Below are 115,343 nucleotides of genomic sequence, written 5' to 3' on the forward strand. Positions count from 1 at the left end.
GCGGCGAAGCCGCCCCACTCAACAATGAGCGCAAGCTCGAGTGCTCTTGATCTTGCTTTTGATCCACCGGCGACGTCGGAAGGCTGAGTGGAGGGATTGATCCGGGCGTGGGAGCGCAGCGACCGTTCGACGAAGTCGAACACAGCGGAAGGAGGTGCAGCGAAGCAAACCGTAGCCGCTGCGCCCGGATCAGTCCCGTAGCGAAGGTACCCGAGCCTGCGAGGGCCGAACGTAGGAGCAAACCTTTTCGGTTACCTTTTTGGCGTCTGAAAAAGGTGACTCGCCGTAAGGGCGAAACCGCCAGCCGCAACACCGCAAAAAACGGATATTCACCCAAACCAACCAAAGCCTGGTCGGCCCAAAGGCCGCCAAGCCCCAAAAACCCGCAAATGTCAAAACCGCTCCGCCACCCGCTTATACGGATAGTCCGGCTCGCGATACTTGCCCGGCTTCTGCCGTTTCGGCAACTCGACCTTGTCGCGCTTCACCTCTTCATAGGGGATGCGACTCAGCAGATCAGTAATAATGTTCAGCCGTGCACGACGCTTGTCATTGGAGTCGGCAACCCTCCACGGCGCCCAATCGGTGTCGGTATGCTTGAACATCTCGTCCCGCGCCCGTGAGTAGTCATACCAGCGACTGTAGGATTTCAGATCCATTGGTGTCAGTTTCCAGGTCTTGCGCCCGTCATTGATTCGCGCTTCGAGCCGGCGGGTCTGTTCCTCCGGACTGACCTCAAGCCAGTACTTGAGCAGGATCACCCCCGAATCGACGATGGCGTTCTCCACCCAAGGGATCGACTTGAGAAACTTGTCAGCCTGTTCTTCCGTGCAAAAGCCCATGACCCGTTCGACGCCGGCGCGGTTGTACCAACTGCGGTCGAAAATCACCACCTCGCCGCCCGCCGGCAGATGCGGCAGGTAGCGCTGCACATGCATCTGGCTCTTTTCGCGATCGGTTGGCGCCGGCAGTGCCATCACGCGGAACACCCGTGGGCTGACGCGTTCGGTGATCGCCTTGATCACCCCGCCCTTGCCTGCACCGTCGCGCCCTTCGAAAACAATACATACCTTGACACCTTTGGCGATAACCCACTCCTGCAGCTTGACCAGTTCAATGTGCAGCTTGCGCAGCTGTTCCAGATAGTCCTTGTTTTTCAAGCGTGGACGTTCGATTGCCCTTGCAGGTTTCTTCTTGTCTTTCGCCATGAACCTGTCCTCGCGCTTCAACAACCCGCTGAATTTGTTTATTGACCCGATGGCCCTGATCCGTGAGGTTAGTTCACGCCCGATTGTTTGCCATCGTCGGGCAAAAAAGCCCTGTCGCCATGTGTTTCCTGGGTTTGTTCCGACGTCGCACTGTTCATTGCCCGATCCCCTGTTTGCTGGAGTTTTTTCAATGCCGTCGTCCAAATCATTGCCCACTGCCCTGCTCGGCCTGGCCCTGGCCCTGGCCCTGGCCTGCCCGGTGATGGCCGAGACCCAAGGTCTGGAACTGGGGCAAGTGCTGATTTCGGGAGATCAGCGCAGTGGCAGCGATGCAGCGGTCGAAGAAGCGCGGGAACGCCTTGAGCAGGTTCCCGGCGGCGCCAACGTGGTCGACATGCGCCAGCCGTTGCAGGGCCGTGTTGCCAGCAATCAGGATGTGCTGGCCTATCAGCCGGGCGTGTATGCACAGTCGGCGGGCAATGAAGGCGTGAAGATTTCCATCCGTGGTTCAGGCATCAACCGCGCGCCCGGCGCCCACGCCTCGGGGCTGTACACGATGCTGGATGGCTTGCCCCTCACCGGCCCCGGCGGCACGCCGTATGAATTGCTCGAGCCGTTGTGGGTCGACCATGTCGAAGTGCTGCGCGGCGCCAACGGTTTCGATCGCGGCGCGCTGGCGCTGGGCGGCGCTATCGATTACGTCAGCCACACCGGTTACACCGCGCCGAAACTGCAAGTGCGTTACGCCACCGGCAGCCATGGCTATCAGCAGCGCCAGGTCAGCTCCGGGCAAGTGCTTGGCGATTTCGATTACTACGTGTCGCTGACCGATGCCAATGCCGACGGCTATCAGGACCACACCGCCAGCGAGAGCAAAGGCCTGATCGCCAACTTCGGCTACCGCTTCAACCCGAATCTGGAAACCCGCTTCTATTTCCGCTATCGCGAGACTGACAACGACCTCGCCGGTCGCGTGACCAAGCATTCCATCGAACACAGCCCACGGGCAGCCAACCCTGCGTATGTGGCCCGCGATGACAGCCGCAAGCAGCCCGGCAGTACCTTCATCGGCAACAAAACCACGTTCTACCTCGACGACGATTCGAGCATCCAGACCGGCCTCGTCTACCACGACTACCCGATGGATCTGCGCGAAGGCCCGAACCGGCTGAAGGTGGCTTACAGCGACGTCAGCGGCACCTTCGACTACAAGCGCCGCGACACCCTGTTCGGCATGGAAAGCCGCAGCAACGTCGGCCTGCGCGTGACCAAGCACCTGCCCAACGATGGCGCCAGCGAGTTCGTGCGCATCCCGAGTGGCAACACCGCCAGCTATGCCCCCGGCACGCGGATGCGTAATTTCACCTATCAGGGTTCGGATACCGTGCTGCATTTCGGTAACGACCTGGAAATTGCCGACGACCTCTGGCTGACCACCGGCCTCGCCGCGATCTACACCCGCCGCGAAAGCGCCGTGACCTATCCGCAGGGCGGCGGCATGACCAGTCTCAGCGACTGGGACTATGCACCGCGCATCGGCCTGCGCTATCAGATCACCTCCGACGTGCAAGTGTTCGGCAACCTCAGCCGCTCCGTCGAAGCACCGCACCCGTGGTCGCTGATCTACAGCTCCAACGTGCGCTTCCCTGCCGGCAACGGCGCCGCCACCGGCACCCAGCGCGACCCGGTCCAACTGCAAAACCAGACCGCTACCACTCTGGAACTCGGTGGCCGTGGCGACAGCAAACTGGGCGAATGGAGCCTGGCCTGGTACTACGCGCAAGTTCGTCACGAACTGCTCTCGGTACTGCCGGACGCCAACGCCGTCACGCCCTACGAACTCAACGCCAGCCCGACCGTGCACCAAGGCATCGAGGCCAGCCTCAACAGCAAACTCTGGACCGCCGCCGACGGCCGCCAGTTGAGCTTGCGCCAGGCCTACACCTTCAGCGACTTCCACTACCGCGACGACGAACGCTTCGGCGACAACCGCCTGCCGGGCCTGCCAATGCATTATTACCAGGGCGAACTGCGTTACGACTGGCCGCAGGGCTTCTTCGCCGCCGCGAACACACAATTGGTGTCCAAAGTTGCCGTGGACTACGCCAACAGCTACTACGCCGACCCTTACGCCCTGTTCGGCGCCACCCTGGGCTACAACGCGCCGAAGGGCGACTGGCAAGGCTGGGTCGACATGCGCAACCTGACCGGCAAACGCTACGCGGCAACGGTCACGCCGGGGTATGACGACAAAGGTCTGGATGCCGCACGGTCGACGCCGGGTGAAGGGATGGGGGTTTATGTTGGGGTTTCGTGGAGTTTGCTATAAGACCCAACGCGAGGTTCAAATGTGGGAGCGAGCCTGCTCGCGAAAACGGTGTACCAGTCGTGAATTATTCGACTGACACGACGCCTTCGCGAGCAGGCTCGCTCCCACAGTTGGCTTTGTGGTGCTGGTTAGAAGGGCGCAGGATTCAAGTCTCTGGACGAGAATCATCGTGACAGCAGGTCTCCTCGACTGATCAGACAACCATCACTCTCCATAGAAAATAACGGATTAATCTCATGGACACGTCCCAAGAAAACCCATTGGAAACATCACTCCGGCTGGCCGCGGACGAACCCGCGCATCGCCCTGAGTTCTATCGAACCCTCCTGGACTCGACCGTCTACATCCTCGGCACCGCCGGTGCGGCGCAAGGCCATGTCAATCTCCAGGCCGGCAGCAACATCAGCATCGCTCATTGGCAGAAGCCCGATGGCACGCCGGTCATTCCGTTCTTCTCCTCGCTGCCAACGCTGCAACAATCCATCGACAGCGAGCAGAGCTATTTGGAGATACCCGCCCGATCATTGTTCGAAATCACGCTGGGCGCGCTGCTTTTTCTGAATCCGAAGTCGCCGTACGGCAAGGAATTTCTTCCGGCGGAAGTGCAACACCTGCTCTCAGGCGAAATCGGCCGGCCCGCCACGCAGCGTACCGTGGAAAAAGAAACCAACGTCTTGCTTGGACAGCCTTCGGACTACCCATCGACGATGGTCCATTCGCTCTCGCAATTGCTGGCCAAACACGCCAATGTGAAACGCGCATTCCTGGCGCTGATGCACGACCCCTCGATTGATGAAAAACCGCACTTGATCGTCGGCATCGAAGCGGATGGCGATATCGAACAGGTCATGCGCGAAGCCGGCAATGTCGCTGCGGACACAGCCCCCGATGGCGGACCAGTTGATTTTTGCCGCGTGCTGACGGGACAAGCCGGGCTGAGTGATTACTTCCTCAGGGAGACCAAACCGTTCTACGAACGCAAGTCACCGAGCAGGCTGCGTTCGTTATTTGGCTTTGGTTGACACGCCTGCATGCCGCTTGATCAGCAGGCCAGTGGTCGATTCTGATGAGCGTGACCTTGGATTCTCTCAACCCGCCCTCATAACAGTGGGTATCCCCCATCGTCTCGAGAGGAAGTACAAACCATGACCACTCAAACCGAAACTGCCATTCTCGCCGGCGGCTGCTTCTGGGGCATGCAGGATCTGTTGCGCCGCTATCCGGGTGTGCTGAAAACCCGCGTCGGCTATACCGGCGGCGATGTGCCGAATGCGACCTATCGCAACCACGGCAACCACGCCGAAGCCATCGAGATTGAATTCGATCCGGCGGTAATCAGCTACCGGCAGATCCTCGAGTTCTTCTTCCAGATCCACAACCCGAGCACGCCCAACCGTCAAGGCAACGATCTTGGCCCGAGCTACCGGTCGGCGATCTACTACCTCAACGACGAGCAGCGTGCCGTCGCCGAAGACACCGCTGCCGATGTCGACGCCTCGAAGCTGTGGCCGGGCCGTGTGGTAACCGAAATCGAACCGGCCGGGCCGTTCTGGGAAGCGGAACCCGAGCATCAGGATTACCTGGAGCGGATTCCGAATGGCTACACTTGCCATTTCATCCGGCCTAACTGGAAACTGCCGAAGCGCGGTTGAAGAAACTGCTGGCGGGGTTCAATGCCCCGCCACCACCGAAGCTTCTACAGAGCGCGGGCCCGACTTGAAACCGTGGGCCCGGGCACCCCAGGCAATGGCGAAGGCGATAGCGACCAGTGCCAGCATGGCCCACGGAAATGAGGCAACGCCCCACTGATCGAGCAGCACGCCGCCGACGACACCGCTGCCAGCGATCGCGCTGTTCCACGCCACTACATTCAACGACAAGGCGACATCCGCTCCGTTGCCCGCCGCGTCAGCCAGCGCCGTTTGCAACAGCGTCGCCGCGCCGCCGAACGTCAAACCCCATACCGCCACGCCGAGATAAATCACCTCTGGGTTGCGTCCGCCAAAACCCAGCGCCACGCAGACCGCGGCAAAGGTCGCCAAACTCAGCAGAACAGTCGAGCGCAGCAGCGGCTCGACCAGCTTCGCCGTCAGCCATATCCCGACCAGCGCGGCGATGCCGAAGATCAACAACACCACATCCACCCGCTCGGCCATGCCCGCCGGCGCCACGAACGGAGCGATATAGGTGTAGAGAATGTTGTGCGCCAGCATCCAGCTGATCACCACTGCAAGCACAGGACGCACGCCCGGGGTAGTCAAGACTTTGCTCAGCGATAGGCGTTGATGGGCCGGCTGCGGCGGGTAGTCGGGCACTTTCACCAGCACCCAGACGATCAGTACCAAGGTCAGCGCCGACATCAGGCCGAATGTAGTGCGCCAACCGACCAGCCCACCGAGCCACGTACCCAGAGGCACGCCCAGCGACAGCGCAATCGGTGTGCCGACCATCGCCAGTGCCAACGCCTTGCCCTGCTGTTCGGGCTCAACCATGCGTCGCGCATAGCCGGCCAACAGACTCCATGCCAAACCCGCTGCAACCCCGGCGAAGAACCGCGCGACCAGCGTAACGCCGTAGTGCGACGACAGCGCGGTAATCGAATTGAACAGCAGGAAACCGACAATCGTCAGCAGCAGCACGTTGCGGCGCCGCCAGCCCCGGGTGGCGATGGTCATCGGGATCACCGCCAGTACGGAACCCAATGCGTACGCGGTAACCATTTGCCCGGCCATGGACGGCGAAATCGCCAGGCCTTCACTGATCAACGGCAACAGGCCCGCCGGCAGGGTTTCGGTGACGATGCAGATGAAGCCAGTCATGGCCAGCGCCAGCAAAGCGCCGATGGGCAGACCTTTTGGCGTAGCCGTTAACGTGATTGAAGGTGTCACTGGAAGCTCCTCGAAAAACCGACTCAGATTTAAATACCGATCGATCTAGATCCTGAGGGTGCATGCGCAGCGTTGTCAACAATTTCTGTATCGACTAGTCTTTATATTAAATCATTGAGGAGTCAGGTCATGGCGAGAACCGGTCGCCCCCGTCAGTTTGATCGCGACGACGCCGTCGATCAGGCTTTGCAACTGTTCTGGCAACACGGCTACGACGCGACATCGCTGGCCCAATTGAAGGCAGGCCTGGGTGGCGGTATCTCTGCACCTAGCTTCTACGCCGCGTTCGGTTCCAAGGAAGCGTTGTTCGATGAATGCGTGCAGCGTTATTTAACCACCTATGCGCAAGTCACCGAGTGCCTGTGGGACGACAGCCTGCCACCACGCCAGGCGATCGAGACCGCTTTGCGCCAGTCGGCACGCATGCAGTGCGACGACACACACCCCAAGGGCTGCATGGTTACCCTCGGCGTCATGAGCGCACCGAGCCCGGAAACCGCCCATGTGGCGCAAGCCCTGACCCACTCAAGGCAGCGCACCCGTGCCGGCATTCAAGCCTGCGTCGAACGCGCTGTGAATGCCGACGAGCTGGCCAGCGGCACAAGTGCGGCGGCGATGGCGACGGTATTCGACAGTTTCCTGCAGGGCATATCCATCCTCGCCAGAGACAACACCGCGCTGGATAACATTGATGCTGCTATCACTCAGGTCATGCAAACCTGGGACATTGCCGTCACGCGTAAGGCGGATTGATCAAATCACAAATGCACCGGTGCCACCGGCGCCGAACCCGGCTCCGGCACATCGACATTGACCTTCAGTGCAATCAGCAGCGCGGCCAGCAACATCAGAATTCCAGCCGCTACAAACACACCATGGATACCGCTGAAACTGAACACCGAACCGCCGGCGGCGGCGCCTGCGGCAATCGCCGACTGCACCGATGCGACGACCATGCCGCCTGCGCTTTCGGCCTGATCGGGTATCGAGCGCGCCACCCAGTTCGACCATGCGACCGGCACGCCACCGAAGGCCATCCCCCACAGCGCCAAGAGCAACGCCTGCCCGGTGACCGACGCCGGTAACCCGACCAACGCCAGAGCGGCAACACCCACCAACACCGGCATCAGCACCAGTGTTGCGCGTGGATTGCGCTGCAACAGCCAGCCGGCGAACAGCGTGCCGGCAAAGTTCGCCACGCCGAAACCAAGGAGCATCAGTGCCAGCGTCTGCGGGCCGACGCCGGTGGTGCTTTCCAGAAATGGCCTGATGTAGGTGAACAACGCAAAGTGACCGGTGTGCACCAATACACAGCCAAACATGCCAATAGCAATGCCCGGTCGCAGCAACACCTCAAGCACCGTGCGCAGGCGTGACGGACGATGCGGCGCCAGACTGGGTAGCGTGAACATTTGAAATACCAGCGTCACCACGCCAACCGCCGCAGCTGCGAAAAACGCACTGCGCCAGCCAAACTGACCGCCGAGATAACTGCCCAATGGCACCGCGACCACGGTCCCCACGGCGATCCCGCTGAAGATGATCGACAGCGCACGCGGCAGCAGCGCCGCCGGCACCAGGCGCATCGCCACGGCCGCCGCCATGCTCCAGAATCCGCCCAGAGCTATGCCCAAAAGGATGCGCATGATCAGCAATACTGCGAGGCTGGACGACAACGCGACCAGCAGATTCGATGCGATCATCAGTGCCGAGAAACCGAGCAAGACCAGGCGCCGATCAAGGCTGCGCGTCAACCCGGGCACCAGTAATCCGGCAAACAGCGCGACCACCGCAGTCACCGTCACCGCTTGCCCGGCCAGCGCTTCGCTGACGCCGAGATCGAGCGCCATCGGCGTCAGCAGGCTGGCCGGCAGATACTCCGCCGTGAGCAGACCAAACACGCCCATCGCCAGTGAAAACACCGCCATCCACGCAGGCACCAGCGGCTCCCCGTCAGTTCGCCCATCACCTACACGTTCATTCATTTCAAGACTCCCTCGGACATTTCGAGAGGGCAGTCTATTGGCGGCAAACCGGATGATCTATGATGCGCAGTCTTGAACTTTTGATCGAAACCCCGAATATGAGCAGCATTGATTCCTTCTCTGTGTCCTCAGACCTCATCACCGAGTTGCTGCGCAGCATGCGTCTGCGTGGCGTGCAATATCGTCGGATCCACGCCGGTCCGCCGTATGGTCTGGGTTTCAGCGACAAATCGGGCCATGCGTATTTCCACTTCGTTGCCGCTGGATCGACGGTATTGCGACTGGAGGACGGCAGCCTGTACGAGTTGTCAGCAGGCAATGCGGTATTCATTGCTCATGGTGCCGCGCACCAGTTGCTGTCACACGCCGGAGCTGAAGTGCAGGACATTGACAGCGCCGTCGCCGCGCCACTCGGCGATACGGTCTGCGCGATGCAGGTCGGGCACAGCGCCGATTCGCCCGATAGCGCCCTGCTCTTCAGTGGCTGTATGGAGTTCGAACTCGGCAGCCTGCAAGGCCTCGGTCGGCTGATGCCGGGTCTTATGCTGATCGACGCCGGCGGCCAGCGTTATCCGGGACTTATGCCAATCCTTGCGACCATGGAACGCGAAGTCAGCGCAGCGCGCATTGGCTTCGCCGGCATTCTCGCGCGCCTTGCCGACGTAGTGGCGGCAATGATTGTTCGCGGCTGGGTCGAATGCGCTTGCGGCAATGCCTCCGGTCTCGTCGCCGCCCTGCGCGACCCTCGCCTGGCGCAGGCCTTGCTGGCCCTGCACCAACAACCGGGGCGCGACTGGAGCGTCGCCGAACTGGCAACGCTGTGCAACACCTCACGCTCGGTCTTCGCCGAACGCTTCCAGAGCACCCTCGGCACCCCGCCGCTGCGCTACGCCACCGAACTGCGCATGCGCCTGGCCAGTCAGTGGCTGACCCTGGAAAGACTGCCGATCGAAGAAGTGGCGCAGCGCTTGGGCTACACCTCCCAAGCGGCGTTCAGTCGTGCGTTCAAGCGGATAACAGGAAGCTCACCGGGAGCGAGTCGGCGCCAGCGCGCACTATAAGAATTGCATTAACAGAGCGGCAATGAATCCGAGCCGCCCTCACCGCTGGATTTTGTCCAGCCCCGCGCCCACCCGCTCAGCAGCCTGCAAATCCCCACGCGCCTCCAACTCCTGCGCCATTCGCCGCAACTGCTCAATCGTCAATCCCACATTCAGACTGATCTTCAAATGCGACTCCAGCTGTGATTCCACCCCAGCCATCGCTGCCAGCGCACCAACAGTTGCCAGTTCCCGATCCGTCCATGCCAGGTTGTCGCGGGCGAAGATGTCGCCGAACAAGTGCACTTTCAGAAACTGATCGATCGCCGGGGCGAATTCGAACAGTGGGCCGGACACTGGCGCACCGACCAGACGGGTCTGATTGTCGGTGCCGAGTTCGGTGAGCGCATATCCCGACGGAACCGGACCCGGCTCGCGTCCCGGCACGTCTTCGATGCCCCGCGCGGCGCGTTCCTGCAAAACCTTCATCAGCAATGACAAGGCGTTAAGGCTGCGTGGGAACCCGGCGTAGGCGTACAGCTGCACCAGAATTTCCTTGGTTTCGCTGATGCTCAGCCCGGCATCGAGACCACGATTGAGTGCGTCGCGCAGACGCGGCATGTCGCCGATTGCAGCGTTGGCGGCAATCGGGGCGATCGCCAGTTGTTCAGGCGTCAGAGGCTGTTCTTTCATGATCGGTTTCTCCGGTGATCGGGAAGGATTGGCGCAGAGGGGATTGACGCAGGCTGCACTGGCGAGGACCGCGCAGCCGAGGGCGACGATGCGCAGAAGACGTCCTTGATTTAACGATTTCTGGTTCATCAATGACTCTCCTCACTCATGCAGAGTGAACGTCACCCGCACATCGCCGCGCCCCAAGACTTCGGCCAAGTCCTGCGGGCGTTCGATGCGGCCAAGACGCGAATAGCGGTAGGACGAATCGAAGGTTTTGTAGAAGACCACCAACGTATCGTCGCCATACAAAAGGAAATCGCCGTTGTGGATCGTGCTCGGCCGGAAGGGCTGGGTGGGCAATGGCGGCTGCACGGTGGCGTATTTTTCATTGCCGTGCAGGTCGGTCATTTCCAGGCTCAGCGGCAATCGCGTGAGCAATTGCCGCGTACTCGGGTTGTCATCCAGAGCAATGGCAAAACGCTGTTCTCCGACGGTCATCCACATCCTGCTGGCCTCCATAGCGGTCGGTGCAGACAGAGCAACGGGCAGCCATGCCATCAGTACGAATCCCTTCCAGCCGTTGGCAAAAAACCGCATCGCTTTGCTCCGTCGCGTTGAAAGTTACTTCAGGTTGCTCTTGAAGAACTGCGTCAGCTTGGCAAAAGGAATCAGCTCGACCCGGTCGTACAGATCGACATGGCCGGCATTCGGCACGATCACCAGTTCTTTCGGCTGCCCCGCCAACCGGAACGCCTCTTCGCTGAACTCACGGGAGTGCGCGTCGGCACCGGCAATAAACAACATCGGGCGCGGCGAGATGCTCTCGATATCGACGAACGGATAGAAGTTCATGAACTTGGTGTTGCTGCTCAGCGTCGGACGCGTGGTCTGTTGCGGCGTCGAGCTGGCCGGGGTGAATTCGCCGCGCGGGGTGCGGTAGAAATCGAAGAATTCACGCTGGATCGGGTGGGTGTCGGCTTTCAGTTCCAGCACCGTGCCGCCGGTGTATGCGACCTTGCCGCCAGTGAACTCGGCGTAACGCTGCTCTGCCGCTTGCGCAATGATCTGCTTGCGCTGCGCAAGGCTTTGCGAGTGCTTGAGGCCATCACGGTTGGCCGCGCCCATGTCGTACATGCTGACGGTGGCGATGGCTTTCATGCGTGGGTCGATTTTCGCCGCGCTGATCACGAAGCTGCCGCTACCGCAGATGCCCAACACGCCGATGCGCTCGCGGTCGATGAATGGCCGTGTGCCGAGGTAATCGACAGCCGCGCTGAAGTCTTCGGCATACATGTCCGGCAACACCGCGTTGCGCGGCGCGCCCTCGCTTTCGCCCCAGAACGACAGATCCAGCGACAGGGTGACAAAGCCCTGCTCCGCCAGTTTCTGTGCGTACAGATTGGAGCTCTGCTCCTTTACCGCGCCCATCGGATGACCAACGATAATCGCCGCGCTGCGCGCTGCCGGGTCGAGTCCTTTAGGGACAAACAGGTTGCCGACCACGGTGAGTTGATATTGATTTTTGAAGCTGACCTTTTGCACGGTCACCTTGTCGCTCTTGAAGAAATTGTCGGCACCGTGGGACATGTCAGCTCCGAATGCAGTAAATGAACTCAGGAGAAACCCGAGCAGTATGAACAGTCGTTTCATGGGGGCGTCCTTGATCGAGAAGCCAGGCGTGGCCGGGATGAAGGTATTGTTGCGCACGCTCGAGACTTTGATTAGCTAATGAGTGCTTAATGCGGTTATAAACACTGCTAATCAATAAATCTGAGCATTGCCCCATGGCCAAACCCAATTTCAACGACCTGCTCGCCTTCGTCACCGTGGCCCGCACAGGCAGTTTCACCCGCGCGGCGGTGCAACTGGGCGTGACGCAATCGGCGGTGAGCCAGGTAGTCTCGGCGCTGGAAGCGCGTCTGAAAATTCGCCTGCTGACCCGCACCACACGCAGCGTGTCACTGACGGCGGCCGGCGAACGTTTGCTGCACACCGTGGGTCATCGTTTCGATGAGATCGAAGCCGAACTGGACGCGCTGACCGAGTTGCGCGACAAGCCTGCCGGTACGGTGCGCATCACCTGCGGCGACAACATCATCAAGACCACTCTGCTGCCCAAGCTGACGCCACTATTGCTTCAATACCCGGACATCAAGCTCGAGTTCGATATCAACTACGGTTTCCGCGACATCGTTGCCGACCGCTTCGATGCCGGCGTGCGTTTCAGCGATACCGTCGCCCAGGACATGATCGCCGTACCGATCGGCCCGCCGCTGCGCATGGCCGTGGTCGCTTCGCCCGGCTACTTTGCCCGGCATCCCGCCCCGCAACATCCGCGCGATCTGGCGGCACACCGTTGCATCGACATCCGTTTTCCGACCTACGACGGTGTCGATGCCTGGGAATTCGAGCGGCAGGGCAAAAAGCTGAAAGTGCGGGTCGACGGCCAACTGGTGTTCAACTCCACCGTGCACATTGCCGACGCCGCTGTGAACGGGCTGGGGATTGCCTACCTGCCTGAAGACGAGTTCGGTGCGCATCTGGCTGAAGGGCGTTTGGTCAGAGTGCTGGAAGACTGGTGCGAACCGTTCGGTGGCTTCCACCTCTACTACCCCAGCCGCCGCCAACCATCGCCGGCGTTTTCACTGGTGGTGGATGCGTTGCGAGTGGAGAGAGATCCAGCCCCGTTGTAGGAGCGAGCCTGCTCGCGATAGCGTCGGCACATCCAATAGAGTAAGTGCCTGACCCAGCGCTTTCGCGAGCAGGCTCGCTCCCACATGGGATTTGTGAATCGATTGATTTCCGGGATGTGACGCAAATCCCTGTGGGAGCGAGCCTGCTCGCGAAGGCGCCAGACCAGGCACATCATCTCTGCATGCCAGCCCCGCGACACCCTCACAACTTCGGCACGTCCCCGGTCGCCTCGGCAATCGTCGCCAAGGTTTCCTCCATGCTGGCGATGTCTTCTTGCAGCTTTTGAAAAACCAGATCCAGCGACTCGGGAGCGTCCACGGTCTGATGGCCACGCAGCGACTCGACGCTGGCGCTCTCCACGTGCTGGAGAATGTCGACACTTTCTCGCAGTGCCAACAGCTGATCGAAGATCGCGACAATCTGCGCCTGGCTGCGGGTACTCATCATTTCCACCCAAGCCTGGCAATGATTTCACGGCGATACGGCGTGTCGATCTGCGCCGGCACCTGTTCGATATAGTCGCGCGCTTGTTCGTGCGCTGCGCCGCTCAACCCGGCCAGATAAGAAACTGCGTCGTCGACATTCGGCACCAGGCCTTCGATGTTCTTGAATCTGCCGGGCAGCGCCGTCCAGATCACCGCATCGAGTTGCCGAGGAATTGCCCATTCAGCAAGCACGCCCATCGCCGAGGGACCGACGGTGAAGCTGCCGATGCCATCCTCCCTGCCCTCCGGCACGCCTTCTCGAATACGCAGGAGTTCACGGGCCTGATCGAGATCGGTCACGTCGAGGACCGACCACAGCACTTTGCACGGCGGCGCGTTCGCGCTTATGGCTGTAGTCAACTCGCCAGTGTCACTGACGCGAACGAAGTCGATCGGTACCTGCGGCCCGTCGGCAAACCACTCGCTGGCCAGCGGCAAGCCGTCCGACTTCCAGATCAGCGAGCCCCATCCCAGACATGCAATGACCATAAATCAGACCCTTCTGAAGAAACGATGAACACAGAAAAGAACAGCCTGATCAGCCTTTGGTTTTTCGCGGGTCGGCTGCGCGCGGAAAGGTGCGTTCTTCCTGGATCGTCCCGTCTTCTTTATGGATTTTCAGCGAGGCGGTTTTGTCTTGGAGGTAGTCGCTGGCGATCTGGGTGATCTCGGCTTTGGTTGCAGCCGTTTTCGAAGCACGCTGCGCGCCCTCTTTGACCAGTTCCCAGCGCTGCTGGTTTTTGTTGATGTGGTAGTTATCCATTCCTTCACCTCTGACGTGAATATGTGACCGGTAATGGATTGACCTTGGCCGGTTCAGAGAGTTTGAAAGAATTGAGCCCGACTCAATACGCGAATTCGTGCCCCAATTCGCTCTCCATCCACGCCAGAAAGCGCCTGACCCGTGGAAAGCTCGAATGCGCTTTGGGGAATACCAGATGGTGCGCAGCCACCGCAGCACTCAGAGATTCAGGCGCTACTTCAACCAGCGTGCCCGCGGCCAGATACTTTTGCGCCAGCAATGTGCTTTCCAGTGCGAAACCCAAGCCATGACTCGCGGCTTCCAGCGACATGTATGAACGATCGAAGCTCAATGCGTAAGGCCGTTCCGGACGCGCCAGACCATGCTGGGCAAACCATTGCGGCCATTTGAGCAGAGTGGCTTCCGACAGAATCAGATCGCACTCCAGCAGATCCGACGCGCCGCGTACCGGGCGTTGCGCGAGCAGTTTCGGTGAGGTCAGCACCGCGAACGTCTCGTTCCTGACCGTGCGCACCTCATAGCTTGGCCAGTTCGGCAGACCATGGCGGATATCGACGTCGATCTTGTCGCGACTGAAGTGCAGCGATTCATAGGAGCACGACAGGTTGATCTGAATGTCCGGATGACTGGCGCGAAACGCTTCCAGGCGCGGCATCAGCCAGAGCAGGCCGAAGCTTGGCGATGAGTGCAAGCGCAGGCAATCGAGGCTGACATCGCTGGCCGCACGCTCGGTGGCAACGGCGAGGCTGTGCAGAATCCCGGAGACTTCCTTGAGGTACTGCTCGCCGACCGGCGTCAGCGAGACGCCCCGAGCAGCGCGAACGAATAATTGCCGGCCGATCATCCCTTCCAGTTTCGCCAGTTGATGGCTGACTGCCGAGGGTGTCAGGTCCAGCACTTCCGCCGCTCTGGCGACGTTGCCGAAGCGCGCGGTTTGTTCGAAGGCCTGAATTGCTTTCAGCGGTGGCAGGATGATCGATCCCTCAGTGTCTGAGCGCATGGTGACTCCGTGGTGATTTCTTGTGATGTACGGACCGGTTTCATTCAAGCATTTGCGAAACGGCCTGACGAGTGCTGAATTTTTTTCAGCATTGAGTGACTTCCGCGTTATTGCTCACGCCCGCCACGGAGGACAAGCTGAGTCATCGGTTACTTACACACCGACCCAATAAAAACAATTCGAGGGAATCCTCCATGCTTCTTCAAGGCAAAGTCGCAATCATTACCGGTGCCGCATCTGCCCGTGGCATTGGCCGCGCTACCGCCAGCACATTTGCGCAACACGGCGCTCGCGTGGTCATCCTCGATCTGGATGCCTCCGCAGCACGTGACGCCGCCGCAGCACTGGGCGAAGGTCATCTGGGCCTGGCGGCCAACGTGGCCGACGAAGCGCAGGTTCAGCAAGCCGTCGCCGCCATCATCGAGCACTTCGGGCGCATCGATATTCTCGTCAACAACGCCGGCATCACCCAGCCACTGAAGACTCTGGATATTCGCCCTTCGGACTACGACAAGGTGCTGGACGTCAGCCTGCGCGGTACTTTGCTCATGTCCCAGGCGGTGATTCCGCTGATGCGTCAACAGTCTTCCGGCAGCATCGTCTGCATGTCGTCTGTGTCTGCCCAGCGCGGCGGCGGCATCTTCGGCGGCCCGCATTACAGCGCGGCCAAGGCCGGTGTGCTGGGGCTGAGCAAGGCCATGGCGCGGGAATTGGGGCCGGACAATATCCGCGTCAACTCCATCGCTCCCGGCCTTATTCACACCGACATCACCGGCGGCCTGATGCAGGATGACCGCCGCCACGCCATCATCGAAGGCATTCCGCTGGGGCGCCTCGGTCAAGCGCAGGACGTCGCCAACGCCGCGCTGTTTCTGGCCAGCGACCTGTCCGCTTATCTGACCGGCATCACCCTCGATGTGAACGGCGGCATGCTGATTCACTGAGTAACTCTGGGCGGGCCTGCGTGGCCCGTGCGGTTCTGGATCGATGACGCAGCCGGGCCTGATGGCCTGGCGGTCAATAAAAACAAGAGATCAGACCATCATGACTACCCTGTCGCTCGAAGCGGTTTCGACCGTGCGCTCTTCTGCCTATCGCAAAACGGCCTGGCGGCTGATGCCGTTCCTGATGCTGTGCTACCTGTGCGCCTATCTGGACCGGGTCAACGTCGGTTTCGCCAAGCTGCAAATGATGAACGATCTGGCCCTCAGCGAAACGGTCTACGGACTGGGCGCGGGGGTGTTTTTCATCGGCTATTTCCTCTGCGAAGTGCCCAGCAACATCATCCTGCACAAGGTCGGCGCGCGAGTGTGGATTGCGCGGATCATGATCACCTGGGGCATCGTCTCGGCCCTGTTCGCCTTCGTTGAAACCGCCTGGCAGTTCTATGCCCTGCGCTTTCTGCTGGGGATCGCCGAAGCCGGTCTGGCGCCGGGCCTGCTGCTCTACCTCACCTACTGGTTTCCGTCCTATCGGCGAGCGCGCATGACCGTGTTGTGGTTTATCGCCATTCCGCTGTCAGGTATGGTCGGTGGCCCGCTGTCGGGCTGGATCATGAACCACTTTGCCGGTGTGCACGGCTGGGCCGGCTGGCAGTGGATGTTCGTTCTGGAAGCGGTGCCCACCGTGGTCGTCGGCCTGCTGGTGCTGAGTTATCTGAAGGACGGCGTGCATCAGGCGACCTGGCTCAATGACGACGAAAAAGCCTTGATCACTCGCGAGCTGGCCGAAGACGACCAGCAGAAGGTCACCCACGCCTCGGTCGGCGAGTTCATTCGCGACCGGCGCTTGTGGCTGCTGGCGGCGATCTACTTCTGTGTGGTCATGGGCCAATATGCGATCACCTTCTGGCTGCCGACACTGGTGCGCAATGCAGGGGTTTCCGACCCGCTGCACATCGGTTTCCTGACCAGCCTGCCCTATCTGTGCGCCATCGCCGCCATGCTCCTGGTCGGCCGCAGTGGCGACAAACATCGCGAGCGCCGCTGGCACCTGATCGTGCCGATGATCGCCGGTGCGATCGGCTTGAGCCTGGCAGCAATGATGGGCGGCAATCCGACCTTGTCGATCCTCAGCCTGTGCCTGGCCGCCTCCGGCATTCTCTCCGCCACCTCGTTGTTCTGGATGCTGCCCACCACGCTGCTTGGCGGGGTGTCTGCGGCGGCCGGCATCGCCGCGGTCAACAGCTTCGCCAACCTCGCCGGGTTCTGCTCGCCTTATCTGATCGGCTGGATCACCACCCTGACCGGTTCCAGTGCCATCGGCATGTACCTCATCACCGGCGTGCTGTTCCTCGGCGCCAGCCTGGTCCTGCGTATTCCCGCCGCTTTGGTCAATCGTTGAGTCAACGGAGTTTCATCATGACGACTAATCTTGCACACGCTGCATCGCTGAGCCTGACCCAGCGCGCGCACAACATTCGCCGCCATGCACTGCGCATGGGCCAGGTTCAGGGCCAGGGCTATGTGGGCCAGGCCCTCGGCGCGGCTGACCTGCTGGCGGTGTCTTACTTTCATGCGATGAATCATCGCCCCGCAGATCCCGAATGGGAGCAGCGCGATCGCTTCTATCTCTCCATCGGCCACTACGCCATCGCGCTGTACGCAGCGCTGATCGAAGCCGAGATCATTCCGCTCGACGAGCTGGAAACCTACGGTTCGGATGACAGCCGCCTGCCGATGTCGGGCATGGCCGCCTACACCCCGGGGATGGAAATCACCGGCGGCTCACTGGGTCAGGGCCTGGGCATCGCGGTCGGCGCCTGCCTGGGCCTCAAGCGCAAAGGCTCGGCCTCGTTCGTCTACAACCTGCTGTCCGATGGCGAACTCAATGAAGGCTCGACCTGGGAAGCGGTGATGTCGGCGTCGCACTGGCAGCTCGACAATCTGATCGCCATCGTCGACGTCAATAACCAGCAGGCCGACGGTTACTCCAGCGAGATTCTCTCGTTCGAACCCATTGTCGATCGCTGGCAAGCCTTCGGCTGGTTCACCCAGCGCGTCGACGGCAATGACCTCGACGCCCTGGTCGCTGCATTCGATGCCGCGCGCAATCACCCCGGCGGGCAACCGCGCGTGATCATCTGCGACACGAAAATGGGCAAAGGCGTGCCGTTTCTGGAGAACCGGGAAAAGACCCACTTCATTCGCGTCGAAGAGCACGAATGGGACCTGGCACTGAGCAACCTTGAAGAAGGAAAAGAACAATGAGCAACGCCGCCAACACTGCGCCTTCGACTGCTACTGGCGCGCCGGTGAAAAAGCGCCTGACCACCTCGGCGATGATTGCCTCGATTGCCTCCGAGGGTCAGGCGACCCGTTCGGCACCGTTCGGCCATGCGCTCGCGGCGCTGGCAGACCAGCGTGCGGACATCGTCGGTCTCTCGGCTGACCTGTCCAAGTACACCGACCTGCACATTTTCGCCAAGGCGCATCCCGACCGTTTCTATCAGATGGGCATGGCCGAACAGTTGATGATGAGTGCGGCCGCGGGCATGGCGCGTGAGGGTTTCGTGCCCTTCGCCACCACCTACGCGGTGTTCGCCTCGCGGCGTGCTTACGACTTCATCTGCATGGCCATCGCCGAGGAAAACCTCAACGTCAAAATCGTCTGCGGCCTGCCCGGCCTCACCACGGGTTACGGGCCGAGCCACCAGGCCACCGATGATCTGGCTATTTTCCGCGCCATGCCCAATCTGATGATTGTCGACCCGTGCGATGCGCTGGAAATCGAACAGGCCGTGCCGGCCATCGCCGCTCACCAAGGCCCGGTCTATATGCGTTTGCTGCGCGGCAATGTGCCGTTGGTGCTGGACGAGTACGGTTATAAATTCGAGATCGGCAAGGCCAAGACCCTGCGCACGGGCAACGACGTACTGATCATCTCCACCGGGCTGATGACCATGCGCTCACTGGAAGCGGCCAAGCAATTGCAGGCCGACGGCATTGATGTGGCCGTGCTGCACGTGCCGACCATCAAGCCGCTGGATGAGCAAACCATTCTCGCCGAAGCACGCAAATCCGGGCGTCTGGTGGTCACCGCCGAGAACAGCTCGATCATCGGCGGTTTGGGTGAGGCGGTGGCCGGGTTGTTGTTGCGCAATGGCGTGACGCCCACCTTCAGACAGATCGCGTTGCCCGACGCCTTCCTCGACGCCGGCGCCCTGCCGACGCTGCATGATCGCTACGGCATTTCGACGCCGGCCGTTTGCGCGCAGATCAAAGCCTGGCTGTAACTCCACCGTGAGCGGCGCCTCCATCCGAGGCGCTCGTTCATTCGCAACCAGGAGGCAGAACGTGAAAGCACCTGAACTGCTGGATCCCGACTTCAAAAGCTTTTTAACCCCCGGCGCAGAAGCCTGGACGTTGGAAACGCTGCCCGCGATCAGGGAGCGTGTTCACGCGACATTCAAATCCCGAGAACAAGCGCGCGGTGAAAGCCAATGGATAAAGTCCCAGGACGGTGAGGATTTGCGCCTGTGTCTTTACCGGCCCGCCGCCGCAGCACCGGACGGTAATTTTGCGGTGATCCTGTACATCCACGGTGGAGGTTTCGTCCTCGGTTGCCCCGAAATGGCCGATGACTATCTGGCTGACCTCGCCGAAGCACTTAAGGCGATCATCGTCGCCGTCGATTACCGTCTCGCGCCAGAGCACCCCTTCCCTGTTCCTCTGGAGGATTGCTACACGGCCCTAGGCTGGGTCTTCGCCCACCAGCAAACGCTCAATGTTGACGCCGACAAAGTAATCGTCATGGGCCACAGTGCCGGCGCCGGGCTGGCAGCAGCGCTGGCCATTGTGGCGCGGGATCGCGGCGAGTATTCCATCGCCAGTCAGGTGCTGGTTTATCCGATGCTCGATCACCGTTCGGGCAGCGCAGCCTCGCCTCAGCAGAACAGCACGACCGGCGTGATTGGCTGGCCAGCGCAAGCCAACCAGTTCTGCTGGGAGTGCCTGCGCGCTGACCAAGCGCTGGATGATCTGCCAATTGGCTGGTTTTCGCCGGCCCTGCAAGACGATCTGCGTGACTTGCCACCGACGTTTCTGGCCGTCGGCGCGCTGGATCTGTTTCTGGAAGAGGACGTTGCATTTGCCCTGCGCCTGTCGCGCGCCGGGGTTGCCGTCGAACTGCATGTCTACCCTGGGGCGCCACATATGTTTGATCAGTGCCCCGGCAGCGTTAGCGATCAGTCTGCGCTGGATATCGTCCGATCACTTCGGCGATCGATAGCTAGCGCATTAACTGCTGAGGGATAGAAAGAACAGCTGAAACGGTACAACGGGATTTCTTATACAAAGCCTTCCTCCCCTTCTACGCTTTTTGATTAATACCTTCGCAGACAGGCAACTGCGGAGGGTGGCCTGCGCTTTGAGAAATTCAATATCGCTTAGCCATCACCCTCGGCGATTCCGCCCGGATGTTTTCCAGCGTCTCTTTGGATAATGTCGAAACCGACACATTTTGTTGCACCCAAAAACCGCTTGGATCCAACGTCCCGACAAACGGTAACGACCTGAATAGAACAGATTTTCAAATAGATAAACGTGGGCAAATGGCCCATCCATACGCTCGTCAAAAATCAGGCAGCCCCATCCGACACTCCCTATCTATGGTTTTAAAACCATCCGTGGACGTCCGCCCCACCCATTTACAGGGAGTAGTAATGGACAACATCGTCATTGCCGACAAAGCCAATTCTCAGCTCACTGCCCAGAACTGGGGCAATGTTCAGCTCAGTCAGCCTTCAGTTGTACAAATGCCGGTTAGGCCCGATCAATTGGCGTCGACCAGTCGCAGCGGTCAGGATTTGATCGTCAATCTGAAGTCTGGCGAGCAAATCAAAATCTCCAATTTCTTTGTCACCAGCCCTGACGGCGTGCCCAATGACATTGTCTTTCAGGGTGACGACGCGACGCTGTGGCAGGCGCGCTACAGCGCCGAGCCGTTTAATGGCTTTACCTTTGACGAAATCAATTCGCTGGACGAGCTGATCGCTGGCGTCGGTGTGGTGGATGGGGCGACGCCGGCCTGGGCGATTGCCGGGCTTGGCCTGTTGGGCGCGGGTGGTGCGGCGGCCGCTGCCGGCGGAAGTGGCGGCGGCGGAGGGGGTGGCGGTGGTGACGCGACGCCTCCTGCGCCCGCGACCGGATTAACCTTGTCGGCCGATGGCCGGGTGCTGAGTGGTTTTGGCGAAGCTGGCAGTGTCGTTCAGGTACGCGATGCAGCCGGCAACCTTTTGGGTTCCGGAACCGTTGGCGTCGATGGCAGTTTCCAGGTCGACCTGGGTACGCCGCAGAACAATGGTCAGCCGCTCGACGTCACGCTCACCGACCCTGCGGGCAACGTTTCGACACCCGGTACGGTCACTGCGCCGGATACCACCGCGCCCACCGCGCCTGGCAACCTCGCTGTGAGCGCCGATGGCACGCAACTCGGCGGCACCGGTGAAGTCGGCTCGACCATCCAGGTGCGCGCCGCCGATGGCAGCCTGCTCGGCAGCGCCGTGGTTGCGGCCGATGGCACCTTCAGCGTCGTCCTCAGCCCCGCGCAAACCGGCGGTCAGCCGCTGACAGTGAATGCCACCGATGCCGCAGGCAACACCTCGACCGGCGCAACGGTCAGCGCGCCGGAGATCGTCGAACCGACGACGCCAGGCAATCTTGGTTTGAGCAGCGACGGCAGCCAACTGACCGGCACCGCCCGGGCCGGCACCACGATCGAAGTCCGTGCCGCCAACGGCGAATTGCTCGGGCGTGCGGCGGTGGCTGCTGACGGCACTTTCCTGCTGACGCTGACTCGTGCACAGGCCAACGGTGAAACCTTCAGTGTCGTGGCAGTCAACAGCGCCGGTGCGCAATCGCCGGCCATCACCTTCAATGCGCCGGACATCACCGGCCCCGCCGCTGCGACGGATCTGGCCGTGAGCAGCGATGGCCTCTCGGTCACCGGCCGTGGCGAACCCGGCAGCACAGTCGGCGTCACCAATGCCCAAGGCACACTGCTGGGGACAGCTCTGGTCGCCGCCGATGGCTCGTTCACTGTGCAACTCAACGCCGCGCAAATCGATGGTGAGGCGCTGAGCGTGCAGGTCACCGACGCCGCTGGCAACCCTTCGCCAGCAGCGACCGTTATCGCTATAGATCTCGATGGCCTGACTCAACCCAGCGACATCGCGGTGAGCATCGATGGCACGCAGTTGAGTGGGCGCGGCCAGGTCGGTTCGACCGTAACGGTGCGCGACGCCAACGGCAATGTGCTCGGCACGGCCGTGGTGGCGGCGGACGGCACGTTCAGCCTGCAACTGAGCAGTCCACAGAACAACGGCGAAACACTGCAGATCAGTGCCAGCGACGCCGCTGGCAACACCTCCGCGCCGCTGAGCTACGTCACACCTGACACCCAAGGGCCGACGGCCGTCTCCGATCTCGCGCTCGACGCTCAGGGGCAGACGCTCACCGGTAAGGGTGAGTTGGGTGCGTCAGTCACCGTGCGCGATCCGGCCGGCAATATCATCGGCACCGGCACGGTGGGTGCCGACGGTAATTTTACCGTTCCACTTTCCACACCACAGACCGATGCGCAACAACTGCAAGTGATCCAGACCGATGCGGACGGCAATCCTTCGGCGCCGGTCAACGTGATCGCACCCGATCTGACCACGCCGGTTGCCGTGACCGATGTAAGCATTTCCGCCAATGGCGCCGTGGTCTCCGGCGCGGGTCAGATCGGTGCGACCGTTACTGTCGCTGACACCAATGGGACCGTGCTGGGAACAGCTGTCGTCGGCAGCAACGGCCGGTTCGAAGTCACCCTGTCCTCGCCACAAACCAATGGCCAGAACCTCAGCGTCGTGCAGACCGATGGCTCGCCGTCGGGCTCGCTGGCAGTTCCAGTTGAAGCGCCGGATATCCAGGCCCCAACGGCTCCTTCGGATCTGACGCTGAATGCAGGTGGCACTGAACTGAGCGGCACCGGCGAACCCGGTGCCACCGTGTCGGTCAAGGATTCGGCCGGCAATGTGTTGGGCACCGCGATCGTCGACGGCAGCGGCGCCTTTACAGTGCCGCTGAACAGCCCGCAGATCGAAGGCCAGCAACTGCAAGTCAGCCAATCCGATGGCGTGAACGTTTCTCCCAGCACACCACTGACGGCGACGGACACCACCGCGCCGCTGGCGCCGGACAATGTCGTGCTCGCCAGTAACGGCGTGACCTTGACCGGCACCGGGCAAGCGGGCAGCACCGTAACCGTCAGCGCGCCCGACGGCACGGTGCTCGGCACTACGGTGGTCGCCAGCGACGGCAATTTCAGCGTCAACCTGAGCCCGGCTCAGCTCGACGGTCAGGTGCTGAACGTGATCCAGACCGACGCGAGCGCCCTGCCCTCGCCGGCCACGCCGGTCACCGCACCGGACATCACCGCCCCGCCTGCACCGACCGGGCTGGTCGTCGATCCTTCGGGTGCCACCGTCACCGGTACCACGCAACCCAATAACACGGTGCAGGTGCTGGATGCCGACGGCAACGTCATCGGCACCGCGACCGCTGACGGCACGGGCGCCTTCACGGTCAACCTCGACACGGCTCAGACCAATGGCGAAGCCTTGCAAGTCGTGGTGTCGGACGGCGCCAACAGTTCGCTGCCAGGCAGCGTTGCCGCGCCGGACAGCACCCCGCCGGCAGCGGTCAGCGATCTCGCGCTCAACCCGGCCGGCACGCAGGTCTCTGGCCTTGCCGAACCGGGCACCACGGTCACCGTCAGCATTGCCGGCGGTGGCGCTGTGCTGGGCACCGTGACGGCCGATGCGGATGGCCGCTTCGTCGTGACCCTCAGTCCACCGGCCGAGCCTGGCGGCAATCTGGAAGTCATCAGCACGGATGGCGGCGGCAATGATTCGCCCGTCGTGCCGCTGGCAGGACTGGACGGTAGCCAGGTCGCGACCCCGACCGATCTGGCCTTGAGTGCCGATGGTTTCACCCTGACTGGCGCCGGTACGCCCGGTTGCACCGTAACCGTGACCAGCAGCAGCGGCACGGTGCTCGGCTACGGGCTGATCAACAGCTTTGGCCGCTTCACCCTGTTGCTCAGTAGCAAACAGATCAATGCGCAAGTCCTCCAGGTGACGGCCACCAGTCCCGACGGTGACGTGTCGATTCCGGGCACGGTGACGGCGATCGATGGCACAGCGCCGGACGCGGTGAGCAATCTGGCGCTGAATACCAACGGCACGACACTCACTGGACGCGGTGAGGCCGGGGCGACGGTCACTGTCACCGACGCCACAGGTACCGTGCTCGGTACTGCGCTGGTCGCCAGCAACGGCACGTTCAGCCTGACGCTGACGCCGGCGCAGCTCAATGGCCAGACGCTTACCGCGATCCAGAGCGACGCCGCCGGCAACCTGTCGCAACCCGCCGGCATCATTGCCAGCGATCTGCAACCGCCAGCCGCAGCGACTGGCGTTACGATCAATGACGTCGGCACCGTGGTCAAAGGCCAGGGCGAAGCCGGCAGCACCGTGACCGTGCGCGATGCCGCCGGTAACGTGTTGGCCACCGGCGTGGTCGATCAGAGCGGCAATTTCCAGGTCACCTTGCCCAATGCGCAGAACACCGGCGAAACCCTGCAGGTCACTCTGACCGACGCCAACGGCAACACTTCGACGTCCACTGGTGTGATCACCGTCGACGGCACCCCGCCCGCCGCTGTGCAAAACCCACTGATCAGCGCCGATGGCAGCACCCTCAGCGGCACTGGTGAGGCTGGCGCAACAGTCAATGTCACCACCGCCAACGGCACCTTGCTCGGCAGTGCCGTGGTTGGCGCGGACGGCGCGTTCAGCGTGACCCTGGCGCCAGCGCCGACCAATGGTGAGGCGCTCGCGATCAGCCAGACCGACCCTGCCGGCAATGTCTCGCCGTCGACCAGCGTCAACGCACCCGACATCAGCCCACCAGCTGCACTGACCCAAGTCGCGGTGAATGCTGACGGCGTCACCGTCACTGGTCATGGCGAACCGGGCGCCACGGTGTCTGTGCGCAGCGCCGACGGCACCTTGCTCGGCACCGCGCAGGTCGGCAGTGGCGGCGCGTTCACTGTCACCCTCAACGCAGCACAACTGAATGCCGAAGTGCTGACCGTCACTCAGGAAGATCCGCCGGGCAATGTCTCGACGGCGGTTGAAGTGGTTGCGGTGGATCTGACTGCGCCGGCGATCCCGAGCGGCTTGACCTTGAATGCAGCAGGCGTGCAACTGGCCGGTAACGCCGAGGCCGGCAGCACGGTGACCGTACGCGACAGCCAGGGCAATCTTCTCGGTACCACCACGGCGGCCGCAAACGGCACTTTCCAGATTACTCTCAACAGCCCGCAAACCAACGGCCAGTCGCTGAACGTGACGGCCACCGACGCGGCGGGCAATCCGTCAGCCCCGGCAATCGTCAATGCGGCCGATAGCTCGGCGCCGTTGGTGGCGAGCGATCTGGCGGTGAGCGCCAATGGTGCCACCCTGACCGGCATCGGTGAGGTCGGCGCCAGCGTGGAAGTCCGCGATGCCGGCGGTGTTTTGCTGGGTACTGCGACCGTTGCCAGCAATGGCAATTTCAGCGTCACGTTGTCCCCGGCTGCGGTGGCTGGATCGAATCTTTCCGTGGTGCAGATCGATGCTGCCGGCAACACCGGACCGGCGGCGCCGGTGACTGCACCGGGCAATCTGGCGGAAAGTGCACCGACCAATCTGGCCCTCAGCGCTGACGGCCTGACCCTGACCGGCTCGGCCACCGCCGGCAGCACCGTGAGCATTCGCAATGCCTCGGGCGTGTTGCTCGGCAGCGCGCTGGTGGCGGCCAATGGCACTTTCAGCGTCACCCTCAACGCCGCGCAACTCAACGGTGAAGAGCTGTCTGCCGTGGCAACCTCGAGCACCGGCATTAATTCGTCGCCGACCGACTACACCGCTGCCGATATCGCCGCGCCAACGCCGCTCAGCGAGCTGAGCCTAGCACCGAACGGCACGGCCCTGACCGGGCGCGGTGAAGCCGGCGCCACGGTGACCGTGCTCGGCACCGGCGGAGTGGTTCTCGGCAGCGCCGTGGTGGCGGCCAATGGCACGTTCAGCGTCACCCTCAGCCCGGCACAGACCTCTGGCCAGACTTTGAGCCTGAGCCAGGCCGACACCGCCGGCAACGAATCCAACAGCGTCAACCTGATCGCCCCGGACCTGCTCGCGCCCAATGCGCCGGCGGCGCTGGTGGCAAGCACTGACGGCACCTTGCTGTCGGGTACCGGTGAGGCCGGCACCACGGTCAACGTGTACAACGCCGCCGGGGCGCTGGTCGGCACCGGCACCGTGAGTATCGACGGCACCTTTGCGATCACCCTGACCACGCCGCAAGCCAACGGTCAGGCGCTGACCGTGTCGCTGACGGATGCGGCGGGCAACACCTCGGCAGCCACGCCGTTCACTTCGGTCGACAGCACACCGCCAGCGGCCGTTTCGCAACTGAGCATCGGCGGCGACGGCGCAAGCCTGACCGGGCGCGGCGAACCGGGCGCGCAGGTGCGCGTCATCGACAGCGACGGCAACGTGCTTGGCACCGCCGTGGTCAGCGTGACCGGTACCTTCACCCTGCCACTGAACCCGGCGTTGACCAATGCCGAAGTGATCACCGTGGTCCAGGCCGACGCAGCGGGCAACGACTCGCCGGCAGTGAACCTGACCACGCCGGACTTCACCCCGCCTGATCCACTGGACAACGTCGATATCAACTCGTCCGGCGCGCTGGTCATTGGTACTGGCGAACCCGGCGCGACCGTGACCGTGCGCGATGCCAACGGCACTTTGCTCGGCACCAGCGTGGTACTCGGCGACGGCACCTTCAGCGTCACCCTCAATCCGCCGCAGATCAACGAACAGATCCTCAGCGTGCAGCAGGCCGATCCACCCGGCAACGTCAGCGCCCCGGTGACGGTCACCGCCCCGGATCTGACCCCGCCAGCGACGCCGGCCGATCTGCAACTGAATGCCGATGGCGGCCTGCTCACCGGTACCGGCGAAGTCGGCGCCACTGTGCGGGTAACATCGGCGGACGGCACTGAACTGGGCACCGGCACCGTGGGTAGCGATGGTCGTTTCCAGATCACCGTGACTCCGGTGCAAACCAATGGCCAAGCGCTGTTCGTGGTGTTGGCGGATGCAGCCGGCAATGCCTCGCCTGCCGGCACGCTGAGCGCACCGGACAGCACGCCTCCTGCCGCACTGACCGATGTCGAGATCGACGCCAGCGGCAGCCTCATCACCGGCTCCGGTGCGGCTGGCTCGCAAGTGGTCGTCACCAACGCGGTGGGCACCATCGTCGGCACCGGCACCGTCGCGGCCGATGGCAGTTTCAGCGTCATCCTCGATCAGCCTCTGCTCAACGGTGAAGCCTTGTCGGTGATCCAGCGCGATGCGGCGGGCAACCCTTCGCCGATCGTGCCCGTCACTGCGCCGGACATCACCCTGCCCGCTGCGCCCACCGACCTCGTTCTCACCCCTGATGGCCTGACACTGACCGGTACCGGTGAAGCCGGCGCTACGGTGCGCGTGCTCAGCGCGACTGGCACGGTACTGGGCTCGGCAACCGTGACCGCCAATGGCTCGTTCAGCGTGACCCTCAACCCGCCGCAAGTGAACGGTGAGCTGTTGAGCGTCAATCAGACCGATCTGGCATCCAACACATCGCCGGCAGCGCCCGTGCAAGCGGGCGATATCACCGATCCACTGGAGGTGGCCGACCTCAATGTCAGCCAGGACGGCTTGACCGTCACCGGTACCGGCGAGCCCGGCGCAACCGTCACCGTGCTTGACGGCGCGGTGGTGCTCGGCACAGCGACGGTGGCGGCAGATGGCAGTTTCAGCGTCACGTTGTCGGCTGCGCAACTCGATGGCCGCGCGCTCTCGGTCGTGCAGGCCGACGCGCAAAACAACCAGTCCGAGCCCGTACTGGTGGACGCGCCGGACAGCACTGCACCTATCGCACCAACGGTGACATCGCTGACCGGCGCCGGCACCTTGCTCGCCGGGACCGCCGAAGCCGGTAGCACCGTGACTGTGCTGTCCGCCACCGGCACCGTGCTCGGCACAGCGGTGGCATTGAGCGACGGCACCTACACAGTCACGCTGAATCCGGCTCAGGCCAATGGTCAGTTGTTGTCGGTGATCGCGACGGACGAGGCGCAAAACGCATCGCCAGAGCTGCTCTACCCGGCGGCAGATACCACGGCTCCGGATGCCGTCACCGGTCTGACCATCAGCGGCGATCTGAGCCAACTCGCCGGTCGTGGCGAAGCCGGCGCGAGTGTCGAGGTGACCGATGCGCTGGGCAATGTTGTCGGCACCGGCACGGTCGCGGCCAACGGCACATTCCTGATCGATCTGGATCCGGGCATCACTGCCGGCCAGGTGCTGACAGTAAATCAAACAGACGTCGCGACTAATGTGTCCGCAGACGCCGACCTGACTGTTCCGGCAGTGCCAGCCCCGGCTGCGCCGGACAATCTTGTGCTGACAGCCGACGGCGTGACGCTGACCGGCACGGCGGCGATCGGCACCACCATCAATGTCTACGCGCCGGACAACAGCCTGATCGGCACCGGCGTCACCGGCGCGGATGGCACGTTCAGCGTGGTGCTGACGCCTGCGCAAACCAACGGCGAAAGCCTCGAAGTCACCGCCAACACTGCGCTGGGGGGTGCCTCGCTGCCGACTGAAATCACCGCAGGTGACACCTCGGCGCCGGCGCCGCTCAGCGATCTGGCGGTCAATGCCAACGGCACAGTCGTTACCGGTCGCGGCGAAGTCGGCGCGTCGGTGACCATCACCGGCGCGGGCGGCGTGGTGCTGGGCAATGCGACGGTTGGCGCCAATGGCACCTTCAGCGCGCAGCTCAATACCCCGCAGGTCAACGGTCAGGTGCTCAATGCGACACAGACCGATGCGTCCAACAACAGCTCATCCGGCCTTAACGTAACCGCGCCCGACATCACCCCTCCGGCGGCGCCCACGGCGCTGGTACTCAGCGGTGCCGGTCTGGTGCTCGGCGGGCTCGGTGAAGCCGGCGCCACCGTCACCGTGCGCGGTGCTGGCGGCACGGTATTGGGCACGGCGACGGTGGCGGGCAATGGCTCGTTCTCGGTGACCTTGTCATCGGCACAACTCAACGGCCAACAGTTGAGCGTCACGCAGAGTGATGCGGCGGGCAACGTTTCGCCGGTTACCAACCTCAGCGTCGCCGATACCACCGCGCCGGCGCCGCTGAGCAATGTCAGCCTGAACGGCACCGGTCTGGCGGTCAGCGGCACGGGTGAAGCCGGCGCGACCGTCAGCGTGACCAACGCAGCCGGCACCGTCCTCGGCACCGCCGTGGTCAATGCTGGGGGCACCTTCACCGTGCAACTGTCCAGCGCGCAACTGAACGGCCAACAGCTCAACGTCCAACAGGCCGACCCGACGGGCAATCTGTCGCAGGTCTTCAATCTGACGGCCCCTGACGTGCAGGCGCCGATTGCAGCCAGCGGTCTGACGCTCGCTGCCAACGGTCTGACTTTGAGCGGTACGGGCGAAGCCGGTGCGACGGTCAACGTCTACGGCCCGGGCGGCGCGCTGATTGGCACCGCCACCGTAGGCAGTGGCGGCACGTTCAGCTTCAACCTGAACACCGCGCAACTCGACGGGCAGCTGTTGACCGTGCGTCTGGTCGACTCGGCCGGCAACCTGTCGCCCAACGCCAGCCTGACAGCGCCGGATATTACCGCACCCGGCGCGCCGACCGGCGTCAGCGTCAATGGCAGCGGCACCGTGCTCACTGGCGTCGGCGTGCCCGGTTCGACCATCAGCGTACTCGGCGCCGGCGGGGTGGTTCTCGGCACCGCAACCGTCGCCGCCAACGGCAGCTTCTCGGTAACACTGGCCTCGGCGCAGATCAACAGCCAGGTACTCAGCGTCACCCAGGCCGATCCGAGCGGCAACGTATCGGCAGCGGCGACCGCGACGGCGCCAGACCTGACGCCTCCAGCGGCGGCCACCGCGCTGCTGGTCGGTGCCGACGGCCTGACCGTCACCGGTACCGGCGAAGCCGGCGCAACCGTGACCATCAAGTCGGCCAGCGGCACCGTTCTGGGCACCGGCACGGTCAACAACCTCGGCGTGTTTAACGTCACCCTGAGCAGTGCGCAGATCAACGGTGAAAACCTCACCATCAACCTCAGCGACGCACGCGGCAACGTTTCGGTAGCCGCCAACGTCATTGCGCCGGACGTCGACGTTAACGCGCCCGTGGTCGCCAGCGATAACCTCGCCGTCGGCACCGTCACCCTGGTTCCGGTCACCGCGTCGCAGACCTTCAACGACTCGTTTACCACGCTACTGGCCGGATTCTCGAAAACCTTCACCTTCACCGTGGCCGGCGGCACGCGTCTTGATCCGACCCTGACGCTGACCACCAGCAGTCTGATTTCGCTGATCGATGGCGTGGTCTATACCCTGCAAGTCAAGGATGCCAGCGGCAACTGGGTGACTCTGGATGTCAATGGCAGCGGCGGCCTGCTCGACCTGATCGCGCTCGCTGGCCAAGGCGTGCGGGTCGACATCGGTAACCTGCTGTCAGGCGATTATCGACTGACGGTTTCGAGCACCGGCATCGGCGTGCTGACCACGGTCAATACCCAGCTGCAACTGGATGTCAGCAGCCTGACCCAGTTCAACGGCATTGCCGGGCCAGCGGTGACCGGCAACGTCATCACTAACGTCGGTGTCGATGGCACGGCCGATCAGACCGGCCCGGACAACGGCGCGCAGTTGCAGATCTTCAAGAACGGCGCCTGGGTCAGCGCCGGGGCCGGCACCACGGTGCAAGGGTTGTACGGCACGCTGACCATCGACGCCAACGGCAACTACAGCTACAAACCGAACGGCAGTGTCGGCAGCGTCGGCAAGGTCGACGTGTTCAATTATCAACTGGTGCACCCGAACGGTTTGAGCGACACCGCCAATCTGTATGTGCGCATCGACAGCCCGCAAGCCAGCGAAGTGTGGAATGACGCCAACCTTGGCAGCCCGGCACTGGTGGTGGATGCCACAGCGGACATCGCCTCGACTGACGTCACCCTGATCAACCGTGAAGTCACCACCAACTCAGCCCTCGGCACCTTCAATGTGCTGCTGGGCGGCGGCAGCGGTAACTACAACACGGTGGTCGCGGCCGATACCGTCAGTGACCTGACCGTGGTGGTCAATTCGAGCAACCTGTTGGCGCTGCTCGGTTCGATGACGGTGGGCCTGTACAAACTCAACACGGCGACCAACCAGTACGTGCTGGTCAAGAGTTACGGCGGTAACGCCTTGGTCAATCTCGGCGGCGGCAACTACGGGATCAAGTTCGACGACCAGACCGCCGGCAGTTATCAGGTGCGGGTGGCCGTGGGCGGCCTCGGCCTGCTGACCAGCGTCAACACCAGCCTGATCAACGTCGCGACCTACAACAATCAGTTCGTGGTCGGCAGCTACACGCCGGTATCGGGCAATCTGCTCACCGACACCGCTGGCGGCGGCGCCGATGTGTTGGGCTCGGTCTATACCTTGCTCAGCGTGCTGGTCGCTGGGAGTTACGTCGCGCCGGGTTACAACGGCGTCTCGCTGGTCGGCAACTACGGCACCCTGGTGGTCCAGGCCAACGGCAACTACACCTACACGCTCAAGGCCGGCCTGACCGATGCGGTGATCGGCCAGGAAGACACCTTCACTTACCAACTCACCCACCCCAACGGCACCGTGGATACCGCGACGCTGACCATCGACCTGAACAATGCCGGCGCATTCGCCAGCACCGCGTTCTCGGCACTGGCCAGCGATGACCTCGGTCTGGCCCATGCCACTGGCAGTGACTTGATCCAGGGCACCGAGGGCAACGACACCCTCGACGGCTCGCACGGTGGCGCCGTGACCCTGCAAGGTGGCGGTGGCGACGACACGCTGATCATCGCCGATCAGCAGTTCACCTCGGTGGATGGCGGCAGCGGCACCGACACCCTGCTCTGGGCCGGTGGCGACGTGTCGATCAACCTCGGCGATCTGCAGAGCAAGATCCACAACGTCGAGATCCTCGATCTCAACCATTCCAGTGCGGTTGCGCTGACACTGAATCTCAGCGATCTGCTGGCGATCACGTCCTCGGACAACAACACCCTGCTGATCAAGGGTGACGACAGGGACAGCGTGCACATGACCGATGGCTGGGTCGCCGATGGCACGCAACAGGCCGACGGCATCGACTATGTTCAATACACGGCACAGGAGGATCCGAGCCACCACTTGTGGGTACAGAACGGCATTCAAGTGGTTTGAAACAAGACATCAAACGTTGGTCTCTCAACAGTAAGGGAAGTCTGTGGAGTCAGTTTTTCGCCAGAAATGGCCGGTGGTCCTGTTGACCATCGGCCTCTACCCCGCTTTCACCGTCGGCGTTCGCGCCGACGACAACCTCGACAGCAGCTTGCGCAGCATCAGCCCGTCGCAACTGCAACAACCGGCAGGCAATGAAAGCCGTCAGCGCCCTGCCCCTGCTCTGAAAGCATCCGCCGATGCGGACGCGTTGGGGCTGGAACAAGCGGTCAGGCTCGCCGTGGACTGGCACCCACGCATCGGCGAGGCCATCGGCACCCTGTTCCAGCAAGGCGAAGGGGTCAACGTCGCCGAGTCCGGTTATTACCCGCAGGTCACCGGCGGCATCAAGGGTGGCTACACCAGCGGTTACGGCAGCGATGCCGGCAGCCAGTCGGTGAACATTTCCCTGAAACAGATGCTGTATGACTTCGGCAAGGTTTCCAGTTCGGTCGACGCCGCCCGCGCCCGGGTGGCGCGCAGTCAGGCCGGGATTCTGCTGGCGATCGACGACATTGCCCGCGACACCGCCAGGGCCTACATCGAGGTGCAGCGCTATCAGCGTCTGCTCGAGGTTGCGCGCGAGCAGATTCAGGGCATCGGCGGCATCGTTGATCTGGCCAAACAGCGCAGCGACATGGGCGCCAGCACCCGCTCCGATATGGTTCAGGCGCAGTCCCGGGCCGAAGGCGCGACGGCGACGTTGCAGGAATTCAAGGCGCAATACGCACGCTGGCAAGCGACCCTGACCAGTCTGCTCGGACGGCGCACGCCGCCGGCAGTCAGCGACGCCGCCGCGCCGACGTTGACTCAGGCCTGCGACGCCTCGCAGATCTCCGACACCCTGCCCGCCGTCCTCCAGGCCGCCGCGCAACGCACTCAGGCCCAGGCCGAGCTGGCCCAGGCCAAAGCCGAGGCCTACCCGACCCTGTCGCTGCAACCGTCTGTCAACCAATACCTGGACGACCACTACGACGATCAGAACTCGCGCGCCGATCGCACTCAGGTCGGGATCTTCCTCAACCTCGAAGTGCCGATCTATCAGGGCGGTGCGATCAGTGCGCGCAGCCGCGCCGCCGGGCATGCGCTGACCGCAGCGGATTCGGCCGAAGACTTCGCCCGCCTGCAAGCGCGCCAGGGTCTGGCCGAAGCCCAGGCGCAAACCTCGGGCCTGAACCGGCGGCTGCGCTCGCTGGAATTTCGCCAGACCAGCATCACCGAGGCGCGCATGTTGTATGGCCGCCAGTACCTGGAACTGGGCACGCGGCCGCTGCTCGACCTGCTCAACGCCGAGCAGGAAATCCATCAGTCGCGCTTTGATCTGGTCAACACCCAGGCTGATCTGCAACGCCTGCAGATCGACTGCTTCTACAACAGCGGTGCGATTCGCCGGGTCTTCGGCATCGACCACAGCGCCATCCAGAATGTCGAGATCCTGCCATGACCGATGCCAGCATCACTGTTCCCGAACCCGCTGCTGCCGAAGCTCGCGAAGATTATTCACCGTGGCTGGAAGCGGTGTTGAAGGTCGCCCGTCACTATCGCCTCGACGTCTCGCCGGAAAGCGTGCGCCTGGCCTCGGTGCACAGCGAAGGCCGCGTCGAAGAAGTGGTTCGGCACATGGCGCGTCAGGCCGGTTTGAGCGTGAAATTCGCGGTATTCGACAGCAAGAGCCTGAGCCGCTGGCGCACGCCGCTGGTGGTGCAACTGCGTGATGGTCAGGTCGGCGTGCTCGAAAGCATCGGTGAGACCGGAGAGCTGGGCATCTGCTTCAGTGGCGATCAAGGTTTGCAAAGTCGCATGGAGGCTGGCGCGCTCGCCGAACAGGCATTGCGCACGGTGATTCTGCGTCCGACGCAACCGGTGGCGGACGTGCGCACCAACGATTACATCAAGCCCTACGACGAGCACTGGTTCCGGCGCATCGTCCTCACCGATCTGCGGCCCTACAGCCAAGTGATGATCGCCTCACTGGTCGCGAATCTGCTGGGCATGGCCGGGGTGCTGTTTTCCATGCAGGTGTACGACCGGGTGATTCCGGCCGAGTCGCTGCCGACCCTGTACGTGTTGTTCGGCGGGGTGATGCTGGCGCTGCTGTTCGATTTCGTCATGCGCATTCTGCGTCTGCGCATCACCGATGTGCTGGGCAAGCGCGCCGATTTGCGCGTCTCCGATCTGGTCTTCGGCCACGCTTTGCGCCTGCGCAATTCCGCACGGCCGAAATCCACCGGTTCGTTCATTTCGCAATTGCGCGAGCTGGAGCAGATCCGCGACCTGATCACCTCCAGCACCGCCACGGCACTGGCGGACATGCCGTTTTTCCTGCTGTTCCTGCTGGTGTTCTATTTGATCGGCGGGCCACTGGTGCTGATTCCACTGGTGGCGCTGGTGTTCATGTTGCTCCCCGGGATCATCGTGCAACCGCGTCTGGCGCGACTGGCCAATGCCTCAATGCGTGAAGCTGCGCTGCGCAACGCCATGCTGGTAGAAAGTATTCAGGGCCTCGACGACATCAAGGCATTGCAGGCCGAGCAGCGTTTCCAGCAACAGTGGAACCAGTACAACGCCGCCTCGGCGGACAGCAGCCTGCGCCTGCGCACCTTGACCAACAGCCTGGTGGCGTGGACGCAGAACGTGCAAGGCGGAGTGTTCGCAGTGGTCATCGTGTTCGGCGCGCCGATGGTGATTGCCGGCGACCTGACCACCGGCAGTCTGGTCGCGGCGTCGATTCTGTCGTCGCGGATGATGGGGCCGATGGCGCAACTGACCCACGTGCTCACCCGATGGCAGCAGGCCAAGGTCGCGCTCGAAGGCTTGAACCGGATCATGCAGATGCCGGTGGATCATCCCGAGGGCAGCCAGCGCGTGCACCTGCCGGCGATTCGCGGCGACTACCGCATGCGTCAGGCCAGTTTTCGCTACAGCGAGGAATCGACCCCGGCGCTCAACAACATCGACCTGAGCATTCGGCCCGGCGAGCGCATCGCCCTGCTCGGCCGCAACGGTGCTGGCAAGTCGACGTTGCTGCAAGCACTGGGCGGCGCGATGGATCTGAGCAGCGGTGAAACCACTCTGGACGGCATCGCCCTGGCACATCTGGATCCGGCCGATCTGCGCCGCGACGTCGGCCTGCTGTCGCAACAGGCGCGACTGTTTCATGGCACCTTGCGCGACAACATCACCCTTGGCGCCGGTCAGGCCAGCGATCAGGAAATCATCGCCGCGCTGAATGTCACTGGCGCGCTGGACTTTGTTCGGCAGCTGCCCAAAGGCATGGATCACCTGGTGCTTGAGGGCGGCCTGGGTTTGTCCGGAGGTCAGCGTCAAAGCCTGTTGCTGTCACGCTTGTTGATCCGTCAGCCACAAGTGCTGTTGCTCGACGAACCGACGGCCGCGCTGGATGACGTCACCGAGCGTCTGCTGCTGGAAAAACTCGCGAGCTGGACCCAGGGCCGAACGCTGGTGGTTGCCACGCATCGGGTCAGTGTGTTGCAACTGGTCGAGCGGATCATCGTTCTCGACAATGGACGCATCGTCATTGACGACCATCGCGACGCGGCTCTCGCGCGGCTGCGCGCACCGGGGAAAGGAGTGGCGGTATGAAGCCGATGATGACCGACGTGCCGGACCCGATGTCCTACCTCGACGGCCGCGATGAGCGCGCTCTTGCCGGTGGCGCAAAGGTGATCTGGGGTTGCGCGCTGATGCTCGCCTGCTTCATTGCCTGGGCCGCGTGGTTCGAGATCGTCGAGGTCTCGACCGGTACCGGCAAAGTGGTGCCCAGCTCGCGCGAACAGGTGATTCAGTCAATGGAGGGCGGCATTCTTGAGCAGCTCAATGTCAGCGAAGGCGCATTGGTCGAGCGCGGGCAGATACTCGCGCAATTGGACCCGGTGAAGAACCAGTCCAACGTCGGCGAAAGCGCGGCCAAGTACCGCGCGGCGCTGGCCAGCGTCAACCGCTTGCAAGCCGAAGTCAGCGAAAAGCCGCTGACCTTCGACGCATCGCTGCAGGAGTTTCCCGATCTGATCCGCGCCGAAACCGAGCTCTACCAGACCCGGCGCAAAGGTCTGGCAGAAACCCTCGACGGTATTCAGAGCTCGCTGAAACTGGTACGCAGCGAACTGGCGATCACTGAAAACCTGGCGAAAATCGGCGCCTCGAGCCGGGTTGAAGTGCTGCGCCTGACCCGTCAGCGCTCGGAGCTGGAATTGAAGGCCACCGAAGCCCGCTCCGATTACATGGTCCGCGCCCGCGAAGACCTGGCCAAGGCCAACGCCGAAGCGCAGATGCTCGAAGCGGTGATCCGTGGTCGCACCGATTCACTGTCGCGCCTGACCCTGCGCTCGCCGGTGCGCGGCATCGTCAAGGACATCGAGGTCAGCACGATTGGCGGCGTCATTGCGCCTAACGGCCAGGTCATGCAGATCGTACCGCTGGATGAACAACTGCTGATCGAGACGCGTATCTCGCCGCGCGACATCGCCTTCATTCACCCGGGCCAGGCGGCGAAAGTGAAAATCACCGCCTATGACTATTCGATCTACGGCAGCCTCGACGGCGAAGTGGTGACGATCTCGCCGGACACGATTCAGGACGAAGCCAAGCCGGAGATCTTCTACTACCGCGTGTTCATCCGCACCGCTTCGGATGAGCTGCGCAACAAGGCCGGCAAACGCTTCGCCATCGTGCCCGGGATGATCGCCACGGTAGACATCCGTACCGGCGAAAAAACCGTGCTCGACTACCTGATCAAACCACTCAACCGCGCCCGCGAAGCGTTGCGCGAACGCTGATCAGCGGCTGGCCAGTTTGGTCGCTGGTGGCGTCGTTGGTGTGATGCTGGCCTGATAGCGCGACCACTCGCGATTGATCTCCGCGTACGGCAGGAAAATACTCACGCGCGGTTGATCGAGCAAGTCCTTGCGCTTGAGGCGGCTGACATCGTCACGGGTGAGAAACGCCACGTTGATGCCAACCACTTTGCCATCGGCGGAAAACACCGGCCCGCCGGACATGCCTTTGGCCAGCGCGCCATTATGGGTGCCGTAAAGCACATTGCCCTCTTTGACGTCGAGGCGAACCATGGCCGGCAACGCCTGGCCGGTGCCCTTGACCGACATGTACAGCGAATTGAACCCCACCGAAGTCAGCTCCTCGCCCGGCTTGTAGCCGCGCCACGCCGGCACGCTATTGGCCTTGTGACGGAAGAACTGCACGTCTGCCTGCCCCTGGAAAACCGTGCCCGACAAGTAAGGAATGTGCTTCACCGTCACGGCGAAGTCTTCATTCCATTGCACAGCCGAACCCATCAGCACGTACGGCAAAGGCGCGCCGGAGTGAACGACAAAGGCTTGGTCTAAAACAGGATCCTGAACAAAAGCGACTGGCATTCCATTGCACCCGCTGAGCAGCAACGACGCTGCAACAAGTGACTTGAGGGGGCGCATTTTCGGTACATCTTGAAGTGAGGAAAGGTGCTGCAATATGTCATTGCGCCATCACTTTGGGCAATAGGCTCAGCCTACCGCTTGTCGGCGTGCGATATAGTGGATCAATGATTGGATCCAAGCAATTTTCCGGCAATACGCGCAATCAACAGCGAATGAACGCAAATGATCGCGATTGTCTTCAACCAGGTCGATTGATCCCATGCTGACGAAGCTTGCGGTACAGCGTATTGCGGCTAATCCCCAGACGACGGGCAACTCGCGCGACATGCCAGTGTTCAGCTTCAATCAAGCTGAGCAGAGTTTGCCGTTCGGATACGCCCAGTGGATCGTCAACAGGTTGGTCGTCACTTGCGGGCAGTAACTCGTGCACGTCCTCCAGCGTGACCCGGCCTTCCACTGCCAACGCCACCAACGTCCGCAAACAGGTGCGCAATTGCCGGACGTTGCCCGGCCAGGGCTGCGCCAGCAAGCGCTCTCGAACTCCCGCTTGCAGCCGCACAGTGGCGCCCGCCGCTTCTTCGCGCAGCAGCAGGTCGAGCAGACGGCCCTTGTCGGAACGCTCGCGCAGCGGCGGCAGTTCCACGGCGAAACCGCCAATGCGATAGAACAGGTCCTCGCGCAGGCGTCCGTCGGCCACGCAGGCTGGCAGATTCTGGTGACTGGCGCTGATCAGGCGTACATCAAGCGGTCGCGGCGTTGCGCTGCCCAGCGGCACAACCTGGCGCTCTTCGAGTACGCGCAGCAGACGGGTCTGTAGCGCGAGGGGCATGTCGCCGATTTCGTCGAGAAACAGAATGCCGCCATGGGCCTGCTCAAGCTTGCCGACCATGCCGTCCTTGCGCGCGCCAGTGAAGCTGCCGCCGCGATAGCCGAACAGCTCGCTTTCAATCAGCGTCTCGGGGATCGCCGCGCAGTTGATCGCGACAAACGGCTGGCCGGCGCGGGAGCTGGCGCGATGCAGCGCTGCCGCAAAGGCCTCCTTGCCGGTGCCGGTTTCACCCTGCAGAAACACTGGCACGTCACGCTCCAGTACACGCAACGCGCGAGCGAATCCGCGTTGCAGGCGCGGGTCTTCCAGGCATACGCGCTCATCCTTGATTGGCGGGACAGGTGCAAGCGTCAACGGCGCGGAGCGGATCGGTTCGCGCAACTGGCCGTAGAACAAGCGCCCGTCGGCCAGGCGCATCGGCCAGCAGACGTGCGTCTGAGCACTGGCCTGATCGAGCAACTGCTCCATCGGCGTTTCCAGCAACATGGTCAACGACTGCCCGACCATCTGCTCGCGGCTCAGGCCCAACAGATCCAGCGCCGCCGCATTCACCGAACAGATCCGCGCACTCTCGTCGAAGCTGAGCAGGCCTTCACCCAGCAGCCCGACAAACCCGGCATCGGGATGAAACCGGAGCAAATAGCGCTGCGGATCGTGGCCAAGGAAAAAGCAGCTCTCGATCAACCTGGCCGACAGATTGGTCAGGGCCATGGCCTTGAAGCGTTGCTCAAGGCTGCTTTCCTCGCGCACGGAGGAAAGGTTGAGCACCGCGAGCAACCCACCGCTGGCGTCGAATATCGGGCTGGCCGAACAGGTCAGGCCGACGTGCTGACCACGGAAATGCTCGTCGCGGCGAATGGTCACGTGCTGGCGCTCGACCAGGCAGGTGCCGACACCGTTGGTGCCCTCGTGCTCCTCGCTCCAGACCGAGCCGAGCCACAGCCCGGAGCGCTGGAACTCGCCGCGTTCGGCTTCGTTGAACACGCTGTCGATCGCCACGCCGCGCGCATCGGTGAGCAGCACGACATGGCCGTCACGTCCCAGTTGCTGGTGCAGGCTGTTCATCTGCCAGTGCGCCACGGAAATGATGTGTTCCAGCGGCGCACGGTGTTCGCGCAAACGCGCCTGTTCGAGCACGTCCGGCGCGCGGCGGCTGGCCGGATCAAGCTGGTATTGATCCAGGCAGCGCCGCCACGAACGGGTGATCGCCAGGTCTGCCGCCGCGCTGTGGCTGGCAACAGAGCCCTGCACGGCTTGCAGTACCTGGCGCGCGTGGGCGTTGATCGAGGCCGGTTTCATTGTTGTTGTTCTCCGCTTCGGTGAAGACACGGGTGTGTCCGCAGCTTAGATGAAAAGCTCGTTGCGGGGGAATTTCGCGCCGAGTGACACAGTGTCATCCGCGATTCTCGAATTTGTGACATGTCGCCTGCGCCAAGCCTTGTCGGCCTTTGCATCAAACGCTCTGGCCCGCGCCTTTCAATGAGATGGCCCAAGCCTTGCTCTGATGCCATGGCTTACCAAAACAACAAGATCGGGAGTGGCCCCATGAACATCGCTATTGAAACCCCTTTGCAATCGCCAACAGCGCAACTTGCGGCCTGGGTCGAACGCCTCGGCGAACGTCTGGCGCAACGAGATGTGGACGGCACGCTGGAGCTGTTTGCCGAAGAATGCCACTGGCGTGACTTGCTGCTGTTCAGCTGGAACCTCGTCACCCTGGAAGGCAAACCGGCGATTCGCGACATGCTCGAAACACGCCTTGAGCAGACCCGGCCCGAACGCTGGCAACTCGAAGGTGAAGCCACGCTCACCGATGGCGTGCTTGAAGGCTGGATGAGCCTGGAAACCGACACCGCGCGTGGCAAAGGCTACGTGCGCCTGAAGGACGGTCTGTGCTGGACTTTGTTGACCACCATGCGCGAACTCAAAGGCTTCGAAGAACCCAACGGCCGCCGCCGGCCGATGGGCGCGAGCCACGGCCATGCCCACGCTGACAAGCGCAACTGGCTGGAGCGCCGCCGCGATGAAGAAGCGGCGCTGGGCATTACCACGCAACCGTACTGCCTGATCGTCGGCGGCGGTCAGGGCGGGCTCGGCCTCGGCGCAAGGCTCAAACGCATGGGCGTACCGACGCTGATCATCGACAAAGCCGAACGCCCCGGCGATCAATGGCGCGGCCGCTACAAGTCACTGTGCCTGCACGACCCGGTCTGGTACGACCACATGCCCTACCTGCCCTTCCCCGACCACTGGCCGGTGTTCACCCCGAAAGACCAGATCGGCGACTGGCTGGAGATGTACACCAAGGTCATGGAACTCAACTACTGGCCGCGCACTGAATGCCTCGGCGCTACGTTTGACGAAGAGACTGGCCGCTGGACCGTGGAGGTCCTGCGCAACGGCGAGCCCGTCACCCTGCAACCGACGCAACTGATCCTCGCCACCGGCATGTCTGGCGTACCGAATGTGCCGGTGTATCCAGGCGCCGAAAACTTCCAGGGCCAGCAACATCACTCCAGCCGTCACCCCGGCGGCGATGCGTGGAAAGGCAAGCGCGCAGTGGTCATCGGCGCGAACAATTCAGCCCACGACATCTGCGCCGATCTGGTGGAAAACGGCGCCGAGGTGACCATGGTGCAACGTTCGAGCACGCACATCGTGCGTTCAGACAGCCTGATGGAACTGGTTTTCGGCGGGCTTTATTCCGAAGAGGCGCTGGAGTCGGGGCTGACCACGGACAAGGCCGACCTGCTGTTCGCCTCGATTCCGTACAAGGTCATGCCGCAGTTTCATCGACCGATCTTTGACGCGATCAAGGAGCGCGACAAGGACTTCTATGAACGCCTGAGCCGGGCGGGTTTCATGCTCGATTTCGGCGATGACGAATCGGGTTTGTTCATGAAATACGTACGCCGTGGCTCGGGTTACTACATCGACGTCGGCGCCTCGGAACTGATCGCCAACGGCACGATCAAGCTCAAGAGCGCGCCGGGCCTCGGTGTCGAACGCATCGAAGCGGATGCGGTGGTGCTCACCGATGGCAGCCGCTTGCCGGCCGATCTCATCGTTTATGCGACGGGTTATGGCTCGATGAACGGCTGGGCCGCGAAGCTGATTTCTCAGCAAGTCGCCGACAAGGTCGGACGCTGCTGGGGCCTGGGTTCCGGCACCACCAACGACCCCGGCCCGTATGAAGGTGAACTGCGCAACATGTGGAAGCCGACCCAGCAGCAGAACCTCTGGTTCCACGGCGGCAACCTGCATCAGTCACGGCACTATTCGCTGTATCTGGCGTTGCAGTTGAAGGCCCGTTTCGAAGGCCTCGACACCGATGTCTATCGCCTTGCACAGCGGCATCATCTGGGCTGATTCCTCAAGTGGTCGTTCGTCGGTGCGCAGGCCAAGCGCACCGGCGAACTGGAAAGTGCGTGCTAGGGTGTGTAGCCCAAGCACGTTTCAATCCAGGAAAAATGAGGAGGATTCATGCCACTTCATCCCATTCTGTTCATGGGCGGCTCCGGCGCCATCGGCCACCAGACGGCTCGCGCATTGCGCGCAGCGCATCCCGACGTCCCCTTGCTGATCGGCGGACGCGACCTCGCCAAGGCTCAGCAAACCGCCGAGCAAATCGGCAATGCCCAGGGTGTGGTCATCGATGCTCGCGCAGATGATCTGGGGCTGGGTGATCGCCCGGTCAGCGCCATCGCCTTGTTCTACATGGACCATGCCCTCGCCGGGCTACGCTTTGCGCAAAAGCGCAAGGTGCCGCACCTGAGCATCTCTTCCGGCGTGTTCGAAATCGCCCCGCAAATCGCCAGTTTCATTCACACCCACGACGCGTCGCCCATTGTCCTCGGCTACGAATGGATGGTCGGTGCCACCACGGTGGCAACGCTGCACCTCGCCAAGGCATTCGCCCGCGTGCACGACATCCGCATTCATGCACTGGTCGACGAACAGGACGGCGGCGGCCCGACCGTCGCCGTCGATTTCGAACACCTGAACAAAATGCTGCCCGCCGCACTGACCCGCCGCGACGGCAAATTCATCTGGCGCGAAGGCGACGACGCCAAGGTCAGCTTCCGCGCCGTCGACGGCACAATCATGCAGGGCGCCGGCTTTTCCTCGATCGACGTCACCGGCCTCGCCGCCGCCACCGACGCCCCGAACGTCGAGTTCAACCTCGCCAGCGGCGTCAGCTCGACCCGGCGTCAGGGTCAGCCGATGTCGACGGAAATACTCATTGAACTTGAAGGCACGGATCACGAGGGCCAGCCATTGCGCACACGCCACGCCGTAGTTCACCGATCAGGCGCAGCAGCGTTGACCGGGCTCAGCGTGGCCATGTTGCTGGAGCGACTGGTTGGGCTGGATGGGCAAGCGCCTGTGAGGCCCGGGTTGTATTTTCCGTATCAGTTGCTGGACGCGCAGGTGTTTTTACAGCGGCTGGAAAAAGACGATGGCGAGCTGATCGAATTGGACGTGTGACCCCCCTGGACAAAGGCTGGTCAATTTTGTCCGAGCGCCTGTACGACACGCTCCGCGATGGCGAGACAGCTCGTCAACCCAGGAGATTCGATGCCGAACAGATTAACCAGCCCCGGCACTCCATGCGCCGATGGGCCACTGATGACAAAGTCCGCCGCCGGTTCGTGTACGGCGTTGATTTTCGGGCGGATGCCGCTATAGGCCGGTTCCAGGCTGCCATCGGGCAGGCCGGGCCAATAGCGGCGAATCGCTTGATAGAAGCCTTCGGCCCGCTGAGGATCCACACGGTAATCAACCTGATCGATCCACTCGACATCCGGTCCGAAACGCGCCTGCCCCCCCAGGTCAAGCGTCATGTGCACGCCGAGACCCGCGGCTTTGGGCGCGGGATAGATGAGATGGCGAAAAGGTATCCGACCGCTGAAGCTGAAGTAGCTGCCTTTGCACAACCTGGCCAACGGGACGTATCGTGAAGACAGACCGACAATGTGACCCGCAAGCTGGGGCGCAGACAAGCCCGCACAGTTGATCAGTTCGCCACAGCTGACGTTCATGGGTTGCGCACCGCCGATCTGCAACTCAAAACCCTGCGGGCGACGACAGGCCGATTCGAACGGCGTGTTAAAGGCAAACGAGGTGCCCGCCGCCTCGGCGTCTGCCTGCAAGGCAAGCATCAAGGCATGGGAGTCGACAATTGCGGTAGAGGGCGACCAGAGTGCCGCGATACATGACAACTCAGGCTCCAGTTCCAGCGCCTGCCGGGCGCTGAGCAGTTGCAGGTCGTTGACGCCATTGCGCCGTCCCTGCTGCCATAACCGCTGCAATGCCCCGCACTGCGCCTCATCGGTTGCGACAACAAGCTTGCCCAGAGGTTGGCGCGCTACTGCGTGCGCTTCGCAAAAGGCATACAGGCGATGCCTGCCGTCGACGCACATTTGCGCCTTGAGGCTGCCAGTGGGGTAGTAGATGCCGGCGTGAATGACTTCTGAATTGCGCGAGCTGATGCCGGTTCCAATGCGTTCACCCGCCTCCACCACGATCACTTCACGGCCGCTCACGGCCAGGGCCCGGGCGACAGCCAGCCCGAGCACTCCGGCGCCAATCACGACACATTCGATATCGACGCTCACCACCTCACCGTGCGTTCAAATTGCTTGATCAGCGTGACGACCTTTTCTACATCGCCATCCGACAAATGATGGTGGCAAGGAAGTGTGATCATTTGCCGGGACAGGCGTTCGGTTGTGGGCAACGCAATGCGCGGCTGACTGCTCAACCATGCCTTCTGCCAATGAATGGGCACCGGATAATGAATGGCCGCTTGCACATCGTTCTCTGCCAGATAAGCCTGCAGCTCGTCACGATGCGTGTATTGCACGACATAGTGATAGTAGGCATTTCCCGGTTTGCCGCGCCCCAGGTCAGTGCCCGTGCGGGTTGTCGAGAGGACGTCATCATAGAACGCGGCAATTTCCACGCGTCGATTCAGCCACTGATCCAGATACTGCGCTTTGATGTTGAGTGCTGCTGCCTGCAACGAGTCGAGTCTGGAGTTGATGCCGAACCGGATCGATTCGTTACGGTTTTCCAGGCCGTGATTGCGTGCAATCCGCGCGTATTCGGCAATTCCCGGATCGCGAGTCACCAGCATCCCACCGTCACCCAGACCACCGAGCGTCTTCAACGGATGCATGGAAAACGCTGACGCATCAGCGCGAGTGCCGACTTGCCGGCCATCGATCGTAGTGCCGATCGCCTGAGCGCAATCCTCGATCACGGCAACCCCGCGCGAGCGGCACAGGTCGATGATGGGGTCGATATCCAGAGGGCGTCCGCGCAGATAGACAGGAATCACGGCTTTGGTCCGATCAGTCACAAGTGGCGCAATCGTCTCGACGCTCAGGAGTTCATCGTCACCCACATCTGCCAGGATCGGCCGGGCACCAACAGCAACAATGGCTCCGACAGTGGCAACAAAGGTATTGGCGCAGGTGATCACCTCGTCACCGGGGCCGATATCGAGCGCGCGCAATGCCAGAAACAGCGCATCCGTGCCTGAATTGAGGGCAACGGCGTGCGCGCCGCCACAACGATCCGACATCCATGACTCGAACGCCAGAACCTGATCGCCGAGAATGAACTCGCCCGATTGCAACAGCTCCCGCCAGCGTTCAAAGATCTCGCCACAGAGATCCTGGGCCTGTTCCTGTACGTTATTGCACTTGATCATTACGCGCACTCCCTGGCATGAACATGATGGACGTCAGGACGATCAGCAGAGTGCCAACCGCGCTGATGACGGCGGTCAACGCAAGCGTCTGGGAATAGCCGATCATCCCGCCGACTACGCCGCTGCCCAGATAAATGAACGGGTGCACACCGCTGGTGACAAAGGTATCCACCGCCACGACTTTGCCCAGATCCTTTTCGGGCGACAGTGTTTGCATGGCGGTTGCCCAGCCGGTGAGCCAGGACGCTTCGACGATACCGACGAACGTCGCCCCCAGAACAGCCATCCATGCCGCCGTCCCCAGCCCGAGTAACGCCATCGCTCCGGCCAGGAACAACCCGCATACCACCGCAAGTCCCACCAGGCGTTCGTGCCCCGAGGCCAGCACGGTGACAACCGATCCGAGACAAGCGCCGAACCCTGATGCTGCCAGGCAATATCCCCACATTTCTTCGCTGAAACGAAGACTGATCGCGTAGGGTGCAACGACCAGAAAAATCGGAAAACACAGCACGTTCACCACCAGCGTCGCCGCAAACCCCAGCAGCAGCGTGGCGTTACGGCTGACCACGGTGATGCCCTTGAACGCCTCGCGCAGGGAGAACTCCTCTTCGGATTCATGACGGCCGACATTCGGTAACTGAGCGGTGTAAATCGCCGCGCCGAAGAAGGTCAAGCCATCGATCAGTATCCCCCAGACCGGATCCCACAAGATAATGAACACGCCCAACGTCGCCGGAAACAGAATGGCGACCAGGTTATCGATGAAGTTCATCGCGCCGTTGCCCGCGACCAGCGCCTTTTTGGGTAACAGGCTGACCAGCAGCACCTGAGCGCAGGGCCGAGAAACGCCGATGCCGATGCCGAAGATCAGATAGGCCAGCACCAGCCAGCCCCAAGGCGCACCGGTCAGAAGCAGTGCGACGGCCGCAAGCTGCGCCATGCCTCGGGCCGTATCGGTGTAGATGAGCACCTGTCGAGGCGACTTGCGATCCGCCAGCATGCCGCCGGCCAGAGCACCGACGACGGTTCCGATTCCGACTGCGGCCATGATGAAGCCAAACACATCACCACCAAAACCGTCCCGTATCAGCGCTATCGGCAGCGCCGCCAGACAGATGGCGTCGCCGGCCATCGACAGGCCCTGGCCGATCAGCAACTTGCGAAAAGGCAAGACTCGCAGCGCATCGTTATAGGGGGATAAGCGTTCTTTGATAGAAATCATCGGTGCCCCTCCTTGAGGCATATATATCCATCCTGGCCATGTTCTGTTGGCAATTGCCGGCCGCCCTCGCGGATTTCCAGCTCATCGTCCCCGATTACGGAAATGCGCAGACGCCGGCCCCGAAACTCAAGGGTGAAGTGGTAGGCATCCCAATCGGCGGGCAACCTCGGGCGGAAGGCCAGTTGGTCCGCAACGAGATCAAGTCCTGCCAGCCCTTCCACCAAGCCTTGCCAGGCTCCGGCATAGGCGGAAAGATGCAGGCCATTGATGTAGTCGTCGAGCGGAGTGAAATCGAGGTTGTAGCGGCTGGCCCGAGCAATGAAATCGGCACTGATCGACGTCTTGCCCAAGTGCGCGGCGACAACCGCGTGCGGGCCGTAGCTCAATGACGATTCATGCACCGTACGCGGTTCATAATATTCGAACGCTGCGCGTTTCACGTCCGTTGAAAAATCTTCTGGGAACATCGACATCAACAACACGATGTCGGCCTGTTTGACCACCTGCGACGCGAAATTCTGCAGATTCTCTGCGCTCTCCCGTTCGGCCTCGTCCGCAAACTGCGGCCCACGCTTTTTGTCGGAACGCAGCTGCGTGTCAGGTAAGGCGGCATAACCCTCGAACTCTTCAGGAATGACCACCCCACCCACAGTGATCCAGGGCAGAAAGACGTTATCGGCTATCGACTGCCAGCGCCTGGACTGTGCCTCGGGCAATCCCGGAAAGCCCGGCCGGTCGCACAGGGAAAGCGCTGACCGGAGGCACCAGCGCAGCATGTAATTGGTAAAAAAGCTGTTGTCCACATGATAGTGGTATTCGTCCGGCCCCATGACCGATTCAACGACATACGCCTGACGACTCTCGGACCACTTGAACACGGACGCGGCGAAGCGGGCGCACTCAAGCAGCATTTCAAAGCCGCGAGAGATCATGAACGCATCGTCACCGGTGACCTTCCAGTATTTGTTCACCGCATAGCAAACGTCTGCCGAAATGTGGAGCACCTCATGGACACTCCACTCTCGTCGAATGTCCTGTTCGGGATACGCCAGCACATAATGGGGACCATTTTCCCGCCCTCGATCATTGGCTGCTTCCGGAAAACGCGCTCCCTCATAGCCACTGGCCCGAGCAAACTCCCGCGCTTGTTCCAGACAGTGGTAGCGATAGTCGATCAACGCCCTGGCGACACCGGGTTCGTTCCAGATCCAGAACATGCACTTGTGCAGTTCGGTATCGAAAAACGTCGCTCCGGAGTGATACGTACTGGTCAGGCCGCGCGCCGGCGAGAGCGTTCCCCGCTCGGGGGGTGCGACTCCCACGCCGTGCTGTAGCAATTGAAACATCGCGTATTTGATGCCCAGATCGGTACGTCTCTGCGCGGTTTGAACAGTGACGTCATGCTCGCTCCAGATCCTGCTCCATCGGTCAAGATGGCTGCTCTGGATATGGGTCACATCGAAGTCGCCAGAAAGCGCGTCGGGCATACTGTGCTCGCCATCGATTGCAACCCGCCAATGCGTGGCGATGCGATGCTGCAACACCGAGTCGAAATCCATGGTGACGGAAGCAATACAACCCTGCAGGCCGTGTCGCCAGCAAACAACGGAACTCGCCGCTGAACCGGACTGTTCGACACGTACGTCGTAGCGCAGCCGATACTCTGCGGCATCGACATCCACAGTGAAGGCCGTTCGATCGACAACACTTTGCCCAAAACGGTAATGTCGGGCGGTCAGCCAGTCACTGGTGCCCAGGTATTCATTCTCGGCACTGCCATCCACGCCGTAATCCAGTCGCAATCGGTGCGCACCGGTCGGCTCGCCCAGTCGAGTCAGACTGATGCGGGTCGACACGGCGCTGTCATCAGGGGCATCAATGAACTGATCAATCGTCAGCTCATAACGGACGCCCCGCAGTTGGAACAGCTCGCGGCTGCTGACTGTCGCCTGATCCATTGCCAACACCACCGCCGGTCCATCGCCTGATGGCTCGAGAGGTTCGCCCGTGTCCACATCGTAGAGGCGCAGGACTGCCGGCGCTGGCAAAGAAATGATCTCCCGCGAAACGCCGACCCCGGGTGCATAGACCCCCGCGCAGAGCAGTTGCGTGCGCCGTGTGCGCGGCGAGGCACTGGGCACATGCGGGCGCACGCCGATCAAGGGATTGGCCAGCATTGCCACGCAGGCTGCGAAGGACGATGTCCGCGGCTCGATACCGACGATATCCTCGCACTCCTCTCCATAAGCGATGGTCAGCACGACGTGTCCCCCGACGGCTGGAACGACCAGTCTTTGTGCAGCATGTTGCGCACATTGTGATAGCGGGTGTCGGACAACACATCGTCACTGTCGTTGAAGTTCCCGGATTGCCATTGCTCGCAGATTTCCACGATGGCATCCCTGATCGAATAGATGAACTCGAAACCCAGTGTCTCCTGCACCCGTCGCGAATCCAGACGGTAAGACCGAACATCATCGCTGCGGGTAGTGGTGATCGGCACGTTGACGAGGAAGTAGCGATCGACAACCTGTTTTACCTGATCGGCTATCTCGGTCACCGTGTGGTTTTCGTAGCCGACGTTGATTGCGGTTCCGCAGACTTCGTCCAGCGATTCGCGCTCCACGAGCATCGTATACAGCCGGGTCAGATCGCCGATATGCACATTGGGGCGGTATTGACTGCCGCCGAACACGGTAATTTCACCGCGCGCCAGCGCACTGGCGGTAAGGATATTGACGGTCAGATCCAGGCGCTGGCGAGGCGACCAGCCGCACACGGTAGCGGCTCGAACCGCGACGGTTTCAAAGGATGCATCAGTGAGCCCGAACAGTATTTTTTCGCCGTCAGCCTTGAAGCGGTTGTAGTCGGTGATGGGCACGCAGGGTTGGCGCTCATCGACAAATGGTTCTGTATTGACGCCGTAGACACTGGCTGAGGATGCATAGATAAAGCGCCGGCAGCCAAGGCGCTTTGCACTGCTCATGAGATGCGGCAGACAATCGATATTGATGGACTGGCCGAGTTCGGGTGCCGAATTGAAACTGGGATCATTGGCCACTGCGGCAAGATGGACAACGGTGTGCATCCCCCGAAGCGACTGCTCGACGAGCAGCGGATCGCGAATATCGCCCTTTATGAATTCCAGTGCCGGATGGTTCATCACGCCCTCCAGGCCGTTGCCGAAATAAAGCGCATCCAGTACCCGGACCCGGTAACCGGCAGCCAGCAGTTTTGGTACCAGACGCGAGCCAATGTAGCCCGCACCGCCTGTAACGAGAACAGCGGATTGATTATTCATGGTCCTTCCTTGGGATGGGTTTGCCAGGGGGTATTCATCAAGCGATGACAGTATTGATGCCTGTGGATGAGCAGCCTTGGGTTCAAGATCATGCCGGCGGATCTGCCAGGCATGGAGCCCCAGGCCACAGGCCAGATCCGTTGCATAGGGACTGTCGTCAATCAGCTCGACATCCTGCGGATCGCGGCTTCCGACCAGTTGTTGAATCAGCGCTTCGCGGCTCTGACCGGGCGCCTGTCGGGTAATCGATAACCTTGATTCTTGCCGCAGACTGGAGCGCTCGATAGCCGCCTCGAACAATTGCGGCGCATTCAGAGACGCCGTATAAAACATCACTGGCTGTGCGGCTTGTGCAATACGTTCCAGCAATCGCTTTGCGTCCTCGAACAGCTCAGTGCCTTGGGAGAGCTGTAGAAATTCCTTTTGTTTGTGCTGCGCCAGTTCGTCTGCGCTGAGCGAGCCGGTCATTTCAGCACCGATGTCATCGGTGATCAGCGCCAGCAATCGTGAAGCGCCTTCCATGCGAGGACGTCCGGCAATGTGGTCAATGTATTCGCGCTGAGTCAGTTGTTTGCCGGCAAGTCTGTGAGCGACGTTGCTCCACGCTTGAAAATGCGGCGTGTCGATCATTGTTCCGTCGAGGTCAATCAGCAAAAGTTTCGACATGATTGCTTACCTGTCATCTGTGCGTGGACATGACGAGCCGGGCGATTCTGGACGTCGAGTCGAATATCTTGTCGTCCGTCAAGATCATTCGCCCCCCTGCGCTTTCAACCAGTGCGCGCTCCGCCTGAAGTCTCACGTCTGACCCGTCACTGTAATCCGCACCCTTGAAATAGAGGTTGGGACGTAGCGTCTTGATCATCAATTCAGCAGTGGGTGTGTGATTTACGATGACATGATCGCAATAGCGAATAGAGGCAAGAAACTCTGCGCGTTTTTGATCGGGGAATACCGGCCGGTCCGCTCCTTTATTGACATATGGGTCGGCGGTAACTGACACGAACAATCGATCCACCATTGTTCTGGCACGTTGCAAATGATAAAGGTGCCCAGGATGCACAATGTCGAAACAGCCGTGACAAAGACCGATAGTCAAACCTTTTTCGCGGCAATAAACCGCCTCATCCTGCAATGCAGTGATGTCACTTAAAACGCCCATGATTATTCATTCCTTTGAGATAAGAGATTTAGCCATGATGTTCAGGTGTTCAAGTTCTCCCCAGTAATCGGGAAGCTGCCCGACGATTTGAAAACCATTGCGTAAATGAAAACGGTAGGCTGCACGTTCTTTGTCAATATTTCCTATATCCAGACATAACCATGTCTTTTCATTTGCCAGAGCGTACTTTTCAATTTCGTCATATAACAACGAAGCCACCCCGTATCGACGGTATTGGCTATCAACAATCAACCAGTCTGCCCACAGGACATACTTCGAGGGGATCGGACCTGCGGCGCAGCCCATCGTCCCGATCACACGTCCGTCTACTGTGGCGACAAATCGCCCCCCCTCAAATTGAGGATTGGCAAGTTCATTGGCAAATTGCTGACCCGCAGACTCGGTAAGATCCTCGCCAGAGGCAATCTGGGCGACCAACCCCAGAACAGCTTCCATGTCAGCCTTTGCAAATCGCCGCAGGCGAATCTTCGTAACAGGTTCATTTGGCATGGTACTGAACCCTCTTGAGTGCCGAATCCAGCCGCTCACAGGCGTCCGCCAACATTTCAGTCGTATGCGATGCACTCAGGGTGACAGGCTCTGGGCAATAACTGAGGGGCATCAAAAAGCCATACAAGTTGTACTCACGGGATAGCAGGGCGAACAACTTCTGGGCAAAGGCGATCGGGTAGAAATGCTCTATCTCCCTCATGGTTCGAGGACGTTCGGAGGTTCCGATGTGGACGCCGATTCGACCGCCGTATCCATCGATATGACAGGGTATGTGGTGTTTATCGAAAACGTCCCTCAGCCCGGCCTTCAAGCGCGATTCCAGCGCGGCGATGTGCCGGTGCACCGCTCCATCCTGCAAATGCTCGATGGCGGCAAGCGCGGCGGACACGGACAGGTATCGCCCCGTATTGGTCCCGCTGACCTGAACAGGACCGCGTGGTGCGATTACGTCCATGTATTCGGCTTTACCGGCAATACCCGCGATCGGCATGCCGCAGCCGAACGCCTTGCCGAAGGCGGCGATGTCGGGTACGACACCGAAGTCCTTTTGCGCACCACCAATGTTTGCGCGGAAACCGGTGAGCACTTCGTCGAAGATCAGCAGCGCACCCTTACGGCTGGTCAGCGCACGCACATTTTGCAGAAAACCTTCATCCGGTCTGATGCATCCGATATTCAATGCAACAGGTTCCAGGATCACCCCTGCCACATCGTCCTTGTATTTTTCAAAAGCATTTTCCAGCGCTTCCAGATCATTCCATGAAACCGAAACCGTCAAGTTGCCGAATTCGTCAGGAATTCCCACAGTGCCCGATAAACGTTCCAGTTCTCTTCCCGCCAATAACGCGCCAGAGCGCGGTGAAGAATCCACGTTCCAGGTCAAAGAGTCATTAAGCCCATGAAAATGCCCTTCGAACTTGATGATGATGCGTCGACCGGTAACGGCACGGGCGATACGCGTCGCATACATGGTCGCTTCCAGTCCGGAGTTGACCAGCCGCAACTTTTCGGCGCAGGGGACGACCGCACAGAACCGCTCACTCAACAGACGATGTTCATCGGTCTCATACTGCTGAAGAAAGCCCCGCTCCAGTGCCTTGAGAATGGAGTTTTTGATGACCGGACTATCGTGCCCCAACAGGCAGGATCCCCAGCCCATAATATAATCATCGCGCCATTCGCCCGATGTCAGCTGAACGCGCGCGCCGGCGGTATTCTGCACATTTATCGGCCCGACTACCGACAAGTGATTCCATCCCGATAGAACATTGCCAACACGTGTTTCCTTTAAACAATCCATGACGACTGACTCTCCCTTTAAAAAGTTTAGAGCGAACAAAGTCCAATACCCAGGCAAATGAAATTCGCCATGGCATTCGAACAAGATTCGATCGTGCGATACGCAATAACGTAGAAAGCAGCGCAGCAAGTTGGAGGAAAAACTAGCCCCGCCATCTACGCCGCGTCAATTTAAAAAATAAATGGCCGCCTAACAGCTTGTTTGCCAATGAAAACTGTTTTTCTTAAGAGAAAGTAGCGCAAAACATCAGGCGCATTATTTCAAACAGATATAAATGAATTTTCGCACTTATATTTCAGCAAGTTAGCCACAGCAAAACGCATTCTTTCAATGATTGGAAAATCTGATCCGCAAGTTTCGCAAACAACTGTGATGCTTATTAATCACATCCTGTATAAGCGGCGGACCTGGTTAATGACGAGGGTCAACTCCGCACACTTGAAAACTCCAATAGCCAAGAGAGAGAGTTAGTCGCGGATAGCAAAAGGCCCGTCATTGACGGGCCTCTTTCAAACCTGACCTTATACCGAACGCGAGGGTTGAACCTGCCCCCTGTTCTCAGGCCGAATCCTGAACCAGATCGCATACATCGCCGGCAGAAACACCAGCGTGATGATGGTGCCAACAAACGTGCCGCCGATCAGCGTGTACGCCAGCGTGCCCCAGAACACCGAGTGGGTCAGCGGAATGAATGCGAGAATTGCCGCCAGCGCGGTCAACAACACCGGCCGCGCCCGTTGCACTGTCGCTTCGACCACGGCATGGAACGGCGCCAGCCCTTCCTGCTCGTTGTGATGAATTTGCCCGATCAGAATCAGCGTGTTGCGCATCAGAATCCCGGACAGCGCAATCAACCCGACCAGCGCATTGATGCCGAACGGCTGGTTGAAGATCAGCAGCGTCGGCACCACACCGATCAAGCCTAACGGCGAGGTGAGGAAGACCATGATCATCGCCGAGATCGAGCGTACCTGGACGATGATGATGAGCAGCGTCATGGCGATCATGATCGGCAGCAATGGCAGAATCGCTTTGCCGGCCTTGCCGGATTCTTCGATGGCGCCCGCCTGTTCAATCCGGTAGCCGGAAGGCAGGTTTTCGATGATCGGCTGCAACTGCTGGATGATCGCACCGGAAACGTCCGGTGGCTGCAAACCTTCGGCGATGTCGCCACGGACGGTGATGGTCGGCGTGCGATCGCGGCGGCGCAGGATCGGGTCTTCCATGCGCACTTCGACCTGGCCGATCTGCGACAGCGGGATGCGCTGCCCCGCCGCACCGACCAGGGTGAAGCCTTCGATCTGTGCCGGGTCCAGGCGGATATTGCCCGCCGCACGGCCAACGACCTGCACGGAACGGATGTCCTCGCGCACCGCCGTGATCGGCACGCCGCTGAGCAGAAATTGCAACTGCTGGGCGACCGCGCTGGACGTAAGCCCCACCGCCTGCAAGCGGTCCTGATCCAGGTTGAAATGCAGCGTCGGCGTCAGCGGCCCCCAGTCAGTGTTGACGGTTCTCATCATCGGGCTGTTCTGCATCACCGCCCTGACCTGCTCGGCGATATCGCGCAGCTTCGCCGGATCAGGCCCCATCACCCGGTAGGCCACCGGGAATGGCGAATATGGACCGAAGACAATTTGCGTCGCCCGAACCCGCGCCTCTGGGGCAAGCCCTTCGGCGACCGCTTCGCGCAAACGCAACTTGAGGGTTTCGCGAGCGTCCTGGTTGTCGGTCAGCACGACGATTTTGGCGAACGATGGGTCCGGCAATTCCGGCGCCATTGCCAGGAAAAACCGTGGTGCACCTTGGCCGATATAGGCGGTGACGATTTTTGCCTCTTCCTGCTTGTGCAGCCAGGCTTCGACTTTGGCCGCCGCGGCGCTGGTCTGCTCGATGGACGTGCCGTAGGGCATCTGCACTTCGATCATCACTTCGGGGCGGTCCGAGGTCGGAAAGAACTGCTTCTTCACCAGCCCCATGCCTGGAATCGCAACGGCAAACAGCACGACCACCGCACCGGCCACCAGCCATTTGCGCGTGATCACCCATGCCAGAACACGCCGGAAACGGTTATAGCGCGGCGTGTCGTAGATTGCCGCGTGCCCGCCTTCGACTTTCTTGATGTCCGGCAACAGCTTCACGCCCAGGTACGGCGTGAAAGCCACGGCGACGACCCACGAAGCTATGAGCGCGATGCCGACAATCCAGAACATGTTGCTGGTGTATTCGCCCGCCGTTGATTGCGCGAAGCCGTTGGGCAAAAAGCCAATCGCCGTCACCAGCGTACCGGCCAGCATTGGCGCTGCCGTGTGGCTCCAGGCGTAGGCCGAGGCCTTGATGCGGTCGTAGCCCTCTTCCATCTTCACCACCATCATTTCGATGGCGATGATCGCGTCATCGACCAGCAAGCCGAGCGCCAGAATCAGCGAGCCGAGAGTGATCCGGTCAAAGTTCTTGCCGGTCGCCGCCATCACCACAAACACGATCGCCAGAGTCAAGGGCACCGCCGCTGCGACCACCACGCCGACACGCCAGCCCATGCTGAGAAAGCACACCAGCATGACCACCAGCAGCGCGACAAAGAACTTGACCATAAACTCGCCGACGGCCGAGTCGATATTCACCGCCTGATCGGTGACTTTCGACAGCGTCATGCCCAAAGGCATTTCTTCGTTGATCCTGACTGTCTCGGCATCCAGCGCCTTGCCCAGATCGAGACCGTTCCAGCCCTCGCGCATGATCACGCCGAGCAATAACGCTTCTTCGCCGTTGTTGCGCACCAGGAAAGTTGCCGGGTCTTCGTAGCCGCGCTCGACCGTGGCCACGTCAGACAGCTTGAGTGTTCGGCCCTGAGCGACAACAGGCGTGTCACGGATTTTCTGCAACGTATCGAACGCGCCATCGACGCGCAGAAAAACCTCCGGCCCTTTGGTTTCGACCGACCCGGCCGGCGTCAATACGTTCTGATTGTTCAGCGCGGCGAAGATGTCCTGCGGCGACAAGCCCAGCGTCGCCAAGCGATCATGGGAAAACGAAACGAATATCCGCTCGGCCTGCTCGCCGATGATGTTGACCTTTTTCACCCCCGGCACGTGCAACAGGCGCTGGCGCAACGTCTCCGCGTCGCGCACCAGCAAGCGCTGCGGCTCGCCCTTGGCTTTCAAGGCGAACAGCGCGAAGGTCACGTCGGAGAACTCGTCGTTGACCATCGGCCCGACGACACCCGCCGGCAGCTTGATTGCTTCGTCGTCGAGCTTTTTCCGTGCCTGATAAAACTCTTCCTGCACCTGCGATGGCGGTGTGCTGTCGAGCAACGAAACCATGGTGAATGCCAGTCCCGGACGCGTGTAGGTTTCCGAGCGGTCGTACCACTTCAGTTCCTGCAAGCGTTTTTCGAGGGGTTCGGCGACCTGATCCTGCATCTCTTGCGCGGTCGCTCCCGGCCACGCGGTGATGACGGTCAGCTGCTTGACCGTGAACGGAGGATCTTCCGCCCGGCCCAATTTGAAGAACGACAGGACGCCGGCAACGGCGATCAGAAAAATCAGAAACACCGTGATCGCACGTTGGCGCACGGCGATAGCTGAAAGGTTGAACCGGTCCTCGCTCATGGACGACTCCCGGCAATCTGCCCATCGTCGCGGGCAAGCAGGCGCACTTCTTCGCCATCACGCAGCAGATGCGCGCCCAGCGCGACAATCGGTTCACCGACGTTGAGCTGGCCAGCGACACGGGCCGAGTCATCGCTCAAACCCAGGACCTCGACCGGGCGCCAGCTCACTGTCGCCGGTGTGCCGGCGATGACCCACACGCCGGGGCCTTTGCCCGGGTCGTAGATCGCCGCGACGGGCACTTTCAGCGCCTGATCTGGCGAGGAACCTTGAGCAATTTCGACGGTGACCGTCGAGCCGATTGGCGCATTGGCCAAACTGCCTTCGAGCACATAGCGCGCCTCGAAAGTACGAGTTGTGCTGTCGGCCGAATCGGAAAGCAGACGCAGTTTTGCGCTCACGGCAGCCGACGTATCGCCATACAGTTTTGCCTGAGCGGTTGAGCCCGGCGCGGGGCGCAAGGTCTCGGGCAGATGGACGATGGCCTCCCGCTGACCGGCCCTCGCCAGCCGTACCACCGGTTGTCCCGGGCTGACGACTTGACCGGGCTCGGCGAGGGTTTCCACCACCACGCCATCAGCGTCCGCCACCAGAACCGCGTAACCCGAGGCGTTGCGCGCTACGTCCGCTTGCGCCACAGCGGCATTGAGTTGCGCCCTGGCGGTGTCGGCTGCGGCTTTGAACTGATCGTAGGCCGATGCCGAAATAGCGCCGGCGGCGACGAGTTTGCGATTGCGCGCTTCGTCACCGGCAGTCTGTATGGCTCGGGCGCGAGCGGCGCTCACCGCTTCTTGCTGGGCTCGCGCCTGCAGGCCGAGGTCGATCGGGTCGAGGCGCATCAGTGGCTGGCCGCGCTTGACCGTCTGACCGGTATCAACCAGACGCTCGAGCACCTTGCCCGAAACGCGAAAGCCCAGATCGCCCTGGGTGCGCGCAGCGACGACGCCGGTGAATGATCGATATCCATTTTCTGCCGGTTGCACCGTTGCCGATCTGACAATCGGCGCCAAGGTACGTGGATCTTTTGCGCTGGAGGAATCCCCGCACGCCGTCAGGGCCAAGGGCAACAAACATACCGCGAGGGGGAAAGGTCGGAGCCGGCGCATGGAATTCCTTTACTGAAAATAGGATGATCATCATATTCTCAGTCTTGTGACCGATATCGTCAACAGTCACAACGTCGCCGGCCCGATGTTCATCGCTGAATCAGAAGCGATAGCTGACGGAAGTACCGAGCCCACTGGCGCTGTTCTTGTATTTCGCGCTGTACGACCCCTTGCCCGCCGAGGTGTCGTTGATCTCGACGCTATCTTCCCAGAGATACGAATAGGCGACGTCGATGGTGACATTCTCCGCTGGAGTCCAACCGGCGCCGAGGCTGAACACCTTGCGATCGCCTGTCGGAATACGCGGTCCGCGATTGGTATTGTTCGCCGGAGACTGATCAACCGAGAACCCGGTACGCAGCACCCATTGATTGTTCAACCGGTACGCCGCGCCGATGGCGTGAGCCCAGGTGTCGTGCCAGTTCTGCTCCTCGCTGATCGTGCCCAACTGACCGGCGAGCAATGGCGGCAATCCACTGTTTTCGATGGTCAGCTCTTTGAAGCGACTCCAGCGCGTCCAGGTGCTGCCGGCATACAGCGTCCAGTCGTTGTTCAGTTGATGGGTGACCGAGAAGTCCACCGACTCCGGGGTGTCGACGTCCAGCGAGGCGTCATAGCTGCGACCGTTGACCCCGAGCACGTTGAAGATGCCATCGCTGAGTTTGCTTTTCGCGTCGAGGTGGTAACTGACTTTTGCGTGATAGGTCAGGCCCAGGCGGGTCTGCTCGTTGGCCTGGACCATGACCCCGGCGTTGAAGCCCAGCGCGGTGTCGTCGCCGGTGCTTTTGACTTTGCCGTCGTTGCGCCCGGGGCTCAGCGGATTGGCGACCATCCCCGACAGCTCGCCGCTGATGCGGTTGATGGTTGGGCCGAAGCCGATCGACACCTTGTCGTTGAAGGCATAGCTGATGGTCGGCTGGAACGTCAGCGTGGTGACTTCGCTTTTGTTGGCGTAGTAGCGGCCGGCAAAACCGCTGCCGTAGTCGGTGATCAGGCCAAACGGTACGTAGAACCCCACGCCGAACGCCCAATGCTCGTCGATCGGCTTGACGTAATAGCCCATCGGTACCGTGGTGGTCGGCACCATGTCGCCGTCTTCCTTGCCGCCGAACGTGCTGCGGGTCTGGCTGATATCGGACTTCGCAAACAGCGTCGCCTGCCCGACGCTGGCCTGCTCGCGCTTGAGCCGCGCCATGCCTGCCGGGTTGCCGAAAACGGTACTGGCGTCTTCCGCCGAGGAAGAGCGACCGGCAAAACCCGATCCCATGCCGCTGACGCTTTGCTCATTGAGCGCGAAACCGCCCGCCAGAACGTTCGACGATGCAAGAACGACAGCCAGCCCAACCGGGTGCTTGAGCATTGTTTTTTTCATTGTGTGGACTCTATGGGTGACTCGGAATTGGAATACCTGAACTGCGGCGGCCATGTTATCCGAGTGACCATGTCAGTCAATAGTCACGACTTGGGCAATTCATCGTCTGCCCTGTACAGGCGAGGCGATATAAGAGTGAGACTGATCCGAGTATTCGGATCAGCAGAGGGTCAAGGCATCAAGCTGCGCAGGATGAGGTTCGAAGTCAGCGTGGGCGCCACTTCGATGAAATCCAGATTGTGTTGCAGCATCAGTGGATTGACGAAGGGCCGCAGCGCCAAGTGGATCGACTCGACCGTCTCGTCCAGCGGCGTCCTGCGCTCGAACTCACCGGCCTCGCGACCATCGCGGACAATGTCGGTGATAAAGCGCTTGATCTGCGCATCGTAACGCTGCGCACTTGGCCAGTTCTCACCCGCTGCAAACGCGGCAATATCGTAGAGTTTGCGATCGTTGAAGAACAGATTCACACCCGTGGCGATCACGGTTTTTACCAGTCGGCGGAAACGCTCGGTTGGCGTCAGGTCTTCTTCGTTGATCGCTTGCTCGACCGCCGCAACGATCTGGCCCAGGCAGTTCGCGCAGATGGCTTCGCCAATCGCCTGTTTGGAATCGAAGAATTTGTAGATGTACGCCTTGGAGAAACCGATGGCCTTGGCCAGATCGGACACCGTGGTCTTGGCGTAGCCGTACTGGCTGAAATGCTCGTTGGCCGCCGCGACAATCTGATCACGAATGTCGTGATCGACGGGACCACGCGGGCCGGGGAAGGATGGGGAAACTGAGGACTGATTCATGTCGGCAGCTTACTCACCCGCCCGTCGACTGACAACGTGTGACTCATTCTGAAAACCACCACCCATCCACTGTGGGAGCGAGCCTGCTCGCGAATACGCCCGCCCAAACAACACCAATTCCCCAAGCTGCTGCACTAGCCGGCCTTACTGATCGCAGAAAAATTGATACGAGAAAAGCCATGCAGCAACATCCCGACAATGATCAGCGCCCCCGCCCGCAACCACGTCTCCCACCCCTGCTGACTGAGCAGCACCAGACACGAAACGATCGCAAGCACCGGAACGAAGGTCGGCACGCGAAAGTGGTCCTCCTCTACCCTGTCACGACGAAGAACCAGCACCGCCACATTGGTACTCAGAAAAACGAACAGCAACAGCAAGACCACCGTCTCTGCCAGCGTTGCCAGCGTCCCGGTGAGTGTCAGGGCAATGGCGACCAAGGTCGTTGCGACAATGGCAGCCCACGGAGTTTTTCGCTGAGGCAGCACCGCACCCAAAACACCCGGCAACAGCCCCAGATTCGCCATGCCATAGGTCAATCGGCTGGCCATGATCATGGTCAACAGCGCACCGTTGGCCACAGCGATCAGCGCAATGAAGGAGAACAGCGCCGGCGGGATGTCGAGGGTCGATGCGCGGACAACTTCGAGCAAAGGCGCCGACGTGGCCACCAACTTCTCGGTAGGCAACACCGAAGAAGCCGCCACGCCCACCGCCATGTAAACCACGCCAGCGGTGAGCAAAGCCGCGAACAAAGCACGCGGGTAGACCTTGCGCACGTCTTTGATTTCCTCGGCCAGATTGGCCGAAGTTTCGAACCCGACGAAGGAATAGAAAGCCAACAACGCCGCACCCAACACCGCCAGCACGGGACTGACGCCCGGTTTGAACGTGAGCGTCCGTCCCAGATCCGCATCGCCTGTGCGGAAATACCAGACCGCAGCCACGATCACCAGAAGCAGCCCCGACAGTTCAATCACGGTCATCACCAGATTCGCCCCAAGCGACTCCTTGATCCCCCGCGCGTTGAGCAGGCCGATAGCCAGAAGAAACACCAGGGCGGCAATCTGCGGCGATACGTCGACAAAGGCGTTGAGGTAATCACCGGCAAACGCCAGCGACAAACCCGCAGCGCTGGTGACCGCAGCCGCCAGCATGCAGAAACCGACGAGGAAGGAAATGAGCGGCGACTTGAAGGCCTTTTCCGCGAACACCGAAGCCGCGCCGGCGTGGGGATATTTGGTCACCAGCTCTGCGTAGGAACCCGCCGTCAACATGGCGAAGAACAACGCGATCAGCAGCGGCACCCAAATCGCGCCGCCCACTTCCCCCGCGATCGTTCCGGCGAGTGCGTAAACACCCGCGCCGAGTACATCGCCGAGAATAAACAGAAACAGCATCGGGAAAGTGATAGCCCGGCGCAGAGAAGTTTTGTCAGTGGGAGCCGTCACGGTCATTCCTTGGTTCAGGTGTGGAGGAGCTGGAGGGTTGTCACCTCAAACAATGGAAATGGCGCCGAAAGCAAAGTTCAAAATCTGTGATGGGGCTTGTCGGCACGACGCTATAAACATTGCCAACTCGACACCTGTGGGAGCGAGCCTGCTCGCGAAGCCCCCAGCCCGATCAACACAAATAATCAGCCAAAACCAATTCCCTAAACACCTCGTTTAAAACCGACATCCAGACTATTCCAGCAAGCTACAACGCCTTGCGCCATTGCCTACGACTACGCCAGAATCCGCCGGCTTGTGCGCCTCGGGCCGGGGCTCTATCGTTGGCCGGTCACTGAAAAACAGTGATCGGGTTTGGTAGCCCGCTTTCCACATGGCGCATAACGTCATCCTATGCAGATGCTTTCGCATCGGTTTTATGGTGGCCATGCGCAGGGCGTTTTCGAGCGCGCCGGTTTTTCCATGTGGGCCGGTCTACCAACCTTCGTATGGCCACCACCCTTCGTTTGGTAGCGAGAGTGATGGCTCCCTTGGTCACATATGGAGCTTCACCATGTTCAAAGTCACGCCAAACCCGCCACAGTCAGACGCAACCTCCCCCTACGAATCCCTCGACTCAAAAAAACTCCACAAAGCCGCCGACCGCGCCCTCGACCACTACCTCAAACCCACCGACACCCTCAAAACCACGCCCTACCAAACCAGCAGCATGTTCCTCGCCAACCCGAAAATCGCCACCGAAGAACTGCTGGTCAACGCTAGCGAATCGCTAGGCTCGGCCTCGGTGATGCTGAGTGATGTGATCGGGATGGTTGAAGGATCTGCGCGCAAGACACTGCAAGGTATCGCGCAGGTAGTGATGCTCGGCGAGCTGGCGGTTAATCAGGCGTTGGATAACGTCGTGCCGGTGGAGTAATCCTGCGGATGCAGGCGTTCGCTAATACCTCGCCCTCTTCGCTCGCGCCTCGATAGCCCATCCTTGCGCTGGGCTTTTTGCTCGTCAGTGGCAGTGGTAGTCGTTGGTTTTATGGTTGCGATGGCAACCCTTTGCATCAATGCCACCGCTGTGCGCAAAGGGTCTTATGCGCTCAGGCCGATCCAGCCATGGAAGCCGACATACAGGCCGACGCCAATGATCAGCACGCTGGACAGATAAGGAGCGCGGCGCGCCACGGTTCCCAGCCACGGCCAGCGATTGGAAGCCTGCCTGGCACCGATGGCCGCAGCGGCACCGACAGTGACCAAAGTCAGCGCCAAGCCGATGCTGAAACACAGAACGAGCATGCCGCCGAGCGCGACCTCTTTGACTTGCAGGCACAGCAACAGGACAGTGATGGCAGCCGGACAGGGAATCAGGCCGCCAGTCAGCCCGAACATGACGATCTGACCCGTGGTCACTTCACGGTTGGTGAAGCGTTTACGGATGTCGTTGGCATGAGCACGTTCGTGCGCATCCTGATAGCCATCAATCGACAGCTCCAGGCCTTCGAGTTCGGAATGCGCATGCCCGTGACCATGCTCCTGGAACGTCAGGTCGTAATCATGCGAATGCCCGGCATGTCCAAGGCTCAAGCGAGCGCTGAACTCGTGCGGTTCCGGAATATCCACCGTCGACTGCAGAAAACCTTCACGCTCGACGAACGCGAACGATTGGCTGCTGCCGTCCGGACGCGTCGTGGTCAGGCGAACATCCGAGGCTGCCCAGGCGTGTCCGCTCAAGGTCTTCAGGCGCCAGTGCGGTGGCATGCCTTCCTCGAAGATCGACAGTTCAACACGACCATGGCCGGTATCTATTCGGTGCGTTTCATCATGATGACCATGGTCGTGTTCGCCGTGATGGTGATCATCGCTTTGCTCGAACTTGAACATCTGCTCACCGCGCCAGGTACGCCACAGCATCCACAGGGCAATCGCGATGATCAGTGCAGAGGAAGCAAGCTGGAAATACGGCTCAGTGGTTTGAGCATCCAGGCCTTTGCCCAGGTACATGCCGCCGATGGCGACCAGCCACACCACGGCGGTGTGCGAAAGCGTTGCGGCCAACCCCAACAAAACAGCCTGTTTGACCGAGCCACGGATGGCCACGATGAAGGCCGCCATCATGGTTTTCGAATGGCCTGGCTCCAGGCCATGCAAGGCGCCGAGCAGAATCGCGCTCGGGAAATACAGCCAGGCGTGAGCCCCGCCTTGCTGCAACAGTTCAGCGAAATCGGGCATGTCAGACCTAAAGGTACTTGGTGATTTGTTTGAAGGCTTCCAGCGGTGCGCGCTCGCCATTGCCTAGCGCCGAAACGGTATCTTCGAGGCAGTGGTCGATGTGATCCTGGATGAGCGTGCGTTTGGCCTGGCAGATCGCTTTCTCAACTGCATGAAGCTGCTGGGCGATATCCACGCACTGACGCCCTTCTTCGATCATGGTGATGATGCCGCGCAAATGCCCGTCCGCCCGTTTGAGGCGTTTGATGATCGCTTCATGGCTTTGGTGGGTGTGGGGATGGCTGTGTTCGTGTTCTTGCACACTCATGACTTGAGGCCCGGCCTTCAATGAATTATGCTCGCATCCTATCCCCCCCACGGGGATACAGTCAAACGCAGACAAAGCCCCATTAATCAGGCCGAAAATCGGATTCCATGTTCAGCAGGACACTGACAATCACATTGGTAATCACACTTGCTCTTGCCATGTTTGTGGCTTGGGCCGGGCATACCTATTCGTTGTCGGTACCGTCGCAACAGCCAGCCTGGGAGATCACTCAAGACGCCCATCACTCCCACGGCGAAGAGGTTTCATCCGGCCATTCAATTCTTTCAGAACATTATCACTCGCCACTGACCCCTGATCATCAGCACGAAACGCCGCAACTCACAGCCGCGTTGGTGCTGGCGACCTCGCCAATGCCATCGATCCGTGTCGATGCACTGCGACACGCTGTTCCCCCGCCGCCGATATTCCTGATCGAGCGCCCACCACGTCCTTCGTTCGCATCCTGACCATGGCCGCAATGCGGCCCACGATCACTGCAACGTAGGATTTAATTCATGCATTCGCACTCATTGAGCGGTGTTGGCGTGTTCGCTGCGCCTGGGCATCGCCCGCTATTACTCTTGTTTTTATTTTTAGCGGCACTTTTCTTCGGCATGCCCGAAGCGATGGCGCATGCCGTCGCTGAAGGTGACAAGGGTTTCATTCAGGAAAGCACCGGCGTCATGTTGTTGCCGTTCATCTACATGGGCGCCAAACACATGATGACGGGGTATGACCACCTGCTGTTTCTGTTCGGGGTGATCTTCTTCCTCTACCGTCTGAAAGACGTTGGCCTCTACGTCACGCTGTTCGCCGTAGGCCACTCGGTCACGTTGCTGCTGGGGGTGCTCACCGAGGTCAGCATCAGCTCTTACATCATCGACGCCATCATCGGTTTCTCAGTGGTGTACAAGGCGCTCGATAACCTCGGCGCGTTCCAGCGCTGGTTTGGCTTCCAACCCAATACCAAAGTGGCCACGCTGATCTTCGGCCTGCTCCACGGTTTTGGTTTGGCGACCAAGATTCAGGAATACGAGATCTCACCAGATGGTCTGATTCCAAACCTGATCGCCTTCAACGTCGGTGTAGAGATCGGCCAATTGCTGGCCCTCAGCGCAATTCTCATTCTGATGGGGTACTGGCGGCGCACCGGCAGTTTCTGGCGCCATGCCTATACCGCCAACGTCGCCATGATGAGTGCCGGTTTCCTCTTGATGGGTTACCAGATCACCGGCCTGTTTGTCTCCGCCTAAGGAATTCTGACCATGTTCAATACTCCGCTTCCAACTGTTAATGAATTGCCAAGCACTCGCAAACTGCTGCGCTCGACTGTCATCGCGATACTGGTTGCTACCGGCCTTTTGGTGACTGTTGTCATGCCTTCTGAATACGCGATCGATCCGACAGGTGTAGGCCGAACACTGGGGCTGACCCAGATGGGCGAACTTAAAATCATCCTTGCTCAGGAAGCGTTGGCCGATGCCGCGCCGCCTCAAGCAGCCGCTCCAGCTCCGGCTCCAACTGCGGCTCCAACTCCGGCGCAGCAAGTTGCGCAAGTCCAGACCGTTCAGAAGCCTGTTGCTCAGCCAGTGACGGCACCCTCCCCGGCCCTGAAGTCCAATCAGATGAGCGTAACGCTCAAACCTGGCGAAGGTACGGAAATCAAACTGGAAATGCTGAAGGGCAAGACTGTCAGCTACGAATGGACGGCCACTGGCGGGCTCGTCAACTACGACACTCACGGCGAGCCCTACAACGGCGAAAAGGGTTACTTCCACAGCTACAACAAGGGCAAGCAGGTCAAGAGCAATAAAGGCGAATTCACCGCGTTATTTGACGGCACTCACGGCTGGTTCTGGCGTAATCGCAGCAACAAGGACGTGACCATCTCGCTGAATACGACCGGCGATTACCTGAGCGTCAAAAAGTAGTCCGGAACACATTGAAAACGAGGCCGCAAATGCGGCCTCGTTTTTTTCTGCGCGACGAAAAGCGCTGGATTCAAATTCCACAAATGTCCGTGCGCAGCCGCCAGGCGTCTTTCGCCGGTGGCATGCCGAACAGACGGGCGTAGTCTCGGCTGAACTGCGAGGGACTTTCGTATCCGACTGCATATCCCGCCTCTGCGGCGTCGACCGCTTCAGTGACCATCAGCCGGCGTGCTTCCTGTAGCCGCAACTGGTTACGAAATTCCAGCGGGCTCATCGAGGTGATCGCCTTGAAATGCGTATGAAACGAAGAACGGCTCATGCCGGCGATTTCGACGAGGTCATCTATTCGACACGCTTCGTTGTAGTGGCTGCGCAGCCAGGCAATGGCCTTGGCAATCTGGTTCAAGCGGCTGTCTGCTTGTGCCATCTGCCTGATGAGGCTGTTGCCGTTTTCGGTTAGAAGGCGATAAAGCATTTCGCGAATCACCAGCGGAGCGAGCGCTTCGATATCCCGTGGCCTGTCGAGCAGCCCGGCCAGCCGAACCGCAGCATCCAGCAGTTCTGGAGTCGTATCGTTGAGCGTAATGACTGCCGGCGGTGCACTGACGCTCTCTTCTCGTAGCGGATGGCGCAGCGCAAGTTCACTCAACACAGCGGTATCGAGATCCAGCGCCAGGCACAGATAAGGAACAGCCTCACTCGCCTCGATGACCGAGCCCATCACCGGAAGGTCTACCGATGCAATCAGGTACTTGGCCGGATCGTAAACATAGGCGGTAGTACCCAGCATCGCTTGTTTTCGTCCCTGAGCGACAAGGCAGAGCGTTGGCTCATACACCACCGGCATAGGCATCGTGGGCGAAGCCGAACGAATCAGGCTGACACCCGGAATCGCGGTGCTGTGAATGCCGTCATCCCGGACGTGACGACCAATGATATCGACAAGCTTTGAAAGGGAATTCAAACACAACTCCATCACGTGGGGATTCGGCGGTTGGGCATCTGGTATCGGATGATCAAGCAAGAAATCAGGACGATCCTGCAACAGCCCTCCTCCGCTCGTAAGTCACACTTCAGATGAAGCCCAGAGGTACTGCCGGCCACACCCGCGCCGATTCTTTGCCAAAGCCCCATATAGAGCAACGGCGTGAGGGAACGCAACTAGCGGCTTACAGATAACAACAACGGCCCATCCAACTCGACGGGGCTCATCGGACAGATTAAGGAGCACGGGAAATGACGTTTGTTCAACGCCTCTCTACAGCGCTAGCACTGGTCCTCACCACACTCATTGCAGAGCCGGCGCCCGCTGTGGCCAGCGAACCGGCTACGGAGCGCAACCGCCAATTCGTTGCGCAAGCGTTCAACCAGTGGGCTCAGGGCGGCCGGACGTTCTTCACAGATGTCCTGGCTCCCGATGTGATCTGGACAATCAAGGGGACGAGCCCTTCGGCGGGCACTTATCGGGGCCGAGATGACTTCCTGAAACGCGCAGTCCAACCATTCGCAAAACGGCTCGCCTCGCCCGTTCGCCCGACGGTGGCGGATATCTGGGCTGAAGGCGATGACGTCGTCGTGCACTGGGACGGCACCGCCACCGCAGCCGACGGCGCGCCTTATCGCAACAGCTACGTATGGATCATGCGCATGCGAAACTTGCAGGCAGTTGAAGTCATTGCCTTTCTCGATCTGGTGCCTTATGACGACGTTATCAGGCGAATTCCGCTTGAAGCGGGCAATGTTGAATAGATAATCCTGCCAAGATCGGCTGGAGGATCTGCTCGCGAGACGTTGCGAGATATTAAGTAAGTGGGCATGTCGCGAATGTCGGCTTTCGGCCAGAAGCTGCCCGTCACGGGCGTCCCCCCTTTGGTTGATGACAGTCTTCGACGACCACCCTGCCGCGCACCCCAAGATGCGCGGCAGGAGGATAAATATCCACCTGGCCAAGCGCGACGCGGTGGAATCTCAGAACAACGACACCGGTATTTTCACGATGACCCGCAGCTCGTCAAAGTTGCCCTCGACCTGATGACTGCTCGCGCGATGCCAGGCGTAACCGGCAAGGATATTGGCCCCCTTCAGCTCGGTTCCCTGGAAGGTATAACTGGCGAAAACACCGGTTTCATTATGGTGCTCGTTATCCTGAAGAGGTGAAGCGGTATAAACACCTTTGCTGCCTCCGTTGTAACCGGTGCCGTCAATACCCCAGCCACGTGTATGCCAAAGTATGCTTTTGAAGCACGGCACGCCGTAGGCCGCCCAGTCATTGATGTACTTGATCTGCAACGAGGTTTCGTTCGGCCCGTTGAAATAGGAAACCATGGTATTGGGCAACGAAATGGCATTTGATTCTTTGACGTAATCGAAGAACTCATCACCGACTATTTTCTGCAGGCCAAACTCGACGGTATGGTTCTTGAAGCTGGGGGTAACCGTCAGGCCATAGGCCTGCTGATCGATATAACCGGCCTCTTGTTTTCCGCTGGATTGGGTGTTGTAAGCCGACAACTTGACGGAGGTTTTTATTTCTCCTGTCTTGAAGTCCCGGCTTAGGCCTAGATATTCCCGATCCCAGATATCCTGAATACGGGAAACATAGACACTGCTCTTCAACCCGCCCGCACTGGTGTAATCACCGCCCACGTAGGCGGTCCAGTCACTGCTGACCGGGCGCATTGCATATTGAAGCCCTATGGGCTCGGTACCGGCCGCATAGCGGGGCGCCATTTTCGAGAAATAACCGGACTTCAATACCAGACCTTTGATGGATGAGTTTTCGAACGACCATCCATCAAAAGACGCCGGCACGGTACGTGTATCGGAAAAGTTCATCACGGGGTTGGCCACTTGATGACGGCCAATTTTCAATTCCGACTCAGCCATTCGCAACTTCAGCGCGGCAACGCCCAGGCGGCTCCAGCTCGGCTCGACATCACCGTCACTGTTGACCAGCATGCGGTTACTGCCGCCTGCCGCATCAGCGGGGTTGCGCTCCAGTGCAACGACCGAATATGCAGCGAGATCAAGCCCGACGCCCACCGCCCCAGGTGTATACCCGGAGATAAAACCCAGCTTTAAGCCCTGTTGCCAGGCGACTCGGTCATGCGAAACCCGTGACCCATCATCGGTACGATAACGGTAGACCGTGTCTCCCCTGCCGATCTCTTTGGAATACCAGTGCCGGGTATCCAGTGTCAGAGAACTTCCCTTAAAAAAACCGCTGTCGGAATTCTCCGCCAGTGCTTCAACACTCAGCAGCATGCCGGGCAAGACACACGCCAGCACAGCTCCACTCTTTACAGGAAGCCACATAGGGATAACCCTCAACTTTTATTATTTTTATATGCCAATAGCGGATTGTTACGAAGCGACCGAAAGTCAGTTAACCAAAACCTTATCGGGACAGTTCGGACACATACTTGACTAGCTTCTCTGCCATCTCGGCGTTGGCCGTGTTCACGGGAGCAAAGTGATTGGAATCACACAGCGCGTCATACCGCGATTCCACGCCCGCGGTATTCGCGCGCTTCACGTAATCGCGAACGGAGGGAAAACGGTCACTCTGATTGGTGATGAATATCTGCGGGACTTTTACCAGTGGCATCTGCGCCGGGGAGACTTCCTGCAAACGCTTCTGCAGCGCCTCACCTTGAATGTTGCCAAGCACCTTGGCCTGAACATCGCCGCGTGGCAGGGTCGAATACCACGCCAAGTCGACCACACCATCGAGCACGACCACGCCGGAGATTTTCAACGGGTTTGCGGCATACAGTTCAGACTCCGGCTTCAACAGGCTTCTACCGGCCAGCCACAGCGCGTAATGCCCCCCCGATGAGTGACCAATGGTGACCGTTTTCTTCAAGTCCAACGGGTACGTCTTCGCCAGCTCCTGCAACTTGTCCGCCGCGCTGGCGACCGTTTTGAAAGAGTTCGGCCATTCGCCGTAACTGCCCACACGACTGTATTCGATGTTCCACGTCGCGAAGCCTGCCTTGGTCAGCAGATCAGCGACCGGCGCCATGTAGTCGAGGCTGACATCAGCGCTCCAGCGTCCACCGTGAACAACCACTACAACCGGAAACGGCCCTTTGCCTTTGGGTAAACGCAGGTCGCCGAAGTTATCCAGGCCTTTGCCATAATATTCACGGTGCACATCGCCCATGACCGCGGGTGCGCGCTTCACCGTTTCCTGAAACAGTGACCATTCATCCTGAGGCGCCGACAGCGGCAGTGGTTTTTCGCAGGCAACATTGTTCTCTACGGCCTGAACACCGAAGGCCACAGAGGCCAGCAATAGCGACACGGCAATTTTGCATTTCATTGGGAACCCTACCTTTTTTTGATTTTAAAGTTCACAGCCAGGTTGTTCTTGAGTCGGTTTCGCAGAGCATCAACGCAACAAGCCAAAGCGCTCAGCGAGCGAAAGAGCAGTTACAACCCGGCAAAGATCGCTGTCGGATTCAGGCCCGAGCAGCGTCCAGTTTTAGCCACCGCTTGATCCACTGCACCATGGGGCCGCTGCCTGCCGCCAGGTCGTCGAGGATGTTGAAATGGTCTGAGTCCAGCGCGAGCAGCTCGGCCGGTGCGCCTTGTTCTATGCAGGCGCAGGCATAGTCCATCGTCTGGCGGCGGAATTCGTCCGTCTCGCGCAGCCCGTAGGCCAGCATCAGGGGCGGGAGCCGCGCCGGAATGTGCAATATCGGGCTCAGCGACTCGACTGATTGCCAGGTGAAATCAATCGTCGAGGCCAGAAAGGTATGCGGTAGCGGACGCAAGTCAAACACCCCGCTGACAGCGATGGCGCCTTGGTAGGGTTGGGCCGGCAGGCCATAGTCGCCCACCCAATCGGTCGCCAGCAGCTCGGCCACTCCGTGGGCTCCAGCTGAATGCCCGACCACCACGATGCGCTCGCGATCAATCCCGAACCGCTCGGCGTTGCGCCACAGGAAGCAGAACGCCGCGCGATGCTGGCGTACGATCTCGGCAATGGTGACTTTCGGCGCCAGCGTGTAGTTCTCAATCACCGTCACCACGCCCAGCGCGGCCAAGCCCTTGGCCACGAAGCTCCACTCCTTGCTGGTGGTCGCCCGCCAGTAACCGCCATGAACGAAGAACACTGCCGGGCGCAAGGTTCCGGGGGTTGCCTGTTGGGGGAAAAACACGTCGAAGGTTTCGTCTAGGGTCGGGCCGTAGGGCACGTCCAGCTTATTGGGCAGTTGGGCGCGTGCGATTTGGCTTTGCTCGATGAACCGCTGAACATAGCCATCGAAGTCTTTGACCGAGGCCTCGATGTCGTACTGCTCGTCAAGCTGCGCCGTCGTGGTAAAACGTTGGTAGATCGGGATTTTCATACAGGCATGCTCCGGGGAGTTCTTGGGGGCCAGCGCCATTGGCAATCGTTCGGCAAGAGGTCAGAACGGAAAAACGAGCTTTAGCCAATAGGCGTCGCCTTCGGCGCGATTGCGCACCGCGCGCTCCTGCTGCCACTTTGCGGTCACGAACCAACCCCGCTGACTGCTGTATTTGATCGATGGGCCGATGGCGAACGCGCGGCCTTTATTGTCCTCGACCCGCTCACCGCGGACATCGTCGTCGGTGGTCTGCCGGTACACGTAGCCGCCCACACCGAGCACCCAGCCATTGCTGAGGCCCCAGCCAATGGCATAGTCGGCGTGCAGCTCCTGGCCGGAACGGTAATCAGTGTCGCGGTTGCGCAGGTTGAAGTCGTACATGGTCTTGATGTCGATGTTCAGCCCGTTCGGATCGACGTAGCTGAAGGCCGCCACCGGTTGCACGGTCCAGTAATTACGGCCGATATTGACCAGATCGTCGCGGTCAAAACGTCCCGTGGGAGCGAAGAAATCGATGCCATAGGCGGCATGCATTTTTTCACTGTAGTGGTAGCCCAGGCCGGGGCCGAACGTGATGTCGCCCAGCTCGCGCTTGCGCTGACTGGTGCCGTCGAGCGAGACCTTCAACTCGACCAGCGGCGCGATGGCATGGAACGCCAGACTGCCGCCCAACACCTTCTGCTCGGTGACCCACACGACGCGCGGCGCAATGACATCGGCGCGCAGGCGGAAGTCCACTGGCAGCTGCCGCCCGTCATTGCCGCGCAAACGGTCGGCGCGGTAACGCTGGGCGTAGACGGTGCCATACAGGCCCGGTGGCGGCATGGCGCCAGACAAGTAGTTTTCGGCACCCATAGGGTACATGGAGCCGCCACCTTCGGTGGCGAGGGTTTGCGCGGCCGGCGCGGTCAGCGAGCAGCCCAGTAACAGCCGCGCGGTGACAAGAGATGGGCTTACTGCACTGTTGTTATTGTTCATCGTGTCTACCCATTGATTGGCGAAAAAACCAGGCAGGCGCTCACCTTTCACTAGCGCAGCCGCCCCAGGTCAGGCCCGAATCACCTGCGGGCCTTATCGGAAAAACCTGCAAATAAGCGCTTCAGGTCTTTTTGAGCATGTCGAGGGCAACGTCGACGATCATGTCTTCCTGGCCGCCGATCATCCGGCGCTTGCCCAACTCGACGAGGATGTCGAAAGCCGACAAGCCGTATTTGCTGGCGGCCGCTTCGGCGTGGCGCAGGAAGCTTGAATAAACCCCGGCATAACCCAGCGCGAGCGTTTCGCGGTCGACCCGCACCACCCGCTCCTGCATAGGGCGGACGATGTCTTCGGCGGCATCGATCAGCTTTTTCACATCACAGCCGTGGTTCAGGCCCATGCGCTCGGCCGCGGCGATGAACACTTCCATCGGTGCATTACCTGCGCCGGCGCCCATACCGGTGAGGCTGGCATCGATGCGATCGCAGCCGTTTTCAAGCGCAATCAGGCTGTTGGCCACGCCGAGGCTGAGGTTGTGATGGGCATGCATGCCGGTCTCGGTTGCCGGGTCGAGCACGTCCTTGAGGGCCTTGAAGCGCTCGGCAATGTCCCACATGTTCATCGCCCCGCCCGAGTCCACCACGTAGACGCACTGTGCACCGTAGCTTTCCATCAGCTTGCCTTGCGCGGCGAGTCCGGCGGGGGTTTGCATGTGGCTCATCATGAGGAAACCGACGGTGTCCATACCCAAAGAACGGGCGTATTCGATGTGCTGGCGGGATACGTCGGCTTCGGTACAGTGGGTGGCCACGCGCACGATGCGCGCGCCGGCGTTGTAGGCAGCCTTGAGGTCGTGCACGGTGCCGATCCCCGGCAGCAACAGCGTTGCAATGCGGGCACGCTTGACCACTGCCGCCGCCGACTCGATCCACTCAAGATCGGTGTGGGCACCAAAGCCGTAGTTGAAACTCGACCCCTGCAAGCCATCGCCGTGCGCAACTTCAATGCTGTCTACGCCGGCGTCGTCCAGCGCCTGGGCGATCCGTGCAACTTGTTCGAGGCTGTAGCGGTGACGCACGGCATGCATACCGTCGCGCAGGGTGACGTCGGAAACGTGGATTTTTCTATTCTTGTCGATCATTTTCCCACCCCTTCAGCGGCGAGTTGCGCTTGGGCAATACGTTCGGCGACGGTCAACGCCGCGCTGGTCATGATGTCGAGGTTGCCAGCGAACGCCGGCAGGTAATGCCCGGCACCTTCCACTTCGAGGAACACCGCGACCTTGATGCCGGTGCTCCAGCCCAGACCGGGAATGTTCTGCCGGTTGTCCTCGCCGAAGTGCTCGAACTGAACTTGTTGTTTGAGCCGATAACCCGGCACATAACGACGCACTTCAGCGACCCGCGCCTCGACGGCGCCGGCGATTGCCTGGGTGTCGGCATCCGGCGGCACGAAGCAGTAGATGGTGTCGCGCATGATCAGCGGCGGCTCGGCCGGGTTGAGGACGATGATCGCCTTGCCACGGGCGGCTCCGCCCACTTCTACGATGGCGCGAGACGTAGTCTCGGTGAACTCATCGATATTGGCGCGGGTGCCGGGGCCGGCAGACTTGCTGGAAATCGCCGCGACGATTTCGGCGTAATGCACCGGCGCCACGCTCGCCACTGCATGCACGATCGGGATGGTCGCCTGGCCACCGCAGGTGACCATGTTCAGGTTCGGCGCCTCGGCATGCTCGGCGAAGTTCACCACCGGAATCACGAAAGGCCCAAGCGCGGCCGGGGTCAGGTCGATGACGCGCACACCATGGTCGCGCAGTCTGGCGTCATGCACCTTGTGCGCACCTGCCGAAGTGGCGTCAAAGGCGATGCGGATTTTCTTGAAATCGGGCAGCGCGAGCAGTCCGTCGATGCCCTCTGCGGTGGTGGGCACGCCGAGACGTTCGGCACGCGCCAGACCGTCGGAGGTCGGGTCGATGCCGACCATTGCAGCCACTTCGAGCATGTCGGAATTGCGCAGGATCTTGATCATCAGATCGGTGCCGATGTTGCCCGAGCCAATGATTGCCACGGGAATGCGAGCAGATGACATCTGTTCTTCTCCTGTCGAGTGCAGGCCAGCCCCTCGGCTGCGGCCCGCACTCGGTGAGTGGGTTCAGCGCAATGGCTTGTAGGCCACGGCTTTGATTTCGATGACCAGATGCGGGTGAGGCAACTGGTGCACGGCTACAGTGGTGCGCGTCGGGCCGTCGGCGTCGAAGAACTGCGCGTAGACCTGGTTGTACTGAGCAAAATCGTTCATGTTGACCAGATAGCTGCACACCTCAACCACGTCTTCGAGGTCGGCATCGACACTGCGCAGAATGTCGCGAATGTTGTTCAGCACCTCGCGGGTCTGCACTTCAATGCACGGGCGCACGCGCCCAGTGGCATCCAGCTCGGCACCGGCGATGCTGTTGTCGGGGCGGCGCGAACTGGTGCCGGAAACGAACAGAAAGTCACCGGCGCGTTTGACGTGCGGAAAGGCGCCCAGCGGGGTGGCCTTGCCATCGACCACGCGGGCACGGGTTTGCGCTTTGTCACTCATGGCTTTACTCCTCGCGCAGCGTTTGGAACGCCACGCTGCCCAGATGCTGGAATTCACAACGCACCGCGACCCCCGGACGCAACGCCACGGCTGCCGTCGCGGCACCGGCCAGCACCAGGCTGCCGGGTTCCAGCGCTTCGCCGTGCTGCGCAGCCAGGCGCGCCGCCGCCACCAGCGCACGTACTGGTGCCCCGAGGATCGCCGCCGTGCTGCCCATCTCCACCGCGCGGCCGTCGAAGCTCATCACCAGCCCCAGATTGTCGAGATTGGTGTCGGGCCGCTGCCATCCGCCGACCACGAAGCCGGACGACGAAGCGTTGTCGGCGACCACGTCAGGCAGCGAAAACTTGAAGTCGCGGTAGCGCGAGTCAATTACCTCCAGCGCCGGCGCGACGGCTTCGACTGCGGCCAAGGCCTGCAACGGCGTCACCTGCCCTTGCAGGCGCTTGCCGAGCAGAAAGCAGACCTCCGGCTCGACACGCGGGTGCACATACCGGGACAAATCAATGCTGCCGCCCTCCTCGATCCACATGTCCGAGGTCAAGCGCCCCCAGATCAGATCGGAAACACCCATCTGGGCCATTTTCGCGCGGCTGGTGAAGCCCATTTTCATGCCCACCTGACGCGCGCCACGGGCAAGACGTTGTTCGATCAACTGGCGCTGCACCTGATAGGCCTCGTCCAGCGTGACGGTGTCTTCACCGCTGAGTTGCAGGGTCGCCTGAGCGAGCCGGGCCGCCTCATCGAGGCGCTGGGCAATACGTTGAATTTTCATGCGGATCACCTCAATTGGCGGGTTCGAAACAGGCCCGGACGCTGCCCAGACCCTGAATGCGTGCCTCGAAAACATCACCGGGCGCGACACTGACCATCGGTCCCAAGGCACCGCTGAGCACCACATCGCCGGCCCGCAGTGGCGTGCCCATATCGACCAGGGTGCGCGCCAGCCACAACGCGGCATTCAAGGGGTGACCCAGGCATGCCGCACCGACGCCGAAAGATACGGGCTCGCCCTGGCGCTCCATGACCATGCCGGCCAGGCGCAAATCCAGATCGGCAAGTTTCACCGGCCGCTGGCCGAGCACGTAGAGGCCGGCCGAGGCGTTGTCGGCGATGGTGTCGAGAATGCTGATGTTCCAGTTGGCGATGCGGCTACCGACCACCTCAATGGCAGGCAGTGCATAGGCGGTAGCCGCGAGCAAATCGCTTAGCACGATGTTTTCGCGGTCCAGATCGCGCTCCAGCACCAGCGCCACTTCCGCCTCGCACTTGGCCTGCATAAGGCGCGGCCAGGCGATCGCCTCGCCATCGGCGACCTCCATGCTGTCGTACAAGGTGCCGAAGTCCGGTTGATCCACGCCCAACTGCTGCTGCACCGCATGCGAGGTGAGGCCGATCTTGCGCCCGGTGATACGCCGCCCGGCGTGGACCTGGCGCTGGGTGTTGAGCTGTTGCACCCGGTAGGCGTCGGCAATCGAGGCCAACTGATCGCGGACCGGCAGCACCGGTTCGCCGCTTGTGGCCGCCTGGTCGAGCAGATCGGCAACTCGTTGAAGTTGATCGCTCATTGCTCGCTCTCCTGGTCAATGCGTACGCAGACGTTGGTCAGTTCCGAATAAAAGTTCAGTGAGTGCATGCCGCCCTCACGGCCGATGCCGGACAATCCAGCGCCACCGAACGGCGTACGCAGATCGCGCAAAAACCAGGTGTTTACCCAACTGATGCCCACGCGCATGGCCTCGCTGACGCGGTGCGCGCGGCTCAGGTTGGTGGTCCAGATGGTGGCGGCCAGGCCGTAACGGGTGTCGTTGGCGCGGGCGATGACTTCACGCTCGCTGTCGAACGGCGACACGTGGCAGATCGGCCCGAAGATTTCTTCGCGCACCGAACGGGAGTCGTCGGACAGCCCGGCAATGACGGTCGGCTCGACCCATGCGCCGTTATCACGTGCATCACCAAAATGCGGTACGCCGCCACCGGCGATGAAGGTCGCACCTTCCCGGCGCGCAAGTTCGAAGTAACTCAGCACCTTGTCGCGATGCTTGGCCGAAATCAGTGGCCCCATCTGCGTGGCAGGATCGTGGGGCCAGTCGATTTTCATCACCTTGATGCGCTCGGCAATCGCTGTGCAGAAACGCTCGAAAATCGGCCGTTCGACATACACCCGTTCGGAGCACAGGCACACCTGACCGCTGTTGAGAAACAGCGCGCGCATCATGCCGTCGATCATTTTCTCGAAGTCGCAGTCGGCGAAAATGATCGCTGCGTTCTTGCCGCCCAGCTCGAACGACACCGGCTTAACTCCTTCGGCGGCAGCACGCATGATGGTGGTGCCCGTGCGTGATTCGCCCGTGAATGTGATGGCGCTGATGTCCGGGTGCCGGGAAATGAACTCGCCGGCCGAGTCCGGACCGAAACCGTGCACCAGGTTGAACACGCCATCCGGTACACCGGCGGCTTGCATCACTTCGGCGAGCAGCGTCGCGGTGCCGGGAGTGTCTTCGGAAGGTTTGACCACCACCGCGTTGCCGCACGCCAAGGCCGGTGCGACCTTCCAGGTCAGCAACAGCAACGGCAGGTTCCACGGGGAAATCACTCCGACCACGCCGAGTGGCTTGCGGGCGGCGTAGTTCAGCGCGTAGGCACCGTCTGGCAGGTCCAGGCGATGGCTGTCCAGCGGCGCGGTGGCGAGGATGTCTGCGAAGGTACGGAAATTGGCGATGCCGCGTGGCACGTCGATCACCGAGGCCATGGCCAGCGGCTTGCCGGTGTCGGCCATTTCGGCGGCCAGGAAATCGGCCTGGCGACGCTCCATTTCGTCAGCGATCCGGCGCAGGACGTCGACACGTTCAGCGGCGCTGGTGCGGCCCCAGGCGCCAGCGACGGCGCGATGGCCAGCCTTGACCGCCTCGTCCACCAGCTCGCGGCCAGCCTCATGGACCACGGCGACGACGGAGCCGTCGACCGGGCTGATGTCCTCGAAGGTGCGCGGGCTCTCGACCCAGCGACCATTGATAAAATTTCGATAGTTTTTCATGACTGACCTCAATGACACGGCTGACGGCGAGCCTGCAGCCGGCTCGCGAATTTGCAGAGGCCCGGCCCGATAAATCGCGGGCGCAGGCATGCACGGCTTGCGTTGCAACGGCAACGCAAACGGTCTACGGAAAAAAATTGATGCGGCGCGCTTCAGCAGCGGTGATGAGCGAGATCGCGCACCTGCTCGTTCATCCCCTCAGGGGTTGAACTCCACGACAGCGGCGCCGCTGCCATACAACGCGCCGTAGTGATGCACTGTGGCGCCCTGGAAACGCCCACCGAGTGCGCCGAGCAACCAGTGGAAATGCTTGAAACCCATGTCCACCCGCGCTTCGGCGGCATAGGCCGGCAGCACTTCGCGCAGCGCATCGACATCGCCCGCCTCGATCAGCGCCAGAACCTTGCGATTCCAGGCGTCTTCTTCTGCGTGGACGATGCGGTCGTCCTGCGCTTCGATGGGTTTGGTAAACAGGCTCCCGGACAAGCCACCGACGCCCACCACTGCCACGCGCTTGCCTTGTTCGGCAGCGCAGGCCACGGCAATCGCCGCCAGCATCTCGGTCGCTTCGGCGTTGTCGTAGAGGTTGTTGGACGCCACCACCAGCGGCAACGCTTCGCTGCCCACACTGAGCGCGGTGCTGGCGACGATGGTTCCGGTGTCGATCGGAAAGCCTTGATAGTCGGCGCCACGGGCATTCACACCTTTGGCCCGGCAGGCCTCGATGCAAGCGTTGGCCAGGCTCACATCGCTGTACAAGTCATAGGCCATCTCACCGAATTCGTGCCAGTTTTCGTCGACGTGAATGTCTTCGCTGCGGCGCCGGGTCAGCCAGATCTCATCAAGCACGGCGAACCATTGCGTGGAATAGAGCAGCACCACGTCGGGCCGAGAGGCACGTAATGCGGCGCCGGCCTGTTGCATGGCCTGTCGGAAGCGCTGCCAATTGGGCACATCGGGGCAAAGTTGCGGCAGCGGGCTACCGTGGACCAGAAAAGCCGATACAAGCGTCATGGTTGTTCACCTTGAAAAGAGGTCTGCGAGTCGCGAGGTTCAGGCGGCTTCTGCTGCGGCACGGGCGAGACCGGCCTTGAGCAGATTCCATTCCATTACCGCGTTGCCAGTGCCGATTACCGTGCCGTAGCCGTGCAGTTCCGCCGCCAGTTGCGGGTACTGCATGGCCGCGTGCATCCAGGTGAACGCACCGGACTTCACTTCGGCGAACGCCTCGTCGATGAACTGCGGCAGCAGACGAAAGACTTCATTCATTTCCCCGCGCCGCATCAGCTCGATCATGCGCATGTCCCACTGATACCCCAGTTGGCTCTGCGGATGTTCCTGGGTCATGTCTTCTGGCGGCTCCGGCTCTTGATGAAAATGCCAATGCGATAGAGTGTTGGACGCCAGCAGCACCGCGCGCTTGCCCGATTTGGCGATCGCTTCGCGGGTGGCCTTGCCCAACAGATCCATCTCCACCTGGCCCTCTTCCATGCTCAGGTAATAAGGCGTGTTGTTGGCCGAGATCGACACCACTGGAATGTCCCACTGCGGACGGATCATATGCAGTGCGGTGATGGTGCCGTAGTCGACGCGAAAACGCGGGTTGCGCATCATCTTGGTCTGCAGCCCTGCCTTGCGGCCTTCTTCACAGCAGGCCTCGGCCAGTTCGACGTCGAATTTTATCGAGTAGTCGAAGCGAAACAGGTTGGGAAAGATCGGGTCGACCGAGCGCCCGGCCAGGTGCTCGACACCGATGAAATGATGCCCCACGGACGTGATCCAGTGCGGCGAGTGCACCAGCAGTACGTCCGGCTTCAACGCCTCGACACTGGCGCGCGCCCGCTCATACGCCCAGCGCAATTGTTCCCAGCCGCCCTGGGAGCGTGGTTCGTTCTGCGGTGGGTTTTCCGCATAAAGAATGTGCGGTGGATGAGGGGCCAGAAACCCGCTGATAATTTCACCGTTTGCCATGTCGCTTCTCCTGTTCTTTTTGTGTTGCATCAAGGCAGTGAAGAATCAATCGCGAACTGGAATTCCATTTCAACCAACGCCCCCAACGGCAGCGCATCAACCCCTAGCGAAGTTCGCGCAGGTGGGGTGCGCCCCTCGAAGAAAGCTTGCCAATGCTGATTGAGCACGCCGAACTGGCTGAAGTCAGCGCAATAGATCCGCACCAACATCAATTTCTCCAGTCCGAACGTCAGCTCCTTGCACAATTCGCTGAGGTTGATCAGGATCTGCTGCACCTCTGCGGCCATACCGCCGTCTACCAGGCCGCCGTGGGCCGGGTCGAGACCGACCATTCCCGAGACGAAAATGAAACCGCCGGCCCGTACCACAGGGCTATAGGCAAAATGCGGCGCAGGCAAGGCGCGGCTGACCAGAGGAGTCCATGTAACAGCAGTTGCCGGGGTCGCTGACCAAGTCATTTTGTTATTCTCATTAAGTACGTATACGTCCTTTATGGGGCCGATGCTATGACCGGTCATAAGGCCTGTCAACGACTTTTTGGCGGTCAGCAGCAAAAACAATAGTACGTGCACGTTGATTATTGGCAGACTTGTTTCGCCGTGCCGGAAGACCAATACTTAACTGGCTGATTTGCCTGACAAATAGTACGTGCACGTACTTATGATTGATCCCCAAAGGATCGCCACCGCAAGGAATGACCGGACGTCCAATGCCATCCACACGCACGCCAGAGCCCGCGAAACTTTCTTCCCAAAGCCAGCTACTCGTCGACCAGTTTCACCTGGAAGACATCGTTTCCCACCTGCTGCGGCGGGCACACTTCGTCGCGGAAGAACTGTTCAACGCAGAATTTTCCGGCGAATCGATCACCCCGCGACAGAAAGCAGCACTGATCGTGGTATCGCAACACCCCGGCCTGACCCAGAACGCACTGGCCGGTCACCTGTTCATGGATCGCAACACCGTTGCCGAAATGGTCAAACGCCTGTGCGCCAACGGCATGCTGATCCGTACCAGCGCTAAAACCGACCAACGCGCCTATCAGCTGTACCTCGGAACCGAGGGCGCCGAGCTACTGGATCGCGTGCTGCCGCGTGATGCAGAAGTGGAAAGGAAACTGCTGGAACGCCTGCCGGAGGAATATCGGCCGCTTTTTTTGAAGTGCCTGAAGATGATGGTTGCGCCGTTGGATGAGTCATAACGTGGACAGCGGCGCTCGGTTTTCTCTGATTTGCAGATTGGCAAAAAACGAACCCTTTGAATGGCGCTATGTAACGTCTTAACGTAATTGCTGATTACAGAGAAGATGATCACTTGCCTGAATAGAGTCTGGTCTTCTGGGTTGATCGCACAAGCTTCAATGACGCTGATCAACGCCGGAAAGCTGGTTTTGTCTACATCGATTTAAACGACGCTAAAGTCATGCTTGGGCAAGTCAACTTGGACGATGGTTGACTGCGTTACAAAGCAAGCCGTTCGGCTGAGGGTCCAATCTGCAGATAGATGTCAAGGCTGCTGCGCTCTGCATGAAAAACCTTAATTGGCTGCATTTTCGCACCTTCGCGAATGATCAAACTCTCCGTATAGAGCGGCACATGTGCAAGCCGGCTGTCCAACTCCTGCTTGGTCGTACGAAACTCCAAGCACTGTCAAGTACTTGGGCATTGAGGTCGATGGTGCTTTGGAAATGGCAGAGCAGACAGGGATTTAACCAAGCCACTCACCTGCTCTGAGTCACAATTTGTTTTTGGCACAATCCAAAAGCTTGAGGTTTATCGAGGGCTTTGACTGGCTGCTTTTGGCCGACAGCTGCCGCTCACGAACGACGTCTCTGGGCCAAGAACCGCTTATTTATTAGATTTTTGGGCACGCAGAATCAGGAAGCCGGCAATGACAATCAAAAAAATTCCAGCCCATGTGAAGACGTCCGGCGTTTCCTGGAACATTACATAACCCCAAAGGCAGGCAAAAACCAAGTAGGCATAATCGAAAGTCCCGATAAGTGCTGGAGGCGCAACTTGGTAGGCCTTGGCGGTAGCCGTATTTATGAAAATCAGGGCGCAGGCGTAACAGAAGATAAAAAGAATCTCCTGCCAACCAAGCGTCTGCCAAGGCGAGAGTAGAAATGCAGCACCAGCGACGGTGGACTCACTGACCATTAGCGATGCGATGCCTCCTATGACGGCGGCGAAAAGAAAAGCGATATTCAAGCCCAGAGCCAATACAAGTGGATGATCATTGCGACAATGTCGGCGTGTCACAACCATCGCGATCGCATAGAAAACAGCCGCAATCACAGGTAGCAGGGTTGCAAGGACGAAAATGTCTGATCCCGGGCGTAATACCGTGGCGACACCCGTGAAGCCTATTCCTATCGCTACCCAACCCCGCAGTGGTAAAGGCTCACCTCCGTAAAAGGTGGAGAAAAGCGCTGTGAAAAGGGGAGTTGTGTAGATCGCCACGGCGGCCACTGATAATGGGATCAACGGTAACGCTGAGTAGTACGTTACCCACATTAACAACAGCAGAATGCTCCTGATTGTGACCCAAAACATCGAGGCGGTTGAGTGTCGATCCGATCTGATGCCCGTGGCGAGCCAGGCTACAAGGGTGGGCACCGACAGGCAGGATACGATGAGGAACAACTGCCAGAGTGGAAGTCTGGCGCTGAAATATTTGACCGCTGCATCGGCCAGAGAAAGGAGAAAGACAGCGGCGCTTATTAGCCATATGCCCTTGGGAACGCTGTCGGCGCTTGCACTGTACTTGCTCACGAACCGCACTCCTGTTCCGTCAGTGAACTTAGATCCTAACAGACGGTGGCGCCTTCCTAGGGCAAATAACCAACACGTCAGACGGCAATGTTCAGTGCTGGCCGTTGTGACTATCGTCCCACCAGCTCTGGGCCTTAAGGGCCAACTGCGAACGGCTGCTTCTGGCCGATTGCTGCCAGTCGCCATAGGCGCTCTGTTGCGAAGCCATGTATTCGCCTTACAAAACAGCGCTTCAAACATCTGAGCTTTCCGCAATCTCCCCTTCCCCCCGCAAAAAATCCACAAACGCCCTCAGCGGCGAAGGCATGTGGCGGCGGCCGTGGTAATACAGAAACGGACCGTCGAAGGTCTGCCACCAGTCCTCGAGAATCGGCACCAGTCGACCATCGGAGAGTGGCTCGCGCAGGAAGTCCTCGAAGGTATAGACGATGCCCAGTCCATTGATGGCGGAGCGAATTTTCAGATCGTGCGACGACGTCAGCAGTTGCCCCTGAGGCGGGATACGCACGATACGGCCGTCTCGATGAAACTCGAATACGCCGACTTTGCCACTCTCGAACCGATGGCCAAGCAGGTCATGGCCCGGCAGTTCTTCGGGGTGAGTGGGCGTACCGCGTTCAGCCAGATAGCCCGGGGCGGCGGCTGCAACGAAGCGTTGGCGACGCGGGCCGATGGGCACGGCGATCATGTCCTTGGCCAGGCTCTCTTCATAGCGCACGCCGGCGTCGTACCCGCCAGCGTTGACGTCGACGAAGGTGTTGTCCATGACGACTTCGACACTGATCCCTGGATAAACGCGCAGAAAACGCGCCAGCAGGTCGGGCAACAGAAAACGTGCCACCGGCACTGGCACATTGAGCTTGAGCGTGCCGACCGGGCGCTGAGCGTCGTCGTCCAGATCGTTGAAAGCGGCGTCGATTTCTTGCAAGGCCGGGCGCAGGCGCTCGAGCAATCGCTCGCCGGCTGCCGTCGGCGTGACGCTGCGCGTGGTTCGATTGAGCAGGCGCACGCCCAAGTCGCTTTCCAGCCGACGCATGCAGTCGCTCAACGACGAGGCGGACAGCCCGCGCTTTTGCGCGGCAGCACGAAATCCCCCTGCCTCGACCACCGCAGCAAATATCGACACATCGGTAAGGTTTGGTTTACGCATGGACGCTCCCTCCGCAAGCGACTGACTGTACGCCATAGCGTACGGGCCATCCACCAATGCCCGACTTATCCTCGCGCATTCGTACACCGATACTGCTCACTCGCCCCCGCCAACCGGGGACCTGTCACGCGAATGAGAATCCCCCGATGAGCCAATCACCCGCTACGCCGAGCAATACCGCGACCCAACGCCTCCTCAAGGCCACCCGAATGCTGTTCGCCATTTCCGCGATGGCCGGCACACTGGCTGCGCAGGCGACTCCCCGAACGGAGCCGAAGCCGGACTGGTCAACCCACGACATGCCCAGCCAGAAAGGCCGCATCGTGCTGGTCACCGGGGGAACCAGCGGCATGGGCTATGAAGACGCGCTGGCCCTGACGCGAGCCGGTGCCGAGGTGATCATCGCCGCACGCAACGCCGAGCGCGGCCGCGAAGCGATCACGAAGATCAAGCAAGCCGTGCCTGAGGCGCGCGTGCAATTCGAAACGCTGGACCTTGCCAATCTGCAATCGGTGCGCGACCTCGCCAACCGTCTGCAAGGGCGCCTGCCGAGGCTCGACGTGCTGATCAACAATGCCGCGATCATGTCGCCGCCTGTTCGAGGCGTTTCCGCCGATGGCTACGAGATGCAACTGGCGACCAATTATCTGGGGCATTTCGCCCTGACCGGCCTGCTGATGCCCCTGCTACGCAAAAGCGACGATGGTCGGGTGGTCAGCCTGTCGAGCATCGCCGCCGGGCGCGCAAGCCTTAATTTTGATGACCTGCAGGCTGAGCGCGATTACGACCCTTTCGCCAGCTACAGCCAATCGAAACTGGCGGTTCTAAAGTGGAGTATTGAGCTGCAGCAGCGCAGCGATGCCGCCGGTTGGGGGATACGCAGCATCGCCGCGCACCCCGGCGTTGCCGTGACGGAGCTGATCGCCCGGGGGCCTGGCCTGGACAGTGAATTCGGCAAACAATGGGCGGTAGAGCGGGACATGTATCATTCCGCAGCGCAGGGCGCGCTGCCGACGCTGTATGCGGCGACGGCGCTGGAGGCGGTTGGCGGCGCCTACTACGGGCCTACCGGTGATAACGAGAAGCGCGGGCCGCTGGGCTTCGCCAAGATGCCGCCGGCCGCTACCGATCGCTCGAATTCGGCCACACTGTGGCAACTCTCCGAGCGACTGACCGGCGTCACCTACCGCTGACCGCCCGGCACGGGCAGGCCCCGTGCCATTGCCCCGCCACTCCCACAGGAGCGCAACATGGATACGTCTCTTCTCGCCCACCGCGCCGGCGCCATCATCAATGCCGAGGCTCACGAGCTGCGCCCTGCGCTCAACGGTTTTCTGCTGTTCGTTTGCCTGTTCGCCGGCTATTTCATGCTCCGTCCGATCCGCGAATCGATGGGCATCTCTGCCGGCGTCGAGAACTTGCAGTGGCTGTTCACCGCGACCTTCCTGGTCATGCTGGCGGCCGTTCCGCTGTTCGCCTGGCTCAGCGCACACGTACCGCGCCTGCATTTCGTGGACTGGGTATACGGATTTTTCTGCACCAATCTGCTGTTGTTCGCCGCCTTGTTCCTGGGTGAGGAAAGCCCGTGGCTGGCGCGCGTGTTTTACGTGTGGATATCGGTCTACAACCTGTTTGTCGTATCGGTCGCCTGGAGCCTGATGGCCGATGTATTCGACAGTGCCCAGGCCAAACGTCTGTTCGCGTTCATCGCGGCGGGCGCCAGCGTCGGCGGCCTGAGTGGCCCTGCGCTGAGCGCCTTGCTGATCGGTCCGCTGGGTGAGTCCGGCCTGATGCTGCTGGCCGCTGTTCTGCTGGCCGCTGCGATGTGGTTCAAACGCCAGCTGATGCGCTGGCGTGAACGGGGTGGCGCAGGACGCCCCGATGCCGCGCCGAGCGAAAGCCCTCGCAGGCCGTTGCCCGGCAATCCGTTCAGCGGTATGACGGCCGTTTTGAAATCACCCTATCTGCTCGGCATCTGCGGTTTTGTGGTGTTGCTGGCGACAGTCTCCACCTTCCTTTACTTCGAGCAGGCACGCGTCGTCGCCGAACACTTCCCGGACCGCGAGGCGCAGGTGCGCGTGTTCGGCATCATCGACTTTGTCGTGCAGGCGGGCGCCCTGCTCTGTCAGCTGTTCATCACCGGACGCCTCGCGCAAAGGCTCGGCGTCGGCGTGCTGTTGGCCATGGTGCCGATGGTCATGTGCGCGGGGTTTATCGGGCTGATCTTCGCGCCCAGCTTTGGCTTGATCGCCGCGCTGATGATCGTGCGCCGCATCGGTGAGTACGCCTTCGTGCGCCCAGGCCGAGAGATGCTGTTTGCCCCGCTCGATGCCGAAAGCAAGTACAAGGCGAAGAACTTCATCGACACCGTGGTCTACCGCGCCGGCGACGCCATCAGTGCCTGGGCAAAAAGCGCGCTGGACGCCCTCAGCCAAGGTGCAGGCATGGCAGCGCTGGTCGGCGCGTTGTGTGCACTGCTATGGGGGCTGCTGGGGTGGCGGCTCGGCGAGCGGGCGGACCGCCGAGCCAGTTTGTCGGCGGCGCGGCAAAACCCCGCCTAGCGTTCAACGGTCATTGACTGAGACAGGCATTGCCGTAGAATCGCCCGCCCAAAAAAATCAGCTTGCAGAGCGAGAAGGAGCTTCGATGCAACGGGTGATGATTGTTGGTCAGCCTGGGTCTGGCAAAAGTACGTTGGCGCGCAGGCTTGGTGAGCGTACGGGGTTGCCGGTCGTGCATATCGACACGATCCATTGGCAGCCAGGCTGGATCGAGCGAAGCCCGGATGAGAAGACCCGACTTTGCCTGGAGGTCGAGGCGCGTGATCGCTGGATATTCGAAGGTGGCCATTCAACCACTTGGGAAAATCGCATCGCCCGTGCAGATCTGCTGATCTGGATCGATCGTTCGCCACCGCTTCGATTCTTGCGCGTCCTGCGTAGAACGCTGCTCAACCACGGTCAGTCTCGGCCTGACTTGCCGGAAAACTGCCCCGAACAGCTGGCGAATCTGCCGGAGTTTCTAAAGTTCATGTGGCGGACGAGAAAAACCTCGCGAGCCAAAATGCGCCAATTCGTGTCAATGGCGCCATCGGCTTGCCGGGTAGTTCATCTGCGGTCCAATCGAGAGACGAGGATTTTTCTCGAAAGCATTCGCCATGCACAGGGCCAGACTTTGCAGACTGACTGACGGCTGACCGCTCCACCAGGGAACTGCCGGTGCCAGGCATCGTCCGAGCTTAAGCGTTTAAGCAAATAGCTCGTCGCGAGGTTTCCGTTTGAAAGCTGCCATCGTCAAAAAATACCGTCTGATCATCAAGACCCTGGGTTACGTGGGCTGGTCTTTGTTCTGGTTGCTGCTCTGGGACATCGCCGTCACCGTCGACTTCATGCTGTTTCTCAACGCCAAGCTGAACCTGCCGTTGATGCCGCTGACCTTGCTCGGTTCGGCGTTGATCGTGTTGATCAGTTTTCGCAACAGCAGCGCTTACAACCGCTGGTGGGAAGCGCGGACGCTGTGGGGATCGATGATCAACAATTCCCGCAGCTTCGCCCGGCAGGTGCTGACGCTGCTGGACGACGCTGGTGACGAGGTGAATCCGGTCAAATCCACGCTGTTGCGCCGCCACGTGGCCTACGTCAATTGCCTCGCCGCGCACCTACAGGGCCAGCCATGTCCCGACGAGGTGCGGGCCTTTATTCCCGCCGAAGAATTCGCCCGCAGTGGCACAACCAATAACTTTGCCAACGATATCCTCACCGGCTCGGCGACTTTGCTCGCTCGCGAATACAAGGCCGGGCATCTGGACAGTATTCGCCTGGCGCGGATTGAGTCGACACTCGTGGACTTGTCCAACAGCCAAGGCGGCATGGAGCGGATCGCCAATACCCCGCTGCCCTACCCTTATGTGTATTTCCCACGGCTGTTCATTTCGCTGTTCTGCCTGATCGTACCGATAGGACTGGTCGAATCCCTCGGCTGGTTCACGCCGCTGGCGTCGACTGTGGTGGGGTTCATGCTGCTGGCCATCGAACGCATCGGCACCGATCTGCAGAGTCCGTTCCGCCACAGCGAACACCAGATTCAAATGGAAGCGCTGTGCGAAACCATCGAAAAGAATTTGCAATCGATGCAGCGTGATTCGTTGGGGGATGTGCGCAGGGTTGAGGAGCCCGCTTGAGGCGCTGCTTAAGCAGCAGCGCTTTTCATCAGATGCCCAGTGACTATTGACGAGTGTCCGCCGCCTCGGCCGGGTAAAACTCGCCCTGCTTGCCCATTTCTTCGAGTCGTTCGCGCGCTACCGCCTCAACGCGTGCCACTGCTTCTCGATCGTCAGGGTCAACCAACTGCAAGCACAGGCGTCGGACATTCTGATCATGGGTTCCCTCGCTGAGCATTTCGTGGGTGAAGACTTGTTTAGCACGCCATAGGCATAACTGGGTATGGGTCCCGCCGAGCCATATCTCGTTGATTGATCCAAGATCAGTGGTTGCCAGTTGATCCACGGTGATTGTCTTATCCATTGCGCCGTACCTTGAAAATGCTTGTACAGGTACGACTGGCAGGCATTGCGAGTCGTTCAAGTCGTCGACAGTCCACCCACGCCCCACTCTCACTTATTCGGAAGACTCTTATGAAATCGCCAAAAATCGAAGATTACATCGCTCAATGGCCATTACTGGGCGTGGACTCCGCTGCCCCTTGGGCGGTGGTTCAGGATTGCGAGAGCCGGATTCTGGAATTGCTTGAAACGCTCGGCGCGGGATACCGGCGCCACAACAATTGTGCGATTCATGAAACCGCCATCGTTGAGCAAGGCGCCGTTCTCAAAGGCGCAATCATCATCGGCGCAGGCTGTCTCGTAGCAGCGGGCGCTTACCTCCGTGGAGGCGTTTACCTGGGCAGAAACTGCATTGTTGGCCCCAGCTGTGAGCTGAAAAGTACCTTCATGCTCGATGGCAGCAAGCTTGCCCACTTCAACTTCGTCGGCGACTCATTGATTGGCGAAGCGGTCAATATTGAAGCCGGCGCGATCATCGCCAACTACCGTAACGAACTGGACGGAGCCGATATCAAGATCCGCCACGAAAATCGGGTGATCGAAACAGGCGTCAGCAAATTCGGAGCTCTGGTGGGTGACGGCTGCAAGATTGGCGCAAATGCTGTGATTGCTCCTGGCGCTTTGTTGCGGCCCCACACACGTGTTCCTCGTCTGGGGTTGATAGATCAGTTTGCTTATGAGTGAAACCAATTTTGGCGAGAGTACGTCTTCGGCCAATGGCATCCATCTTCATAGGCGCGTCCGTTATGCCCGCTTTCATAACATCGATTTTTCCTGGCCCAGATCCCAAACACCTCTTGCACAAAGGATGACCGCTTTGGGCCGAAATCGGCCAATAGCAAAAATCCGACCTTCGCCACCCCACCGACTGACACCTTGTTCAATCAGAATGCTTGGGCAAAGTCTGCTTGTGCACGCGATTTCTTGGTTCACCTCGAGCCATTTCGTATGATGAGCAATCTAAGTTTGGGATGCTTGGCGTGAAACCGTCATCAAAAAAAGCTTCAACCACTCCGCCCGTACCAACCGGCGTCACCCAGAATTTAAGCGATGCTGTAAGTCAGCTTTCTTGGGACGACTTGCGAATCATCAAAACGCTAAGCGAATGCGGTAATAGAGCCACGACAGCGAAACGGTTGGGGATCAATGTATCCACCGTATCGCGTCGCGTGGCTCAAGTGGAAAAGACACTTGGGGTCGCCCTATTTGACCACCGTCGCTCTGGGTACATGCTCACGCCAGAAGGCATCGAGTTAAGGGCGCTCGCCGAACGCGTCGAGCTTGATATCGTCAGCGTTACACGTCGGGTTTCTCGGGCAGGTCAAGGGCCACAGGGAAAGCTTCGGATCACTACCAGCGACTCCCTGCTTTTGTATTTCCTCACGCCGATCATCGCCGACTTCAAGGCGCTTAATGAAGGAATTGCCATCGAGGTGCTGGTCGGCAACGAGACGTTAAGTCTCGCCCGCGATGAATCTGACGTAGCGGTAAGAGCGACCAAAAAACCTGCCGAAAGTCTCGTCGGGCGCAAGCTCGCTTCGATCGCATGGGCGCCTTATGGCAGCATAAAACACGCGACTACTACCCCCTTCGCAGAAGGCCAGCGATGGGTGTCGTATTCCGCAGGATTATGTGGACTGAAGGCCAAAAGCTACGTCGAAGACAGAATCGGCGCCGACTGTATTTCTTATCGTACGGACTCCGTCGCGGCCGCGAGCGTCGCCATTGCGGCAGGACTTGGTTACGGCTTTCTTCCGTGCATGCTGGGAGACATTACGCCTGGGTTAACACGCGTAGGGCCAGTTGTGCGCGAACTACAGGACGAGCTCTGGCTGCTTACGCATCAGGACATTCGAAAGTCATGGAGAGTCAAAGCATTCATGACTTTTTGTGCAGCAGCCGTAGCGCATCAAAAGCCTTTGATCGAAGGGCAATTGGATCTCCCGGTTGCGCAGGGCGAAACCGGGAGCGTCTCTTAGTCGGCGCGAGATCCGATGACAGCTTTGCAGACAATTTCAATCAGCTGTGAACGTTGAGCCAACCTGGATACACCGATGATATTGCTCGCGCACTGTGGCCGCTCAGTGCGATATGCGGCTTTGCGCACATCACCTACGACGGCGAATGCCGCGTCCATATCCAATACGTACAGCGTTTCTTCGACGACATCATCAAGGGTTGCTCCATAGAGCGCGAGCAGCTTGGCGATATTGTCGTAGGAGGCGCGCATTTGCTCTCCTATCGACGAGAAATCGCTGGGTTTACCCTCGCTACCCAGGGGCGCGGGAGCAACGAGATTACCCTCCTCATCGTGGTTGAACTGACCCGAGATATAGATCTCGTTTCCGACTTTTCTGGCCTGGGGATAGCCGTAGCCCTCCTCCCATGAGACTCCCCAGTAAGCGGTGTTTTTGCCGTGCGGTTGTGAGGCAGCCATTGCTTTCTCCTTGCAGATGACGAATCGAATGATGTCGATTCGAGTTGTCGGGAGGCAAAGGCTAGCATCGGGAACGCGACTGGGAATGTGCATTTTTGCGCCTCCAGTAGCGCAAAATTGCGCCCCCATCCCGTCGCGCCTTCCGTTAGATTTTTCCCATCGACTGACCGCTGGATTGAGCTGATCAACCGGCTAATGGGAAAAAGGAATCAGGATGAACAAGGAAACATGCGCGTCCTCACAAAAGGATCCGGCTAAACAAACCGGACAATTGAAACCCTGGCAGATCCAGCGCGCCAAGCAGCTGATGCTCGATAACCTGGACGCACATATCTCCGTGGCAGCTATCGCACAGGCGTGTGCGCTGTCGCGCAGCCATTTCACTCGTCAGTTCAAAAAAAGCACTCTCGTCTCACCCAAAGAATGGATGCGAGAGCAAAGGATTCTACGGGGCAAGCAGCTGCTTCAGACGTCAAGATTGTTGGTTGCAGAGATCGCACTAGAATGTGGTTTCTTTGATCAGTCTCACTTCAGTCGAACATTTGTGCAAACCGAAGGTGTGACTCCCAGGGCTTGGAAACAGAACAGTCAATCGCCTGCGCTGTGATTTGATGAGCTGCATAACGGGGCTAATTCGTACTTGCAGATTTAACCCCAGAATGCTGCGAATGGAGATAACAGAATCAGTCCGCCGACGACAACCCCATGCTAAACCACTCTCTACCTTGAAACGGCCGTCATTCATTAAGTCCAACACGAACACGCCAATCCGATGACCTATCAAATCGATAATCAAGTCCATGGTCCTTTCTCATAACAATCTTTGCATGAGAAGTCAGAACTCGCTTTTAACTCATAGCTGCTGGTCAGGTCAGCAATTGCAACTCTGCGCAGACATTGCACAGGATGTGCGTTGGATTATATCCAGACGTCGTTCAAAGCCGTTCTTTCGCCATCTTCATGCCCCGTGTTCAAGATGCCTCGCGGCTCGATCATCATCAGCTTGGCTTCACCTTGGGCAGCCGTGCGATGTTCCACGCCGCGGGGTACCACATAGAGTTCACCTGGATTCACATAGACACAGCCTTCCAGCAGATCAATGCGCAAGGTGCCTTCCAAAACAAGAAATGCTTCATCGGTCTCAGGATGCGAGTGCCAGATGAATTCGCCTTCGATTCGCACAACCTTGAACTGGTAGTCATTCATCTCTGCCACAACCCTGGGACTCCATTGTTGTTCGATCAGCGAAGCCTTATGTGCCAGGTTTACAGGAACTGATGAATATTGATGACGGAGCTCTGCCATGACGAATCCTCTGTGGTTGAAGTCGCCAGCCTATAGAGCAAGGAATAGGGTCTCTTGTACGATCCTGCAACTCAGCGTGCGGCGCGCAATCGTTCCAGCCAGCGCATGGGCGGGATGCCGTAACAGCGGGTGAAATGTCGCGTCATATGACTTTGATCGTGAAACCCCGCGACGAGCGCTGCATCGACCAGGGTAAAACCTTCAACCACCAATGAGCGGAACCGGTCCAGGCGGCGCAGGGTGACAAATCGGTAAGGACTCGTACCGTAAAGCGTTCTGAAGTCGCGTGACAGGCTCCAGCGTTCGCGCCCGCTGGCACACTCGAGCATCTCCAGCGTGATGCATGAATCCAAGTGTTCCAGGATGAACGCTCTGGCACGCTCGGCTGCGCGGTAATCCAGGCGCTTGCGCCCGCGCGGCTTGCCCGCGACGGCACGCAACGCCATTGCCAAGTCATACAGCGCGTCCTGTTGCTCCAATGCTTCCAGCGGATGATCCACTGCTTGCACAAATGTTTCACTGGCATGTAACAGCCGTGGGTCGTTTGAAAGCCCCCCCGTGATAAAAGGCAAGGGCTCGCCACCCAGGATGTTTTGAATCATTGCCGGATCAATGTAAGCCATCCGATAACGAAAGCCTGCATCAGTCCCGGCCATGCCATCGTGAAGTTCGTCTGGATGAAGCACGAGCGTATTGCCGGGGATACCGTGGCGCAACGAGCCTACATAGTGAAAGCTCTGGACGCCCGCCAACGTGCGGCCGATGGAGTAGGTGTCATGTCGATGAGGATCGTAGCCGTGGCTGCCGAACCACGCTTCAATACGCTCGATTCCTCCTGGTTGAACACTGCGGATGACCCAGTCAGTGCTGTCTGGTTGGCCTTTTTTCCTATCCATGAATGCGTACGTTCCCGAGCCTGTTCGGTCGTGGTGATCTGTATGCCGGGAATATACAAGTGCGAGTATTGGCTGTCTGCTTTTGCCTGAAAGCAGTCCATGGTTCCAGCCTTGTCACTGAACCGTCACACCCGCCTCCTACGCTCGACCGATCTCGACCGTCGCCCCAAGAGCCCGCATTCCAAAATGCCGCCCATCACCGCCACCTCCCCACTCCGCCAAAAGATCATCCTGCGCTCCGACAACCTCATCTCTTCCGACTTCGGCGCCCTGTTCTCCAGGCTCTTCGGCAACCGCTACGCCGATACTCCGCCGCCACCTTCCAACATCATCATCGGCGGGGTCTACGGGCGGCACGACGGGGTGAGTTTTCGGCGTATGCATTACCACGGCGACTTCAGCGTCGCCCTCCCCGATCCGCAGAACGAAATCACTTTCGTCATCCCCACCGCCGGCAAGATCGTTTTCAACCACGCCACCGAGTCCATTGGCATGGCGCACATCGGTCTGGCGATCGACAAGGCGGATATCCGTTCGATGCGCTTTGTTGATGATCACGCGCACCACGGGATTTCGATCAATCGTCAGCAGCTCACCGAGCGGTTGTCGGCGCTGCTGGAGAAACCGGTCGTGCAGAAGATCGTGTTTGAGCCAAGCGTGGATCTGAATACCCCGGCATTTCAGGGCCTCAAGGCGTTGATCGATCTGGCCACGGGCACTGAGTTCGATGCCTTGATCAACAGCGGCACGTTGATGCCGTCACGGTTGCGCGAAATGTTGATCGATGCGGTGCTGGAGGCGTGGCCGCACAACTTCACCGAGGCATTACGGGGACCGGCGCCGTGTGTGGCGCCGCGTCATGTGAAGGTGGCGATGGAGTTTATTCAGGCGCATCCGCAGCAGTTGGTCAGTGGCGTGGATCTGGCGCGGTTGAGCCATGTCAGCCAGCGCGCCTTGCAGGAAGGTTTTCGGCGTTTTGTCGGGATGTCGATCGTGGCGTATCAGCGGCAGGTGCGTTTGCAGCGCGCCTATGAGGCGTTGGCGCGAGGGCATGCAAGCTCTGTGACGGAGGTGGCGTTGAGCTTTGGCTTCAGTAATGTCGGGCGCTTTTGTCAGTATTTTCAGAGTGCTTACGGCGTAAGCCCAGCGGAGTTGAAGGCCAGGCGTTGACCATTCAGTCCGGTGAAACCTGTATTTGATTGAACAGCAGGAATCTCACGGCGACTAACCCAGACAGGTCGTTTGACGGCACCACCGATTCAAGCGGCGTTTACCTGGCTGCGACCGACGGTGCGTTTCTGCGCGCGTCGGTGCAGGCTTCGCAAGGGGGTTTCCATGACCGAGGATTTCATCGGCTTTTTCACGGCTCACACGATTTTAGGAATTTCACTGGCGAACTGGGTGCTGGCATTTCTCGCCGCGACGCTCAGTTATCTGCTGACCACCACGGCGATCCGTTTCGTGTTCCGCAAGGTGCAGGCGCGGGCCAGCGCCGGCAATGGGCATCTGACCTACATGGCCAGCGAAGTGCTGGCGGCGACCAGCACCACGTTGCTGTTGTTGGCATCGATCTTGGTCGGTATCGGTTTGCTGGATTTGCCGGAGCGCTGGCTCGGGCGGGTCAGCAGTTTATGGTTCGTGGTGGCGGCGTTGCAGGTCGGCCTGTGGACCAACCGCGCGCTGGCGCTGGGGTTGCATCGGTATTTCTCGCGGCATAACGCGACCGGCACTTTTCAGGCGAGCGCCCTGGCGACCCTGAGCCTGTGGGGCGTCAAGGTGTTGCTGTGGGCGGTGATTCTGCTGGCGATGCTGTCGAACCTGGGCGTCAACATCACTGCGTTCGTCGCCAGCCTCGGTGTCGGCGGTATCGCGGTGGCGCTGGCGGTGCAGAACATTCTCGGCGACGTGTTCGCCTCGCTGTCGATTGCCGTCGACAAGCCGTTTGAGGTGGGTGATTTCATCGTCGTCGGCACGCTGGCCGGTACGGTCGAGCACGTCGGCCTGAAGACCACGCGCATCCGCAGTCTCGGCGGTGAGCAGATTGTCATGGCCAACGCCGACATGATCGGCAGCACCATTCAGAACTACAAACGCTTGCAGGAGCGTCGAGTGGTGTTCGAGTTTCGTCTGACATACGAGTGCACCAGCGAACAGATCCGCCAGATCACTCAACGCGTTGAAAGCATCATCAAGAACGAAAAACAGGCCCGCTTCGACCGTTGCCATTTCCGCAGTTTTGGTGAGAGCGCGCTGGAATTCGAGACGGTATATATCGTTCTGGACGCCAGCTACAACGTCTACATGGACGTGCAGCAACGCATCAATCTGGCAATCATGGAAGCGGTGGCCGAGCTGGACGCGACGTTCGCCTTCCCGGCGCGCACCGTGCATGTCGCCTCCCTGCCCGACCCCACCGCGCAGCCGGCACGCACACAGCAACCTTCGCGTGCGCAGCATGCTTGAGCGCATGAGCCCGGCAATTTGCCGGGCTCGCTGTGTTCAAAACGCGTAACTGGCCTTGAGTCCGCCATTGAAACCATGGCTGTCACCGCCACCGTTGGCGCCGACCTCAGCGCCTACACTCAGGGCGCCGAGGTTGGCCATCAGATTAACGCCGCCGCTGAACTGGTCGCGATTGTCGAACGCCGCGCGCTGCTCGATATCCAGCCCCAGCAGCTGGCCTTCGCTGTCGACTTGCTGATTGCCGAGCGCACGTTCATAGCCCACGCGAACACCCGGGACCAACTGCCACGCACCCATGGCCACTGGTGCGAATGACACGTCGAGATTGGCTACCGCGCTACGGCGGGTCTGCTTGATGCCATCGACGTCGAGCGCCAGCTCACTGCCCTTCTCTTTGAAACCTTGCAAGTCGAGATGACTGACGCGAAAGCCCAGGCTCGGTTCGACAATCACGCTGCTGAGCGGCAGGCGATAACCCAACGCCACGGTCGCGCCAGTGAGATTGCCGTGAGTGTCGCCCTTGGCAGTGCCGAGGCCACCGCCAAGCTCGCGTTTGCTGTCGTAGTCGACATAACCGGCGCTGGCGTTGGCGTCGACAAACAAGCCGCGCTCAAGGCTGATGAAGCCGTAACGTGCACCGAGGTTGAGGAAGGTGAAGTCAGTATCGGCCTCGCCACCCGCGCCGCCCACGCTGCCCTTGCTGTAGCCAAAGCCGCCGCGTGCGCTGAGTTGTTCGTTGAAGCGCTGGGTGATGCCGAGCATCAGGCCCTGGCTGTGTTCGTTGCTGCTCTCGGCGTGGGCCGAGCCGTCCGTGCCGAGGTAGCCGGCAAGCGCGGTACTCCAGAGGCGGTATTGGCCGACCTTCAAATCGCTGCCGCTGGCGAACGGTGCGGCGGCTTGTTCGATCATCGCGTTCTGCCGCAGCAGGTAGCTGGCCGCATCAGCGTGGACCTGACCGCCGACTTGAGATTCGACACCGCCCAGAGTGCCGGCGTCGATCGCCGATTGCAGGTAGTAGTTGTAGGCGCTGTAGGTGCCGGACAGCTCGGAGTTCTGCAACTGCCGCAGCAATTCGGCACCAGCGGCGGCGTTGCCGACCAGCCCGGCCTGCCCCGGCAAGCTGTTGTACTCGACCAGTTTGCCGCGCAGTACGTAAATGGTTTCCTGGGACAGACCGAGGCCCTGCTTGAGGTAGTTGTCCATGCTGCCGTACTCGGCGGCGACCTGGTCGAGACCGGCCTGCAAGTAACTGGCCTGCACCCCGAGTAGCGGCTCGTAGACAGCGGCCATGCTCGGCGGCAGCGCTTTCAAGGTCGCGGCGACACGGGCGGCGGTGTAGTCGTTGGTCGCCAGATAATTGGCCATGATCGTCGCCTCATCGACGCCAGCGATGCTCTGCAACACGGCGGCGGTCCAGCCGGTGCGGTCCTTGCCGGCGGTACAGTGGAACAGCTGCGCGGCGTCGACACTGGCCAACTCATTGAACAACTGGCCGAACTGCCCGCGCATGCCGGCATCGCTGACGAAAGCGCGGTTGGTGTCCTCCATCATCGCCACGGCCTCGGCGGCGCTGTGGAACGAGATATTGGTGATGTCCGCACCCGAGGTGGTGCTACCGATGATGTCGATATTGCGATAGGCCGCGCCGCTGATCATCGTGTCAGGCGTGGCGGCAATTTCGCTGGGCGTGCGCAAGTCGTAAATGGCTTTGATGCCGAGACCATTAAGCGTCGCCAGATCCGCCGCCGACGGCGTCAATGCGTTGGAGCGGTAGAACACGCCGCTGCGCATAACGCCGTCGTGGGCGGTGGAGTACGCGGTGGTGATGCCGGCGATGTCGCGAAAGTTGTCGATGCCGGACAAGCGCGGCGTATCAAGGGTGACAGGCTCGGCCGCGTGGGCAGCGGCGATGGACAGGCTCAGAACGGACAGCGAACACAGAAGACGTTGGAACACAGTGCAGCCTCATGAAATCAGCGTTGGGCTGGTCACTATGGGCAGACGAGTGGGAGGGAATATGACAGTTTCGGCTGGCTACAAAATGCCTGCGCGAATGGGCCGTGGAGTGCGTGATCGGTCCATCAATCCTGCTTGGATATGTTGAAGATCCCTGTGGCAGCGAGCCTGCTCATGAAAGCGGCGTGTCAGCCGATTATATTCAAACTGAAAAAAAGCTTTCGCGAGCAGGCTCGCTCCCACAGGGTTTGGGGAAGTATCCGTTTTTTCAATTTGTCGCGCGCAATGCCAACCCCTTATAAGACTGCCATCACTTTCAAGAACAAGAGGCTGTACCCATGAGCAACGCCTGGAACGAAGGTTATTTCACCGACGAAGGCTACACCTACAGCTATAGCCGGGAGATCAATCCGGTGTTCCTGCGTTACTGCCTGTTGTTGCGCGGGTTCGCCACGCTGGAAAGCAACGACGGTATGCACTGCGAACTGGGCTTCGGTCAGGGCGTGTCGATCAACATCCACGCCACCGCCAACCCGGGCTCGTTTGTCGGTACGGACTTTCATCCGGGTATGGCGGCCCATGCCATCGACCTCGCGACTGCCGCCAACAACGGCGCCCGCCTGTACGACGACAGTTTCGAACAGCTGCTGGCGCGCAACGATCTGCCGCAGTTCGACAGCATCAGCCTGCATGGCATCTGGACCTGGGTCAGCCGTGACAACCAGAAACTGATCGTCGAATTCGCCCGCCGTCATCTTAAACCGGGCGGCATGCTCTACGTCAGCTACAACTGCTTCCCCGGCTGGTCGCCGTCGGCGCCGCTGCGCAATCTGTTCAGCCTGCATGACCGTTTCGCCAATGCCTCGGCGCGCTCCGATGAGCGTATTGACGCCGCACTGGAGTTTTCCGAAGCGCTGCTCGCGGCCAATCCGAAGTATGCCGCGGCGGCACCGAGCCTCGGCGCGCGGCTGCAAAGCATCAAGGGCCAGGATCGTCACTACGTCGCCCACGAATATTTCAACCGCGACTGGAACTGCATGTACTTCGCCGACATGGTCGACGCGCTGGCCCCGGCCAAACTCGACTACGCCACCACGGCAGTGCCGCTAGACTCAATCGACCCGCTCAACCTGAGCGCCGAAGGCATGGACTTTCTGGAAACCATCGAACACCCGATCATGCGCGAGCAAGCGCGGGACTACTTCGTCAACCAGCACTTCCGCCGCGATCTGTACGTGCGTGGCGCGACGCGCCTGTCCGCTGCCGAACGCCGGGCGAGAATGCTGCACAGCCGTTTCGCGTTGCTGCAACCCTGGGAAACTGTCGCGGGTTCGGTCACCGGTCCTGCCGGCGAAGCGACCCTGCAAGCGGAAATCTACGGCCCGGTGCTCGATGCCTTGGCGGCGCAGAACTATGCGGCCAAATCCATGCGCCAATTGCTCTCCGAGACTGCAATGGCTTACGACGACCTCGAACAAGCCCTGGCCGTGCTGATCGGTATGGGCGCGGTCGCTCCGTGCCAAAGCGAGGCCGCCGAGGCGCAGGTCAGCGGTCGCTGCGCCGCGCTCAATCTGCAACTGTGCAAACGCTCGCTGTACGGCGCCAACATCCAGACCCTGGCCAGCCCGGTCACCGGTGGTGGCGTGACGGTCAGCCGCTTCCAGCAGTTGTTCCTGATCTCGATCAAGCAAGGCAAACAGCAGCCGGCCGAATGGGCGCAACTGGCGTGGGGGGTGATCAGCGAACAAGGTGAAGTGCTGGTCGACAATGGCCAGCCGCTGCTCACCGCTGAAGCCAACATCGCCGCGCTGACCGCACAGGCGCAGGTGTTTGCCGAGCAGACGCTGCCTGTGCTGAGGGCGCTTAAAATCGCTTGATTGCAAACGAACCAAGGTGGGAGCGAGCCTGCTCGCGAAAGCGCTGAATCAGCCGCCAAATCGGTGACTGACGTACCGCATTCGCGAGCAGGCTCGCTCCCACATTGGTCGAGGAACGTGGCTAAGCCAACCGTCCTGTTTACGGAACTTTCCGCCCTCTGCCGCCCGTCCTGCCACTCGGCAAAAAACGAAATTTCTGCTGCGCGCCCTCCTCACAAACTATGCATGCGCCAACGCCCACAAGGGCAAGGCGCGATAGCCTGGTCTGAGGAAAATTTGAATGTTCATACATAACAAGCGACTTCAGTACACCGTTCGCGTGGCCGAGCCCAACCCGGGTCTGGCCAATCTGCTGCTGGAACAATTCGGGGGCGCCAATGGCGAACTGGCCGCGGCAGCGCGCTATTTCACTCAAGCCTTGGCTGAAGAAGATCCGGGGCGCAAAGACCTTTTGCTGGACATCGCCACCGAAGAGTTGAGTCACCTGGAGGTGGTCGGCTCGATCATCGTCATGCTCAACAAAGGCGCCAAGGGCCAACTGGCAGAGGGCGTTCAAGAGGAAGGCGAGCTGTACCGCGCGCTGAATGGCGCCGGTAATGACTCGCACATCACCAGCCTGCTTTATGGCGCAGGCGCGCCTCTGGTCAATTCCGCTGGCGTACCGTGGACGGCGGCCTACGTTGACTCGATCACCGAGCCGACCGCCGACTTCCGCTCCAACATCGCAGCCGAAGCGCGGGCGAAAATTCTCTACGAACGCTTGATCAACATCACCGATGATCCGGGCGTCAAAGAGGCGCTGGGCTTTTTGATGACGCGGGAAATCGCCCATCAACAGTCCTTCGAAAAAGCCCTGCATTCGATCCAGCCGAACTTCCCGCAGGGCAAACTGCCGGGCATGCCGGAGTTCACCAACAAGTACTTCAACATGTCTGGCGAGCCCAACGTTCGTGGTCCGTGGAACGAGGGCGGCGTTTGGGAATATGTGGAAACTCCAGAGCCGGCAGTTGACGGCGGTGACGGTCTGGCGACCGTCAGCCTCCCTGCTGACGACGCTGAGGTCCTGGAAGCCATGAAGATCCGCACGGCGTCTGACCCACTCAGCGAGCCGGTGACCGGTGCTGATCTGGGCTCCGGTTACGTGCAAGGCAAAGATGTCTGAACCCCGTCCGGCGGCCCCGGATCGGGGTCGCCACCTGCTCAAGGTGATCAACATGAAAAACAGCAAAGTCCTGGCACTGACCTCTGAACATTTTCAACGTTTGATGGAGCACGCATACGCCGGTTTTGAGCTGGACTGCAAACAGGCCTGTCGGGGATTGAAAGTCAGCATGGCGGTGAATGTATTTGGCCTGGGCACCCTGCTGCCGAATAATTTCGCTGAGGAGACTGCCGTCCCGCCAGCGGACGCACATCCAGCCGTCGACGACGCCTTGCCCACGATGCCGGTGGTCGCCAAGCGCGTATTGGCGCAGCGCAACCGTTCCATCGATGTGGCTGAAAGTTTTCATCGGTAACAGGAGCGCGACATGAGAACTGATAAAAACCTGAGCTTCCCCTCAAGCCTGAGCGTAGCCCCGGGACTCCAGTTTCTGCTGGGCTGTGCGATATTCGCCGGCGGAACGCTGATCCTGATGAGCGAACTGGCGGCAACCTTCTTTACGATGTGAGCCTTGGTTCGCTATCGGGCATTCAAAACAGCACCGCAGCCGCTTCCCTCATGAAGATCTCAACGGTCTTCGGCCCTATCCCCTCGAACTCGGACAGGCGCTTCTCCAGCGCCTTACGGTCCGCGCTCGCCGCCACGATGTTAGTGACCTTACCGGCGTACTCGCTGTTGAGCTTGTTGGCCAGCGCGAGCAGTCGCGACGCCGTGCTTTCATCGTAGCGAACGTAACCCGCCTGCCCCAGCATCGACACCAATTGACGGTGTGTGCACTGCGCGAGCTTTTGCGGGGTGTCGTTGTGATGCTGCTCTACTATGAATTGATACGCCTTGGCGGCGATGGCGCCCTGAATCCTTTTGCCCATCAGAAAACTCGCCAGCAGCCATTTGAACAGGCCGGTTTCGTTGGCATTGTGCAGGTCGATGTTCAAGTCACCGGCGGTGATGATTTCGCTCACAAGTCTCACCTCAAGGCGCGCTTCAATTACAGATGTTGACCCGGCACGGCTTGGAACGATCCAATCGCGACCGCCTGGCCAAGGCAGTAAATTGAATTCCAAGTGGAAAAGGATGGTCATCTTTCAAGAGATGAGAGATGACAAGCATAAGGACCCTCAAATGCTCGGTCGTAAGATGCCCAAAACCCGGGGGCATGACGCCGCACAAACCGCTCCCATCAAAGCTGCCAGCGAGATCGCCGCTTTCCGCCTGACAGTCATCTTCATGCTGACGGTCATTCTGGCGTTTCTCGGCGTGGAGGGCTGGCGAACCTGGCGTGACTATCATGCAGCCTTCTCGTCGGCGCGTGATTCGGTCACCAACCTCGCGCGGGCAACCGCGCAACATGCCGAGGACGCCATCCGCCAGGTCGATGTGCTGACCGCCGCTTTGGGCGAGCGCGTCGAAGGTGATGGCCTACAAAACATAGACGTACCGCGCATCCACAACTTGCTGGTGCAGCAGGCCAGATTGATGCCGCAGTTGCATGGACTTTTTATCTACGGCCCGGACGGCAAATGGATCGTCACCGACAAGGAAATGATCCCCGACCCGGCGAACAATGCCGATCGCGACTACTTCCAATATCACCGCGCCAACACTGATCGAAACGTGCGTATCGGTGATGTCGTCAAGAGCAAATCCACAGACGACCTGATCATCCCGATTTCCCGCCGCTTGAATAACCCGGACGGCTCCTTCGCCGGCGTGCTGCTGGGGACGATCAAGGTCAGTTATTTCGTCGACTATTACGGCGATTTCAAGATCGACGACAAGGGTGCCCTGGTGCTGGCGCTGCGCAACGGCACCATCCTCGTGCGTCGTCCTTTCATCGCTTCGGTCATCGGTCAGAGTCTCGCCGACAGTGAGGTGTTCAAGAACTACCTGCCCTTTTCCAGTCAAGGGATCGCCGAGGTCCGAGCGGTCGTCGACGGCACCCAGCGTCTGTATGGCTACAGAGCTTTAAGCACATACCCGCTGGTGGTCGAAACCGGCCTTTCCCGCGAATCGATCATTGCGCCGTGGCGCTGGGACCTGATCAAAACCGGTTTCGTGTTGATGTCGGTGATTACCGCGTTCACGGTCTTCGGATTGATTGTGTTGAGGCAACTGCGTCAACGGATGGTGATGGAAAAGGATCTGCGCCGGGCACATCAGGCCATGAAGGACATGGCGTTGACCGACAGCCTGACCGGGCTGGCCAACCGTCGGCGACTGGACACTGCTTTGATTGACGAAATTCGCCTGGCCAGACGTCAGGGTTCGTCGATCTCACTGATCATGATCGATGTCGATCACTTCAAGCTCTACAACGACAGCTACGGGCACGCGGCGGGTGACGATTGCCTGAGCGCTGTCGGACAGGCGATTGCGCAAGCAGTAAAACGGCCGGGTGATCTGGCCGTGCGCTATGGCGGCGAGGAGTTTTCCGTGCTGCTGCCCAACACCGATATTCGCGGGGCGGCGCTTGTGGCGCAGGAAATTCTTGAGGCCATTCGATCCTTGCGGATGGAGCACAAAGCCCATCCGCTGGGTCACGTCACCGCCAGCGCAGGTATTGCGGTTGGCAAACCGGCCGAACAAGAAGTGAGCCCCGCCACCCTTATCGAGTCGGCTGACAAACTGCTTTATGCCGCGAAGCAGAAAGGCAGGGATCGCTACTGTATCGGCGAGGAAGTGCTCGGCGCCTAGCCACCGTTCCTCAACGGGAGCGCAGCATCACGGCAGCGCGAACCCGCTGGACGCCAAACACCGTCATGCGCAGAAATTCCTGGTGACTGACTGGCAAGTGCTGGCAGTCCAGCCCGCGCTTGAGTTTGCTGTGGTCGACATCAGGATCGTGCAAGTAGACGAAGTCCTCGTCACACCCCGTGATGATGACCCAATGCGGCGCTTTCAAGCGGGTGAATCGGTAGCTGCTGATCAGCACCAGCGGTTTGTATCCGGCCGCCAACGCAGCGCCGATCTGCAGATACTCACCCAGCACCTGCTCGACTTGCGTGGCCGCCAGGTCTTGGGCAAAGCCGTCCTCGACCAGTTTCATGATCGACTTCTTCTCCGTGCTGCGTACGCCGTGAAGAAAAAGCGAGCCCGCGTGACTGACCTCAAGGCGCACATCGAAACCGCGCCGCCAGGCCGCCAATGCCAGACCCTGAGGACTACAGCCACCGTGCCCCGCCGTCATGAAAATGGTGGTCGCCTCGCGCCATAGCTGGATTTCCTCCGCTCGGGTCATGGCGCGGCTCGAATCGATGGCAGACATGGCCATCAGCAAGCACGCGGCGCCGCAGGTGAACTCGGTGGTTTGCTGGTAGTAAGGCACTTGGCGCGCGGGCGCTGGTGTTTCGCGCAGGATGCGTTTCTCGTAGCGCAACGCCTCGCAGTGGTCCTCGTAGTAGTCCTCGACACTGGCAAAGCGCTGATAGCCGTTGGCTTCGTAGAGGCGAATGGCAGCGCTGTTGTCAGCGCGCACCTCCAACCGCAGCCATGCGCAGTTGCGCGCCAATGCGCAGGCCTGGGCCTGTTCCAGAAGACGCTGGCCAAGCTCATGTCCGCGCCACGCAGGGCTGACGGCAATCGAATACAGGCGTCCAAGAGAGGTGCCTCGGTGAAAAAGCTCCAGCGCGTAACCGCAAAGAGTTGCGCCCGAGGTGACAACAATCAACGCGGCATTCGCTCGACTGAGCATCCAGCTGAAGTTGCGCTGATTCAACCGGTCGAGGGTAAAACACACCCGCTCCAATTCGACCAGATCGTCGATATCGTCCATGGATGCAAAGCGAAAATCAAAAGACATGACCGCACCGTAAAGTTTGAGTAACGAACCGGGACAGACCGAAAGGCCCGTGATTTATTGAAGCGGCGTCTTCTTCAACAGGGATTCATTACTCATGTCAGCGGTGCAAGCCAACGTGAACGAAGTATTAGACAAAACCGAGCATTCGACAATCTCCCTCAGCGAGGAACCTCCCAGTCTCAAACCCTCGGGAAGTCGATTGCTCATACTGGTCGAACGCAAGGATGACTGGGCTGATTACTTGCCTAGCGAGAGCCTGATGCTGGCTCAGGATTACCTTGAACACAGCGATGATTTTCCTCATCGCACCCAGGTCATCAACCTCTGCCGCAATTACAAATACCTCGGTCAGGGCTATTACTGCTCATTGCTCGCCGAGGCGCGTGGGCACAAGGTTTTTCCCTCGGTGCGCACCGTCAGCGAGCTGGCGCGCAAAGCGCTGTACGGGGTCGGGCTGAATGATCTGCAACGCACCCTGGAGCGGGCGCTGGCCAACCATCCATACGGCGAAACCGAGGCTTTCACGCTGTCGTTGTACTTCGGCAAGGCCTCGATCGAGCCGCTGCAAGAGATCGGCCGTCAGCTGTTCGAGGCGTTCCCCTGCCCTATCCTGCTGGTGGAATTCCGCCGTGGTGAGAGCTGGCAGATCGCAGGCATCAAAGCCGGAGCGCTGCACAAGCTTCGCGACGAACAGCAGCATGTCTTCGCTGACGCACTGGACGCGTTCAATCGCAGAACGTGGCGTCAGCCCGCTTCCAAACGTGTGGCCCGCTACGACCTGGCCATCCTGCATGATCCTGACGAAGCCCTGCCGCCGTCTAACCCCGAGGCATTGCAGCGTTTCATCGCTGCGGGGGAACAGCTGGGTATCGATGTCGAGTTGATCGAGAAAAAAGACTACGCACGTCTTGCTGAATTCGACGCGCTGTTCATCCGCGAAACCACGCGAGTGGATGATCACACCTATCGGTTCGCGAAAAAGGCTGAAAGCGAAGGCCTCGTGGTGATTGACGATCCGTCGTCCATCCTGCGTTGCACCAACAAGGTCTATCTGGCCGACCTGCTCAAGCGTCGCGGGCTGGGCATGCCGGCAACGGAAATCCTCTACAAGGATCGTCCGCAGGAACTCGAAAACGCAGGGCGTCGCCTCGGTTTCCCGTTGGTACTGAAAATCCCCGATGGCTGCTTTTCACGGGGTGTGATCAAGGTCGCCGATGCACAAGCGCTGGCCACAGCCGCACAGGAGTTATTCGAACACTCGGTGCTGCTGCTCGCGCAGGAGTATTGCTACACCGAGTACGACTGGCGCGTCGGCGTGCTCAATGGCGAGGCGCTTTATGCCTGTAGATACTTCATGTCCAAGGGGCATTGGCAGATTTACAACCACAAGGCGCTGCCCGGCGAGATCAACGGAATGTGCGAGGCGGTGCCCGTCGAACAAGCCCCGCCCGCAGTCGTGCAGCTCGCCGTACAGACGGCGCGGCTGATCGGCGACGGCCTCTACGGCGTCGACCTCAAGCAGGCGGGCGATCGGGTGCTGGTCATCGAAGTGAACGACAACCCCAACCTCGATGCGGGTATCGAAGACGCGGTACTGGGCGACGAACTTTATCGGCGCGTGCTGCAAGCGTTCACGCAAAGGCTCGAGCTCAAACACCGTGGCCAAGCGTGGTGAGCAATGATTGAAGGCTATTGCATTGATTGCGGCGCCCTGCACAGGACATCTGGAGAACAGGCGACTGTCTGGCTGTGTGTCGCCCCAGACGCAGCCGAGCAACTGGATCTGCACAGACGCCTGGGCATTGGCCCACAAGCGATAGAGTCGTCGCTGGACCCTGACGAAGTGGCCCGCATCGAGGTCAAGCCTGATCACCTGTTTATGATCTGGAAGCGCCCGGAAAGCTTCGACGGGCGCGCATTCAACGTTTCGTCCTTCGGAGTGGTGCTGAGCGAAAAACGCTTGGTGGTCATTTGTGCGAGCAACTCGCTGCTTTCGGGGCTGGAGCACGATGCGCAAATGACCGGGCCGCTGGACGTGCTGATGGCGTTACTCGCTGAAAGCGTTCATCACTATCTCGGGCATTTGCGCGTGGTCAAACAGATCGCGCGGGAGATTCAACAGCAGTTCACCCGGGCGATGGACAATCAGCAATTGGCGCAGATGTACAACCTGAGCGAAAGCCTCGTGTACTACGTCAATGCGATTCAAAGTAACGGAGCGGTGCTGACGCTGCTGCGCAACCACGGCCAGCGTCAGGGCTTCAGCGACGGTCAGCTGGCTGCGCTGAACGATCTGATCGTGGAAAACGAACAAAGCTTCCAGCAGGCCAGAATTCACGCCAAGGTGTTCGCCAACCTCATCGAATCCCACGGCAACCTTGCCAACAACAGCATGAACCGGGCGCTGCGCAAGCTGACGCTGATCAACGTCGTATTCCTTCCCTTGAACCTGATCGCCGGCATCGGTGGCATGTCGGAGTTCAGCATGATGACGTCCGGCGTTCCGTGGTGGATGTCCTTTCCCGTGCTGATCGCCTGCATGGGCCTCGTGGGCGCGGGGATGGTGCTGGTATTGCGGCGCATGGCCTGAATCCAGAGCACATTCTGCTAACGCCTGCGCCGCATTCGAAGGTCAATTGGTCCGGCTGACCACCCGGATATGTGTAATCCCTACCCGCTCGGCCTGCTCGAGAATCTGTTCTGGCGTCGAATCCGCCGTGGGCATGACCAGGCTGTTTTCGGCATCGCCCAGATGCAATTCGAGCAGATGCATCGCCGCGTCGTGCTCGGCCAGTTGCGCTTCCTTGAGCTCGAGCAGATAAGTACGAGGCTCGCCATTGAAACGGTATTCGATGTGATAGGTGTACATGATGTCGTCCGCGTCGGTGGGAAAAGGCAGTGTTTATCCTGACGCGACGGTCAGCTTTTAGTTCAACCTGACTGCCATTTTGCGTTTGCAAACAAACTTTTTGCGCAGCGAAGCGTCCTCTTCTTAACTCTCCATGACAGCTGATCACAGCTAAGGACTGGCAATGACCTTTTTCATCTTCCTTCTCGCCTGTGCGGCGGCGGCAACCACTGGCGTTATGTTCAAACCCGGCCCGTGGTACGAATCGCTGACCAAACCCTCTTTCACCCCGCCCAACTGGGCCTTTCCCGTAGCGTGGACGATCATCTACCTGCTGCTGGCTTGGGCCGGTTATCGCTTGAGTCTGATCCCCGGCAGCCAAACGGTGCTGGCTTTGTGGGCCGCACAGATCGCCCTGAACACGCTGTGGACGCCGGTGTTCTTCGGCGCGCATCAGGTGCTGGCGGCGCTGGTGATTCTGGCGGTGCTGTGGGTGGTGGTCGCCGTGATGGTGGTACTCGCACTGCAACTGGACGTGGTCACCGGATTGATTCTGTTCCCGTATCTGGCGTGGCTATGCGTCGCGGCGGCGCTGAACGCCTCGATTCTGATGAAGAATCGCCTGTGAGCGACTTCCCATGGCCGCAAGGCGAGCGCGATCTGGCGCAGGTTCGCGCGTTCAACAAAAAGCTCGCCTGGCTGCCGCGTTTCAAGATCCGCAATCGCCTTACCCCACGGCTGATTCAGGCGTTGCTGCGGGCGGGTCAGCTCGGCGGCGACGGCAAGCTGCGCCAGCATGGGCTGACCGCCGAACGGAAGATCATCGACACGGTGCCCGTGCGCATCATCCGCCCCAAGGGCAAAGCCAAAGGCGTGGTGCTGGATTTCCATGGTGGCGGCTGGGTGATCGGCAATGCGCAGATGAACGACAACTTCAACATCGCCATCGTCAACACCTGCGACGTGGCGGTGGTGTCGGTTGATTATCGGCTGGCCGTTTCGACGCCAATCGAGGGCTTGTTGGACGACTGTCTGCGCGCCACTCGCGGCATCTTGAACGATGGCGAATTTGCCGGGCTGCCCGTAGTCGTCGTCGGTGAATCGGCCGGCGGGCATCTGGCGGCCGCCACCCTCCTCGCGCTCAAATCTTCGCCGCAACTGCTGCAACGGATCTGCGGCGCGCTGCTGTATTACGGCGTCTACGACCTGACCGGCACACCCAGCGTACGCACCGCATCCGCCGATACTCTGGTGCTCGACGGCCCCGGCATGGTCGAAGCGTTGCGCCTGCTCACGCCGGATATCAGCGACGAACAACGACGCCAGCCACCGCTGTCGCCGCTGTATGGTGATTTCAGCGGACTGCCGCCAGCGCTACTGTTTGCCGGTGAGCTCGATCCGCTGCTGGATGACACGCGGCTCATCGCCGAGTGCTGGCAACACGCGGCGCCGGTGGAGATGTACGTGCTGCCGGAATGTCCGCATGGCTTCATCCACTTCCCCACCGCCACTGCTGACCATGTGCTGGCTTACAGCAGGCAGTGGATTTCGGCACGAGTGGCAAGCTACTCAGCGAAATCCGCCGAAATCAGCCCGGCGCTTTCGTAGCTGCCGATCAATTCATCAAACAACGCAATATCCCCTCGGCTGCGTGCAATCAACTGCGCACCAGCCACTGCCGCGTAAATCGCCCGCGCCCGCGCCTTGCAGCTGTCTTCGTCGGCAGCTCCTGCAGCGATCAACACTTGGGTCAGCCACTCGATGTTGACCTCTGCGAACTTCTTCACCTGGTCCTTCACCGGGTCTGGCAGATCCTGGTATTCGGCAGCCATGAAGCTGACCAGGCACAGCCGGTTACCGTTTTCCAGCGAAGTGCGGAAGATCGACGGGTACAACTTCAGGGATTGATGCGGCTCGGGATTGGCCTCACGAATGCCGTCCAGCGCCTTGGCCGCGTCTTGCCAGTAACGCTCGGCGACTGCCGCGCCGAGGTCGGCCTTGCTGGGAAAGTGGTAGTAGATGCTGGCGTTCTTGATACCCACCACTGCACCGATGCTACGGAAGTTGATGCCGTTGTAGCCGTGGGTCTGCGCCGCTGTTTTGGCGGCGTCCAGAATCGCTTCGCGTGCGTTCACGCTCATGTCTGTGTCCTCGCTGACTATCGGTCAATGGGGCGGAGTGTACCCGCGAAAGATTTACCTGCCAATTGGCAGGTAGGGGATTGACAGGAATAAATTCTGGTCGCAGTCTTTGCCTACCAACTGACAGGCAGGGCAACTGAAATGACCGCTAACTCGACTCAAAACGACGCTCACTCCATTTCCGCATTGAAAATCTACGACTGGTACAACGGCCCTTACCCGGCCCGCGTGCGCATCGCCCTGGCGGAAAAATCGCTATTGGCCCGCACCGAATTCGTCTCGGTAAATCTGTGGAAAGGCGAACACAAGAACCCCGAGTTCTTGCGCTTGAACTACTCCGGAACGCTGCCAGTGCTGGAACTGGAAGACGGCACGCTGCTCGCCGAATGCACGGCCATCACGCAATACCTGGACGTTCTCGATGGCAACCCTGTCCTCACCGGCCGCACACCGGTTGAGCAAGGACGGATCCACATGCTGACCAAGCGTGCCGAGATTGAATTTCTCGATGCCGTCAGCGTGTATTTCCACCATGCAACCCCGGGACTTGGCCCGGAAGTGGAGCTGTACCAGAACGCCGAATGGGGCATGCGCATGCGGGACAAGGCTGTGCGCGGCATGCGCTATTTCGACGACTTGCTGCGTGATCAGCCGTTCGTGGCCGGCACCAGTTTTTCCATGGCGGACATCGCCGTGTTGGGCGGGATGATCTTCTCGGCGCTGGTTGAGCTGGAAGTCCCGGAAGACTGCACGGCACTGCGCGAATGGCACGCGCGCATGCAGCAACGTCCGAGTGTGCAGCAATGGCGCGCGATGGTTGAGCGCGGCGAACCGTAAAAAACCAGACCAGCAAAAAGGCGCCTTGATCGGCGCCTTTTTCGTTGTCAGCTTACCTTGATCACAACCTTGCCAAACGCCCCCTTCGCCAGATGCTCATAGGCCTCGCGCGCCTGTTCGAACGGATACACATGGTCGATCACCGGCCGAATGTCGTGCTCGGCGAGGAACACGTTCATCCGGTCGAACGATGAACGCGGTGCCACCGCGATGCCGCGAATGGTGGTCTGGCGGAAGATCAGCGGCATCAGGTTCAGCTCGACAGTCTGCCCTGTCAGAAAGCCGATCTGCGCTATCCGCCCCGAGGCCTTGGTCGCTGCTACCGACTGATTGATGCCATTGCCTCCCGCCACATCGAGCAGCAGATCCACACCCTTGCCCTCGGTGAGTTTGAGCACCTCGTCCGCCCAGTTCGGCGTGCTGCGGTAGTTGATACCGGCGACCGCGCCCAGACGTTTTACCGCGTGCAGGTTTTCATCGCTGCTTGAGGTAGCGATGACTTTGGCGCCCAGCGCGGTGGCGATCTGCACGGCGAAAATCGATACGCCGCCGGTGCCCTGCACCAACACAGTCTGGCCCGGTTGAATAGCGCCGAAATCCACCAGCGCATACCACGCGGTGAGTGCGGCGATTGGCAGCGTCGCCGCCTCTTCATCGCTCATGTTGGCCGGCGCGCCGACGGCGCTGTCCTCGTGAATGATCATGTACTCGGCGAGGCCACCGGGCAGCGGCGAACCGAAGCAGTAATCCGGCTCGTTCGGCCCCGGCTCGCCGTCAAGCCAGCGCGAGTACAGATGCGAATTGACCCGGTCGCCGACCTTGAAGCGTGTCACGCCGTCGCCGATCGCAACCACCGTGCCGACGGCATCGCTGACCGGAATCAACGGTTTTGGCACCATGTGCGGCTCATAGATGCCGTCAACGATCGCCTTGTCGCGAAAATTCAGCGACACCGCGCCGACCTTGACCAGCAGCTCGCCGGGCTTGGGTTGCGGCGTTTCCGTCTCCCCGAGTTGCAGATTGTCGAGCCCGAAATCTTTCAGTAACCATGCTTTCATGGTGAGTCTCCAAATGCGTTATTGGCCGCAAACCCTCAGCAGGTTTGCCTTGGGGCCATGATTGGCTTTTACACCAGCGCAATAAATGCTTGGAAACAGACAGGATTGTTCTATTCTCAGGCAACAAATCCAGATACTGAAGCTCAGCGGAAAAGTCATGGAATTACTGCAATCGATGCGCCTGTTCGCCCGGCTGGCGGAGCTGGGCAGTTTCACCAAAGCCGCCGAGTCGCTGGATATCGGCCGGCCGCAGGTCACTCGCTATATTCAGGAACTGGAAACATCGCTGGGCGTGCGCCTGTTCCAGCGCACTACGAGGAAAGTCGCACTCACCGCCGAGGGTGAACTTTTCTATCAGCGGGTACAGGAAATCCTCGCCGAGATCACCGCCGCCACCACGATGTTCGATCGCACCGGAGCCACGCTGTCCGGCCGCCTGCGCATCGATATCCCCACTGCGTTCGCGCAACTGGAATTCATCAAGAGCCTGCGAGAATTCACCGCCACCTACCCCGGCATCGATATGGTGCTGGGCGTCACCGATCGTGCGGTTGATCTGGTCGGCGAAGGCATCGACTGTGCGCTGCGCATCGGCGAGCTGCACGACTCAACCCTGATCGCCCGCCCTATCGCCTTGGCGACCATGGTCACCTGCGCCGCGCCCGAATACCTGCGCGAGCACGGCACGCCGGAAACGCTTGGAGATCTGGCGAACCATCAAGGTGTGAACTTTCTCTCGGGCCAGAACAACCGCACCTTGCCCTGGCAGTTTTCAGTTGAGGGCAAACAGAAAAGCTACGTCAGCCGCAAAGGCATTACCGTCACCGAGTCGAACGCTTACGTGCAGTGTGGCGTGTCGGGCTTCGGCATTATCCAGGCGCCGGGCATCGCGGTCGCCGAGCATTTGGCTAGCGGTGCTCTGGTGGAAATTCTGCAACCGCTGCGCCCGCTGCCTCGGCCGGTATCGCTGCTGTACCCGAGCCGCACGCATTTGCCGGCGCAGGTTCAGGTGTTTATCGAATGGCTGCAGGTGCGGTTTGTGCAGTTGTATGCGGGGTGGGTAGAAGGTTGAATCTGGCTTTATCGCGCAGTTTCTGCAGCGTGCGCACCTAGGATTTGACGCTGATCCCGCGAGCAGCAAAGACTTCACGCGCAGCCGTTATACCGTTCAAGGCGCTGGGAAATCCTGCGTATACGGTCATTTGCAAGATCACATCGACCACCGCCTCCGGTGTGCACCCGACGTTCAGGGCACCGCCGATATGCACTTTCAGTTGTGGCTGTGCGTTGCCCAGTGCGGTCAGTGCCGCAACGGTTGCCAGCTCACGAGTGCAGTGATCGAGCCCGGGGCGGGCGAAGACATCGCCGTAGGCAAAACTCAGAATCCAGTCCGCAAGCTCTGGAGCAGTATCCTCCAATGAATCAACCACTGCCTGACCAGGTCCGCCAGTAATCTGCGTCAGAGCGGCTTCTCCGCGCGCTCGACGATCGGTCATCTCCACCGGCGCTGCGACACTGGTCACGCTTGCGCCAATCAGTGTGGCGGACAGCAAACGATTGAAACCGGGAAGTTTACGGATCATGGTGATGCTCCTTTTGCTCGAGTTGTTGGTAGATCTGAATCTTGTTATCCAGAACCTCCAGGGACTGGCTTAACTGGCTGATCTGCGCTTGCACGTCCCGGCGATGCTGCTCGAGAAGTTCGCGGCGTTCTGCCAGGGTCGAGTCGCCTGATCGACGCAATTCGGCATACCTCAGCATTTGCTGGATCGGCATTCCGGTCGCCTTCAGCCGGAGCAGAAACTCGGCCCACAGCACATCCTTCTCGGCGTACACCCGGTGGCCATTGCCACCGCGCCCAACCGGATCGAACAGCCCGATGCGCTCGTAATAGCGGATCGTGTGAGCGCTCAAATCAAGGCGCTTGGCCAACTTTGAAATTGTCAGTTCTGGATTCATGTCATCACCGTAAAGGTTTGAGCGCGCTCTAAGTCAATGGCTGTTTTTCATCAAGCAGAATCAGGCAAATCGCCGACAGTATCCGCTTAACGCCGACACCGCCCTGCCCCCTAATCTGGACCCATGCAGAACTCACCACTGCAACGGGTTAACCAGAGACTGATCTGAACGACCCGGACCTCAATCGAAATTTGACCGGAGTCACCGCCATGAAAACTGTAAGCCAACTGATCGCCGTCGCCACCTTCGCCCTCAGCGCCAGCGCATTCGCCGTACCGAGCAATCAGGAAGATCGTTTCTTCACCCAGGTCAACGAACCACAGCAGACTGTTGCTGCCGATGGCTCGGAACGTACGCCGCAGGGCCAGGCTCTGGCTGAAAACGGCCGCCACCGCCTCGAGGAACAAGGCCTGGTTGAAGACGGCTATGACAAGACCCCGCAAGGCCAGGCCATCGCTGCTGACGGCTCAGACCGCACCCCACTGGGTGAGGCCCTCGCCGCTGATGGATCGGACCGTACACCGGGTCGTCGCGCAGCTTAAGCGCGTGTTGCCGAGACAGGAAAAGTCCTGCGGGTTTGAGACCTGCAGGACTTTTCCGTCTTTTGAGGCAAGACCTGATCGAAAACTCTATTGATAGGAACAGGCAATACTTCGATCCGATTCGGCATCGTCCGCCAGCGTTATCCGCCCTAACATGGCCTCTCCAATTGCCTGCTGGAGTACAGATCCATGAAGACCCTTTTCATCACCGGTGTCAGCAGCGGCTTCGGCCAGGCGCTGGCCAAGGAAGCGCTCGCTCAAGGTCACAGGATTATCGGCACAGTGCGCAGTGAATCCGCTCTGGCAGCCTTCGAAGCGCTGTCGCCCGAGCGCGCGCATGGGGTGCTGCTGGACGTTACCGATTTCGATGCCATCAATGGGGTGGTTGCGGCAGTGGAGGATCGTCACGGCCCGGTGGACGTGCTGGTCAACAACGCAGGTTATGGCCATGAGGGGATTTTTGAAGAGTGCTCTCTGGAAGAAATGCGCCGCCAGTTCGACGTCAACGTGTTCGGCGCGGTGGCGGTGACCAAGGCGTTCGTCCCGTATTTCCGCCAGCGCCGCGCAGGGCATATTCTCAATATCACCTCCATGGGTGGCTACATCACCATGCCGGGGATCGCCTATTACTGCGGCAGCAAGTTCGCTCTGGAGGGGATTTCTGACACCTTGAGCAAGGAGCTTGCGCCCTTCAATATTTTTGTCACCGCTGTGGCGCCGGGATCGTTTCGCACCGACTGGGCAGGCCGCTCGATGCAGCGCACGCCTCGTAATATCAGTGACTACGATGCAAGCTTCGATCCGGTGCGCAAGGCCCGGGAGGAGAAAAGCGGCCATCAGTTGGGCGATCCGCAGAAAGCTGCACGGGTCATGCTGACGATCATCGACAGTCCAAACCCGCCGGCTCACCTGCTATTGGGCAGCGATGCGCTGGCGTTGGTGCGTGACAAGTTGCAGCAGACGGCGGAGAGTATTGAGCAATGGGCAGCGCTTAGCCGCTCGACGGATGGCTGAAAGATCAAAAGCACCCTCACCCCAGCCCTCTCCCGGAGGGAGAGGGAGCCGATCGCGGGTGGATTCAACTCCTGAGCCTGCCTCGAAGATTTCCGCAGGGCTTATTACTCTAGAACAGCGCGGTCAGCATTCGGCGCGATATTTCAGGTCGGCAGATCCCGATCAAACACCACGGTCAGTCCCCTCTCCCTCTGGGAGAGGGCTAGGGTGAGGGCTCTGTCTGACACCCCGCCAATCAGCCAGACAGGTTCAAACCCGCCTTTTCACAAGGAAACCCACAGCCCATGCCGAAACCGAAAGACCCCATCACAGCGCGCATGGTCCAGCTAATGAGCCAGCTCGCCCCGCTGGAAGGTTACAACCTGAGCCCGCTGGACGATGTGCGTTTCCTGCGTTCCAACCGACCGCTGACCCGCACGCCGGTGTTGTACGAGCCGGGCATCGTCATCCTTTGTCAGGGGCGTAAACGCGGTTATCTCGGCGATGAAGTCTACATCTACGACGCTCAGCACTATCTGGTGGTGTCGGTGCCGGTACCCTTCACCATGGAAACCGACGCCAGCGAAGCCGAGCCAATGCTCGCGGTGTACGTGCGCCTGGATTTCGCTTTGGCTGGCGAGCTGATCCAGCAAGTGGACGAGCGGTGGGATCTCCCCACAGCGCAGCCGATGGGCATGTACGCCTCGCCGCTCGACGAACCGCTGCGCCGGTCAACCCTGCGTTTTCTTGAAGTGATGAGCGACGATGCCGACGCGCAAATCCTCGGCCCGGCGATGCTGCGCGAGCTCTACTACCGCATCCTCACCGGCGAACAAGGTGGCACCCTGCGCGCCGCCATCGCCCAACAAGGCCAGTTCGGCAAAGTGACCCGCGCCATCCACAAGATCCACAGCTGTTATCACCAGCATCTCGACGTAGAAAC

General features: G+C 60.3%; 101 protein-coding genes and 1 pseudogene (1 of these 102 running past the window's edge). 46 read left to right on the forward strand and 56 right to left on the reverse strand.

Going from position 1 to position 115,343, the window contains the following annotated elements; translation table 11 throughout:
• Positions 1-392: 392 nt before the first annotated feature.
• Positions 393-1,208, reverse strand: coding sequence for a polyphosphate kinase 2 (gene ppk2, locus D8U61_RS20625; protein WP_125926180.1), 816 nt, complete (start codon positions 1,206-1,208; stop codon positions 393-395).
• Positions 1,209-1,398: 190 nt separating this feature from the next.
• Here ppk2 and D8U61_RS20630 point away from each other — a divergent pair, with 190 nt between their 5' ends.
• From D8U61_RS20630 to msrA, 3 genes are all read left to right on the forward strand, one after another.
• Complete coding sequence (locus D8U61_RS20630) at positions 1,399-3,537, forward strand: TonB-dependent receptor (RefSeq protein ID WP_130927558.1); 2,139 nt, start codon at positions 1,399-1,401, stop codon at positions 3,535-3,537.
• Positions 3,538-3,773: 236 nt separating this feature from the next.
• A complete protein-coding gene (gene sseB / locus D8U61_RS20635; RefSeq protein WP_130927559.1) occupies positions 3,774-4,559 on the forward strand; it encodes an enhanced serine sensitivity protein SseB in 786 nt (261 codons plus the stop codon).
• Positions 4,560-4,682: 123 nt separating this feature from the next.
• Complete coding sequence (msrA, locus tag D8U61_RS20640) at positions 4,683-5,189, forward strand: peptide-methionine (S)-S-oxide reductase MsrA (protein ID WP_130927560.1); 507 nt, start codon at positions 4,683-4,685, stop codon at positions 5,187-5,189.
• 18 nt (positions 5,190-5,207) lie between these two features.
• Here the strand turns inward: msrA and D8U61_RS20645 are convergent, their stop codons facing one another.
• Positions 5,208-6,425: an MFS transporter gene (locus D8U61_RS20645; protein WP_016774419.1), complete on the reverse strand. Its 1,218-nt coding sequence runs from the start codon at positions 6,423-6,425 to the stop codon at positions 5,208-5,210.
• A gap of 129 nt (positions 6,426-6,554) precedes the next feature.
• Between D8U61_RS20645 and D8U61_RS20650 the strand changes: the two genes are divergently transcribed.
• The gene (locus D8U61_RS20650; protein WP_016774418.1) at positions 6,555-7,178 is read left to right on the forward strand and encodes a TetR/AcrR family transcriptional regulator; all 624 of its coding nucleotides are present in this window, start codon (positions 6,555-6,557) and stop codon (positions 7,176-7,178) included.
• 5 nt (positions 7,179-7,183) lie between these two features.
• On the opposite strand, the gene D8U61_RS20655 is transcribed toward D8U61_RS20650, so the two are convergent.
• The gene (locus D8U61_RS20655) at positions 7,184-8,410 is read right to left on the reverse strand and encodes an MFS transporter (RefSeq protein WP_122692094.1); all 1,227 of its coding nucleotides are present in this window, start codon (positions 8,408-8,410) and stop codon (positions 7,184-7,186) included.
• Between the two features lie 62 nt (positions 8,411-8,472).
• On the opposite strand from D8U61_RS20655, the gene D8U61_RS20660 reads away from it, so the two are divergent.
• Entirely contained in the window at positions 8,473-9,471 is a 999-nt protein-coding gene (locus D8U61_RS20660) for an AraC family transcriptional regulator (protein WP_125926175.1), read from the forward strand.
• A 39-nt stretch (positions 9,472-9,510) separates the two neighbouring features.
• Here D8U61_RS20660 and D8U61_RS20665 read toward each other — a convergent pair whose 3' ends face one another.
• From D8U61_RS20665 to D8U61_RS20675, 3 genes are all read right to left on the reverse strand, one after another.
• Entirely contained in the window at positions 9,511-10,143 is a 633-nt protein-coding gene (locus D8U61_RS20665) for a carboxymuconolactone decarboxylase family protein (RefSeq protein ID WP_241663639.1), read from the reverse strand.
• A gap of 141 nt (positions 10,144-10,284) precedes the next feature.
• A complete protein-coding gene (locus D8U61_RS20670) occupies positions 10,285-10,722 on the reverse strand; it encodes a cyclophilin-like fold protein (RefSeq protein ID WP_241663640.1) in 438 nt (145 codons plus the stop codon).
• A gap of 24 nt (positions 10,723-10,746) precedes the next feature.
• A complete protein-coding gene (locus D8U61_RS20675) occupies positions 10,747-11,775 on the reverse strand; it encodes an alpha/beta hydrolase (RefSeq protein WP_130927562.1) in 1,029 nt (342 codons plus the stop codon).
• A gap of 134 nt (positions 11,776-11,909) precedes the next feature.
• On the opposite strand from D8U61_RS20675, the gene D8U61_RS20680 reads away from it, so the two are divergent.
• Positions 11,910-12,818, forward strand: a complete 909-nt coding sequence (locus D8U61_RS20680) for a LysR family transcriptional regulator (protein ID WP_130927563.1) — start codon at positions 11,910-11,912, stop codon at positions 12,816-12,818.
• 202 nt (positions 12,819-13,020) lie between these two features.
• On the opposite strand, the gene D8U61_RS20690 is transcribed toward D8U61_RS20680, so the two are convergent.
• The 4 genes from D8U61_RS20690 to D8U61_RS20705 all read right to left on the reverse strand — a co-directional run bounded on the left by D8U61_RS20690 (position 13,021) and on the right by D8U61_RS20705 (position 15,067).
• Positions 13,021-13,263 carry a hypothetical protein gene (locus D8U61_RS20690; protein WP_130927565.1) on the reverse strand — a complete coding sequence of 81 codons (243 nt, stop codon included), beginning with the start codon at positions 13,261-13,263 and terminating at the stop codon, positions 13,021-13,023.
• Positions 13,263-13,793 carry a hypothetical protein gene (locus tag D8U61_RS20695; protein ID WP_123442682.1) on the reverse strand — a complete coding sequence of 177 codons (531 nt, stop codon included), beginning with the start codon at positions 13,791-13,793 and terminating at the stop codon, positions 13,263-13,265. The genes D8U61_RS20690 and D8U61_RS20695 overlap by 1 nt, the downstream gene beginning before the upstream one ends.
• 49 nt (positions 13,794-13,842) lie before the next feature.
• Positions 13,843-14,067, reverse strand: a complete 225-nt coding sequence (locus tag D8U61_RS20700) for a DUF2188 domain-containing protein (protein ID WP_016774410.1) — start codon at positions 14,065-14,067, stop codon at positions 13,843-13,845.
• A gap of 82 nt (positions 14,068-14,149) precedes the next feature.
• Positions 14,150-15,067, reverse strand: a complete 918-nt coding sequence (locus D8U61_RS20705; RefSeq protein ID WP_123442683.1) for a LysR substrate-binding domain-containing protein — start codon at positions 15,065-15,067, stop codon at positions 14,150-14,152.
• A 194-nt stretch (positions 15,068-15,261) separates the two neighbouring features.
• Between D8U61_RS20705 and D8U61_RS20710 the strand changes: the two genes are divergently transcribed.
• The 9 genes from D8U61_RS20710 (at position 15,262) to D8U61_RS20750 (ending at position 37,279) form a co-directional block, all read left to right on the forward strand.
• Positions 15,262-16,011 carry an SDR family NAD(P)-dependent oxidoreductase gene (locus tag D8U61_RS20710; protein ID WP_130903058.1) on the forward strand — a complete coding sequence of 250 codons (750 nt, stop codon included), beginning with the start codon at positions 15,262-15,264 and terminating at the stop codon, positions 16,009-16,011.
• 100 nt (positions 16,012-16,111) lie between these two features.
• Positions 16,112-17,410, forward strand: a complete 1,299-nt coding sequence (locus D8U61_RS20715; protein ID WP_125916059.1) for an MFS transporter — start codon at positions 16,112-16,114, stop codon at positions 17,408-17,410.
• A gap of 17 nt (positions 17,411-17,427) precedes the next feature.
• Positions 17,428-18,276 (forward strand): transketolase, encoded by an 849-nt coding sequence (locus tag D8U61_RS20720; RefSeq protein WP_130927566.1) that lies wholly within the window; start codon positions 17,428-17,430, stop codon positions 18,274-18,276.
• Positions 18,273-19,301, forward strand: a complete 1,029-nt coding sequence (locus D8U61_RS20725; RefSeq protein WP_125926169.1) for a transketolase family protein — start codon at positions 18,273-18,275, stop codon at positions 19,299-19,301. Before D8U61_RS20720 ends, D8U61_RS20725 begins: the two co-directional genes overlap by 4 nt.
• A gap of 61 nt (positions 19,302-19,362) precedes the next feature.
• A complete protein-coding gene (locus D8U61_RS20730) occupies positions 19,363-20,322 on the forward strand; it encodes an alpha/beta hydrolase (RefSeq protein WP_130927567.1) in 960 nt (319 codons plus the stop codon).
• A 407-nt stretch (positions 20,323-20,729) separates the two neighbouring features.
• Positions 20,730-32,447 (forward strand): BapA/Bap/LapF family large adhesin, encoded by an 11,718-nt coding sequence (locus D8U61_RS20735; protein WP_130927568.1) that lies wholly within the window; start codon positions 20,730-20,732, stop codon positions 32,445-32,447.
• Between the two features lie 43 nt (positions 32,448-32,490).
• Complete coding sequence (locus D8U61_RS20740; protein ID WP_122692083.1) at positions 32,491-33,927, forward strand: TolC family outer membrane protein; 1,437 nt, start codon at positions 32,491-32,493, stop codon at positions 33,925-33,927.
• The gene (locus D8U61_RS20745) at positions 33,924-36,086 is read left to right on the forward strand and encodes a type I secretion system permease/ATPase (protein WP_130927569.1); all 2,163 of its coding nucleotides are present in this window, start codon (positions 33,924-33,926) and stop codon (positions 36,084-36,086) included. The genes D8U61_RS20740 and D8U61_RS20745 overlap by 4 nt, the downstream gene beginning before the upstream one ends.
• 8 nt (positions 36,087-36,094) lie before the next feature.
• Positions 36,095-37,279, forward strand: coding sequence for an HlyD family type I secretion periplasmic adaptor subunit (locus D8U61_RS20750; RefSeq protein ID WP_038862077.1), 1,185 nt, complete (start codon positions 36,095-36,097; stop codon positions 37,277-37,279).
• On the opposite strand, the gene D8U61_RS20755 is transcribed toward D8U61_RS20750, so the two are convergent.
• Both D8U61_RS20755 and D8U61_RS20760 read right to left on the reverse strand, forming a co-directional pair.
• A complete protein-coding gene (locus D8U61_RS20755; protein ID WP_024012659.1) occupies positions 37,280-37,876 on the reverse strand; it encodes a trypsin-like peptidase domain-containing protein in 597 nt (198 codons plus the stop codon).
• A gap of 238 nt (positions 37,877-38,114) precedes the next feature.
• Positions 38,115-40,004, reverse strand: coding sequence for a sigma-54-dependent Fis family transcriptional regulator (locus D8U61_RS20760; RefSeq protein WP_130927570.1), 1,890 nt, complete (start codon positions 40,002-40,004; stop codon positions 38,115-38,117).
• Positions 40,005-40,250: 246 nt separating this feature from the next.
• Between D8U61_RS20760 and D8U61_RS20765 the strand changes: the two genes are divergently transcribed.
• Both D8U61_RS20765 and D8U61_RS20770 read left to right on the forward strand, forming a co-directional pair.
• Positions 40,251-42,074 carry an NAD(P)/FAD-dependent oxidoreductase gene (locus tag D8U61_RS20765; RefSeq protein WP_130927571.1) on the forward strand — a complete coding sequence of 608 codons (1,824 nt, stop codon included), beginning with the start codon at positions 40,251-40,253 and terminating at the stop codon, positions 42,072-42,074.
• A gap of 114 nt (positions 42,075-42,188) precedes the next feature.
• On the forward strand, positions 42,189-43,193 hold the full coding sequence (locus D8U61_RS20770) for an NAD(P)-dependent oxidoreductase (protein WP_130927572.1): 1,005 nt from the start codon (positions 42,189-42,191) through the stop codon (positions 43,191-43,193).
• A 20-nt stretch (positions 43,194-43,213) separates the two neighbouring features.
• On the opposite strand, the gene D8U61_RS20775 is transcribed toward D8U61_RS20770, so the two are convergent.
• From D8U61_RS20775 to D8U61_RS20835, 13 genes are all read right to left on the reverse strand, one after another.
• Positions 43,214-44,323: an NAD(P)/FAD-dependent oxidoreductase gene (locus D8U61_RS20775; protein WP_130927573.1), complete on the reverse strand. Its 1,110-nt coding sequence runs from the start codon at positions 44,321-44,323 to the stop codon at positions 43,214-43,216.
• Positions 44,320-45,423, reverse strand: a complete 1,104-nt coding sequence (locus D8U61_RS20780; protein ID WP_130927574.1) for a DegT/DnrJ/EryC1/StrS family aminotransferase — start codon at positions 45,421-45,423, stop codon at positions 44,320-44,322. The genes D8U61_RS20775 and D8U61_RS20780 overlap by 4 nt, the downstream gene beginning before the upstream one ends.
• Positions 45,407-46,648 (reverse strand): MFS transporter, encoded by a 1,242-nt coding sequence (locus D8U61_RS20785; protein WP_110599251.1) that lies wholly within the window; start codon positions 46,646-46,648, stop codon positions 45,407-45,409. The genes D8U61_RS20780 and D8U61_RS20785 overlap by 17 nt, the downstream gene beginning before the upstream one ends.
• Positions 46,645-48,909 carry a glycoside hydrolase family 65 protein gene (locus D8U61_RS27930; RefSeq protein ID WP_206663092.1) on the reverse strand — a complete coding sequence of 755 codons (2,265 nt, stop codon included), beginning with the start codon at positions 48,907-48,909 and terminating at the stop codon, positions 46,645-46,647. The genes D8U61_RS20785 and D8U61_RS27930 overlap by 4 nt, the downstream gene beginning before the upstream one ends.
• Positions 48,903-50,615, reverse strand: coding sequence for an NAD-dependent epimerase/dehydratase family protein (locus D8U61_RS20795; RefSeq protein ID WP_052269087.1), 1,713 nt, complete (start codon positions 50,613-50,615; stop codon positions 48,903-48,905). The genes D8U61_RS27930 and D8U61_RS20795 overlap by 7 nt, the downstream gene beginning before the upstream one ends.
• A 13-nt stretch (positions 50,616-50,628) precedes the next feature.
• On the reverse strand, positions 50,629-51,111 hold the full coding sequence (locus tag D8U61_RS20800) for an adenylyltransferase/cytidyltransferase family protein (protein ID WP_039758830.1): 483 nt from the start codon (positions 51,109-51,111) through the stop codon (positions 50,629-50,631).
• 6 nt (positions 51,112-51,117) lie between these two features.
• Positions 51,118-51,621 (reverse strand): GNAT family N-acetyltransferase, encoded by a 504-nt coding sequence (locus D8U61_RS20805; protein WP_039758832.1) that lies wholly within the window; start codon positions 51,619-51,621, stop codon positions 51,118-51,120.
• Positions 51,611-52,924: an aminotransferase class III-fold pyridoxal phosphate-dependent enzyme gene (locus tag D8U61_RS20810; RefSeq protein WP_130927575.1), complete on the reverse strand. Its 1,314-nt coding sequence runs from the start codon at positions 52,922-52,924 to the stop codon at positions 51,611-51,613. Before D8U61_RS20810 ends, D8U61_RS20805 begins: the two co-directional genes overlap by 11 nt.
• A gap of 521 nt (positions 52,925-53,445) precedes the next feature.
• A complete protein-coding gene (locus D8U61_RS20815) occupies positions 53,446-56,535 on the reverse strand; it encodes an efflux RND transporter permease subunit (protein ID WP_130927576.1) in 3,090 nt (1,029 codons plus the stop codon).
• A complete protein-coding gene (locus tag D8U61_RS20820; protein ID WP_125926157.1) occupies positions 56,532-57,641 on the reverse strand; it encodes an efflux RND transporter periplasmic adaptor subunit in 1,110 nt (369 codons plus the stop codon). Before D8U61_RS20820 ends, D8U61_RS20815 begins: the two co-directional genes overlap by 4 nt.
• Before the next feature lie 100 nt (positions 57,642-57,741).
• Positions 57,742-59,013, reverse strand: coding sequence for an outer membrane protein transport protein (locus D8U61_RS20825; protein WP_130927577.1), 1,272 nt, complete (start codon positions 59,011-59,013; stop codon positions 57,742-57,744).
• A gap of 170 nt (positions 59,014-59,183) precedes the next feature.
• Positions 59,184-59,810: a TetR/AcrR family transcriptional regulator gene (locus D8U61_RS20830; protein ID WP_071171985.1), complete on the reverse strand. Its 627-nt coding sequence runs from the start codon at positions 59,808-59,810 to the stop codon at positions 59,184-59,186.
• Positions 59,811-59,944: 134 nt separating this feature from the next.
• The gene (locus D8U61_RS20835) at positions 59,945-61,267 is read right to left on the reverse strand and encodes an APC family permease (protein ID WP_130927578.1); all 1,323 of its coding nucleotides are present in this window, start codon (positions 61,265-61,267) and stop codon (positions 59,945-59,947) included.
• 547 nt (positions 61,268-61,814) lie between these two features.
• Between D8U61_RS20835 and D8U61_RS20840 the strand changes: the two genes are divergently transcribed.
• Positions 61,815-62,177 carry a hypothetical protein gene (locus D8U61_RS20840; protein ID WP_130899684.1) on the forward strand — a complete coding sequence of 121 codons (363 nt, stop codon included), beginning with the start codon at positions 61,815-61,817 and terminating at the stop codon, positions 62,175-62,177.
• Between the two features lie 84 nt (positions 62,178-62,261).
• Here D8U61_RS20840 and D8U61_RS20845 read toward each other — a convergent pair whose 3' ends face one another.
• From D8U61_RS20845 to D8U61_RS20855, 3 genes are read right to left on the reverse strand one after another with little or no spacing between them, the layout of a single operon-like run.
• Positions 62,262-62,363, reverse strand: coding sequence for a YHYH domain-containing protein (locus D8U61_RS20845; protein ID WP_130927636.1), 102 nt, complete (start codon positions 62,361-62,363; stop codon positions 62,262-62,264).
• The gene (locus tag D8U61_RS20850; protein WP_130927579.1) at positions 62,342-63,478 is read right to left on the reverse strand and encodes a nickel/cobalt efflux protein RcnA; all 1,137 of its coding nucleotides are present in this window, start codon (positions 63,476-63,478) and stop codon (positions 62,342-62,344) included. Before D8U61_RS20850 ends, D8U61_RS20845 begins: the two co-directional genes overlap by 22 nt.
• A gap of 7 nt (positions 63,479-63,485) precedes the next feature.
• Positions 63,486-63,779 carry a metal-sensing transcriptional repressor gene (locus D8U61_RS20855; RefSeq protein ID WP_130927637.1) on the reverse strand — a complete coding sequence of 98 codons (294 nt, stop codon included), beginning with the start codon at positions 63,777-63,779 and terminating at the stop codon, positions 63,486-63,488.
• 521 nt (positions 63,780-64,300) lie between these two features.
• Here D8U61_RS20855 and D8U61_RS20865 point away from each other — a divergent pair.
• Positions 64,301-65,038 carry a HupE/UreJ family protein gene (locus D8U61_RS20865; RefSeq protein ID WP_130927581.1) on the forward strand — a complete coding sequence of 246 codons (738 nt, stop codon included), beginning with the start codon at positions 64,301-64,303 and terminating at the stop codon, positions 65,036-65,038.
• A gap of 12 nt (positions 65,039-65,050) precedes the next feature.
• Complete coding sequence (locus D8U61_RS20870; RefSeq protein WP_130927582.1) at positions 65,051-65,716, forward strand: transmembrane anchor protein; 666 nt, start codon at positions 65,051-65,053, stop codon at positions 65,714-65,716.
• Positions 65,717-65,786: 70 nt separating this feature from the next.
• On the opposite strand, the gene D8U61_RS20875 is transcribed toward D8U61_RS20870, so the two are convergent.
• Positions 65,787-66,761 carry an AraC family transcriptional regulator gene (locus D8U61_RS20875; protein ID WP_241663641.1) on the reverse strand — a complete coding sequence of 325 codons (975 nt, stop codon included), beginning with the start codon at positions 66,759-66,761 and terminating at the stop codon, positions 65,787-65,789.
• Positions 66,762-66,952: 191 nt separating this feature from the next.
• Here D8U61_RS20875 and D8U61_RS20880 point away from each other — a divergent pair, with 191 nt between their 5' ends.
• On the forward strand, positions 66,953-67,465 hold the full coding sequence (locus D8U61_RS20880) for a nuclear transport factor 2 family protein (RefSeq protein ID WP_130927583.1): 513 nt from the start codon (positions 66,953-66,955) through the stop codon (positions 67,463-67,465).
• Between the two features lie 219 nt (positions 67,466-67,684).
• On the opposite strand, the gene D8U61_RS20885 is transcribed toward D8U61_RS20880, so the two are convergent.
• The 13 genes from D8U61_RS20885 to D8U61_RS20945 all read right to left on the reverse strand — a co-directional run bounded on the left by D8U61_RS20885 (position 67,685) and on the right by D8U61_RS20945 (position 80,100).
• Positions 67,685-68,980 carry an OprD family outer membrane porin gene (locus tag D8U61_RS20885; protein ID WP_241663645.1) on the reverse strand — a complete coding sequence of 432 codons (1,296 nt, stop codon included), beginning with the start codon at positions 68,978-68,980 and terminating at the stop codon, positions 67,685-67,687.
• A 133-nt stretch (positions 68,981-69,113) separates the two neighbouring features.
• Entirely contained in the window at positions 69,114-70,022 is a 909-nt protein-coding gene (locus D8U61_RS20890) for an alpha/beta hydrolase (protein ID WP_177433354.1), read from the reverse strand.
• A gap of 157 nt (positions 70,023-70,179) precedes the next feature.
• Complete coding sequence (locus D8U61_RS20895) at positions 70,180-71,070, reverse strand: alpha/beta hydrolase (protein ID WP_158561663.1); 891 nt, start codon at positions 71,068-71,070, stop codon at positions 70,180-70,182.
• A 60-nt stretch (positions 71,071-71,130) separates the two neighbouring features.
• Positions 71,131-72,048 (reverse strand): transporter, encoded by a 918-nt coding sequence (locus D8U61_RS20900; protein ID WP_194087864.1) that lies wholly within the window; start codon positions 72,046-72,048, stop codon positions 71,131-71,133.
• Positions 72,049-72,169: 121 nt separating this feature from the next.
• The gene (gene dmpG, locus D8U61_RS20905) at positions 72,170-73,189 is read right to left on the reverse strand and encodes a 4-hydroxy-2-oxovalerate aldolase (RefSeq protein WP_116254802.1); all 1,020 of its coding nucleotides are present in this window, start codon (positions 73,187-73,189) and stop codon (positions 72,170-72,172) included.
• Entirely contained in the window at positions 73,186-74,139 is a 954-nt protein-coding gene (locus tag D8U61_RS20910) for an acetaldehyde dehydrogenase (acetylating) (protein ID WP_125926146.1), read from the reverse strand. Before D8U61_RS20910 ends, dmpG begins: the two co-directional genes overlap by 4 nt.
• A gap of 63 nt (positions 74,140-74,202) precedes the next feature.
• Positions 74,203-74,634, reverse strand: coding sequence for a RidA family protein (locus D8U61_RS20915; protein ID WP_116254804.1), 432 nt, complete (start codon positions 74,632-74,634; stop codon positions 74,203-74,205).
• Positions 74,635-74,638: 4 nt separating this feature from the next.
• Positions 74,639-75,409, reverse strand: a complete 771-nt coding sequence (locus D8U61_RS20920) for a fumarylacetoacetate hydrolase family protein (protein WP_116254805.1) — start codon at positions 75,407-75,409, stop codon at positions 74,639-74,641.
• Positions 75,410-75,419: 10 nt separating this feature from the next.
• Positions 75,420-76,202 (reverse strand): fumarylacetoacetate hydrolase family protein, encoded by a 783-nt coding sequence (locus D8U61_RS20925; protein ID WP_125926144.1) that lies wholly within the window; start codon positions 76,200-76,202, stop codon positions 75,420-75,422.
• Positions 76,199-77,671 carry a 2-hydroxymuconic semialdehyde dehydrogenase gene (locus D8U61_RS20930; protein ID WP_130927585.1) on the reverse strand — a complete coding sequence of 491 codons (1,473 nt, stop codon included), beginning with the start codon at positions 77,669-77,671 and terminating at the stop codon, positions 76,199-76,201. The genes D8U61_RS20925 and D8U61_RS20930 overlap by 4 nt, the downstream gene beginning before the upstream one ends.
• A gap of 198 nt (positions 77,672-77,869) precedes the next feature.
• A complete protein-coding gene (locus D8U61_RS20935; protein WP_130927586.1) occupies positions 77,870-78,685 on the reverse strand; it encodes a tRNA U-34 5-methylaminomethyl-2-thiouridine biosynthesis protein in 816 nt (271 codons plus the stop codon).
• 39 nt (positions 78,686-78,724) lie between these two features.
• Positions 78,725-79,642 carry a tRNA U-34 5-methylaminomethyl-2-thiouridine biosynthesis protein gene (locus D8U61_RS20940; RefSeq protein ID WP_116254809.1) on the reverse strand — a complete coding sequence of 306 codons (918 nt, stop codon included), beginning with the start codon at positions 79,640-79,642 and terminating at the stop codon, positions 78,725-78,727.
• Between the two features lie 29 nt (positions 79,643-79,671).
• Positions 79,672-80,100, reverse strand: a complete 429-nt coding sequence (locus D8U61_RS20945) for a RidA family protein (protein WP_177433355.1) — start codon at positions 80,098-80,100, stop codon at positions 79,672-79,674.
• 251 nt (positions 80,101-80,351) lie between these two features.
• Between D8U61_RS20945 and D8U61_RS20950 the strand changes: the two genes are divergently transcribed.
• Both D8U61_RS20950 and D8U61_RS27935 read left to right on the forward strand, forming a co-directional pair.
• Positions 80,352-80,843, forward strand: a complete 492-nt coding sequence (locus D8U61_RS20950; RefSeq protein WP_116254811.1) for a MarR family winged helix-turn-helix transcriptional regulator — start codon at positions 80,352-80,354, stop codon at positions 80,841-80,843.
• A 406-nt stretch (positions 80,844-81,249) separates the two neighbouring features.
• Positions 81,250-81,353, forward strand: a pseudogene (locus D8U61_RS27935) (integrase); the annotation flags it as partial.
• 136 nt (positions 81,354-81,489) lie between these two features.
• Here D8U61_RS27935 and D8U61_RS20955 read toward each other — a convergent pair.
• Positions 81,490-82,416 carry a DMT family transporter gene (locus D8U61_RS20955; RefSeq protein ID WP_177433356.1) on the reverse strand — a complete coding sequence of 309 codons (927 nt, stop codon included), beginning with the start codon at positions 82,414-82,416 and terminating at the stop codon, positions 81,490-81,492.
• Between the two features lie 232 nt (positions 82,417-82,648).
• The gene (locus D8U61_RS20960; protein ID WP_130927588.1) at positions 82,649-83,566 is read right to left on the reverse strand and encodes a LysR family transcriptional regulator; all 918 of its coding nucleotides are present in this window, start codon (positions 83,564-83,566) and stop codon (positions 82,649-82,651) included.
• A 209-nt stretch (positions 83,567-83,775) separates the two neighbouring features.
• Between D8U61_RS20960 and D8U61_RS20965 the strand changes: the two genes are divergently transcribed.
• The 4 genes from D8U61_RS20965 to D8U61_RS20980 all read left to right on the forward strand — a co-directional run bounded on the left by D8U61_RS20965 (position 83,776) and on the right by D8U61_RS20980 (position 87,746).
• Positions 83,776-84,759, forward strand: coding sequence for an SDR family oxidoreductase (locus D8U61_RS20965; RefSeq protein WP_241663646.1), 984 nt, complete (start codon positions 83,776-83,778; stop codon positions 84,757-84,759).
• Between the two features lie 57 nt (positions 84,760-84,816).
• Positions 84,817-86,127 carry an MFS transporter gene (locus D8U61_RS20970; protein WP_130927590.1) on the forward strand — a complete coding sequence of 437 codons (1,311 nt, stop codon included), beginning with the start codon at positions 84,817-84,819 and terminating at the stop codon, positions 86,125-86,127.
• A gap of 85 nt (positions 86,128-86,212) precedes the next feature.
• A complete protein-coding gene (locus tag D8U61_RS20975; RefSeq protein WP_130927591.1) occupies positions 86,213-86,755 on the forward strand; it encodes an AAA family ATPase in 543 nt (180 codons plus the stop codon).
• A gap of 88 nt (positions 86,756-86,843) precedes the next feature.
• On the forward strand, positions 86,844-87,746 hold the full coding sequence (locus D8U61_RS20980) for a bestrophin family ion channel (RefSeq protein WP_130927592.1): 903 nt from the start codon (positions 86,844-86,846) through the stop codon (positions 87,744-87,746).
• 43 nt (positions 87,747-87,789) lie between these two features.
• On the opposite strand, the gene D8U61_RS20985 is transcribed toward D8U61_RS20980, so the two are convergent.
• Entirely contained in the window at positions 87,790-88,089 is a 300-nt protein-coding gene (locus D8U61_RS20985; protein WP_130927593.1) for a hypothetical protein, read from the reverse strand.
• 110 nt (positions 88,090-88,199) lie between these two features.
• Between D8U61_RS20985 and D8U61_RS20990 the strand changes: the two genes are divergently transcribed.
• Together D8U61_RS20990 and D8U61_RS20995 are read left to right on the forward strand one after the other, a co-directional pair.
• On the forward strand, positions 88,200-88,811 hold the full coding sequence (locus D8U61_RS20990) for a transferase (RefSeq protein WP_130927594.1): 612 nt from the start codon (positions 88,200-88,202) through the stop codon (positions 88,809-88,811).
• A gap of 287 nt (positions 88,812-89,098) precedes the next feature.
• Complete coding sequence (locus D8U61_RS20995) at positions 89,099-90,106, forward strand: LysR family transcriptional regulator (RefSeq protein ID WP_125926186.1); 1,008 nt, start codon at positions 89,099-89,101, stop codon at positions 90,104-90,106.
• Here the strand turns inward: D8U61_RS20995 and D8U61_RS21000 are convergent.
• Positions 90,103-90,564, reverse strand: coding sequence for a Rid family hydrolase (locus tag D8U61_RS21000; RefSeq protein ID WP_130927595.1), 462 nt, complete (start codon positions 90,562-90,564; stop codon positions 90,103-90,105). The genes D8U61_RS20995 and D8U61_RS21000 overlap by 4 nt on opposite strands.
• 214 nt (positions 90,565-90,778) lie before the next feature.
• Here D8U61_RS21000 and D8U61_RS21005 point away from each other — a divergent pair, with 214 nt between their 5' ends.
• Positions 90,779-91,171, forward strand: coding sequence for an AraC family transcriptional regulator (locus D8U61_RS21005; protein WP_039758866.1), 393 nt, complete (start codon positions 90,779-90,781; stop codon positions 91,169-91,171).
• Positions 91,172-91,482: 311 nt separating this feature from the next.
• Here the strand turns inward: D8U61_RS21005 and D8U61_RS21010 are convergent, their stop codons facing one another.
• Both D8U61_RS21010 and D8U61_RS21015 read right to left on the reverse strand, forming a co-directional pair.
• A complete protein-coding gene (locus D8U61_RS21010) occupies positions 91,483-91,869 on the reverse strand; it encodes a cupin domain-containing protein (protein WP_125926132.1) in 387 nt (128 codons plus the stop codon).
• A 71-nt stretch (positions 91,870-91,940) separates the two neighbouring features.
• The gene (locus D8U61_RS21015; RefSeq protein ID WP_129998497.1) at positions 91,941-92,765 is read right to left on the reverse strand and encodes an AraC family transcriptional regulator; all 825 of its coding nucleotides are present in this window, start codon (positions 92,763-92,765) and stop codon (positions 91,941-91,943) included.
• A 186-nt stretch (positions 92,766-92,951) separates the two neighbouring features.
• Here D8U61_RS21015 and D8U61_RS21020 point away from each other — a divergent pair, with 186 nt between their 5' ends.
• Both D8U61_RS21020 and D8U61_RS21025 read left to right on the forward strand, forming a co-directional pair.
• Positions 92,952-93,935 carry an AraC family transcriptional regulator gene (locus tag D8U61_RS21020; RefSeq protein ID WP_130927639.1) on the forward strand — a complete coding sequence of 328 codons (984 nt, stop codon included), beginning with the start codon at positions 92,952-92,954 and terminating at the stop codon, positions 93,933-93,935.
• A 165-nt stretch (positions 93,936-94,100) separates the two neighbouring features.
• A complete protein-coding gene (locus tag D8U61_RS21025) occupies positions 94,101-95,228 on the forward strand; it encodes a mechanosensitive ion channel family protein (RefSeq protein WP_130927596.1) in 1,128 nt (375 codons plus the stop codon).
• Positions 95,229-95,264: 36 nt separating this feature from the next.
• Here D8U61_RS21025 and D8U61_RS21030 read toward each other — a convergent pair whose 3' ends face one another.
• On the reverse strand, positions 95,265-97,184 hold the full coding sequence (locus tag D8U61_RS21030; protein WP_130927597.1) for a tyrosine-protein phosphatase: 1,920 nt from the start codon (positions 97,182-97,184) through the stop codon (positions 95,265-95,267).
• A 338-nt stretch (positions 97,185-97,522) separates the two neighbouring features.
• Between D8U61_RS21030 and D8U61_RS21035 the strand changes: the two genes are divergently transcribed.
• The 4 genes from D8U61_RS21035 (at position 97,523) to D8U61_RS27845 (ending at position 100,731) form a co-directional block, all read left to right on the forward strand.
• Positions 97,523-99,061 carry a class I SAM-dependent methyltransferase gene (locus tag D8U61_RS21035; RefSeq protein ID WP_130927598.1) on the forward strand — a complete coding sequence of 513 codons (1,539 nt, stop codon included), beginning with the start codon at positions 97,523-97,525 and terminating at the stop codon, positions 99,059-99,061.
• Positions 99,062-99,341: 280 nt separating this feature from the next.
• Entirely contained in the window at positions 99,342-100,223 is an 882-nt protein-coding gene (locus D8U61_RS21040; protein WP_110599202.1) for a manganese catalase family protein, read from the forward strand.
• Entirely contained in the window at positions 100,216-100,578 is a 363-nt protein-coding gene (locus D8U61_RS21045; protein WP_130927599.1) for a hypothetical protein, read from the forward strand. Before D8U61_RS21040 ends, D8U61_RS21045 begins: the two co-directional genes overlap by 8 nt.
• A gap of 12 nt (positions 100,579-100,590) precedes the next feature.
• Complete coding sequence (locus tag D8U61_RS27845; protein ID WP_177433357.1) at positions 100,591-100,731, forward strand: hypothetical protein; 141 nt, start codon at positions 100,591-100,593, stop codon at positions 100,729-100,731.
• Positions 100,732-100,753: 22 nt separating this feature from the next.
• Here D8U61_RS27845 and D8U61_RS21050 read toward each other — a convergent pair whose 3' ends face one another.
• Positions 100,754-101,185 (reverse strand): DNA methylase, encoded by a 432-nt coding sequence (locus D8U61_RS21050; RefSeq protein ID WP_130927600.1) that lies wholly within the window; start codon positions 101,183-101,185, stop codon positions 100,754-100,756.
• Positions 101,186-101,345: 160 nt separating this feature from the next.
• Here D8U61_RS21050 and D8U61_RS21055 point away from each other — a divergent pair, with 160 nt between their 5' ends.
• Complete coding sequence (locus tag D8U61_RS21055) at positions 101,346-102,917, forward strand: sensor domain-containing diguanylate cyclase (protein ID WP_130927640.1); 1,572 nt, start codon at positions 101,346-101,348, stop codon at positions 102,915-102,917.
• A gap of 10 nt (positions 102,918-102,927) precedes the next feature.
• Here D8U61_RS21055 and D8U61_RS21060 read toward each other — a convergent pair whose 3' ends face one another.
• Positions 102,928-104,022, reverse strand: a complete 1,095-nt coding sequence (locus tag D8U61_RS21060; RefSeq protein ID WP_130927601.1) for a GNAT family N-acetyltransferase/peptidase C39 family protein — start codon at positions 104,020-104,022, stop codon at positions 102,928-102,930.
• A 94-nt stretch (positions 104,023-104,116) separates the two neighbouring features.
• On the opposite strand from D8U61_RS21060, the gene D8U61_RS21065 reads away from it, so the two are divergent.
• Both D8U61_RS21065 and D8U61_RS21070 read left to right on the forward strand, forming a co-directional pair.
• Positions 104,117-105,697, forward strand: coding sequence for a RimK family protein (locus tag D8U61_RS21065; RefSeq protein WP_122750706.1), 1,581 nt, complete (start codon positions 104,117-104,119; stop codon positions 105,695-105,697).
• Positions 105,698-105,700: 3 nt separating this feature from the next.
• Positions 105,701-106,612, forward strand: coding sequence for a magnesium transporter CorA family protein (locus tag D8U61_RS21070; RefSeq protein WP_130927602.1), 912 nt, complete (start codon positions 105,701-105,703; stop codon positions 106,610-106,612).
• A gap of 42 nt (positions 106,613-106,654) precedes the next feature.
• Here the strand turns inward: D8U61_RS21070 and D8U61_RS21075 are convergent, their stop codons facing one another.
• Positions 106,655-106,891, reverse strand: coding sequence for a hypothetical protein (locus D8U61_RS21075; RefSeq protein ID WP_016774354.1), 237 nt, complete (start codon positions 106,889-106,891; stop codon positions 106,655-106,657).
• Positions 106,892-107,054: 163 nt separating this feature from the next.
• Here D8U61_RS21075 and D8U61_RS21080 point away from each other — a divergent pair, with 163 nt between their 5' ends.
• Together D8U61_RS21080 and D8U61_RS21085 are read left to right on the forward strand one after the other, a co-directional pair.
• Positions 107,055-107,498: a TspO/MBR family protein gene (locus D8U61_RS21080; RefSeq protein ID WP_016774353.1), complete on the forward strand. Its 444-nt coding sequence runs from the start codon at positions 107,055-107,057 to the stop codon at positions 107,496-107,498.
• On the forward strand, positions 107,495-108,478 hold the full coding sequence (locus tag D8U61_RS21085) for an alpha/beta hydrolase fold domain-containing protein (RefSeq protein ID WP_241663642.1): 984 nt from the start codon (positions 107,495-107,497) through the stop codon (positions 108,476-108,478). Before D8U61_RS21080 ends, D8U61_RS21085 begins: the two co-directional genes overlap by 4 nt.
• Here the strand turns inward: D8U61_RS21085 and D8U61_RS21090 are convergent.
• A complete protein-coding gene (locus D8U61_RS21090) occupies positions 108,436-109,011 on the reverse strand; it encodes a TetR/AcrR family transcriptional regulator (protein ID WP_130888036.1) in 576 nt (191 codons plus the stop codon). The genes D8U61_RS21085 and D8U61_RS21090 overlap by 43 nt on opposite strands.
• A 141-nt stretch (positions 109,012-109,152) precedes the next feature.
• On the opposite strand from D8U61_RS21090, the gene D8U61_RS21095 reads away from it, so the two are divergent.
• Positions 109,153-109,848 carry a glutathione S-transferase gene (locus D8U61_RS21095; RefSeq protein ID WP_130888037.1) on the forward strand — a complete coding sequence of 232 codons (696 nt, stop codon included), beginning with the start codon at positions 109,153-109,155 and terminating at the stop codon, positions 109,846-109,848.
• 47 nt (positions 109,849-109,895) lie between these two features.
• Here D8U61_RS21095 and D8U61_RS21100 read toward each other — a convergent pair whose 3' ends face one another.
• Positions 109,896-110,906: an NAD(P)-dependent alcohol dehydrogenase gene (locus D8U61_RS21100; RefSeq protein WP_130927603.1), complete on the reverse strand. Its 1,011-nt coding sequence runs from the start codon at positions 110,904-110,906 to the stop codon at positions 109,896-109,898.
• A 157-nt stretch (positions 110,907-111,063) separates the two neighbouring features.
• Between D8U61_RS21100 and D8U61_RS21105 the strand changes: the two genes are divergently transcribed.
• Complete coding sequence (locus D8U61_RS21105) at positions 111,064-111,978, forward strand: LysR family transcriptional regulator (RefSeq protein WP_130927604.1); 915 nt, start codon at positions 111,064-111,066, stop codon at positions 111,976-111,978.
• 37 nt (positions 111,979-112,015) lie between these two features.
• Here D8U61_RS21105 and D8U61_RS21110 read toward each other — a convergent pair whose 3' ends face one another.
• A complete protein-coding gene (locus tag D8U61_RS21110; RefSeq protein ID WP_130927642.1) occupies positions 112,016-112,402 on the reverse strand; it encodes a carboxymuconolactone decarboxylase family protein in 387 nt (128 codons plus the stop codon).
• A gap of 76 nt (positions 112,403-112,478) precedes the next feature.
• A complete protein-coding gene (locus tag D8U61_RS21115; RefSeq protein WP_130927605.1) occupies positions 112,479-112,865 on the reverse strand; it encodes a MerR family transcriptional regulator in 387 nt (128 codons plus the stop codon).
• 209 nt (positions 112,866-113,074) lie between these two features.
• On the opposite strand from D8U61_RS21115, the gene D8U61_RS21120 reads away from it, so the two are divergent.
• The 3 genes from D8U61_RS21120 to D8U61_RS21130 all read left to right on the forward strand — a co-directional run.
• Positions 113,075-113,407 (forward strand): hypothetical protein, encoded by a 333-nt coding sequence (locus D8U61_RS21120; protein WP_130927606.1) that lies wholly within the window; start codon positions 113,075-113,077, stop codon positions 113,405-113,407.
• 189 nt (positions 113,408-113,596) lie between these two features.
• On the forward strand, positions 113,597-114,421 hold the full coding sequence (locus D8U61_RS21125) for an oxidoreductase (protein ID WP_130927607.1): 825 nt from the start codon (positions 113,597-113,599) through the stop codon (positions 114,419-114,421).
• Positions 114,422-114,705: 284 nt separating this feature from the next.
• A protein-coding gene (locus D8U61_RS21130) for an AraC family transcriptional regulator (RefSeq protein WP_130927608.1) crosses the window boundary here: on the forward strand, positions 114,706-115,343 show its 5' portion. Its footprint extends 304 nt past the window's final position; only the first 638 of its 942 coding nucleotides appear in the window; its start codon is at positions 114,706-114,708; its stop codon lies off the right edge, out of view.

Source organism: Pseudomonas sp. Sample_14 (assembly GCF_004307515.1).
Classification (GTDB): Bacteria; Pseudomonadota; Gammaproteobacteria; order Pseudomonadales; family Pseudomonadaceae; genus Aquipseudomonas; species Aquipseudomonas atacamensis.

Bases quoted from the DNA above. Each gene is read 5' to 3' on its own strand.
- D8U61_RS20695 (WP_123442682.1), bottom strand. From the start codon at position 13,793: ATGGTCATTGCATGTCTGGGATGGGGCTCGCTGATCTGGAAGTCGGAC.
- D8U61_RS21020 (WP_130927639.1), top strand. From the start codon at position 92,952: ATGCCGCCCATCACCGCCACCTCCCCACTCCGCCAAAAGATCATCCTG.
- D8U61_RS20990 (WP_130927594.1), top strand. From the start codon at position 88,200: ATGAAATCGCCAAAAATCGAAGATTACATCGCTCAATGGCCATTACTG.
- D8U61_RS20915 (WP_116254804.1), bottom strand. From the start codon at position 74,634: ATGAGTGACAAAGCGCAAACCCGTGCCCGCGTGGTCGATGGCAAGGCC.
- D8U61_RS20895 (WP_158561663.1), bottom strand. From the start codon at position 71,070: ATGAAAATCCCGATCTACCAACGTTTTACCACGACGGCGCAGCTTGAC.
- D8U61_RS21125 (WP_130927607.1), top strand. From the start codon at position 113,597: ATGAAGACCCTTTTCATCACCGGTGTCAGCAGCGGCTTCGGCCAGGCG.
- D8U61_RS20960 (WP_130927588.1), bottom strand. From the start codon at position 83,566: ATGCGTAAACCAAACCTTACCGATGTGTCGATATTTGCTGCGGTGGTC.
- D8U61_RS21070 (WP_130927602.1), top strand. From the start codon at position 105,701: ATGATTGAAGGCTATTGCATTGATTGCGGCGCCCTGCACAGGACATCT.
- D8U61_RS21045 (WP_130927599.1), top strand. From the start codon at position 100,216: ATGTCTGAACCCCGTCCGGCGGCCCCGGATCGGGGTCGCCACCTGCTC.
- dmpG (WP_116254802.1), bottom strand. From the start codon at position 73,189: ATGATCGACAAGAATAGAAAAATCCACGTTTCCGACGTCACCCTGCGC.
- D8U61_RS20655 (WP_122692094.1), bottom strand. From the start codon at position 8,410: ATGAATGAACGTGTAGGTGATGGGCGAACTGACGGGGAGCCGCTGGTG.
- D8U61_RS20925 (WP_125926144.1), bottom strand. From the start codon at position 76,202: ATGAGCGATCAACTTCAACGAGTTGCCGATCTGCTCGACCAGGCGGCC.
- D8U61_RS20885 (WP_241663645.1), bottom strand. From the start codon at position 68,980: ATGCTGCTGAGTGTTGAAGCACTGGCGGAGAATTCCGACAGCGGTTTT.
- D8U61_RS20880 (WP_130927583.1), top strand. From the start codon at position 66,953: ATGACGTTTGTTCAACGCCTCTCTACAGCGCTAGCACTGGTCCTCACC.
- D8U61_RS20825 (WP_130927577.1), bottom strand. From the start codon at position 59,013: ATGAAAAAAACAATGCTCAAGCACCCGGTTGGGCTGGCTGTCGTTCTT.
- D8U61_RS20675 (WP_130927562.1), bottom strand. From the start codon at position 11,775: ATGAAACGACTGTTCATACTGCTCGGGTTTCTCCTGAGTTCATTTACT.
- D8U61_RS20670 (WP_241663640.1), bottom strand. From the start codon at position 10,722: ATGCGGTTTTTTGCCAACGGCTGGAAGGGATTCGTACTGATGGCATGG.
- D8U61_RS21035 (WP_130927598.1), top strand. From the start codon at position 97,523: ATGAGCAACGCCTGGAACGAAGGTTATTTCACCGACGAAGGCTACACC.
- D8U61_RS20785 (WP_110599251.1), bottom strand. From the start codon at position 46,648: ATGATTTCTATCAAAGAACGCTTATCCCCCTATAACGATGCGCTGCGA.
- D8U61_RS20940 (WP_116254809.1), bottom strand. From the start codon at position 79,642: ATGGCAAACGGTGAAATTATCAGCGGGTTTCTGGCCCCTCATCCACCG.
- D8U61_RS21090 (WP_130888036.1), bottom strand. From the start codon at position 109,011: ATGAGCGTGAACGCACGCGAAGCGATTCTGGACGCCGCCAAAACAGCG.
- D8U61_RS20840 (WP_130899684.1), top strand. From the start codon at position 61,815: ATGTTCAAAGTCACGCCAAACCCGCCACAGTCAGACGCAACCTCCCCC.
- D8U61_RS21080 (WP_016774353.1), top strand. From the start codon at position 107,055: ATGACCTTTTTCATCTTCCTTCTCGCCTGTGCGGCGGCGGCAACCACT.
- D8U61_RS21055 (WP_130927640.1), top strand. From the start codon at position 101,346: ATGCTCGGTCGTAAGATGCCCAAAACCCGGGGGCATGACGCCGCACAA.
- D8U61_RS21100 (WP_130927603.1), bottom strand. From the start codon at position 110,906: ATGAAAGCATGGTTACTGAAAGATTTCGGGCTCGACAATCTGCAACTC.
- D8U61_RS20850 (WP_130927579.1), bottom strand. From the start codon at position 63,478: ATGCCCGATTTCGCTGAACTGTTGCAGCAAGGCGGGGCTCACGCCTGG.
- D8U61_RS20900 (WP_194087864.1), bottom strand. From the start codon at position 72,048: ATGAACAATAACAACAGTGCAGTAAGCCCATCTCTTGTCACCGCGCGG.
- D8U61_RS20815 (WP_130927576.1), bottom strand. From the start codon at position 56,535: ATGAGCGAGGACCGGTTCAACCTTTCAGCTATCGCCGTGCGCCAACGT.
- D8U61_RS20705 (WP_123442683.1), bottom strand. From the start codon at position 15,067: ATGCGCTCAGACACTGAGGGATCGATCATCCTGCCACCGCTGAAAGCA.
- D8U61_RS20920 (WP_116254805.1), bottom strand. From the start codon at position 75,409: ATGAAAATTCAACGTATTGCCCAGCGCCTCGATGAGGCGGCCCGGCTC.
- D8U61_RS20690 (WP_130927565.1), bottom strand. From the start codon at position 13,263: ATGAGTACCCGCAGCCAGGCGCAGATTGTCGCGATCTTCGATCAGCTG.
- D8U61_RS20910 (WP_125926146.1), bottom strand. From the start codon at position 74,139: ATGTCATCTGCTCGCATTCCCGTGGCAATCATTGGCTCGGGCAACATC.
- D8U61_RS20985 (WP_130927593.1), bottom strand. From the start codon at position 88,089: ATGGATAAGACAATCACCGTGGATCAACTGGCAACCACTGATCTTGGA.
- D8U61_RS20950 (WP_116254811.1), top strand. From the start codon at position 80,352: ATGCCATCCACACGCACGCCAGAGCCCGCGAAACTTTCTTCCCAAAGC.
- D8U61_RS20935 (WP_130927586.1), bottom strand. From the start codon at position 78,685: ATGACGCTTGTATCGGCTTTTCTGGTCCACGGTAGCCCGCTGCCGCAA.
- D8U61_RS20660 (WP_125926175.1), top strand. From the start codon at position 8,473: ATGCGCAGTCTTGAACTTTTGATCGAAACCCCGAATATGAGCAGCATT.
- D8U61_RS20750 (WP_038862077.1), top strand. From the start codon at position 36,095: ATGACCGACGTGCCGGACCCGATGTCCTACCTCGACGGCCGCGATGAG.
- D8U61_RS20865 (WP_130927581.1), top strand. From the start codon at position 64,301: ATGCATTCGCACTCATTGAGCGGTGTTGGCGTGTTCGCTGCGCCTGGG.
- D8U61_RS20680 (WP_130927563.1), top strand. From the start codon at position 11,910: ATGGCCAAACCCAATTTCAACGACCTGCTCGCCTTCGTCACCGTGGCC.
- D8U61_RS21010 (WP_125926132.1), bottom strand. From the start codon at position 91,869: ATGGCAGAGCTCCGTCATCAATATTCATCAGTTCCTGTAAACCTGGCA.
- D8U61_RS20735 (WP_130927568.1), top strand. From the start codon at position 20,730: ATGGACAACATCGTCATTGCCGACAAAGCCAATTCTCAGCTCACTGCC.
- D8U61_RS20820 (WP_125926157.1), bottom strand. From the start codon at position 57,641: ATGCGCCGGCTCCGACCTTTCCCCCTCGCGGTATGTTTGTTGCCCTTG.
- D8U61_RS20795 (WP_052269087.1), bottom strand. From the start codon at position 50,615: ATGTCGAAACTTTTGCTGATTGACCTCGACGGAACAATGATCGACACG.
- D8U61_RS20755 (WP_024012659.1), bottom strand. From the start codon at position 37,876: ATGCCAGTCGCTTTTGTTCAGGATCCTGTTTTAGACCAAGCCTTTGTC.
- D8U61_RS20760 (WP_130927570.1), bottom strand. From the start codon at position 40,004: ATGAAACCGGCCTCGATCAACGCCCACGCGCGCCAGGTACTGCAAGCC.
- D8U61_RS20810 (WP_130927575.1), bottom strand. From the start codon at position 52,924: ATGGATTGTTTAAAGGAAACACGTGTTGGCAATGTTCTATCGGGATGG.
- D8U61_RS21120 (WP_130927606.1), top strand. From the start codon at position 113,075: ATGAAAACTGTAAGCCAACTGATCGCCGTCGCCACCTTCGCCCTCAGC.
- D8U61_RS21075 (WP_016774354.1), bottom strand. From the start codon at position 106,891: ATGTACACCTATCACATCGAATACCGTTTCAATGGCGAGCCTCGTACT.
- D8U61_RS21065 (WP_122750706.1), top strand. From the start codon at position 104,117: ATGTCAGCGGTGCAAGCCAACGTGAACGAAGTATTAGACAAAACCGAG.
- D8U61_RS20770 (WP_130927572.1), top strand. From the start codon at position 42,189: ATGCCACTTCATCCCATTCTGTTCATGGGCGGCTCCGGCGCCATCGGC.
- D8U61_RS21105 (WP_130927604.1), top strand. From the start codon at position 111,064: ATGGAATTACTGCAATCGATGCGCCTGTTCGCCCGGCTGGCGGAGCTG.
- D8U61_RS20720 (WP_130927566.1), top strand. From the start codon at position 17,428: ATGACGACTAATCTTGCACACGCTGCATCGCTGAGCCTGACCCAGCGC.
- D8U61_RS20780 (WP_130927574.1), bottom strand. From the start codon at position 45,423: ATGATCAAGTGCAATAACGTACAGGAACAGGCCCAGGATCTCTGTGGC.
- D8U61_RS20700 (WP_016774410.1), bottom strand. From the start codon at position 14,067: ATGGATAACTACCACATCAACAAAAACCAGCAGCGCTGGGAACTGGTC.
- sseB (WP_130927559.1), top strand. From the start codon at position 3,774: ATGGACACGTCCCAAGAAAACCCATTGGAAACATCACTCCGGCTGGCC.
- D8U61_RS20715 (WP_125916059.1), top strand. From the start codon at position 16,112: ATGACTACCCTGTCGCTCGAAGCGGTTTCGACCGTGCGCTCTTCTGCC.
- D8U61_RS21015 (WP_129998497.1), bottom strand. From the start codon at position 92,765: ATGGATAGGAAAAAAGGCCAACCAGACAGCACTGACTGGGTCATCCGC.
- D8U61_RS20665 (WP_241663639.1), bottom strand. From the start codon at position 10,143: ATGAAAGAACAGCCTCTGACGCCTGAACAACTGGCGATCGCCCCGATT.
- D8U61_RS21000 (WP_130927595.1), bottom strand. From the start codon at position 90,564: ATGGCTGCCTCACAACCGCACGGCAAAAACACCGCTTACTGGGGAGTC.
- D8U61_RS20965 (WP_241663646.1), top strand. From the start codon at position 83,776: ATGCTGTTCGCCATTTCCGCGATGGCCGGCACACTGGCTGCGCAGGCG.
- D8U61_RS20835 (WP_130927578.1), bottom strand. From the start codon at position 61,267: ATGACCGTGACGGCTCCCACTGACAAAACTTCTCTGCGCCGGGCTATC.
- D8U61_RS21095 (WP_130888037.1), top strand. From the start codon at position 109,153: ATGACCGCTAACTCGACTCAAAACGACGCTCACTCCATTTCCGCATTG.
- D8U61_RS20630 (WP_130927558.1), top strand. From the start codon at position 1,399: ATGCCGTCGTCCAAATCATTGCCCACTGCCCTGCTCGGCCTGGCCCTG.
- D8U61_RS20930 (WP_130927585.1), bottom strand. From the start codon at position 77,671: ATGAAAAACTATCGAAATTTTATCAATGGTCGCTGGGTCGAGAGCCCG.
- D8U61_RS21110 (WP_130927642.1), bottom strand. From the start codon at position 112,402: ATGACCGATCGTCGAGCGCGCGGAGAAGCCGCTCTGACGCAGATTACT.
- D8U61_RS20800 (WP_039758830.1), bottom strand. From the start codon at position 51,111: ATGGGCGTTTTAAGTGACATCACTGCATTGCAGGATGAGGCGGTTTAT.
- D8U61_RS20870 (WP_130927582.1), top strand. From the start codon at position 65,051: ATGTTCAATACTCCGCTTCCAACTGTTAATGAATTGCCAAGCACTCGC.
- D8U61_RS20975 (WP_130927591.1), top strand. From the start codon at position 86,213: ATGCAACGGGTGATGATTGTTGGTCAGCCTGGGTCTGGCAAAAGTACG.
- D8U61_RS27845 (WP_177433357.1), top strand. From the start codon at position 100,591: ATGAGAACTGATAAAAACCTGAGCTTCCCCTCAAGCCTGAGCGTAGCC.
- D8U61_RS20945 (WP_177433355.1), bottom strand. From the start codon at position 80,100: ATGACTTGGTCAGCGACCCCGGCAACTGCTGTTACATGGACTCCTCTG.
- msrA (WP_130927560.1), top strand. From the start codon at position 4,683: ATGACCACTCAAACCGAAACTGCCATTCTCGCCGGCGGCTGCTTCTGG.
- D8U61_RS21040 (WP_110599202.1), top strand. From the start codon at position 99,342: ATGTTCATACATAACAAGCGACTTCAGTACACCGTTCGCGTGGCCGAG.
- ppk2 (WP_125926180.1), bottom strand. From the start codon at position 1,208: ATGGCGAAAGACAAGAAGAAACCTGCAAGGGCAATCGAACGTCCACGC.
- D8U61_RS20650 (WP_016774418.1), top strand. From the start codon at position 6,555: ATGGCGAGAACCGGTCGCCCCCGTCAGTTTGATCGCGACGACGCCGTC.
- D8U61_RS20995 (WP_125926186.1), top strand. From the start codon at position 89,099: ATGCTTGGCGTGAAACCGTCATCAAAAAAAGCTTCAACCACTCCGCCC.
- D8U61_RS21005 (WP_039758866.1), top strand. From the start codon at position 90,779: ATGAACAAGGAAACATGCGCGTCCTCACAAAAGGATCCGGCTAAACAA.
- D8U61_RS20725 (WP_125926169.1), top strand. From the start codon at position 18,273: ATGAGCAACGCCGCCAACACTGCGCCTTCGACTGCTACTGGCGCGCCG.
- D8U61_RS21060 (WP_130927601.1), bottom strand. From the start codon at position 104,022: ATGTCTTTTGATTTTCGCTTTGCATCCATGGACGATATCGACGATCTG.
- D8U61_RS21025 (WP_130927596.1), top strand. From the start codon at position 94,101: ATGACCGAGGATTTCATCGGCTTTTTCACGGCTCACACGATTTTAGGA.
- D8U61_RS21115 (WP_130927605.1), bottom strand. From the start codon at position 112,865: ATGAATCCAGAACTGACAATTTCAAAGTTGGCCAAGCGCCTTGATTTG.
- D8U61_RS20710 (WP_130903058.1), top strand. From the start codon at position 15,262: ATGCTTCTTCAAGGCAAAGTCGCAATCATTACCGGTGCCGCATCTGCC.
- D8U61_RS20765 (WP_130927571.1), top strand. From the start codon at position 40,251: ATGAACATCGCTATTGAAACCCCTTTGCAATCGCCAACAGCGCAACTT.
- D8U61_RS20830 (WP_071171985.1), bottom strand. From the start codon at position 59,810: ATGAATCAGTCCTCAGTTTCCCCATCCTTCCCCGGCCCGCGTGGTCCC.
- D8U61_RS20805 (WP_039758832.1), bottom strand. From the start codon at position 51,621: ATGCCAAATGAACCTGTTACGAAGATTCGCCTGCGGCGATTTGCAAAG.
- D8U61_RS20745 (WP_130927569.1), top strand. From the start codon at position 33,924: ATGACCGATGCCAGCATCACTGTTCCCGAACCCGCTGCTGCCGAAGCT.
- D8U61_RS20970 (WP_130927590.1), top strand. From the start codon at position 84,817: ATGGATACGTCTCTTCTCGCCCACCGCGCCGGCGCCATCATCAATGCC.